General features: G+C 67.1%; 91 protein-coding genes, 2 other RNA genes and 7 pseudogenes (1 of these 100 only partly in view). 53 read left to right on the forward strand and 47 right to left on the reverse strand.

The window, feature by feature from the left end; translation table 11 throughout:
* Positions 1-94: 94 nt before the first annotated feature.
* Together XARJCFBP2528_RS14240 and XARJCFBP2528_RS14245 are read right to left on the reverse strand one after the other, a co-directional pair.
* Complete coding sequence (locus XARJCFBP2528_RS14240; RefSeq protein WP_016902308.1) at positions 95-637, reverse strand: GNAT family N-acetyltransferase; 543 nt, start codon at positions 635-637, stop codon at positions 95-97.
* A 191-nt stretch (positions 638-828) separates the two neighbouring features.
* Complete coding sequence (locus tag XARJCFBP2528_RS14245; RefSeq protein WP_016902309.1) at positions 829-1,737, reverse strand: 23S rRNA (adenine(2030)-N(6))-methyltransferase RlmJ; 909 nt, start codon at positions 1,735-1,737, stop codon at positions 829-831.
* A 34-nt stretch (positions 1,738-1,771) separates the two neighbouring features.
* Here XARJCFBP2528_RS14245 and creB point away from each other — a divergent pair, with 34 nt between their 5' ends.
* Both creB and creC read left to right on the forward strand, forming a co-directional pair.
* Positions 1,772-2,476 carry a two-component system response regulator CreB gene (creB, locus tag XARJCFBP2528_RS14250; protein ID WP_016902310.1) on the forward strand — a complete coding sequence of 235 codons (705 nt, stop codon included), beginning with the start codon at positions 1,772-1,774 and terminating at the stop codon, positions 2,474-2,476.
* 48 nt (positions 2,477-2,524) lie between these two features.
* A complete protein-coding gene (gene creC / locus XARJCFBP2528_RS14255) occupies positions 2,525-3,973 on the forward strand; it encodes a two-component system sensor histidine kinase CreC (protein WP_016902311.1) in 1,449 nt (482 codons plus the stop codon).
* Positions 3,974-3,977: 4 nt separating this feature from the next.
* Here the strand turns inward: creC and XARJCFBP2528_RS22650 are convergent.
* A non-coding RNA gene (locus XARJCFBP2528_RS22650) (sX9 sRNA) lies at positions 3,978-4,053 on the reverse strand.
* A 197-nt stretch (positions 4,054-4,250) separates the two neighbouring features.
* Positions 4,251-5,063 (reverse strand): C1 family peptidase, encoded by an 813-nt coding sequence (locus XARJCFBP2528_RS14260; RefSeq protein WP_016902312.1) that lies wholly within the window; start codon positions 5,061-5,063, stop codon positions 4,251-4,253.
* A 424-nt stretch (positions 5,064-5,487) separates the two neighbouring features.
* Between XARJCFBP2528_RS14260 and creD the strand changes: the two genes are divergently transcribed.
* The 7 genes and pseudogenes from creD (at position 5,488) to XARJCFBP2528_RS14295 (ending at position 12,083) form a co-directional block, all read left to right on the forward strand.
* The gene (creD, locus tag XARJCFBP2528_RS14265) at positions 5,488-6,807 is read left to right on the forward strand and encodes a cell envelope integrity protein CreD (RefSeq protein ID WP_016902313.1); all 1,320 of its coding nucleotides are present in this window, start codon (positions 5,488-5,490) and stop codon (positions 6,805-6,807) included.
* A gap of 7 nt (positions 6,808-6,814) precedes the next feature.
* Positions 6,815-7,237: pseudogene (locus tag XARJCFBP2528_RS14270) on the forward strand (hypothetical protein).
* Positions 7,234-7,884, forward strand: coding sequence for a GNAT family N-acetyltransferase (locus XARJCFBP2528_RS14275; RefSeq protein ID WP_026064277.1), 651 nt, complete (start codon positions 7,234-7,236; stop codon positions 7,882-7,884). Before XARJCFBP2528_RS14270 ends, XARJCFBP2528_RS14275 begins: the two are co-directional and overlap by 4 nt.
* Positions 7,885-7,930: 46 nt before the next feature.
* Complete coding sequence (locus tag XARJCFBP2528_RS14280; protein WP_016902317.1) at positions 7,931-8,815, forward strand: carbon-nitrogen hydrolase family protein; 885 nt, start codon at positions 7,931-7,933, stop codon at positions 8,813-8,815.
* Between the two features lie 172 nt (positions 8,816-8,987).
* A complete protein-coding gene (locus XARJCFBP2528_RS14285; RefSeq protein WP_016902318.1) occupies positions 8,988-10,079 on the forward strand; it encodes a DUF3616 domain-containing protein in 1,092 nt (363 codons plus the stop codon).
* A 67-nt stretch (positions 10,080-10,146) separates the two neighbouring features.
* A complete protein-coding gene (gene gltX, locus XARJCFBP2528_RS14290) occupies positions 10,147-11,550 on the forward strand; it encodes a glutamate--tRNA ligase (protein WP_026064278.1) in 1,404 nt (467 codons plus the stop codon).
* A gap of 14 nt (positions 11,551-11,564) precedes the next feature.
* Positions 11,565-12,083 (forward strand): transcriptional repressor, encoded by a 519-nt coding sequence (locus XARJCFBP2528_RS14295; protein WP_016902320.1) that lies wholly within the window; start codon positions 11,565-11,567, stop codon positions 12,081-12,083.
* A 134-nt stretch (positions 12,084-12,217) separates the two neighbouring features.
* Here XARJCFBP2528_RS14295 and XARJCFBP2528_RS14300 read toward each other — a convergent pair whose 3' ends face one another.
* Positions 12,218-12,838, reverse strand: a complete 621-nt coding sequence (locus XARJCFBP2528_RS14300; protein ID WP_016902321.1) for a TetR/AcrR family transcriptional regulator — start codon at positions 12,836-12,838, stop codon at positions 12,218-12,220.
* Positions 12,839-12,967: 129 nt separating this feature from the next.
* Here XARJCFBP2528_RS14300 and XARJCFBP2528_RS14305 point away from each other — a divergent pair, with 129 nt between their 5' ends.
* From XARJCFBP2528_RS14305 to XARJCFBP2528_RS14320, 4 genes are read left to right on the forward strand one after another with little or no spacing between them, the layout of a single operon-like run.
* Positions 12,968-14,191 carry an efflux RND transporter periplasmic adaptor subunit gene (locus XARJCFBP2528_RS14305; protein ID WP_026064279.1) on the forward strand — a complete coding sequence of 408 codons (1,224 nt, stop codon included), beginning with the start codon at positions 12,968-12,970 and terminating at the stop codon, positions 14,189-14,191.
* Between the two features lie 16 nt (positions 14,192-14,207).
* A complete protein-coding gene (locus XARJCFBP2528_RS14310; protein ID WP_016902323.1) occupies positions 14,208-17,351 on the forward strand; it encodes an efflux RND transporter permease subunit in 3,144 nt (1,047 codons plus the stop codon).
* 1 nt (position 17,352) lies between these two features.
* Positions 17,353-18,849: an efflux transporter outer membrane subunit gene (locus XARJCFBP2528_RS14315; protein WP_016902324.1), complete on the forward strand. Its 1,497-nt coding sequence runs from the start codon at positions 17,353-17,355 to the stop codon at positions 18,847-18,849.
* A complete protein-coding gene (locus XARJCFBP2528_RS14320) occupies positions 18,842-19,525 on the forward strand; it encodes a TetR/AcrR family transcriptional regulator (RefSeq protein ID WP_016902325.1) in 684 nt (227 codons plus the stop codon). The genes XARJCFBP2528_RS14315 and XARJCFBP2528_RS14320 overlap by 8 nt, the downstream gene beginning before the upstream one ends.
* Before the next feature lie 513 nt (positions 19,526-20,038).
* Here XARJCFBP2528_RS14320 and XARJCFBP2528_RS14325 read toward each other — a convergent pair.
* Positions 20,039-20,932, reverse strand: a complete 894-nt coding sequence (locus XARJCFBP2528_RS14325) for a LysR family transcriptional regulator (RefSeq protein ID WP_323216976.1) — start codon at positions 20,930-20,932, stop codon at positions 20,039-20,041.
* 192 nt (positions 20,933-21,124) lie between these two features.
* Between XARJCFBP2528_RS14325 and XARJCFBP2528_RS14330 the strand changes: the two genes are divergently transcribed.
* Complete coding sequence (locus tag XARJCFBP2528_RS14330) at positions 21,125-21,598, forward strand: (R)-mandelonitrile lyase (RefSeq protein WP_016902326.1); 474 nt, start codon at positions 21,125-21,127, stop codon at positions 21,596-21,598.
* 113 nt (positions 21,599-21,711) lie between these two features.
* Here the strand turns inward: XARJCFBP2528_RS14330 and XARJCFBP2528_RS14335 are convergent, their stop codons facing one another.
* Positions 21,712-22,620, reverse strand: coding sequence for an AraC family transcriptional regulator (locus XARJCFBP2528_RS14335; RefSeq protein WP_016902327.1), 909 nt, complete (start codon positions 22,618-22,620; stop codon positions 21,712-21,714).
* 243 nt (positions 22,621-22,863) lie between these two features.
* Between XARJCFBP2528_RS14335 and XARJCFBP2528_RS14340 the strand changes: the two genes are divergently transcribed.
* The gene (locus XARJCFBP2528_RS14340) at positions 22,864-23,067 is read left to right on the forward strand and encodes a hypothetical protein (RefSeq protein ID WP_016902328.1); all 204 of its coding nucleotides are present in this window, start codon (positions 22,864-22,866) and stop codon (positions 23,065-23,067) included.
* A gap of 806 nt (positions 23,068-23,873) precedes the next feature.
* On the opposite strand, the gene XARJCFBP2528_RS14345 is transcribed toward XARJCFBP2528_RS14340, so the two are convergent.
* Complete coding sequence (locus XARJCFBP2528_RS14345; protein ID WP_016902329.1) at positions 23,874-24,788, reverse strand: LysR family transcriptional regulator; 915 nt, start codon at positions 24,786-24,788, stop codon at positions 23,874-23,876.
* 100 nt (positions 24,789-24,888) lie between these two features.
* Between XARJCFBP2528_RS14345 and XARJCFBP2528_RS14350 the strand changes: the two genes are divergently transcribed.
* The gene (locus tag XARJCFBP2528_RS14350; RefSeq protein WP_016902330.1) at positions 24,889-26,100 is read left to right on the forward strand and encodes an MFS transporter; all 1,212 of its coding nucleotides are present in this window, start codon (positions 24,889-24,891) and stop codon (positions 26,098-26,100) included.
* 152 nt (positions 26,101-26,252) lie between these two features.
* Positions 26,253-27,284 carry an aldo/keto reductase gene (locus XARJCFBP2528_RS14355; protein WP_016902331.1) on the forward strand — a complete coding sequence of 344 codons (1,032 nt, stop codon included), beginning with the start codon at positions 26,253-26,255 and terminating at the stop codon, positions 27,282-27,284.
* Positions 27,285-27,353: 69 nt separating this feature from the next.
* Here XARJCFBP2528_RS14355 and XARJCFBP2528_RS14360 read toward each other — a convergent pair whose 3' ends face one another.
* From XARJCFBP2528_RS14360 to XARJCFBP2528_RS14405, 10 genes and pseudogenes are all read right to left on the reverse strand, one after another.
* Entirely contained in the window at positions 27,354-27,947 is a 594-nt protein-coding gene (locus XARJCFBP2528_RS14360) for a hypothetical protein (RefSeq protein ID WP_016902332.1), read from the reverse strand.
* Position 27,948: 1 nt separating this feature from the next.
* The gene (locus XARJCFBP2528_RS14365; protein ID WP_374057762.1) at positions 27,949-29,760 is read right to left on the reverse strand and encodes a S8 family serine peptidase; all 1,812 of its coding nucleotides are present in this window, start codon (positions 29,758-29,760) and stop codon (positions 27,949-27,951) included.
* 1 nt (position 29,761) lies between these two features.
* The gene (locus XARJCFBP2528_RS14370; RefSeq protein ID WP_026064281.1) at positions 29,762-31,510 is read right to left on the reverse strand and encodes a S8 family peptidase; all 1,749 of its coding nucleotides are present in this window, start codon (positions 31,508-31,510) and stop codon (positions 29,762-29,764) included.
* Between the two features lie 177 nt (positions 31,511-31,687).
* Complete coding sequence (locus XARJCFBP2528_RS14375; RefSeq protein ID WP_026064282.1) at positions 31,688-32,314, reverse strand: hypothetical protein; 627 nt, start codon at positions 32,312-32,314, stop codon at positions 31,688-31,690.
* Between the two features lies 1 nt (position 32,315).
* Positions 32,316-34,085, reverse strand: coding sequence for a S8 family peptidase (locus XARJCFBP2528_RS14380; RefSeq protein ID WP_026064283.1), 1,770 nt, complete (start codon positions 34,083-34,085; stop codon positions 32,316-32,318).
* 918 nt (positions 34,086-35,003) lie between these two features.
* Positions 35,004-37,379 (reverse strand): TonB-dependent receptor, encoded by a 2,376-nt coding sequence (locus XARJCFBP2528_RS14385; RefSeq protein WP_026064284.1) that lies wholly within the window; start codon positions 37,377-37,379, stop codon positions 35,004-35,006.
* A gap of 911 nt (positions 37,380-38,290) precedes the next feature.
* A pseudogene (locus tag XARJCFBP2528_RS22660) lies at positions 38,291-38,659 on the reverse strand (DNA-binding protein); the annotation flags it as partial.
* 336 nt (positions 38,660-38,995) lie between these two features.
* Positions 38,996-40,219: pseudogene (locus XARJCFBP2528_RS14395) on the reverse strand (MFS transporter).
* Positions 40,216-40,644 (reverse strand): MarR family winged helix-turn-helix transcriptional regulator, encoded by a 429-nt coding sequence (locus XARJCFBP2528_RS14400; RefSeq protein WP_016904809.1) that lies wholly within the window; start codon positions 40,642-40,644, stop codon positions 40,216-40,218. The pseudogene XARJCFBP2528_RS14395 and the gene XARJCFBP2528_RS14400 overlap by 4 nt, the downstream one beginning before the upstream one ends.
* A 406-nt stretch (positions 40,645-41,050) precedes the next feature.
* Positions 41,051-43,117 (reverse strand): TonB-dependent receptor, encoded by a 2,067-nt coding sequence (locus XARJCFBP2528_RS14405; RefSeq protein WP_016904808.1) that lies wholly within the window; start codon positions 43,115-43,117, stop codon positions 41,051-41,053.
* Between the two features lie 163 nt (positions 43,118-43,280).
* Here XARJCFBP2528_RS14405 and XARJCFBP2528_RS14410 point away from each other — a divergent pair, with 163 nt between their 5' ends.
* Together XARJCFBP2528_RS14410 and XARJCFBP2528_RS14415 are read left to right on the forward strand one after the other, a co-directional pair.
* On the forward strand, positions 43,281-43,697 hold the full coding sequence (locus tag XARJCFBP2528_RS14410) for a MerC domain-containing protein (protein ID WP_024939915.1): 417 nt from the start codon (positions 43,281-43,283) through the stop codon (positions 43,695-43,697).
* A gap of 135 nt (positions 43,698-43,832) precedes the next feature.
* Positions 43,833-44,015: a 30S ribosomal protein THX gene (locus XARJCFBP2528_RS14415; protein ID WP_016904806.1), complete on the forward strand. Its 183-nt coding sequence runs from the start codon at positions 43,833-43,835 to the stop codon at positions 44,013-44,015.
* A 256-nt stretch (positions 44,016-44,271) separates the two neighbouring features.
* Here the strand turns inward: XARJCFBP2528_RS14415 and XARJCFBP2528_RS14420 are convergent, their stop codons facing one another.
* The 4 genes from XARJCFBP2528_RS14420 to XARJCFBP2528_RS14435 are packed head-to-tail and all read right to left on the reverse strand — an operon-like array spanning position 44,272 to position 48,977.
* Positions 44,272-45,615: a chloride channel protein gene (locus XARJCFBP2528_RS14420; RefSeq protein ID WP_047124815.1), complete on the reverse strand. Its 1,344-nt coding sequence runs from the start codon at positions 45,613-45,615 to the stop codon at positions 44,272-44,274.
* 39 nt (positions 45,616-45,654) lie between these two features.
* Positions 45,655-46,938 carry an alkaline phosphatase family protein gene (locus XARJCFBP2528_RS14425; protein ID WP_016904576.1) on the reverse strand — a complete coding sequence of 428 codons (1,284 nt, stop codon included), beginning with the start codon at positions 46,936-46,938 and terminating at the stop codon, positions 45,655-45,657.
* A gap of 36 nt (positions 46,939-46,974) precedes the next feature.
* A complete protein-coding gene (locus XARJCFBP2528_RS14430) occupies positions 46,975-47,517 on the reverse strand; it encodes a methylated-DNA--[protein]-cysteine S-methyltransferase (protein ID WP_016904575.1) in 543 nt (180 codons plus the stop codon).
* Positions 47,514-48,977 carry an AlkA N-terminal domain-containing protein gene (locus tag XARJCFBP2528_RS14435; protein ID WP_016904574.1) on the reverse strand — a complete coding sequence of 488 codons (1,464 nt, stop codon included), beginning with the start codon at positions 48,975-48,977 and terminating at the stop codon, positions 47,514-47,516. Before XARJCFBP2528_RS14435 ends, XARJCFBP2528_RS14430 begins: the two co-directional genes overlap by 4 nt.
* Before the next feature lie 148 nt (positions 48,978-49,125).
* On the opposite strand from XARJCFBP2528_RS14435, the gene XARJCFBP2528_RS14440 reads away from it, so the two are divergent.
* From XARJCFBP2528_RS14440 to ubiM, 6 genes are all read left to right on the forward strand, one after another.
* Positions 49,126-50,298 carry a COG3904 family protein gene (locus XARJCFBP2528_RS14440; protein WP_026064833.1) on the forward strand — a complete coding sequence of 391 codons (1,173 nt, stop codon included), beginning with the start codon at positions 49,126-49,128 and terminating at the stop codon, positions 50,296-50,298.
* Between the two features lie 64 nt (positions 50,299-50,362).
* Positions 50,363-50,611: a hypothetical protein gene (locus tag XARJCFBP2528_RS14445; RefSeq protein WP_016904572.1), complete on the forward strand. Its 249-nt coding sequence runs from the start codon at positions 50,363-50,365 to the stop codon at positions 50,609-50,611.
* Between the two features lie 150 nt (positions 50,612-50,761).
* Positions 50,762-51,271 (forward strand): DUF4019 domain-containing protein, encoded by a 510-nt coding sequence (locus tag XARJCFBP2528_RS14450; protein WP_016904571.1) that lies wholly within the window; start codon positions 50,762-50,764, stop codon positions 51,269-51,271.
* 25 nt (positions 51,272-51,296) lie between these two features.
* Positions 51,297-51,698 carry an MAPEG family protein gene (locus tag XARJCFBP2528_RS14455; RefSeq protein WP_016904570.1) on the forward strand — a complete coding sequence of 134 codons (402 nt, stop codon included), beginning with the start codon at positions 51,297-51,299 and terminating at the stop codon, positions 51,696-51,698.
* 202 nt (positions 51,699-51,900) lie between these two features.
* Positions 51,901-51,976: non-coding RNA, sX9 sRNA (locus tag XARJCFBP2528_RS22665), on the forward strand.
* Between the two features lie 31 nt (positions 51,977-52,007).
* Positions 52,008-53,186: a 5-demethoxyubiquinol-8 5-hydroxylase UbiM gene (gene ubiM / locus XARJCFBP2528_RS14460; protein WP_039813058.1), complete on the forward strand. Its 1,179-nt coding sequence runs from the start codon at positions 52,008-52,010 to the stop codon at positions 53,184-53,186.
* A gap of 208 nt (positions 53,187-53,394) precedes the next feature.
* Here the strand turns inward: ubiM and XARJCFBP2528_RS14465 are convergent, their stop codons facing one another.
* From XARJCFBP2528_RS14465 to XARJCFBP2528_RS14480, 4 genes and pseudogenes are all read right to left on the reverse strand, one after another.
* Positions 53,395-53,715 carry a hypothetical protein gene (locus tag XARJCFBP2528_RS14465; protein ID WP_016904568.1) on the reverse strand — a complete coding sequence of 107 codons (321 nt, stop codon included), beginning with the start codon at positions 53,713-53,715 and terminating at the stop codon, positions 53,395-53,397.
* Positions 53,712-53,954 carry an RNA-binding S4 domain-containing protein gene (locus XARJCFBP2528_RS14470; RefSeq protein ID WP_016904567.1) on the reverse strand — a complete coding sequence of 81 codons (243 nt, stop codon included), beginning with the start codon at positions 53,952-53,954 and terminating at the stop codon, positions 53,712-53,714. Before XARJCFBP2528_RS14470 ends, XARJCFBP2528_RS14465 begins: the two co-directional genes overlap by 4 nt.
* 159 nt (positions 53,955-54,113) lie before the next feature.
* The gene (locus tag XARJCFBP2528_RS14475) at positions 54,114-54,761 is read right to left on the reverse strand and encodes a hypothetical protein (RefSeq protein WP_047124816.1); all 648 of its coding nucleotides are present in this window, start codon (positions 54,759-54,761) and stop codon (positions 54,114-54,116) included.
* Positions 54,762-54,788: 27 nt separating this feature from the next.
* A pseudogene (locus XARJCFBP2528_RS14480) lies at positions 54,789-55,289 on the reverse strand (RNA polymerase sigma factor).
* Between the two features lie 172 nt (positions 55,290-55,461).
* On the opposite strand from XARJCFBP2528_RS14480, the gene XARJCFBP2528_RS14485 reads away from it, so the two are divergent.
* From XARJCFBP2528_RS14485 to XARJCFBP2528_RS14500, 4 genes and pseudogenes are all read left to right on the forward strand, one after another.
* A complete protein-coding gene (locus XARJCFBP2528_RS14485; RefSeq protein WP_026064690.1) occupies positions 55,462-57,387 on the forward strand; it encodes a DEAD/DEAH box helicase in 1,926 nt (641 codons plus the stop codon).
* Between the two features lie 272 nt (positions 57,388-57,659).
* Entirely contained in the window at positions 57,660-60,065 is a 2,406-nt protein-coding gene (locus tag XARJCFBP2528_RS14490; protein ID WP_016903963.1) for a putative bifunctional diguanylate cyclase/phosphodiesterase, read from the forward strand.
* A gap of 48 nt (positions 60,066-60,113) precedes the next feature.
* The gene (locus XARJCFBP2528_RS14495; RefSeq protein ID WP_016903964.1) at positions 60,114-60,836 is read left to right on the forward strand and encodes a pseudouridine synthase; all 723 of its coding nucleotides are present in this window, start codon (positions 60,114-60,116) and stop codon (positions 60,834-60,836) included.
* Between the two features lie 127 nt (positions 60,837-60,963).
* Positions 60,964-62,034 (forward strand): annotated as a pseudogene (locus XARJCFBP2528_RS14500) (GGDEF domain-containing protein).
* Between the two features lie 88 nt (positions 62,035-62,122).
* Here XARJCFBP2528_RS14500 and XARJCFBP2528_RS14505 read toward each other — a convergent pair.
* Positions 62,123-63,070, reverse strand: coding sequence for a DMT family transporter (locus XARJCFBP2528_RS14505; protein ID WP_024939754.1), 948 nt, complete (start codon positions 63,068-63,070; stop codon positions 62,123-62,125).
* 37 nt (positions 63,071-63,107) lie between these two features.
* Complete coding sequence (locus tag XARJCFBP2528_RS14510; protein ID WP_016903968.1) at positions 63,108-63,941, reverse strand: DUF72 domain-containing protein; 834 nt, start codon at positions 63,939-63,941, stop codon at positions 63,108-63,110.
* Positions 63,942-64,219: 278 nt separating this feature from the next.
* On the opposite strand from XARJCFBP2528_RS14510, the gene rraA reads away from it, so the two are divergent.
* The 5 genes from rraA to XARJCFBP2528_RS14540 all read left to right on the forward strand — a co-directional run bounded on the left by rraA (position 64,220) and on the right by XARJCFBP2528_RS14540 (position 70,808).
* The gene (rraA, locus tag XARJCFBP2528_RS14515) at positions 64,220-64,720 is read left to right on the forward strand and encodes a ribonuclease E activity regulator RraA (protein ID WP_016903969.1); all 501 of its coding nucleotides are present in this window, start codon (positions 64,220-64,222) and stop codon (positions 64,718-64,720) included.
* Between the two features lie 22 nt (positions 64,721-64,742).
* The gene (locus XARJCFBP2528_RS14520; protein ID WP_026064691.1) at positions 64,743-66,338 is read left to right on the forward strand and encodes a serine hydrolase; all 1,596 of its coding nucleotides are present in this window, start codon (positions 64,743-64,745) and stop codon (positions 66,336-66,338) included.
* 326 nt (positions 66,339-66,664) lie between these two features.
* Positions 66,665-67,930, forward strand: a complete 1,266-nt coding sequence (locus XARJCFBP2528_RS14525; protein ID WP_016903971.1) for a cation:proton antiporter — start codon at positions 66,665-66,667, stop codon at positions 67,928-67,930.
* A 251-nt stretch (positions 67,931-68,181) separates the two neighbouring features.
* Positions 68,182-68,778, forward strand: a complete 597-nt coding sequence (locus XARJCFBP2528_RS14535) for a plasmid pRiA4b ORF-3 family protein (RefSeq protein WP_016903973.1) — start codon at positions 68,182-68,184, stop codon at positions 68,776-68,778.
* 197 nt (positions 68,779-68,975) lie between these two features.
* Entirely contained in the window at positions 68,976-70,808 is a 1,833-nt protein-coding gene (locus tag XARJCFBP2528_RS14540; RefSeq protein ID WP_039813007.1) for an ABC transporter ATP-binding protein, read from the forward strand.
* Positions 70,809-71,092: 284 nt separating this feature from the next.
* Here XARJCFBP2528_RS14540 and XARJCFBP2528_RS14545 read toward each other — a convergent pair whose 3' ends face one another.
* Positions 71,093-72,898 (reverse strand): DUF885 domain-containing protein, encoded by a 1,806-nt coding sequence (locus tag XARJCFBP2528_RS14545; protein WP_026064919.1) that lies wholly within the window; start codon positions 72,896-72,898, stop codon positions 71,093-71,095.
* 97 nt (positions 72,899-72,995) lie between these two features.
* On the opposite strand from XARJCFBP2528_RS14545, the gene XARJCFBP2528_RS14550 reads away from it, so the two are divergent.
* Together XARJCFBP2528_RS14550 and XARJCFBP2528_RS14555 are read left to right on the forward strand one after the other, a co-directional pair.
* Positions 72,996-73,352: a hypothetical protein gene (locus XARJCFBP2528_RS14550; RefSeq protein WP_016904940.1), complete on the forward strand. Its 357-nt coding sequence runs from the start codon at positions 72,996-72,998 to the stop codon at positions 73,350-73,352.
* Positions 73,349-74,158: a DUF4349 domain-containing protein gene (locus tag XARJCFBP2528_RS14555; protein WP_026064921.1), complete on the forward strand. Its 810-nt coding sequence runs from the start codon at positions 73,349-73,351 to the stop codon at positions 74,156-74,158. The genes XARJCFBP2528_RS14550 and XARJCFBP2528_RS14555 overlap by 4 nt, the downstream gene beginning before the upstream one ends.
* Before the next feature lie 205 nt (positions 74,159-74,363).
* Here XARJCFBP2528_RS14555 and XARJCFBP2528_RS14560 read toward each other — a convergent pair whose 3' ends face one another.
* On the reverse strand, positions 74,364-74,657 hold the full coding sequence (locus XARJCFBP2528_RS14560) for a hypothetical protein (RefSeq protein ID WP_005994696.1): 294 nt from the start codon (positions 74,655-74,657) through the stop codon (positions 74,364-74,366).
* 455 nt (positions 74,658-75,112) lie between these two features.
* Complete coding sequence (locus XARJCFBP2528_RS14565) at positions 75,113-76,105, reverse strand: LysR substrate-binding domain-containing protein (RefSeq protein ID WP_039512210.1); 993 nt, start codon at positions 76,103-76,105, stop codon at positions 75,113-75,115.
* 170 nt (positions 76,106-76,275) lie between these two features.
* Here XARJCFBP2528_RS14565 and XARJCFBP2528_RS14570 point away from each other — a divergent pair, with 170 nt between their 5' ends.
* The gene (locus tag XARJCFBP2528_RS14570) at positions 76,276-77,163 is read left to right on the forward strand and encodes a DMT family transporter (protein ID WP_016905078.1); all 888 of its coding nucleotides are present in this window, start codon (positions 76,276-76,278) and stop codon (positions 77,161-77,163) included.
* 44 nt (positions 77,164-77,207) lie between these two features.
* Here XARJCFBP2528_RS14570 and XARJCFBP2528_RS14575 read toward each other — a convergent pair whose 3' ends face one another.
* Both XARJCFBP2528_RS14575 and XARJCFBP2528_RS14580 read right to left on the reverse strand, forming a co-directional pair.
* On the reverse strand, positions 77,208-78,113 hold the full coding sequence (locus tag XARJCFBP2528_RS14575; protein ID WP_039512209.1) for a peptidylprolyl isomerase: 906 nt from the start codon (positions 78,111-78,113) through the stop codon (positions 77,208-77,210).
* Positions 78,114-78,264: 151 nt separating this feature from the next.
* The gene (locus XARJCFBP2528_RS14580) at positions 78,265-78,507 is read right to left on the reverse strand and encodes a DUF378 domain-containing protein (protein ID WP_016904981.1); all 243 of its coding nucleotides are present in this window, start codon (positions 78,505-78,507) and stop codon (positions 78,265-78,267) included.
* Between the two features lie 411 nt (positions 78,508-78,918).
* Between XARJCFBP2528_RS14580 and XARJCFBP2528_RS22670 the strand changes: the two genes are divergently transcribed.
* Entirely contained in the window at positions 78,919-79,191 is a 273-nt protein-coding gene (locus XARJCFBP2528_RS22670; RefSeq protein ID WP_080591437.1) for a DUF1328 domain-containing protein, read from the forward strand.
* A gap of 83 nt (positions 79,192-79,274) precedes the next feature.
* Here XARJCFBP2528_RS22670 and xopN read toward each other — a convergent pair whose 3' ends face one another.
* The 4 genes and pseudogenes from xopN to trxA all read right to left on the reverse strand — a co-directional run bounded on the left by xopN (position 79,275) and on the right by trxA (position 84,222).
* Positions 79,275-81,476 (reverse strand): type III secretion system effector XopN, encoded by a 2,202-nt coding sequence (gene xopN / locus XARJCFBP2528_RS14585; RefSeq protein ID WP_039512207.1) that lies wholly within the window; start codon positions 81,474-81,476, stop codon positions 79,275-79,277.
* A gap of 722 nt (positions 81,477-82,198) precedes the next feature.
* Positions 82,199-82,668, reverse strand: a pseudogene (locus tag XARJCFBP2528_RS22675) (hypothetical protein); the annotation flags it as partial.
* 22 nt (positions 82,669-82,690) lie between these two features.
* Positions 82,691-83,140: a DUF4442 domain-containing protein gene (locus tag XARJCFBP2528_RS14595; protein ID WP_016903767.1), complete on the reverse strand. Its 450-nt coding sequence runs from the start codon at positions 83,138-83,140 to the stop codon at positions 82,691-82,693.
* 224 nt (positions 83,141-83,364) lie between these two features.
* Positions 83,365-84,222, reverse strand: a complete 858-nt coding sequence (gene trxA, locus XARJCFBP2528_RS14600) for a thioredoxin (RefSeq protein WP_016903766.1) — start codon at positions 84,220-84,222, stop codon at positions 83,365-83,367.
* A gap of 208 nt (positions 84,223-84,430) precedes the next feature.
* On the opposite strand from trxA, the gene XARJCFBP2528_RS14605 reads away from it, so the two are divergent.
* The 7 genes from XARJCFBP2528_RS14605 (at position 84,431) to XARJCFBP2528_RS14635 (ending at position 92,275) form a co-directional block, all read left to right on the forward strand.
* Positions 84,431-85,048, forward strand: a complete 618-nt coding sequence (locus XARJCFBP2528_RS14605) for a DUF998 domain-containing protein (RefSeq protein ID WP_016903765.1) — start codon at positions 84,431-84,433, stop codon at positions 85,046-85,048.
* Positions 85,049-85,115: 67 nt separating this feature from the next.
* Positions 85,116-87,758, forward strand: a complete 2,643-nt coding sequence (leuS, locus tag XARJCFBP2528_RS14610; protein ID WP_016903764.1) for a leucine--tRNA ligase — start codon at positions 85,116-85,118, stop codon at positions 87,756-87,758.
* A 239-nt stretch (positions 87,759-87,997) separates the two neighbouring features.
* Positions 87,998-88,639, forward strand: coding sequence for an LPS-assembly lipoprotein LptE (locus tag XARJCFBP2528_RS14615; RefSeq protein ID WP_024939734.1), 642 nt, complete (start codon positions 87,998-88,000; stop codon positions 88,637-88,639).
* Between the two features lie 185 nt (positions 88,640-88,824).
* Positions 88,825-89,853 (forward strand): DNA polymerase III subunit delta, encoded by a 1,029-nt coding sequence (gene holA / locus XARJCFBP2528_RS14620; protein ID WP_016903761.1) that lies wholly within the window; start codon positions 88,825-88,827, stop codon positions 89,851-89,853.
* A complete protein-coding gene (gene nadD / locus XARJCFBP2528_RS14625; protein ID WP_016903760.1) occupies positions 89,850-90,680 on the forward strand; it encodes a nicotinate-nucleotide adenylyltransferase in 831 nt (276 codons plus the stop codon). The genes holA and nadD overlap by 4 nt, the downstream gene beginning before the upstream one ends.
* A gap of 57 nt (positions 90,681-90,737) precedes the next feature.
* Positions 90,738-91,148, forward strand: coding sequence for a ribosome silencing factor (rsfS, locus tag XARJCFBP2528_RS14630; RefSeq protein WP_016903759.1), 411 nt, complete (start codon positions 90,738-90,740; stop codon positions 91,146-91,148).
* Between the two features lie 11 nt (positions 91,149-91,159).
* A complete protein-coding gene (locus XARJCFBP2528_RS14635) occupies positions 91,160-92,275 on the forward strand; it encodes a J domain-containing protein (RefSeq protein WP_016903758.1) in 1,116 nt (371 codons plus the stop codon).
* Between the two features lie 215 nt (positions 92,276-92,490).
* Here the strand turns inward: XARJCFBP2528_RS14635 and XARJCFBP2528_RS14640 are convergent, their stop codons facing one another.
* The gene (locus XARJCFBP2528_RS14640; RefSeq protein ID WP_016903757.1) at positions 92,491-94,032 is read right to left on the reverse strand and encodes an alkaline phosphatase PhoX; all 1,542 of its coding nucleotides are present in this window, start codon (positions 94,030-94,032) and stop codon (positions 92,491-92,493) included.
* A 121-nt stretch (positions 94,033-94,153) separates the two neighbouring features.
* Here XARJCFBP2528_RS14640 and rlmH point away from each other — a divergent pair, with 121 nt between their 5' ends.
* Positions 94,154-94,624 carry a 23S rRNA (pseudouridine(1915)-N(3))-methyltransferase RlmH gene (rlmH, locus tag XARJCFBP2528_RS14645; protein ID WP_016903756.1) on the forward strand — a complete coding sequence of 157 codons (471 nt, stop codon included), beginning with the start codon at positions 94,154-94,156 and terminating at the stop codon, positions 94,622-94,624.
* 237 nt (positions 94,625-94,861) lie between these two features.
* Here the strand turns inward: rlmH and XARJCFBP2528_RS14650 are convergent, their stop codons facing one another.
* Complete coding sequence (locus XARJCFBP2528_RS14650) at positions 94,862-95,470, reverse strand: energy transducer TonB (protein ID WP_411758010.1); 609 nt, start codon at positions 95,468-95,470, stop codon at positions 94,862-94,864.
* Here XARJCFBP2528_RS14650 and XARJCFBP2528_RS24180 point away from each other — a divergent pair.
* The gene (locus XARJCFBP2528_RS24180; protein WP_230673942.1) at positions 95,358-95,597 is read left to right on the forward strand and encodes a hypothetical protein; all 240 of its coding nucleotides are present in this window, start codon (positions 95,358-95,360) and stop codon (positions 95,595-95,597) included. The two genes, XARJCFBP2528_RS14650 and XARJCFBP2528_RS24180, sit on opposite strands and share 113 nt — an antisense overlap.
* A 233-nt stretch (positions 95,598-95,830) precedes the next feature.
* On the opposite strand, the gene XARJCFBP2528_RS14655 is transcribed toward XARJCFBP2528_RS24180, so the two are convergent.
* On the reverse strand, positions 95,831-96,565 hold the full coding sequence (locus XARJCFBP2528_RS14655) for an SIMPL domain-containing protein (RefSeq protein ID WP_016903753.1): 735 nt from the start codon (positions 96,563-96,565) through the stop codon (positions 95,831-95,833).
* 122 nt (positions 96,566-96,687) lie between these two features.
* On the opposite strand from XARJCFBP2528_RS14655, the gene XARJCFBP2528_RS14660 reads away from it, so the two are divergent.
* The 3 genes from XARJCFBP2528_RS14660 (at position 96,688) to XARJCFBP2528_RS14670 (ending at position 102,855) form a co-directional block, all read left to right on the forward strand.
* On the forward strand, positions 96,688-97,260 hold the full coding sequence (locus tag XARJCFBP2528_RS14660) for a Maf-like protein (protein WP_016903752.1): 573 nt from the start codon (positions 96,688-96,690) through the stop codon (positions 97,258-97,260).
* A complete protein-coding gene (gene rng, locus XARJCFBP2528_RS14665) occupies positions 97,260-98,759 on the forward strand; it encodes a ribonuclease G (RefSeq protein ID WP_016903751.1) in 1,500 nt (499 codons plus the stop codon). The genes XARJCFBP2528_RS14660 and rng overlap by 1 nt, the downstream gene beginning before the upstream one ends.
* 169 nt (positions 98,760-98,928) lie before the next feature.
* Entirely contained in the window at positions 98,929-102,855 is a 3,927-nt protein-coding gene (locus XARJCFBP2528_RS14670) for a YhdP family protein (protein ID WP_047124819.1), read from the forward strand.
* A gap of 123 nt (positions 102,856-102,978) precedes the next feature.
* On the opposite strand, the gene XARJCFBP2528_RS14675 is transcribed toward XARJCFBP2528_RS14670, so the two are convergent.
* Positions 102,979-103,728, reverse strand: coding sequence for a DUF6065 family protein (locus XARJCFBP2528_RS14675; protein WP_016904886.1), 750 nt, complete (start codon positions 103,726-103,728; stop codon positions 102,979-102,981).
* 99 nt (positions 103,729-103,827) lie between these two features.
* Between XARJCFBP2528_RS14675 and tldD the strand changes: the two genes are divergently transcribed.
* Positions 103,828-105,273 carry a metalloprotease TldD gene (gene tldD / locus XARJCFBP2528_RS14680; protein ID WP_016904885.1) on the forward strand — a complete coding sequence of 482 codons (1,446 nt, stop codon included), beginning with the start codon at positions 103,828-103,830 and terminating at the stop codon, positions 105,271-105,273.
* Between the two features lie 151 nt (positions 105,274-105,424).
* Here the strand turns inward: tldD and yjgA are convergent, their stop codons facing one another.
* A complete protein-coding gene (gene yjgA, locus XARJCFBP2528_RS14685) occupies positions 105,425-106,006 on the reverse strand; it encodes a ribosome biogenesis factor YjgA (protein ID WP_016904884.1) in 582 nt (193 codons plus the stop codon).
* 52 nt (positions 106,007-106,058) lie between these two features.
* On the opposite strand from yjgA, the gene pmbA reads away from it, so the two are divergent.
* Both pmbA and XARJCFBP2528_RS14695 read left to right on the forward strand, forming a co-directional pair.
* On the forward strand, positions 106,059-107,426 hold the full coding sequence (gene pmbA / locus XARJCFBP2528_RS14690; protein ID WP_039812959.1) for a metalloprotease PmbA: 1,368 nt from the start codon (positions 106,059-106,061) through the stop codon (positions 107,424-107,426).
* A 105-nt stretch (positions 107,427-107,531) separates the two neighbouring features.
* Positions 107,532-107,990, forward strand: a complete 459-nt coding sequence (locus XARJCFBP2528_RS14695) for a DUF4870 domain-containing protein (protein WP_026064693.1) — start codon at positions 107,532-107,534, stop codon at positions 107,988-107,990.
* 70 nt (positions 107,991-108,060) lie between these two features.
* On the opposite strand, the pseudogene XARJCFBP2528_RS14700 reads toward XARJCFBP2528_RS14695, so the two are convergent.
* From XARJCFBP2528_RS14700 to XARJCFBP2528_RS14720, 5 genes and pseudogenes are all read right to left on the reverse strand, one after another.
* Positions 108,061-109,159 (reverse strand): annotated as a pseudogene (locus tag XARJCFBP2528_RS14700) (M35 family metalloendopeptidase).
* Positions 109,160-109,661: 502 nt separating this feature from the next.
* A complete protein-coding gene (locus tag XARJCFBP2528_RS14705) occupies positions 109,662-110,537 on the reverse strand; it encodes a polyprenyl synthetase family protein (protein WP_016903976.1) in 876 nt (291 codons plus the stop codon).
* Between the two features lies 1 nt (position 110,538).
* Entirely contained in the window at positions 110,539-110,802 is a 264-nt protein-coding gene (locus XARJCFBP2528_RS14710) for an exodeoxyribonuclease VII small subunit (RefSeq protein ID WP_016903977.1), read from the reverse strand.
* Positions 110,803-110,833: 31 nt separating this feature from the next.
* The gene (tilS, locus tag XARJCFBP2528_RS14715) at positions 110,834-112,129 is read right to left on the reverse strand and encodes a tRNA lysidine(34) synthetase TilS (RefSeq protein WP_016903978.1); all 1,296 of its coding nucleotides are present in this window, start codon (positions 112,127-112,129) and stop codon (positions 110,834-110,836) included.
* Positions 112,130-112,220: 91 nt separating this feature from the next.
* Positions 112,221-112,710, reverse strand: partial view of an alkaline phosphatase family protein gene (locus XARJCFBP2528_RS14720; protein ID WP_016903979.1) — the 3' portion only. It continues 1,217 nt past the right edge of the window; only the last 490 of its 1,707 coding nucleotides appear in the window; its start codon lies beyond the right edge, outside the window; its stop codon occupies positions 112,221-112,223.

Raw genomic sequence — 112,710 nt, forward strand, 5'->3', positions numbered from 1 at the left:
TGGTGGGCGGGCAAGGGCCCTGCAGCCAAGTCGCAAACCAACCGCTCAAAGCCGCTTCACGAATCCCCAATCCCGAATCCCCAATCCCAGCCCCTCAGGCATCCAGCTCCAGCACCATCCGCACCAACTCCGGCGAATCCGGATGCGGCTGCGGTTTGAAGCCCAGCGATTCGGCCAGCTGCAGCATCGGCACATTGCTTCGCAGCACGTCGCCGAACAGGCAGTCCAGGTACTTGCGCCGTGCCCACTTGACCAGCTTGCGCATCAGCTGCCGTCCCAGCCCCTGGCCGGCGACGAAGCTGCTGACCAGGATGGTGTACTCGGCCTGGCGGGTGCCCGGCACCAGTGCCGCGCGCGCCACCGCGCCCACCAGCGCCTCGCCCGGCGGCAGCTGTTCGGCGGCCACCAGCACGATTTCGCTCTTGGGGTTGGGATGGGTCAGGCGCTGCACCATCTCCTGGGTGATTTCGGCGGAGGAACGCACGAAGCGCGCGCGGATTTCCTCCGGTCCCAACAGGCTGAAAGCGCCCTGCAGCGGCGGACCGTCCTCGGGACGGATCGGGCGGAGCAGGAGCGTGCGGCCATTGGGCAGGCTGAAGTTTTCATGCCAGGGAGGCATGCGATTGCGAATGGCCATGACCGGTGTTCCTTAAAGATCGGAAGATTCTGGCACCAGCCCAGCGCACAACCGTGAATGAATCCGGTGCGCCGCTGGGGGCCGTCAGGGGGGGGCAGTGCTTCCCTCATCACTGTACCGAGCGATACCGTGATCCAGTCGTGAGTATGCAGCCGCGTTCGCCAGCGCGAGCAGGCGCTGGCATCGCCGACTCAGGCGTCTTGGCGCAGCCACTCCAGCCGGGTCGATGCACCTGCTTCGCCCAGGTGCTGCTTCAGCACCGGCAGCGCGGGTGCCAGCACCTGGTCGAACTGCCACGGCGCATTGACGATCAGCAACCCGCTGCCGGTCAGGCGCAGCGGCGAGTCGTCCGGGCGCACCTGCAGCTCGGCCACCAGCACCGACTTGGCCGGCAGCGTGGCCGCTTTACGCATGAACGGCTGCAGGCTGCGGCGCAGTTTGATCGGGTACCACACCATGCAGATCGCCTGCGGCCAGCGCGCCAGCGTCTCGCGCACGCTGTGGATGACCTGCGGGTACTCGGCTTCCTGCGCCTCGTACGGCGGGTCGATCAGCACCAGCCCGCGGCCGATCTTGGTCTCGCCCGCACGCGGCGGCACGAAGGCGCGAATTGCCTCATAGCCATCGCCGGCATGCACGCGCACGCGGCTGTCCCTGGCGAACAGGCGCTTGAGCGCCTCGGCCTCTTCCGGCTGCAACTCGCAGAACGCCATGCGGTCCTGTTCGCGCAGCGCCTGCGCCGCCAGCAACGGCGAGCCGGGGTAATGGTTGATCTGGATGCCGGCGGTGGGGCGCGCCGGCTTCTGGCCGGGCGTGGCCGGGCGGGCGACGGTGTGGTTGTCGGCCTGCACCGCGCGCAGATAGCGCTCGACCACCTCGGGCAGGGTCGACTCGGCCATCAGCCGCATCACCCCGGCATCGGCCTCGTTGGTCTTGCGGCTTTCCTCGCCGCCGAGCTGGTAGCGCCCGCGTCCGGCATGGGTGTCGAGCACGAAGAACGGCGTGTCCTTGCGCTTGAGGGTGTCGATCAGCGCCAGCAAGGCGATGTGCTTGAGCACGTCGGCATGGTTGCCGGCATGGAAGGCGTGGCGATAGTTCATCGCGGCAGTGTACGGGCCGCGCCAGCATGCGGCTATGCTGCGCGCCATGTCCGAGTCCCCCGCCCGCGTGCTCGTCGTCGAAGACGAAGCCGCCATTGCCGATACCGTGCTGTACGCGCTGCGCAGCGAAGGCTATGCGCCCGAACACTGCCTGCTGGGCCGTGACGCATTGGCGCGCCTGCGTGCCGACCCGGCCGATGTGGTGGTGCTGGACGTGGGCCTGCCGGATATCAACGGCTTCGAGGTGTGCCGCACGCTGCGCGGGTTCAGCGATGTGCCGGTGATCTTCCTGACCGCGCGCAACGACGAGATCGACCGCGTGCTCGGCTTCGAACTGGGCGCCGACGACTACATGGCCAAGCCGTTCTCCCCGCGCGAGCTGGTGGCGCGGGTGCGCGCGCGGCTGCGTCGTCGCCATGCGGCCGCCGTGGCGGAGCCGGGCTGGCAGCCGCACGGCGCGTTTGCGATCGATCGCGAGGGCAGCCGCATCCGCTACGGCGATGCGCTGCTGCCGCTGACCCGCTACGAGTACGCGCTGCTGTCGGCGCTGTTGCAGCGCCCCGGCGCGATCCTGAGCCGCGCGCAGCTGATGGACCGCGGCTGGGACGCCAGCGCCGATAGTGCCGACCGCACCGTGGACACCCATATCAAGACGCTGCGCGGCAAGCTGCGCCAGGCCGGCGTGCCGGCCGACCCGATCCGCACCCACCGTGGCCTCGGCTACGCGCTGGAGCTATAGCCATGGCCGCATGCAGGCATCGCGTTGTTATCGGGACTAGGGCCTGAGATGCGGCTCGGTCTCAAGCTGTTCCTGGGCTTCTTCCTGATCGTGGGGCTGGCCGCGTTCTTCGTGATGCGGGTGTTCGTCAACGAGGTCAAGCCGGGCGTGCGCCAGGCGATGGAATCCACGCTGGTGGACGCGGCCAATGTGCTGGCGGAAATGGCCAGCGGCGAGCTGGCTGCCGGCACCATCGCCAGCGGCAGCTTTGCGCGCAACGTGGCGCAGGCGCAGCGACGCGACCCCAAGGCCTGGGTATGGCGGTTCCGCAAGAACGATGTGGCCTACCGCGTCACCGTCACCGACGCGCGCGGCGTGGTGGTGTTCGACTCGCTGGGCCGCGATGTGGGCCGCGACAACTCGCGCTGGAACGATGTCTATCGCACCTTGCGCGGCGAATACGGCGCGCGTTCCAGCCCCGAGGTCGATGGCGACCCGACCGCCACGGTGATGCATGTGGCCGCACCGATCTACGCGCCGAATGATCCGGCCAAGTTGATCGGCGTGCTGACGCTGGCGCAGCCCAATCGCAGCATCGACCCGTTCATCGAGGCCAGCCAGCGCAACATCCTGCAGCGCGGTGCCTGGCTGATCGGCATCTCTGCGCTGATCGGCATCTGGATGACCTGGTGGTTGATGCGCGGCATCGGCCGGCTCAATCGCTACGCGCAGGCGGTGAGCGCGGGCGTGCCGGTGCCGCCGCCGGAACCGCGCGGCGATGAAATCGGCGACCTGGGCCAGGCGCTGGAAAGCATGCGGCGCAAGCTGGAAGGCAAGGCCTACGTGGAGCAGTACGTGCAGTCGCTGACGCACGAGATGAAGAGCCCGCTGGCGGCAATCAGGGGCGCGTCCGAACTGTTGAGCGAGCCACTGCCGGAGGCCGATCGCCAGCACTTTGTCGCCAGCATCCGCGCGCAGGAGCTGCGCCTGACCGAAACCATCGACAAGCTGCTGGCGCTGGCCGAGGTGGAACAGCACGGCTGGCTGCAGACGCGCGAGCGCATCGCGGTGGCTGGCCTGCTGCAGGCGGCCGTGGATGCCGTGCTGCCGCGCGCGGCAGCGGCAGGCGTGCTGCTGGAACGCGATGCCGCCTCCGACACGGCGCGCGGGCAGTATGTGCTGGGCGATGGATTCCTGCTGCGCCAGGCGCTGATCAACCTGCTGGAAAATGCCATCGCGTTTTCACCGCAGGGCAGCACCATCCAGCTGCGTGCGCAGGTGCTGAAGGGGCAGGTGCAGCTGGTGGTAGAAGACCGCGGCAGCGGGGTGCCGGACTACGCACTGGAACGGGTGTTCGAACGTTTCTATTCGCTGGCCCGCCCGCAGACCGGGCAACGCAGCTCCGGCCTCGGCCTGCCGTTCGTACGCGAAGTCGCGCGCCTGCATGGTGGCGAGGCGACGCTGGGCAACCGCGAGGGCGGCGGTGCGATCGCGACCCTGCGCCTGCCCATCGGCTAAGCGCGGCTAACAAACCGTAGCGCGCAGTCGTCAGGTGGGTGCGGATGGCGCGGAGCAACCAGAGTGTACGGGTGGTACCTGCCGATTCCGCGCGCCGGCCGCGCCCACCTGGCGGCTACGCAGCAGGTTTGTTGGCGGCTCTGAACCGCATTGCATGCCGTCTGTGCACAGGTCGGCGGCCAACGGTGGCGGTATCGCGGTGGCACGCAAGCGGCATGCGCCAGGGCACATGCCGCATCCGTGTCAGCCGCGCATCGCTTTGCGCAGCCGCTGTGTGTTAGTGCACCACGTCGGCCCCGATGACGTCCTTGGCGACCACCGACCAGGACAGCTTGCCAAAGCCCTTGTTGCCCCACTCGGTGCCCCAGCTGTTTTCGACGAGCAGCCCTTCACTGTCGTAGCCCAGCGCGATCACCGCGTGCCCGCCCAGGATCGGCGTCTTGGTGTCGTAGTCGACCTGGTTTTTCGGTGTGAGGTCTTCGAACCCCTGGCGGACATAGAAGCCGATCGCCACCGGCGTGGACGAAGCCAGCGCGAGTTTGATCTGTTCGATCAGGGCCCGCCCGCCATTGCCGTCGCCCGAATACAGCACGGTGTACTTGCGGTATGGCGTGGGGTTCCTGGCGGCGTTGGCGCGGTCGGCTGCGGTGGGTGGGTTCTTCCAGTTGTAGTTGCCCCACGCGTAATGCTGCTCGGTGTCGATGCCTTGGGCCAGCGCGACGTCCAGCGGCGCTTCCAGCGTGGAGCCCTCATCGACGCCGCCGTTGACCTGGCTGTAGAGATACATCGGGGCGAAGCGGGTTTGCGCCTGTTTGTTGGCGTTGGCATACCAACCGGTCAGGGTGTGGGCGGTTGCCCACGATGCACATGACCCCACCTGGCCCTGGTCGCCCGGGGTGATCGCCCAGGCAGTCAGGTCGACCGTGGCGGGCAGGGGTTTGTCGGCGCTGGCAATGCCGAACAACGGAGTGACCGGCTGCATCAATGACGAGGGTTTCAGGCCCATCCCGTGCGTTGCCGCCTGTGCGGTGGCGGAGGACAGGCTCAGGGCAGCGAGCAGGCAGAGCGTGAGCGAACGTTGCTTGTTCATGAAGGCAAACTCCAGGCGAGAGAGAGGCAGTCGTGCGCGTTCTGGAACCATGGCCGGCAGGCGGGCATGCGTGTGCGACACCGCCGCTGCGGCGCGTAACGTTGAATGCGGATGCCGCGGAACTGCAACGCCGTGATCAACGCAGACTCGAGAAAAGCAATGGCCCCGTGATGCGCAACTGCACTGGCATCGTTGCGCCTGGCGGCGAAGCGCGCGGCGGTGATGCGAAACCCTGGCGATGCAACGGAAGCGTGTCCTGGGCCTTTGTTGCATTTTTGATGAAAAAAACCTGCATTTCCTAACGGGATCACAGTGCCGGTCGCAGAGCCTGCCGATCGCCCACTTCACATTCGCTTCAAATTCGCCTCAAACCTGCGACACCGGCGCAACGCACCCTGGCGACCTCCCAGACTGAGGAAGGTCGATGAAATCCCTGAAACTGTTGTTGCGCTTCGCCACCATTGGCGGATTGATCCTGTTGCTGCTGATCCCATTGCTGTTGATCCGCGGCACGGTGCAGGACCGTGCGCGTTACCGCGACGAGGCGGTGGAGCGGGTGGCGCAGAGCAAGGCCGGCGAGCAGCAGTTCATCGCGCCGGTGCGGGTGCTGCCGTTTACCGAGGACGTGCAGGTCACCGAGCCGGACGAGCAGGGCAACCCGCGCAAGGTCTGGCGCAAGCGCGATGGCCAATTGCTGCAGACCCCGCGCACGCTCACGCTGAGCGGCGAGCTGACCCCGTCCGAGCGCAAGATCGGCCTGTTCCGCGTGCAGGTGTATTCGTGGAAGGCCAGGCTCAAGGCCGGGTTCGACCCGTTCGACTATCCGGCCGTGGCCGGTCGCCGCTATGGCCGGCCGCATCTGGCGGTGGGCATTTCCGATGTGCGCGGCCTGGTCGGCACGCCGAGCCTGCGGGTGGACGGCCGCAGCTTGCCGCTGGAGAGCGGGTCGGGCGGCCTGGTGGGGGGCTCGGCCGGTATCCATGCCGATCTGCAGCCGCTGGGCGATGCGCTGGCCGGCACGCTGGGTGACGGCAAGCTGGTGGAGATGTCGTTCGTGCTGGATGGCACCCGCAGCCTGGCGATCGCACCGATTGCCGACAACAACGACATCGCTTTGCGCTCGGCCTGGCCGCATCCGCTGTTCGGCGGGCGCTTCCTGCCGAATGCGCCGACGATCGGCGCGCGCGGTTTCGATGCGAGCTGGTCGTTGTCGTCGCTGGCCACCGGTGCACAGACCCAGCTGCAGTCCAGCCAGTCGTCGCTGGATACGCTGGAAGTGCGGCTGGTCGATCCGGTCGACGTGTATACCCAGGCCGACCGCGCCAGCAAGTACGGCATCCTGTTCGTGGTGCTGACCTTTGTGGCGTTCGTGTTGTTCGAGTTGATCAAGCGTCTGCCGATCCATCCCCTGCAATACCTGCTGGTGGGTCTGGCGCTGGCGATCTTCTTCCTGCTGCTGCTGAGCCTGTCCGAGCACATCGCGTTCTGGCAGGCGTATCTGGTCTCGGCCGCGGCGTGTATCGGCCTGCAGTTCTTCTATCTGTCCGGAGTGTTGCGCAGCTGGGCGCGTGCAGCCGGGTTCTCGGCGATGCTCACCGCGTTGTACGGGGTGCTCTACAGCCTGTTGATCTCCGAAGACAACTCGCTGCTGATGGGATCGCTGCTGCTGTTCGGCATCCTGGCCAGCATCATGTGGGTGACCCGCAAGCTCGACTGGTACGAGCTTGGCAACAGCCTGCGCTGAGGCCGACATGCGCGCGCACGCACAGTTGCACCGGCGGGCGCAGCGTTTGCTGCCCGCCGGGATCGACACGGTGGCGCTGCTTCCCGCAGCGCTGCCGCAGTAGTGGGACGCTTCGCCGTTGTCGGCCTTGCCCTTGCGCCGCGACGGACGCCGCGGGGTGATCGGCCTGCGCCTGCATGCGGGCACCGCGCAGGCGTTGCGCCTGGGCGGCAGCGGGTTCCTGCAGGCGGCGCAGCGGCAGGACGCGGCGGCAGACAACGCGCGTCCGCGCCGCTACGGGCCGTGGCAGCGGTTGAGCAACGGCAGCTACTGGGCGCGCAGCACCGATGCACTGCTCGGTGTGCTGCTGGCCAGCGAGGAGGAGGCGGTGTGGTTGCTGTGGCAGCAGCCGGCTGCGGCGGCTCCGGGCAATGGCGGCTGGCTGCGCTGATGTACGGCGGCGCAGCTGCGCCAGGCTGGCTTACCATGGCCGGCATGAGCGGCTCCTCCCTGATCGTTGAAACGGTGCGCGGCACGCAGGTGCTGCCGCATCTGGCTGCGGTGGCGCAACTGCGCATCGCGGTGTTCCGCGCCTGGCCATACCTGTACGACGGCGATGCCGATTACGAGCGCGGCTATCTGGCCGCCTACGCGGCCTCGCCGGACAGCGTGTTCGTGCTGGCACGCGATGGCGATACGGTGATCGGCGCCTCCACCGGGCTGCCGCTGCTCGACGACAGCGACGCCTTCCATGCGCCGTTCCGTGCAGCCGGCATCGACCCGGCCAGCGTGTTCTATTTCGGCGAATCGGTGCTGCTGCCGGACTATCGCGGGCAGGGAATCGGCCACGCATTTTTTGACCAGCGCGAGGCGCATGCGCGTGCACTGGGCCGCTTCGCGCTCACTGCGTTCTGCGCGGTGGAACGCGCAGAAGACGATCCGCGCAAGCCGGCCGACTATCGACCCAACGACGTGTTCTGGCGCAAACGTGGCTATGCACCGCAAGCGGACATGCGCGTGCAGTTGGCGTGGGCGGAGTTGCAACACGGTGAGATCGACCACAGTCTGCGGGTATGGACGCGGCCACTGCCGCCGTGACCGAGTCACTTCTTATGCCATCGATCACTCGCAACCAGGCCAGTAGATGAAAATTGCCGTCGCCAAATACCCGATCGGCAAACCTGCCGACTTTGCCGCGTTCGCCGCATGCCAGTCGGCGCTGGTGGGCGAGGCTGCCGCCGCCGGCGCACGCCTGCTGGTGCTGCCGGAGTATCTGTCGCTGGAGCTGGGCGCGACCTTCGGTACGCAGATTTCTGCCGGCTTGCCGGAGTCGCTGGCGGCGATCCAGGCGCTGCGTGCGCCATGGCTGGAGCTGTTTGCCGGCCTGGCGCGCCAGCATCAGCTGCATCTGGTGGCCGGCAGCTTTCTGCTGGACCTGGGCCAGGGCCGTTACCGCAACCGCAGCGACTGGTTCACGCCCGATGGCCGGCACGGCTGGCAGGACAAGCTGCAGCTGACCGGCTTCGAAAAGGCCGCCGGGCTGATCGAGCCGGGCGATGCGCTGAAGGTGTTCGACCTGGATGGCGTGCGTGCGGCGATCGCGATCTGCTACGACAGCGAGTTCCCGCTGCCGGTGCGTGCGCAGTACGAGGCCGGCGCGCGGCTGCTGATCGTGCCCAGTTGCACCGACACCGCCGCCGGGGCGATGCGGGTACGGGTCGGCTGCCTGGCGCGCGCGCTGGAAAACCGCGTGTTCGTCGCGCAATCGGTCACGGCCGGGCAAGCGCCGTGGAGCCCGGCGCTGGACGTCAATACCGGCGAAGCGGCGGTGTTCGCACCGATGGATGTCGGCTTCCCGGCCGATGGCGTGCTGGCGCAGACCCAGGGCACTGCCGTGTGGGCGTATGCGGAGCTGGATTTCGCCGCCTTCGAGGCCAGCCGCGCGCAGGCGCAGGTCGCCAACGATCGCGATTGGGTCGGTCAATTGGGCGCTCACGTTGCGCGTGCCAGGCTGGCCACCTTCGACTGATAGAGCGTGGTCCTCAAAGGACGATGTTCATCGTCGGGCGAGCGCAGCCGGTGTTCGCGACGGCACTGCCATACGTACGCTGCAACGTTCACGCTCCGTGCCTCAAGTGGTGACCGCGCGCTACGGTACCTCAGCCACTTTCATCCCTTGCAATACCTCCCACCAGGTTCCCATGGCCAAGAAAACCCTGATTCCGCACAGCGTCCGTCTCGAGTTCGCGCCTGGCGCGCTGGTGCACAGCAATCTGTCCGGTGCGGCCTTCACCGACGACTGGCTGTGGGTGGCCGGCGACGAGGCCTGCGCGGTGGATCGCCTGCGCAGGCTCGACCCCGTGCAGCGCGAGACGCTGCGCTTCGGCCAGGGGCAGAGCTTTGCGCTGGCCGAGTTGCTGGACCTGCCCGGCGAGGCGGCCGAGGAGGCGGATCTGGAAGGCATGGCGCTGTCGGAGGGATTGCTTTGGGTGATCGGCTCGCATGGGCTCAAGCGCAAGAACGCCAAGCGCAGTCGCGACGATGCCGAAAACGCCAAACGCCTGACCAAGCTCAAACTCGACGCCAACCGCCGCCTGCTGGCCTGCCTGCCGATCGAGCGCGATGCCGACGGCACCCCGCGCCTGGTGCGCGAAGCCGCCGACGGCCGTCGCGCGCTGCGGCTCAAGGGCGATGCGAAGCACAACCAGCTCACCGAGCTGCTGGCCGACGACCGGCACTTCGGCCCGTTCCTGAAGATCCCCGGCAAGGACAACGGCTTCGATATCGAAGGCATCGTGGTGGACGGCGAGCGCCTGCTGCTGGGCCTGCGTGGCCCGGTGCTGCGCGGCTGGTCGGCGCTGCTGGAGATCCGGGTGCAGGCGCATGGCGACCACCTGCGCCTGGCGCCGCTGGACGAGGACGGCACGCTGCTGCGCAAGCACTTCCTGCAATTGGGCGGGCTGGGCATCCGCGACCTGCATTATTCCGGCGACGACCTGTACCTGCTGGCCGGCCCGACCATGGTGTTGAATGGCGAAATCCGCCTGTTCAAATGGCCGGACGCACGTACCGTGCTGGCTGCCAACCAGGCACCGGTGCGCTTTCAGCACGAGTTGCTGGAATCGGCGGTGTTGCCGCACGGCACCGACAGCGACCGCGCCGAGGCGATCTGCAATCTTCCCGGGCACCTGGCCGGCGACACGCCCAGCTGGCTGGTGCTGTACGACGCGCCCGGCCCGGCGCGCAGCGGCGGCGATGACGTGGTCTACGGCGACCTGTTGCGCAACCGCTGAGCCGCGTGCGGGCAGGTCCGTGCTGGTCAAGGTAAAATCGGCCGATCCCCGTTTCGCCGAGCGCTCCATGACCTGCCGCACCCGCTTTGCTCCCAGCCCCACCGGTTACCTGCACATCGGCGGCGCCCGCACCGCGCTGTATTGCTGGCTGGAGGCGCGCCGTCGCGGCGGGCAGTTCGTGCTGCGCATCGAAGACACCGACCGTGAGCGCAGCACCCAGGCCGCGATCGACGCCATCCTGGAGGCGATGGACTGGCTGGGCCTGGACTATGACGAAGGCCCGATCTACCAGACCCAGCGCGTGGCCCGCTACCAGGAGGTGGCCGAGCAACTGCTGGCGCAGGGCAAGGCCTATTACGCCTACGAAACCCGCGAAGAACTCGACGCCATGCGCGAGGCCGCCATGGCCCGGCAGGAAAAGCCGCGCTACAACGGCGCCGCCCGCGAGCAGAACCTGCCGTATCGCGACGACCCCAACCGGGTCATCCGCTTCAAGAACCCGGTCGGCGGCACGGTGGTGTTCGACGACCTGATCAAGGGCGTCATCGAGATCGCCAACAGCGAGCTCGACGACATGGTGATCTTCCGCCCGGACGGCTTCCCCACCTACAACTTCGCGGTGGTGGTGGACGATTGGGACATGGGCATCACCGAGGTGATCCGCGGCGATGACCACATCAACAACACCCCGCGCCAGATCAACATCTATGAGGCGCTGGGGGCGCCTGTTCCCAAGTTCGCGCACATGCCGATGATCCTGGACGAGCAGGGCGCCAAGCTGTCCAAGCGCACCGGCGCGGCCGACGTGATGCAGTACAAGGACGCCGGCTACCTGCCGCATGCGCTGATCAACTACCTGGCACGTCTGGGTTGGTCGCACGGCGACCAGGAGCTGTTCAGTCGCCAGGAATTGCTCGACCTGTTCGACGTCAAGGACGTCAATTCCAAGGCCGCGCGCCTGGACATGGCCAAGTTGGGCTGGGTCAACCAGCATTACCTCAAGACCGACGACCCGGCCAGCATCGCCCCGCAGCTGGAATACCAGCTCGCCCGGCTCGGCATCGATGTGGCCGCCGGCCCGGCCGCCGCCGACGTGGTGGTGGCACTGCGCGAGCGCGTGCAGACCTTGAAGGACATGGCCGAAAAAGCCGTGGTCTGGTACCAGCCGCTGGAAACCTACGACGAGGCGGCGGTGATGAAGCACCTCAAGCTGGGCGCAGAAGTGCCGCTGGGCAAGGCGCGCGAACTGCTGGCGGCACAAAGCGAATGGAGCGTGGAGACCGTCTCGGCCGCGCTGCACGACGCGGCCGCCGCGCTGGAGCTGGGCATGGGCAAGGTGGCCCAGCCGCTGCGCGTGGCCATCACCGGCACCCAGGTCAGCCCGGACATTTCGCAGACCGTGTACCTGGCCGGACGCGAAGGCGCCTTGAAACGCATCGATGCCGCACTCATCAAGATAGGGGCGGGCTGACCGCCGGAGCCTGTATGACCAAGCATACGCACACCCAAACGCACGATCAGGAACATGCCTGCACAGCCCCGCATCACCATGTGGACGATGCCAATGGCTTCGTGCGCGCGGTGGAGCGTGCCTGCAGCGAGCGCGGCCTGCGGCTGACGCCGATCCGCGCCAATGTGCTGCGGCTGATTGCCGACGCCGGCAAGCCGGTCAAGGCCTACGAACTGTTGGACTGGGTGCGCGAAGGCAAGGGCGTCGGTGCCGATGCCCCGCCCACGGTGTACCGCGCGCTGGATTTTCTGATGGCCAACGGCTTCGTGCACAAGCTCGAATCGGTCAATGCCTTCGTCGCCTGCCACCACCCCAACAGCGCCCAGCACTCTGTGCCGTTCCTGATCTGCGACCGCTGCCACAGCGCGGTGGAGCTGGAAGACCGCGAGGTGGTGGCGCAACTGGAAGCGCGCGCCAAGGCGCTGGGTTTCCAGCCGCAGGCGCAGACCCTGGAAGTGCATGGCCTGTGCGCCAAGTGCGCGGTGGCCGAGTAAGGATCGCCAGCCAAAACGCAGGGCGGTTCACTTAGAGCGGCTGACAAAACCCAACGTGCGAGTGCCATGCACACGCATCAGTGAGGTCGCTAGCGACGCATCGCTTAACCCAAGGTATCAGACACCACCGCGCATCACGCCGCGGCGTCGGTCTTGCCGCCATAGCCCGCCAGAAACAGGGCGACCGCGCGCTGCGTCGCCTCGCGCAGATACGCGGGCGAGGGGTTCTTGAGTGCGCCGAACAGGCAGGGCATCAGGGTTTCCGCCTCCAGCAGCCCGCCGAACTGCCTGGCCGCGATCAGGACATCGGCGCAGCGGATCACGCCGCGATCCATCTGCGTCTGCAGATAGTCGGCCATGCGCTGCACACCTTCTTCCGGGCCGGAATTGAAGAACAACGCGCCCACGTCCGACCGCCCCGACACGCCGATGATGGTCTGCCAGATGGTGATCGAGCTGGGCGCGCACAGGAAGCTGAGGATGTCCTCGCCGAAGCGCTGCAGGGTCTCGGCGACCGGGCCGTTGCTCTGCGAAAGCGCGTCCAGCAGCGGGTCGATGTAGCGGTCGGACATGTCCTTGGCAAACGCCACAAACAGCTCATCCTTGGACGGGAAATAGCCGTAGAGCGTGCGCTTGGAGCCACCGACGCGGGCGGCGATCTGCGACATCGAGGCGCCTTCGAAGCCCATTTCGAGGAACACCTCGCTGGCCGCCTGCACGATGGCGTCGCGTTTTCCTTCGGTTCTGACCCGCATCAACTGACTCCCTTGGGCAGTTAAGTATACCGACTGGGCAGGAATGCTTGACGGCCACGGATGCGCTCATTAGGATACCGAACCGTACCGTTTAGATTTAATCATCCTGCGTTCCGTCGGAGACCTCCCGTGCGTCCTCATGCTGCGTTTCGCCTGCCCCTGCTTGCTGCTGCCGTTGCAGCCACCCTCCTGCTCAGTGCCTGCGGCAGCCCGCCGGGCGGACCGCCGCCGGCGGAGGGCATGCCCGAAATGGGCGTGCTGACCGTCAGGCCGCAGCCGGTGACCCTGACCACCGAGCTCCCCGGGCGCACGGTTCCCTACCTGATCGCCGAAGTTCGCCCACAGGTGGGCGGCATCGTGCAGTCGCGCCAGTTCACCGAGGGCGGCGACGTCAAGGCCGGGCAGACGCTGTACCAGATCGATCCGGCGACCTACCGCGCCAGCTATGCCAGCGCCCAGGCCACCCTGGCCAAGGCGCAGGCCAACCTGCGCACCGCCAGGCTCAAGGCCGAGCGCTACACCGAACTGGTGCAGATCAAGGCGATCAGCCAGCAGGACGGCGACGACACCGCCGCCGCGCTGGGCCAGGCCGAGGCCGACGTGGCGGCCGGCAAGGCCAGCGTGGAAACCGCGCGCATCAACCTGGCCTTCGCGCGCCTGGACGCGCCGATCTCCGGCCGCATCGGCCGCTCCAGCGTCACCCCGGGAGCCTTGGTGACCGCCAACCAGGCCACCGCGTTGACCACCATCCAGCAACTGGACCCGATCTACATCGACGTCACCCAGCCCAGCGCGGCCTTGCTACGCCTGAAGCAGGCGATGGCGCGCGGCGAGCTGGAGAAGGCCGGCGACGATGCGGCCAAGGTGTCGCTGTTGCTGGAAGACGGCAGCACCTATCCGCTGCAGGGCCACCTGGCGTTTTCCGATGTCACCGTCGACCAGAACACCGGCTCGATCACCCTGCGCGCGGTGTTCCCGAACCCGAATGCGGAGTTGTTGCCGGGCATGTATGTGCGCGCGGTGCTGCAGGAGGGCATCAAGGAGCAGGGCGTGCTGGTGCCGCAGCAGGCGGTCTCGCGCAATGGTGCCGGCAAGCCGACCGCGTTCGTGGTCGGTGCCGATCACAAGCTGCAACTGCGCGTACTGGACACCGACCGCGAAGTCGGCGACCAGTGGCTGGTGCGCAGCGGCCTGAAGGCCGGCGAGCAACTGGTGGTCGAAGGCGTCTCGCGCGCCCGCGACGGCATCGAGGTCAAGACCGTGCCGTGGCAGCCCAAGGGCAAGCCTGCCGCCGGTGCTGGCAATGCTGCCGGCACGCCTTCCGCCCCGACCGCACTGCGTGCGGCCAACTGAGGCGGGATCACACGTCATGGCACGCTTCTTCATCGATCGTCCGATCTTCGCCTGGGTGCTGGCCATCATCGTGATGCTGGCCGGCATCCTGTCCATCGCCACCTTGCCGATTGCGCAATACCCCAGCATCGCGCCGCCCGCCGTCGCCATCACCGCCAACTATCCGGGCGCCTCGGCGCAGACCCTGGAAGACACCGTCACCCAGGTCATCGAGCAGAAGATGAAGGGGCTGGATCACCTCAGCTACATGGCATCCACCAGCGAATCCAGCGGTGCGGTGACCATCACGCTGACCTTCGACAACGGCACCGATCCGGACACCGCGCAGGTGCAGGTGCAGAACAAGTTGTCGCTGGCCACGCCGTTGTTGCCGCAGGAAGTGCAGCAGCAGGGCGTGACGGTGACCAAGTCGGCCACCAACTTCCTCAACGTGCTGGCCTTCACTTCCGAAGACGGCAGCATGAGCGATTCGGAGCTGTCCGATTACGTGGCTGCCAACGTGCAGGAAACCATCAGCCGCGTCGAAGGCGTGGGCGACACCACCTTGTTCGGCTCGCAGTACGCGATGCGGGTATGGATGGACCCGAACAAGTTGAACAACTTCAGCCTGACCCCGGTGGATGTACGCACCGCGATCCAGGCGCAGAACGCGCAGGTGTCGGCCGGCCAGCTGGGCGCGTTGCCGGCGGTGCCCAACCAGCAGCTCAATGCCACCATCACCGCGCAGACCCGGCTGAAGACCGCCGAGGAGTTCGAGAACATCCTGCTGCGCACGCAGTCCGATGGCTCGCAGGTGCGCCTGCGCGATGTGGCGCGCATCGAACTGGGCAGCGAGAGCTACAACACGGTGGGCCGCTACAACGGCAAGCCGGCCGCCGGGCTGGCGATCAAGCTGGCCACCGGCGCCAATGCGCTGGATACGGTGCGCGCGATCGACAAGAGCCTGGAAGAGCAGGAGAAATTCTTCCCGCCCGGCATGAAGGTGCAAAAGCCGTACGACACCACGCCGTTCGTGCGCATCTCCATCGAGCAGGTGGTGCATACGCTGATCGAAGCGGTGGTGCTGGTGTTTCTGGTGATGTACCTGTTCCTGCAGAATTTTCGCGCGACCCTGATACCGACCATCGCGGTGCCGGTGGTGTTGCTCGGCACCTTCGGCGTGCTGGCGGCGTTCGGTTTCACCATCAACACGCTGACCATGTTCGCGATGGTGCTGGCGATCGGCCTGCTGGTGGACGATGCCATCGTGGTGGTGGAAAACGTCGAACGCGTGATGGGCGAGGAGCAGTTGTCGCCCAGTGACGCCACGCGCAAGTCGATGGACCAGATCTCCGGCGCGCTGGTCGGCGTGGCCCTGGTGCTGGCCGCGGTGTTCGTGCCGATGGCGTTCTTCGGCGGTTCCACCGGTGTGATCTACCGGCAGTTCTCGATCACGATTGTTTCTGCCATGACCTTGTCGGTGCTGGTGGCGATGATCCTGACCCCGGCCCTGTGCGCCACCTTGCTCAAGCCGGTGGAGAAGGGCCATGGTCTGGCGACCACCGGGTTCTTCGGCTGGTTCAACCGCCTGTTCGATCGCGGCAACACCGGCTACCAGGGCGTGGTGCGGCACATGCTGGGCAAGGGCTGGCGCTACATGCTGGCCTATGCGGTGTTGCTGGCGCTGGTGGTGTTCGGCTTCATGAAGCTGCCGGTGGGCTTCCTGCCGGACGAGGACCAGGGCACGCTGTTCGTGCTGGTGCAATTGCCGCCCGGTGCCACCGATGCGCGCACCGGCGAGGTGCTCAAGCAGGTGGAGCATCACTTCCTGGTCGATCAGAAAGACTCGGTCGCCGGCATCTTTGCGGTCTCCGGTTTCAGCTTTGCCGGTACCGGCCAGAACGTGGGCTTTGCCTTCGTCAAGTTGCGCCCGTGGGACGAGCGCACCGGCAAGGGCCAGAGCGTCACCGACGTGGCCGGCAAGGCCGGTGCGTTCTTCAGCACCATCCGCGATGCCAAGGTGCTCGCGTTCGCACCGCCGGCGGTGTCGGAGCTGGGCAATGCGACCGGCTTCGACCTGATGCTGCAGGACCGCGCCAACCTCGGCCACGCCGCCTTGATGCAGGCACGCGATCAACTGCTGGCCGAGCTGTCGCAGGACAAGCGGCTGGTGGCGGTGCGCCCGAACGGGCAGGAGGACACGCCCGAGTTCAAGCTGGAGATCGATTCGCACAAGGCGCAGGCCATGGGCGTGTCGATCGCCGATATCAACAACACCTTCTCCAGCGCCTGGGGCAGTACCTACGTCAACGACTTCATCGACAAGGGCCGCGTCAAGAAGGTGATGCTGCAGGCCGATGCGGCGTACCGCATGAATCCGCAGGACATCGACCGCTGGTTCGTGCGCAACAGCGCCGGCACGATGGTGCCGTTCAACGCCTTCGCCACTGCCAGCTGGCAATCGGGCTCGCCGCGGTTGGAGCGTTACAACAGCGTGCCGTCGGTGGAGATCCTGGGCATGGCGATGCCCGGTGCGGCCTCCAGCGGCGAGGCGATGCAGATCGTGGAAGCGGCGGCGGCCAAGTTGCCGCCGGGCATCGGCTACGAGTGGACCGGGTTGTCGCGGCAGGAAAAATCCTCGACCGGCCAGACCGGGCTGTTGTACGGGCTGTCGATCCTGATCGTGTTCCTGTGTCTGGCCGCGTTGTACGAAAGCTGGGCGATTCCGTTCTCGGTGATCCTGGTGGTGCCGCTGGGCGTATTCGGCACGCTGCTGGGCGCACTGCTGACCTGGAAAATGAACGATGTGTACTTCCAGGTAGGCCTGCTCACCACGATTGGCCTGGCATCGAAAAACGCGATCCTGATCGTGGAATTTGCCAAGGAACTGCACGAAAGCGGCAAGAGCCTGGTCGCAGCGGCACTGGAAGCGGCGCGCATGCGCCTGCGGCCGATCCTGATGACATCGCTGGCCTTCATCCTGGGCGTGGTGCCGCTGGTGCTCGGCAGTGGTGCCGGTGCCGGTGCGCAGCACGCCTTGGGCACCGCGGTGATCGGCGGCATGTTGTCCGGCACGATCCTGGCGATCTTCTTCGTGCCGTTGTTCTTCGTGCTGATCAGCGGCTTGTTCAAGCGCCGCGCACAGCCCACTTCGCCCGCACCGCAACCGGCAGGACACTGAGATGACACCGATCCGCATGACATTGACCGCGATGGCGGTGGCCGGCGTGCTGTCCGGATGCACCCTGATGCCGCGCTATGCACGGCCCGACGCACCGGTGCCCGAGCGTTTTGCCGGCACCGAGCTCGCGACGGCATCCAATACCACCGCTGCCGCCAGCCCCGAGCCGGCGGTCGATATCGCCAACATCGGCTGGCGGCAGGTGTTCACCGACCCGGCGCTACAGCAGGTGATCGCGCTGGCATTGGAGAACAATCGCGACCTGCGCGTGGCCGCACTCAACATCGAGGTGGCACGTGCGCAGTACCGGGTGGAGCGCGCTGCGCTGCTGCCCGCCGTGCAGGGCACCGGCACCGCTAATAACGCGCGCACGCCGGCGGAGCTGGCCATTCCCGGCCAGCCGCAGGTGTTCCGGACCTACAGCGCCAACATCGGCGTCAGTGCGTACGAGCTGGATCTGTTCGGGCGTGTGCGCAGCCTCAAGGAACAGGCGCTGCAACAGTTCCTGTCCACCGCCGAGGCACGCCGCAGCGCCCATATCAGCCTGGTGGCCGAAGTGGCCACCGCCTATCTGACGCTGGCGGCCGATCAGCAGTTGCTGCAGCTGGCGCAGTCCACCTTGAGCAGCCAGGGCGACAGTTATCGCCTGCAGCAACGCAGTTTCGAGCTGGGTGTGGCTTCGCAGCTCACCTTGCGCCAGGCGCAGACCACGGTGGAAACCGCGCGCGTGGACGTGGAGCGCTATACCGCGCAGGTGGCGCAGGACCGCAACGCCCTGGTGCTGCTGGTCGGCACGCAGCTGCCGGCGGAGCTGTTGCCGCGGGCCTTGCCCGACGGCGCCAGCGTGGACGGCAACGTGCTGGCCAGCGTGCCGGCCGGTTTGCCGTCGCAGTTGCTGCAGCGTCGCCCGGATATCCTCGAGGCCGAGCGCAACCTGCGTGCGGCCAATGCCAACATCGGAGCGGCGCGCGCGGCGTTCTTCCCCAGCATCAGCCTGACCGCATCGACCGGCTCGTCCAGCAGTAGCCTGTCCAACCTGTTCGATTCCGGCACCCGCGCCTGGAGCTTCGTGCCCACGCTGACGCTGCCGATCTTCAACGCCGGGCGTAACCGCGCCAACCTGGACATGGCCAAGGCCAACCGCGATATCGAGGTGGCGCAGTACGAAAAGGCGATCCAGAGCGCATTCCGCGAGGTTTCCGATGCGCTCGCGCAACGCGAGACCCTGGGCCGGCAATTGCAGGCGCAACAGGCCCTGGTCGACGCCACCGCCGACAGCTACCGGCTGTCGCAGGCGCGCTTCGAACGCGGCGTGGACAGCTACCTGCAGGCGCTGGATGCGCAGCGCTCGCTGTACAGCGCGCAGCAGACCTTGATCACCACGCAGCTGTCGCGCTTCACCAATCTGGCGACGTTCTACAGGGCGATGGGCGGTGGTTGGCTGCAATCGGCCGAGCCGGCGGTGGCAACGACTGCGACGGGGCAGCCACGTGGATGACGCCGCTGCCGAGGCCCCGGCGCCCAGGCGCGCACCGCACGACAAGCGTGGCGCGATCCTGCGCGCGGCAGCCGAGCTGTTTCCACGCCAGGGCTTCGACAAGACCAGCATGGACAGCATCGCCGAGTGCGCAATGGTGTCCAAGGCCACGGTGTATGCGCACTTCGCGTCCAAGGAGGTGCTGTTCCGCACCACCCTGGAGGCGCTGGCGCACCAATCGCCCAATCCCTGGGAGGCGCTGTTGAACATGCGCGGGCCGTTGCCCGTGCGTCTGCTCGCCATCGCCGATGCGGTCGTGCGCATGGCGGCCAGCAATGCACTGGGCGATGCCGCCTACGGTCTGGTGCGGCCGCCGGCACTGCCCAGCCAGATACGCGAAGAGATGTGGACGCTGGGCTTCGAACGCTACGACACCACGATGCGTGCGGTGTTGGCGCACGAAGTGGAGCAGGGCAGCCTGGTCATCGACAATCTGCCGGATGCCTCGGTGCATTTCTTCGGATTGATGACCGGGATGCCGGCCAATGCAGCGCTGCGTGGCGACACGTGGCAGGCACCGGCCGCCACGCAGCACGGGTATGTCGCCAGTGCGGTGGCGCTGTTCCTGCGCGCGTATCGGCCGCAACCGCTGGTGGTGACAGCGGAAGGCAAGCGCGAGGTGCCGAGCGGGTTCTAGCGGCGGCGGCAGGGCAGCGCAATGGGCGTTACCGAGAAGGCCTGGTCGCGCGCAGGCACGCTCCTACACGGGCGTGTCAGCGCGCCAGGTTGTGCCGCAAGGCATTGATCACCCCCTTCAACCCGGCCGCAAGCCGACGCTGTCGTAGGAGCGCGCCCGCGCGCGATGGGGCGTTACCGACAAAGGCCTCGTCGCGCGCAAGCGCGCTCCTACACAAGCGTGTCACTGCACCGGATCGTGTCGCAATGCGTCGATCACCCCCTTCAACCCGGCCGCAAGCCGACGCTGTCGTAGGAGCGCGCCCGCGCGCGAGGGGGCGTTACCGACAAAGGCCTCGTCGCGCGCAGGCACGCTCCTACACGAGCGTGTCACCGCACCAGGTCGTGCCGCAATGCGGCAATCACCCCTTCAAACCCGCCGCAAGCCGACGCTGTCGTAGGAGCGTGCCCGCGCGCGACGGGGCGTTACCGACAAAGGCCTGGTCGCGCGCAGACACGCTCCTACACGGGCGTGTCAGCGCGTCAGGTCGTGCCGCAATGCGTCGATCACTACCTTGAGTGCGCGCGAGGATTGGCGGCGGTTGGGGTAGTAGGCGTAAGCCATCGAACGGCTCGCACCAGTCCTCCAGCACGCGGCGTAGCCGGCCGGCGGCGATGTGCTCCAGCACCATGGTTTCCGGCAAGAACGCGAGTCCGCCGCCGGCCAACGCGGCACGCAGGCGCTGCTGCCGTTGAAGGTCCACTGCCCGCCCACGCGCACCTTGACCTTGCGGCCGTCCTTCTCGAAATCCCAGGGCAGCAGGCCGCCATGGGTGGGCAGGCGCAAGCCGATGCAGTTGTGCCGGGCCAGCTCGGCCGGAACGGCGGGGATGGTGTGGTGCACGAAGTAGTTCGGCACCGCCACCACTGCCATGCGCTGCATCGGGCTGATCGGCACCGCGATCATGTCCTTGGCGACCTGCTCGCCCAGCCGGATGCCGATGTCGTAGCGCTCGGCAACGATGTCGGCCAGCCCGTAATCGACGGTGACCTCGATCTTGAGGTCGGGATAGTCGGGCAGTACGTTCGACAACGCCGGCCAGATGTAGGCATCGGCGGCGTGACCGGCGGTGGTGATACGGATGGTGCCGGCCGGCTTGTCGCGGAAGTCGGTGAGCGCGGACAGCTCGTCGTCGATCTCTTCCAGGCGTGGTGCCACGGTGTCGAACAGGCGTGCGCCGGCTTCGGTCATCGACACGCTGCGCGTGGTGCGGGTCAACAGACGGATGCCCAGGCGTGTTTCCAGTGCGCGCACGGTATGGCTCAGTGCCGATTGCGAGACGCCCAGCTGCACGGCGGCACGGGTGAAGCTGCCCTCGCGCGCTACGGTGACGAAAACCTGCAGATCGTTGAGATTTTCCCGCGCCATTGCTTGCGACGGCCGACTCCAGCGCATGCCATTCATGCCGCTGCATCATGCGCGATGCTGCGTGACGGCTTCAAATCCGAGATGTCACTGCCGCATTGATGCGCCGTGTTTCTAGGTGCATGCGCGGTTGCCTGGGTAGTGCCGGCGGGCACGCGCGCTACAGTGCAGACACTTGAATCCAGGAGCACTGCCATGAATCTGTTCGCAACTGCGATGTCGCTGTCGATGATGGCCGCCGTCACGCCCGGCGGTGAAGAGCAACAGGCGATCAGGGTGAGCAAGGCCGGTGGCGCCGCATCTGCAGCCGGCCCGGCCGACTATTTCACCGGCAAGGTGCGCATCGATGCGTCTTTCCAGGCCGATGCGCCGGCGCGGGTGGGCGGCGCCACGGTGACCTTCGAGCCGGGCGCGCGCACCGCCTGGCACACCCACCCGTTGGGGCAGACGCTGATCGTCACCGCCGGTGCCGGGCGCGTGCAGGAATGGGGCAAGCCGGCGCAGCAGATCCGCCCGGGCGACATCGTGTGGATTCCGCCGGGCGTCAAGCACTGGCACGGCGCCAACGCCACGGTGGCGATGTCGCATATCGCCATCGCCGAAGCGCAGGACGGCTCGCCGGTGACCTGGCTGGAGCAGGTCAGCGAGGCGCAGTACGCGGCCGAGTGACACGGCGCTCAACGATGACGTGGTGCGGTCTGCCGCCTCATCGTTGGTGATGCATGCCGTTTAGTGCGAGTGCGCGTGACTGCGCTCCACTGCGTAACTGCGCACGAATTGGCTTATGCCGCTTGTGTCGCAGCCTGTGCCCCGGCACGCAGCCGTTGGGCGTCACGTGCGGGCGGCGCACCGAGAATGCGCGCGTAGTCGCGACTGAATTGCGAGGCGCTCTCGTAGCCGACGCGGAAGCCGGCATCGGCGGCATTCAGGGCTTCGGCCAGCATTAGTCGACGCGCTTCGTGCACGCGCAGATGCGAGCGATATTCCAGCGGCGTCATCGAGGTGACCGCCTTGAAATGCGCATGAAAGGTGGAGCGGCTCATCGCCGACAGATCGGCAATCTGCTCGATGCGGAAGCGCTGTGCGTAATGCTCGCGCAGCCAGACAATGGCTTTGGAAATCTGGTTGAGTCGGCTGTCGGCGATGGCCATCTGGCGCACCACCGCATTGGCCGGATCGGCCATCAGGCGATAGAGCACTTCGCGCAGCACCAGCGGTGCCAGCGCGGCAATCTCCTGGGGTTGATCGAGCAGACGCGCCAGCCGCACTGCAGCGTCCTGCAATGGCGGCGTGCTGTGGTTGAGCAACAAGCCGGCCTGCGCCGCATCGCGCTGCGGCTCGACCAGCTCCGGGTGGCTGACGGCCAGGTCGCTCAGCACGGCGGTGTCCAGATCCAGGCAGAAACACAGATACGGCTGCGCGGCGCTGGCCTCGATCACTGAACCGACGATCGGCAGATCCACCGAGGCCACCAGATACATCTGCGGGTGATAGAGATACGCCGCCGCGCCCAGCATCGCCTGCTTGCGGCCTTGCGCCACCAGGCACAGCATCGGCGTATAGACCGTGGGCACCGACACCGTTGGCGAGGCGCTGCGCATGATCTGCAGCCCGGCAATCCGGGTGGCGTGCATGCCATCGCCAGGGGCGTGGCGCAGCAGGATCTCGGTCATCTCGGTCAAGGCGGACATGCAGGACTCGGCAGTGGCACCAGGCGGCCTGGCCGCGATGCCGTCGATCGTACAAGACCGGATGTCATGGAGCCGGCAGTCCGCAGCAGCGGCAGGCCACGACAGCGCCGGTTGGCGCCGACACGCGCGTTCAGGCGCTTGCACGCCCAGCGCCTCAACACGACAGGCCCGCCATGATCTGATAGGGCGCTCACGCGCGCGCCGTATCATGGGTGGGCGTCTGTTTCCGTGATCGCCTCGCCCATGCCCGCAAAACGTTCGACCATCCCCACGCCGACGCGCCCCGCCGACTGGAAGGCGCTCGAGGCCGCCGCCACGGCCGAACTTGCGCGCCGTACGGCGCAAGCGCATCAGCAGATCCTGGGATTGTTGAACACGCATGGGCATCTGCTCAGCGAGTCGCAGCGGCGTGGATTGCACCGGCGCTTGCTGCGTGCAGGGCGCTAAACGAGGGCGCTAGGGCGCCAGCGACATCCTTGACGCTAGAGCGACGGTGCCAACGTGCCGGCCGCACGCATTTTATTGATTGGTGAGTCGAGTGCGCGGTGCCCTCACCACTTGCGGGACACGCCGTGAATCCGTCCATGGAGGCTCCTTGGCGGCATCCATGCCGCCAAGGGTCCCGCAAGCGGCGAGGACATCGCACCAGAAAGGTGGTCGGCGCTCGCATAAGAGCTGCTTATCGCGCGATGTGCATTGGTCGTTGACTGTTGGGCCGCGCAGGTACATCGCTATCCAAAAATGCACATTACGTACTGCGCTTGCCCTCGCGCACCGACCATCCCGACTGGTTGTCGCTCGAGATGCATCGGGCGTTGAGCTGGCACATCGGCATCCAACAACGCGCATCTGGCATTGCTCTTGATTGTGCACACCGACCATCCAGACAGGTCCTTGCCCGCCTACCGTCGTGGGACCTTACGCGGCATGGATGCCGCGTAAGAGCCTACAGGGACGTACTTGCGGCGTGTCCCGCGATGGTGGGCGGGCAAGGGGCCTGCAGCAAAGCGGCAGATCGCCTGCCTTACAGCCGATCGTCCGCAAAGCCGTAGATCGCCCGCTCTGCCTTGCGGCATGTACTGCGATGGTGGGCGTGCAAGGGCCCTGCAGCGAACTCGCAGATCGCCGCCCACCACTGATCCAACAGCGCGACTCGACCGAATCCAGCCACTAACCAACCAAGACGTCGCCTCGCAGCCACGCATCGATCCACGTCCAGCAAGGACCGGCCGACGCAAGCAACGCGCTCGCATTCAACCGCCAAGCTCCCACGGCGGCACTTCGCCCAGGCGTTCCTGCAGAAAATCCACGAATGCACGCACACGCGGTGGCTGCAGCTGGCGCGCCGGCATCACCGCGTTGATCTGCGAGGTTGGCGGCGGGTAATCGGGGAGTACCTCGACCAACCGGCCGTTGCGCAGTTCTTCTGCGATATGCCAGTACGAATGCAGCGCGATGCCTTGGCCGGCGACGGCCGCATCGCGGATCAACTCACCGAAATTGCTTTCGAAGCGGCTCTGCATGCGCACGCGCACCAGGCCGCCCTCCGGCGTTTGCAACTGCCAGACATCCTGGCGGCCGTCGCGGCCCATCAGCAGCACGCCGGCATGCCCGGCCAGGTCGTCCGGCGTGCGCGGGGTGCCATGGCGCTGCAGGTAATCGGGCGAGGCGGCGAGGGTGCGGCGGTTGTCGGCGATGCGCCGCGCTACCAGCCCGGAGTCATCGAGCGGGCCGATGCGGATCGCCAGGTCGAAGCCTTGCTTGACCAGGTCCACCAGGTCGTCGCTCAGGTGCGCACTGATGTGCACGCGCGGATGACGGGCTTGGAATTCCGGGAGCAGCGGCGAGACGTACTGCCGCCCGAACGAGGCCGACATGGTCATGCGCAGGATGCCGCCGACCGCGTGTGCGCTCTCGCGCAGATCGTCGGCCAGCGCGTCCAGATCCTGCACCAGCACGCGGCCACGCTCGGCCAGGCGCTGTCCTTCGGGGGTGGGGTGCAGCCGGCGTGTGGTCCGGTGCAGCAGGCGCACGCCCAGGTCGCGCTCCAGCCGCTTCAGGCGCTGGCTGGCGACCGCCACCGACAGGTCCAGGCTGCGCGCACCGGCAGTGATCGAGCCGGAATCGAGCACGCGCAGGAACAGCGCGATATCGCCGAGGCGGTCCATGCGATTCTCAATGATTGGTTGATAGTGAATCAGGATAACAGGGGTTTTTGCTTAGGACCCTGGAGCGCAGGCTGTGGGTTGTCTTCCCTGGTTCATGCCCATGTCTGCTTCCGCGCGTTCTTCCCGTTTTCCGCCAGCGCTGCTGGCGCTGACCATCGGTGCCTTCGGCATCGGTACCACCGAGTTCGTGATCATGGGCCTGCTGCAGCAGGTGGCCACCGACCTGGGCGTGTCGCTCAGCGCTGCCGGCCTGCTGATCAGCGGCTATGCGCTGGGCGTGTTCGTCGGGGCGCCGGTGCTGACCCTGGCCAGTGCGCGGCTGCCGCGCAAGGCGGTGCTGGTCGGCTTGATGGCGATCTTCACCCTGGGCAACGTGGCCTGCGCGCTGGCGCCGGACTACACCAGCCTGATGGTTGCGCGCGTGTTGACCTCGCTGGCGCACGGCACCTTCTTCGGCGTGGGCGCGGTGGTGGCGACCTCGCTGGTCCCGGCCGAGCGCCGTGCGTCGGCGATCTCGCTGATGTTTGCCGGGCTGACCGTGGCCACCCTGCTGGGCGTGCCGGCCGGCGCCTGGCTGGGTCTGCAGCTGGGCTGGCGGGCGACGTTCTGGGCGGTTGCGGTCGTCGGCGTGCTGGCCACGGCCGCGGTGGCGCTGTGGGTACCGGCGAACGCAGGCGCGGCCGCGCCGGTGTCGTGGCGCCAGGAAGTGGCGGTGCTGGGGCGCGGGCAGGTGCTGCTGGCCCTGGCGATCACGGTGGTGGGCTATGCCGGCGTGTTCGCGGTGTTCACCTATATCCAGCCGTTGCTGGTGGACGTGAGCGGTTTTGCGCAGACGGCGGTGTCGCCGGTGTTGCTGGTCTTCGGCGTCGGCATGATCGTGGGCAATCTGCTGGGCGGGCGTCTGGCCGACCGGCGCCCCACCGCCGCGTTGCTGGGCAGCCTGGCGGCATTGGTGGTGGTGCTCGCCGCGATGGGCCTGGTCCTGCACAACAAGACTGCGATGGTGGTGTTCGTCGGGCTGCTGGGCGTGGCCGCCTTCGCCACCGTGGCGCCGCTGCAGTTGCGCGTGCTCGAGCATGCACGCGGTGCCGGCCAGAACCTGGCCTCCAGTCTCAATATCGCCGCGTTCAATCTGGGCAATGCGCTGGGCGCCTGGCTGGGCGGTGTGGTGATCGCCACGCATGCCGGCCTGGTCGCCACGCCGTGGGTTGCCGCGCTGTTGAGCGCGCTCGGCCTGGGCATCGCGTTGTGGAGCGTGCAACTGCAACGCCGGCGCGCCGCCGCGCCGGGCGTGTGCGCGCAGGCGGGTTGATTCGTTTTTTTGCACGAGCGCAGTGACCGCGCAACCGGCAGCCCTGCGCTCTCGCGCGGGTGATCGGCAAGCGGAGCGTGGCGCCTGGCATCGCGCGTGGCCGGATCGACCGGCAGCGCGTGGATTTTCTTTCGGTTTCAAGGAGCATTGCGATGGAGACACGTTTTCTCGGCCGTTCCGGTTTCAAGGTGCCGGTGCTCGGTCTAGGGGCCGGTACCTTTGGCGGCAAGGGGCCGCTGTTTTCTGCATGGGGCGATACCGATGTCGCGCAGGCGCAGCGCATGATCGATCTGTGCCTGGAGGCGGGCCTGAACCTGTTCGACACCGCCGATGTGTATTCGGACGGCGCCTCTGAAGAGATTCTCGGCCAGGCGCTGCAGGGCCGCCGCGATCAGGTGATCCTCTCGACCAAGACCGGCCTGCGCCTGGGCGATGGGCCCAACGACGCCGGTGCCTCGCGCTTCCGTCTGTTGCGCGCGGTGGATGCCTCGTTGCGACGTCTGCGCACCGACTATATCGATCTGCTGCAGCTGCATGCCTTCGACGCGATGACGCCGATGGAAGAAACCCTGTCCACGCTCGATGCGCTGGTCCGCGCCGGCAAGGTGCGCTACCTGGGCGCGTCCAATTACGCCGGCTGGCAGCTGATGAAGTCGTTGGCGGTGGCCGATGCGCAGGGCTGGAGCCGCTTTGTCGCCAACCAGACCTATTACTCGCTGGCGGGGCGCGACTACGAATGGGAGCTGATGCCGTTGGGCATCGACCAGGGCGTGGGCGCGGTGGTGTGGAGTCCGCTGGGCTGGGGGCGTCTGACCGGCAAGCTGCGCCGCGGCCAGGCATTGCCCGAACACAGTCGCCTGCATGCCACCGCGGCCGCCGGGCCGGCGATCAGCGACGAGCGCCTGTTCGACATCGTCGATGTGCTAGACGCGATTGCCGAAGAGACCGGCCGCAGCGTGCCGCAGATCGCCATCAACTGGCTGCTGCAGCGGCCCACCGTGAGCACGGTGCTGATCGGCGCACGCGACGAAGCGCAGTTGCGCCAGAACCTGGGTGCGGTGGGCTGGTCGCTGACGGACGCGCAACGCGCGCGCCTGGATGCGGTGAGCGCGGTGGAGCCACCGTATCCTTACTACCCTTACTGGCGTGGGCACTTTGCCGAACGCAGCCCGCTGCCGGGGTGACGCGGGCTGCGCCATCGCGCCACGCTGCCTCCGGTTGGCAGCAGCGTGGCATCCCTCACTGTTGCCGCCTCACAACGGCCGTGCCGCGCGCGGAATCACCTCGGGCATGATCGCGCCCACGCCTTTGCTGCCTTGCAGCTGTTTGCAGTTATCCAGTGCGGTGGCCACCGAGTCGTAGCCGATCATCGCGCTGCCATCGATGGCCGAGGAATAGATCAGTGTGCCGCCGGTACGTGAGGCCAATCCAGCGGCGATGGCCGGCGTGGTATTGAACAGTTTGATCGAGGAGCCCAGCAGGATCAGTTGGCCGCTGCGCGTTTCGAGCGCTGCGGCCACGCGCGGGGCTTGCCCGGCCGGAACCACGGCGGCCGTGCGTGCGGCCGTGCCGGCATCGAGATAGATCGCGTAGCGGTCGAAGCGTGCAACCGGAGCGTCTGTGGTGGTTTGCGACGCCTGCGCCGCGCGTGCGGCGGTCGTTGCAGGCGCGCCGTCGGCCAGCCTGATCACTGCGCCGGGAATCAGCCGGAAGCTGCTGCGTCCCGCAGCGATGGTCGGCCCGGTCGCCGCAGCGTGCAGGCGTTTGCTGTCGACCAGCTGCGCCGACGCGGGAGCGCAGACGCCGGCTGCAACGACAACGAGCAGCGTCAGTAAGGATGTCTTCATGTCAGTGGCCCACCACGCGCATTTCGAATTCCTCCAGTTGCTCCTTGCCCTGGTCGGCGAGCATGTCGTCGACCTCCAGCGTCCAGCGCCCGGCCGAGGGTTCGTCCAGGAAGGCGTTGCTCGATGTCAGCCAGACCACGGTGCCGTCGGGGGCCTGATCGAGTGTGGAAAACGGCGTCATCACCGTGCTGCGCGTGCCGCTGGGCGACACCAGCACCACGCGCAGGTGACTTGGGTCCTTATGGGTGGCCGAGAAATACAGTTGCACGCCTTCCACCTTGAAGGATTGGGTGATGTTCAATGACAACCTGGCTGGTGCCGCGCCCCCCCCGATGGTGCTGCTGTTGCCTTCATACACTTTCCAGCTCGTGTCCTGCAGGGCAGGCAGCGAGGTGAAGTGCATTGCACGTTCCACAGCCGCGGCGGCGTCGACCAGCCCGAAGCCATACCAGTTGCTGAAAGGATGGCCCGCCGCATTGGTGACCCAACCCGGGTCGATCACGGTTCCGTTGTAGAGGGCCTTGGGTTGAGTTGGGTCGACCTGGGTCGCCGTGGTTGCCAGGATGTATTTGACATCTCGCAGGGTCAGCTGCGGATTGGCACCCAACATCAAGGCCGCCACGCCCGCCACGGTGGGCGATGCCGCCGAGGTGCCGTTCATGCGCGCGGTGTAGTTGCACGATGCGTCGATCTTGGAGCGGCTGCTGTCGAGCGCGTTCTGCATCTGGCGGGTGCGATCACGGTTGTTGCCCGCTGCACAGCCGCTGAGGTCGGTGGTGACGATTGCGGCTTTATAGAAGCGCCGCAGCGGCAGAAGGTTGGTGAGCCCATAAGAGGGCCGGGCCGTTTCCGGGTGCGGATCGAAGGCGCGCTGAAACCCATACTCGCCCCCCAGCCCGGAGACCCACAGTGCAGAGCCTGGAGATGAGTACGACGCCCGCACGCCATCGGCGTTGACGGCACCGGCCACGATCGTGGTGATCAGGTTGTTGAACTGGTCGGTGTTGGCCAGTGCGCAGCCGACACCGAGCTTGCGGGTCTGGTCTGCGCAGCGATCCACCGGATTGCCTTGTGCATCGTTCTCGATAAGGGCAAAGAAGTCATTGCCGGCAGCTTTGACATACACCCCGCCTTTCCCGCCGCGCTGCGCCTGCATCAGTCTTTCGAGCGACTGTTGTTCGTCGACTTCGGTGTAGGGATACACGCGCGACGAACCACCCCAACTGTTGTTGAACACCTCCATGGCGCGCCCTTCCGGCCCGTCGCCCCAGGCGTAGCGAATGTCGACGTACTGCTTGCTGCCATCCGGCTCTGCAATTGCATTGAAGCCTGCCAACCTGGCCTCCGGTGCAACGCCACGTCCGCCGATCCCGTTCCATCCGCGCTCGGCAATGATGCCCGCAACTGCGGTGCCGTGGTCGCTATCGATCTCGTTCGCCGGTGGTGTCGGGTCGTTGGAGCCGGTCAGGAAATTGCGCGAGCCGTTGGCGACGATATTGTCGACCAGGTCCGGGTGTGCGATCTCCAGGCCGTCATCGATCACCGCAACCTTGACGCCTGCGCCGCGGATGCCCAGCGCGTGCAGGATGTCCACGTCCAGGTCCACGCCGGGCAGCGGGCGTCCATCGCCGAACACTGGCTGGCCCTGATTGAGCAGATGCCATTGGTAGCGGAATAGCGGGTCGTCGCCTTGCCGTGTTGCGGCGTTGGCCGCTGCGCTGAACACATGGGCATCCCCGTGCTGGCTGGCATACGCCAGGCCGCATGCGGCAAAGCAGGCAAGTGACGTCGAAGTAAGCATCATGTATTTCATGTCAGTGCCCCAGGATGCGAAGCTTGAAGTCTTGCAGCGCCGCAGTAATCGTCGGCTCGGTCATGTCGGTCACTTCCAGCGTCCACACGCCTTGCGCCTTTTCGTCCAGGAAGGCATTGCTGGACGTCAGGTCGATATAGAAGCCGGTATTTGCGTACGCCGAAGCATCGAGCGCTGAAAAGGGCGTGAGCACATAGCTGCGTGTGCCGCTGGGAGATTCCAGGACCACGCGCAGATCGGTCGGGTTGCGATGCGATGTGGCAAGCGACAGTTGCACGCCTTCCACCTTCATTGCTTGCGTGATGCGGATGCGCCGCTTGGCCGGCCGCGCCGGTCCGCCAATCTGGCTTGGGGCGGCAGTGGACGCAATCCAGCGAGAGTCTCGCACTGGAGGAAGCGGCGTGAAGTCGCTAGCTTGGTAGACCGCCTCGGCACCATCGACCAGGCCGAATCCATACCAGTTGCTGAAGCGATGTCCGGCCGCATTGGTGATCCAGCCCGGATCGATCACGCTGCCCTGATATGTGGCGCGCGGTTGTTGTGGGTCGACCTGGCGCGCGGTGGTGGCCAGGATGTATTTCACGTCCCGGGCACTGAGGCCGGGATTGACGCCCAGCATGAGGGCGGCGACGCCGGACACGGTTGGCGCGGCGGCGGAGGTGCCGTTGAAGCGGGCCGTGTAGTTGCAGCGGGGGTCGATCTTCGAACTGCTGGTATCCAGCGCATTGGCCGGATCAAGACCGCGATCCTGGTTGTAGCCTGCCGAACAACTGCTCAGGTCGGTCGTCACCAGCGCGGGGCCATACGCAAAGGGCACTGCATCAGCGGGCAGGCGTTCGCCCGGGTCAGGGACGAAGGCGCGTTGCATTCCTATCAGCCCGCCAAGACCAGACACCCATAGCGCGGAACCGGGTGAAGAATACGCTGCGCGTTTGCCGCTGGCATCGACGCTTGCGACGGTGATGGTGTCAAACAGGTTGTTGAGTGGGTCCAGATTGGCCAGTCCGCAGCCGACCCCTGCCGCGCGGGCGCGCGGGCCACACAGATCGCGCATGTTCCCGTCCTGGTCCGGCATCTGCAGACTGAGGAAATCGTTACCCCCGATCTTGACGTAAACCGCTCCCAGTCCGCCGCGGGTCGAGCGCATCGATGCCGCCCATGACGCTTGCTCCTGTTGCGGAAAATCCAGGTAGAACGAGGCCGGCTGGCCCCAGCTGTTGTTGAAGATGTCGATGTTTCGACCTTCCGGCCCATCGCCCCAGGCATAGCGCACGCTGGCCAGGTTCCTGGACGAGTCGCGGGCGTCGAAATCGAACCCCGCAAGCCTGGCTTCGGGCGCCACGCCGCGGCCACCACGCCCGTTCCAGCCAACGGCCGCGACAATGCCCGCGACCGCAGTGCCATGAGACAGGAAAGGGTCGATGGGCGTCACGTCATGGGAGCCGGTCTCGAAGTTGTACGAGCCGTTCGGAATGATGTTGTCGGCCAGATCTTCATGACCCAGTTCCAATCCGTCATCCACCACGCCGACGCGGATGCCTTTGCCACGAATCCCGAGGGAATGCAGGACATCCACATCCATATCCACGCCCGCAACCGGGCGGATGTCGCCGATGACCTGCTGCCCCTGATTGGAGATGTGCCACTGATACCGCACCAGCGGATCGTCGGCGGCCGTACGCAAGGCGGTGGCCGGAGCGGCGGCCATCGCCGTGTACAGTGGGGCGCCGATCAGCAGCGCGCCAACCATGGCGTTGCGGTGATGCTTGCGAACACAGCTCATGCTGTTCTCCGATCTATGGTCGAATGCGTGGGAGCGAGCAAGGCAGCGATGGCAGGTACGCCTTCGCTCGATTGCCGCGCTGTCGATGGATGCGTCCGCGGAGCGGCCCGCCGCGCGCGCGCTCGACGGTCGCCCGGAGGTCTGCTACATCGGCTGTATGACCGACTGTTGCACCACCAGCGCCGCCTGCGTGCCGGGCGTGCTGGCGCGCAGACGGGTCAAGGCCTGCTGCGTCTGTTCGATCGACGGATAGGCGATCACTGCGCTGTTGTCGATCGTCGAGGCGTAGACGACGCGCCCGCCGGAGCTGCGTGCCAGTGCACTGACAGCGCTTGGCGTGGTGTCGGTCAGCTTCAGCTGCGGCTGGACCAGTACGACGCGTCCATTGCGTTCGTTCACCGCTGCGGCGATGGCGCGTTCTGCCGAGCCCGTGGATGTGGACGCAAGCCTGGACGCGCCACGTGCAGCGCTGGTTGACGGAAGTACGATGGCATAGGGGCCGATTCGTGCGGCAACCTTGCCATCGATTGCTGCTGCGCTGCTCGCGCGCACCTTGGCAGTAGATGCGGGAGCGGCGTTTGAGCGGTCGTTCGGCAGTGGGTCGGAGACCACGACGCCGGGCAGCATGCGATAGGTATCGTTTCCGGATTGGAATCGCTCGCCGGTGGCCGCTGCGCTGAGCGCCTGGGCGTCCAGGTACTGGCCGGCATGCGCCAACCCGCACGCGGTCAAGGAAGCAACAAGGACCGAAGTCAGGAGGATGCTTTTCATGTCAGTGCCCCAGGATGCGAAGTTTGAAATTCTGCAGCGCCGCGGTGGTTCGCGGCTCGGTCATGTCGGTGACTTCCAGCGTCCACACGCCTTGCGCCCGCTCGTCGAGAAAAGCGTTGGTGGAGGTGAGATCGATATAGAACCCGGTCTTCGCATACTCGGCCGGATCCAGCACCGAGAACGGGGTGACGACGTAGCTACGCGTTCCGCTGGGCGACTCCAGCACCACGCGCAGATTGGCCGGATTGCGGTGCGAGGTGGCCAATGACAGCTGCACGCCTTCCACCTTCATTGCCTGGGTGATGCGAATGCGTTGTTTGGCTGGTCGTGCAGGTCCACCGATCTGACTTGCAGCAGCGGTGGATGCAACCCATTGCGTGTCGCGGACCGTAGGCAGGGGCTTGAAATAGGTCGCCTCGTAGACGGCTGCGGCGCCGTCGGCCAGGCCGAAGCCATACCAGTTGCTGAAACGATGGCCGGCGGCATTGGTGATCCAGCCCGGGTCGAGCACGCTGCCCTGGTAGACCGCGCGCGGCTGCCAGGGATCGATCTGGCGCGCGGTCTTGGCCAGGATGTACTTGACATCGCGGGCGGTCAGGCCGGGGTTGGAGCTTAGAATCAGCGCTGCGACACCTGAGACGGTGGGCGCAGCGGCAGATGTGCCGTTCATCAACGCGCTGTAGTTGCAGGATGCGTCGATCCTGGAGGTGCTGCCGGCAAGCGCGTTTTCGACCGTCGCGCCATCCACATTGTCGCCAGCGCTGCAGCCGCTGAGATCGGTGGTGACGATGGCCGGATCGTAGACAAACGGTGCGGTCTCGGGGGAGGCGGTCTGTGCCGCGTTGGGAGAGAACCTGCGCTGGTATCCAAACTCTCCGCCCAGGCCGGAGATCCACAACGCCGAACCGGACGACGAGTAGGAGGCGCGCTTGCCGGTGGCGTCCACGCTGGCGACCACGATGGTGGCGGGAACATTGTTGAGTGGATCGACATTGGCGAGCACGCATCCGACATTCAAGGTGCGCGACAGTTCGCTGCAAGCATTGACGATGTTGCCCTCTGCATCGCGGATGCGAAAACGCCTGAAGCTGTTGCCGGCTGACTTGATGTAGATGCCACCCAGCCCGCCGCGTGTCGAACGCATCAACGCTTCCCAGGACTGACGCTCTTCCAACGGGAAGTCGGGGTAGCTGGCCTGGGTCGAACCCCAGCTGTTGTTGAAGATATCGATGGTGCGTGCTTCGGGACCATTGCCCCAGGAGTAACTGACTTCTGCGCCGCTGCCGGCCGAGTCGCTCCCCAGAAAATCGAAGCCGGCAAGCAAGGCTTCGGGCGCAACGCCGCGACCGCCACGGCCATTCCATCCAACCGCAGCGATGATGCCCGCGACCGAGGTGCCGTGACCGAAATCCGGGTCGGTCGGGGTGGGATCGTGCGACCCGTTGCCGAAATTGTGCGAGCCATTCGGGAGGATGTTGTCGCGCAGATCTTCGTGGCCGATCTCCAGGCCGTCGTCCACCACGCCGACGCGGACGCCACGGCCGCGAATGCCCAATGCATGCAGCAGATCCACATCCATATCGACCCCGGCCAGCGGACGGCTGTCGCCGATCACGGCCTGTCCCTGGTTGGAAAGGTGCCATTGGTAGCGCAGCAATGGATCGCTGCCCTGTGCGCTGGCCTTTGAGCCGGCGGTGGCGGTGGGAGCGGTCACTGGCGTGTCGGCCAGTGCCGAGAGTGGCACGCTTGTGATCAGTAGGGCAGCGATCAACAGCGCGAGAGGGCACCTGCGATAAGGGTTCATTCCGTTTGAGTCCAGTCAAGGGTAGGCACGATCGATACGACGCAGTTCCCCGTCCGGCCGATCAGGCGATCGGCCAGCGCAACTGCTTCAACAGAGTCAGGCCGTGCCTATCGAGCCCGAATCAGATGCGTCAGCAAGCGTAGAAAGTGAATCCATGCGGCTGCGGCCGCGGCGAGCAAAATCGATCAGGCAGCGCCGAACAGATGCGCTTGGCCGTGCCAGCACGCCGTCAACCTCAGGTGGAATTGAATCGTGCGTGCAGGAGAACCACGCGAAGAGGCAGCAACAGGGTGCATGTCCGTGTATCCCGAAAGAGCCAGTGATACGCATCGGTCCCACACGCGGGACGGATGCGGCCGGGTCATCAGTCGGCTCCCCCGTGCGCGTCCGCGCAGCCGACGCTGGCAATGCGAACGCACTGCCAGCGATCCGATTAGAGATGGCGCAATCCGCGCTCGCAACCCGAGCACCAGATCACCGGCGCGTGATCCGTTGCGCACTTCATGCAGGACATGCCGATTCACGCTCGCGATGCGACGTTTTTCGCACAGGATTGGCCGCGATCTATTGCGAGCTATCACTTTTTCATTGACAGAACGCATCGCGATGCGCGGATTTGCTTCGCATCCGGCGCGGAGCACCACGCGAATTGCGACGGTGCTGCGCCGGGGGCGCAGTCATGCGATGCCATACGATTCGGCACTGAGACGCTGTATGCGGGCGTGCGGGTGGCATCGCCTGTGCTGCACCAATAATCCGCATCGTTGAATGCACAGTGGCACAGCTGCTCCCGGTGAACACATGTGCTGTGGCAACAAAAAGGCGCCGATCCCACACGTGTCCAGGAATCGACGCCGTAATGCCTCGCTGTCTTGATCCTGCCACCTACCAGCGATACGCCACCGACATCTGGTACTGCCGTCCGGCGATCGGCCGGCCCATGAACACGCCGCCCGTCGCTGCCCCCGGTACACGCACATTGCCTTCGGTCAGGCCCAGCGTGTCGGTGACGTTGCTGCCGCTGGCGGTTACTTCCCAGTGCTCGCCCACATGCAGGTTGGCGCCGATGTCGAGCATGTCGTAGGACGGCAGCCGCTGGCTGTTGGCCAGGTCCGCAAAGCGATCGCCGATGTAGGAGTAGGTGGCAAACACCTTGAGGTCGCCGAACGGCAGCATCCAGTAATAGCTGGGCGTGACGCGGAACTGGCGCTTGGGCTGGCGCATCACCTGGTTGCCGGTGAACTCGCGGTAGTTGCGGTACTTCGCATCCAGCCACACCCCGGTGCCGGCCAGCTCGAAGCCGCCGAACGGGCGGATGGCGCCTTCCACTTCCAGCCCGCGCGCACGCGAGTCGCCAACGGTGGTGAAGTTGGCGCCATTGGCCAGAAACGCCTGGAACGGCGAGTTCTTGAAGGTGTTGTAGAACGCGGTCAGGTACAGGTCGTAGCTACTGGCACCGGACTTGAGCCCGAGTTCGTACTGATCCACTTCCTGCACGCGATTCTGGCCATCGCGCAGATTGTCGAAGCCTGGGAACTTCACCCCCGAGTTGACCCGCGCGAACAGGCTGTTGTGGGTGTCGAGCGTGAAGTTCAGCCCCGCCGTCCAGGAGAACGCCTCATCGTCCTGGTCGATGCGGCGCGTGCTGGCCAGCGCCAGCGAGGTGGCGTTGTCGTACAGCGTAGCCGGGTTGCCGTCCAGATCGACGGTGGCAGTGTTATGCACGTCGCCGGTGACGCTCTGGCGCTCGTAGCGGGCGCCCAGGTCCAGGCGCAGCCGCGCGTTGAGCTCCCATTCGTCGGCGACGAAGGCGGCGATGTTCTCGCCATCGTAGTTGGCGCGCAGATTGAAGAACGCGGTACTGGTGAAACCCTGGCGCGTGGCCTGCTGGCCGTTGTCCAGCGCCAGATCGATCCGGCGCGCGTTGTTCTGCGCGGTGAGCAGCATGGTGTTGCCCAGGTACCAGGTGTCGGCCGAGGAGTACTTGGCGTAGTACGCACCCACGGTGAGCGTGTTGCCAGTAAACAATTCGCGGCTCAGGCGCAGGTCGTTGGTGACCGAATTCAGTCGCTTGTCCACCGACCACCAGCCGGCTTCCAGCACTTGCTGATTCGGATCGACCACGCCGCCGCCATTGGTGAAGCTACCGCTGCCGGTAGTGCCGTAACTGGCGATGAAATCGCTCAATCGCACTGGCGCATCGCCGGTGAACAACGCATAGGTCGGCGCGCTGCCGCTCATCACGTTGAAGCGGTCGGCAATGGTCCAGTCGCCGGTCTCCCAGTTCAGTTCGCCGCCGAATACATCGATGTTGACGCCGCGGCCGTCGGCCAGATCGCGGCGGATGGTCTGTCCATCCGGCCCGACCAGCAGGTCGACATTGCGCAAGTCGCGGCCGAGCAGGGTGCCGGTCTGCGCATTCAAACCGGGGAAGCTGGACAGGTCGTTGCCGTTGTTGCGCGACAGCAGCGGAATGGCGGTATAGAAGGCATTGTTGTCGTCGGTATGCCGCGCGTAGAACGACAGCTCGCCACTGTCCCAGCGCTTGCTCAAGGTGGCGCTGAACTGGCCACCCTTGTCGGCGGAAAACTGCGGGTCGCGCACGCCGTCGGTTTCGCGAAAGAAACCGCCCACGCTGTAGTACCAGCCATTGCCCATCGGCCCGCTGTTGAAGACGTCGATGCGGCGCAGCGCGTTGTTGCCGCCGGTCAGGCGTACGCTGCCTTCGGGCTCGTCCTGGCCTTTTTTCTGGATGAAGTTGACCGTCAGACCCGGCTGGCCGTTGGAGAAGATCGGGCTGGAGCCGCCACGCAACACCTCCATGCGCTCGACCGTGTCGTCGACGCGGAACAGCGTGGAATTTTCCAGGAACGACAGGGTCGGCGGTGGAAACAGCGGCGAGCCATCCAGTTGCATGGTCACGAACGGCGCATCGCCTTCGGATGGCATGCCGCGCACGAAGATATTGGCGCCGGTGCCGCCGCCGCTGGGCTCGGCCCATACGCCGGGCACGATCTTCAGCAGATCCGCAGTGCTCTGCGGCACGGCCTGCTGGATCTGCTCCGGGCTGGCGGTGGTGATCGAGAAGCTGGCATCGCGCTTGGCCAGGCCCTTGAAGCGCGCGGTGCCGCTGACGATCACCGCATCCAGCGTGGTGGCCTCGCTGCGCGGCTCGGCGGTGGACGTCTGCGCATGCGCGGCAGGCGCAAGCAGGACGCCGATGGCAAGGGACAGGGCATAGCGGGGCATTGATGCGGTCATGAAAGCTCTCCTGGGATGACGTCGCAGCTGGCGGCAATGCGCGCACGCGTGCACGCATTGCCAAAGGGTGACCGGCAGCACGTCACAGTGGCCGGTCGCGCAACGCAGCGACACACGTCGCGCTGTTGTTCTAACGGAGTTGCCGGCAAAAGCTGTTGTGGGGTTCAGCCGACATACGTGTAAAAATGACTCGTAGAATCCGATTTCTTTTGTGAAAACATGAAGTTGCCAGATAAAACGGCGCTTACATCGGCTCATCCACCACCTCGTCCCTTTCGAGGTTCGGCACGCTGCAACTGTCTTGCGGCGAGCTGTTTGGCTTAAATCACGCCGCCCCCTGGCGGCGCGGCTTGTTACCAACACGAAGTGCGCCCAGTTACAGCGCCTGCGCTGCGCAGGACGAACTGTAACTGACAGGCCGCACACCCATGCCTGGCGCTCCAACGGGGCGGTATGCCGTGGACTCGCAAAGCCTGCCGTCAAAGTGTCGGCCCCCACGGTTGGCTCCTCAGGTTTGGTGTTGAGATATCGGTCTCCTTTAGATGAAACCGCTCCAGACGCTTTACGAACTGGCGGCTCTCGTCCTTCGAGGCCACCCGCAGAAAATCTATTGCGCGCTGTAGATAGACAAGCCGCTTCTGCTCCAGTGAGGTGCTTAATCGTCGAGGTTCAATATGCGATGACAGCGGTGATTCGGATGGCGCGGCCTGCTCTGTAGTGTGGGTTGCATAATGCTCAGGTGACCCTGCCACGCTCGGCTTTGAATTGCATAGACCCATGTCGATCTCCTGCAGTGACTGTAGAAGCAAGTTTGGCGGGAGAGCGCTTCGCTTCGCTTCGCCTCACCGAAGTCGTGGCTGGGACGACGAAAGGCATACGGGATGACCGGTGCCTTTCCCCAAAACGGCTGATCATCTGCCTGCTAGCGTTGCACCGGCTGCGATGGCGTTTTCGGGTTCGCCAACGGGGCGCGGTGGCCGCAGCTGCTCCAAGAGCTGTTCCAGCGTGCTCGGACGTACCGTGGCCCGCAAGGTGTCCGCCTCGGCGTGTTCCCGGCGCTGGCGCTCTTCGACCAGATCGGTCCGCGCCGCAGCGAGTTCGGCGCGCAAACCTTCCAGCGCTTGGACATCTATGGTCAATCGCGCCTGCAGGCCTTGGTGCTCGGCGGCTGTCAGGCGCAGCGCGTCACGCTCGCGCTGCTGGGCGTCGGCCCGCTGGCGTGTCTGCGTCAGTTCCAGTATGAGACTGAACTGGCTTAGTCGTGTAGTTTTGTTGCGCCAAAATATCAGCTAACTCACGGATGTAATGGATGAAATCCGATCTTGTGAGCTATTTTTACACGTATGTCGGCTGAACCCCTTGTGCGCTGCGGCACTCGGCGCAGGCGATATGCTCGCCATCGATCAATGCGGTAAGGCGCCAGACAGCGCGTGCGCAGTGCACGCGTGTCGCTATCGGACCGCGTGTGGGTCATTTCAACGCGCACCGCAGCGGCAGCCAATGCGATCCATCGCGGCGGCACGATAACCCTTGCGCATGCGCTGCCAGGCACCGTGCAATGGCGCAGCGATGTCGCTGCACGCAAGCCGATAGGCAGGCGCGCGCTTGCGCCTGCTTTACGCTGCTGCGCGTACCGGCGCGGCTTCGCGGATCGGCAGGTTGATCAGTGCGGCGATGACTGCCAGCAGCATGTCGGCGTACCACATCCAGCTGTAATCGCCGAAGCGCTCCAGCGCCAGCCCGCCCAGCCACGCCCCGAAGAAGCCGCCGATCTGGTGCGACAACAAGGTCAGGCCGAACAAGGTGCCCAGGTAGCGCGGACCGAACAGTTTGCCGATCAAGCCTGCCGTCGGCGGCACCGTGCCCAGCCGGGTAAAGCCCAGTGCCGCGGCGAACAGGTAGAAGGTCAGCGGCGTCGGCGGCGCGATCAGGTACAAGCCGATCAGCACCGCGCGGCTGGCATACAAGGCGCACAGCAGCCACTTCATGCGGATGCGTTCGCCGAGCTTGCCGGCGACCAGGCTGCCGGCCACGTTGAACAGGCCGATCAACGCGATCGACACCGCCGACACGCTGGCGGGCAGGCTGCAGAGCGCGATCTCGCCGGGCAGGTGCGTGACCAGAAACGCGATATGCACCCCGCAAGTGAAAAAGCCCAGATGCAGGCACCAGTAACTGCGATCGCGCATGGCAACCTGCAGTTGCGCACGCAGGCCGATGTCGTCGCCTGCGATCGAGCTCTGCGTGCCCGGCGGCGTCGATCTGCGTCGCAGCGGCCAGGCCAGCGGCAAGGTCAGCAGGGAGATCATCGCCAGCCCAGTCATCGCCCTGGCCCAGCCGGCGGCGCCGATCATCAGCTGCACCACTGGCGCAAACACGAACTGGCCGAGCGAGCCGCCGGCATTGATCAGCCCGGCCGCGAACGAACGCCGCTCCGGCGCCAGACGGCCGGCAGTGGCGCCGATCAGCGCCGAAAAACTGCCGGCGCCCGCACCGGCGGCAGCCAGGATGCCCAGCTAGACGATCAGGCCCCACTCGCTGGCCAGCCACGGGCTCAGACCCAGACCCAGCGACAACAGCACGCCGCCGAACAGCAGCACCGGCAATGGCCCGCGCGCATCGGCGATCGCGCCGAATACCGGCTGCACCGCGCCCCAGACCAGTTGCCCCACCGCCAGCGCGAAGCTGATCGACGCGATGCCGATCCCGGTCTGGCGATGGATCGGCTCCACGAACAGGCCGGTGGTCTGGCGTGCGCCCATCGTCAGCATCAGCATGGCCGAGGCGGTGAGCAGCAATCCCCACTGCGCGCCGGTGCGGGCGCTCGCAGAGGTGTTCATGCCGCTGCCTCCGCGTCCAGGGCCGCATCCAGTTGCATCAGGGTGACGTGCAACTGCGCGGTGGAGGCGCTGCCGAACAGCGTTTCCAGCTGCGTCTGTGCGCGTTGCCAATGCGGCAAGGCGCGCACCAGCAGCCCGCGCCCACTGCGGCTCAGTACCACCACTTTCTGGCGCGCATCCTCGCCGCGACGTGCCTGCACCCAGCCCGCCGCCAGCAGCGGCTTGAGATTGCGGGTCAGCGTGGTGCGATCCATGCCCAGCGAGTGCGCCAACGCGCCCAACGGCTGTGCGCTGACCAGCCGGCGCAGGATCGAGTACTCGTTGAGGCTCAGGCCCACCTGCGCCAGGGCATGGTCGTACAGCTGCGAGGTGCGCCGTGCGGCGCGGCGCAGCTGGAAGCAGGTGCAGGGGCTGGTCCCGGACATGGCGATGCTCCACGAGGATGCTCGCACTTTGCGTGCATATGCACCTATTGGCAAGCGCATGGCGAACGTGGGTCGCCTGTTCGTCGAAGCAGGATCGATTGAGTCTGCGCGGCAAGACCGCCCGACCCGCGCCGATGACGGCACGGGTACATGCGCTGGTGCGTACCGGCAGCCTTGCTATCGGCCGGCGTCGGCAAGCGGCCTCGGTGTGATCGGTCAGCGGGGCGTCGAGCCAGCCAGTGCAATGCATTGCATCGGCTCGTTACAGGGAGCGATGTGGAGCAGAACCACCATTTCCATGCGAATGCGCGCAGCAGTGCAGAACGCCGAGACCGGCAGCCCGCCGCCGGACATGACGAGGCCGCCCGGAGGCGGCCTCGCTTATGACGGCGGGAGAGAGGTACCGTCAGAAGAACAGGCGCACGCCGAACGAGGCGCTGCGGCCGGGAAGCATCACGTCGTCCTTGAGGAAGGAGGTGTGCACGCGTGCGTCCTGGTTGGTCAGGTTGTTGCCGTCCAGGAACACTTCCCACGCGTTGCTGCCACGGTCCACGTGGTAGGCCAGATGCGCATCGACGAAGGTATAGCCGTCGGTCGGGGTTTCGTTCACCGCCACCTTGTCCTGCTTCATGGTGCGGGTGGCGCCGAGCGAGGCGCGCCATGCATCGGCGTTCCAGCGCATCTGCGCGCCGACGCGGCCCGGGGCGATGCGCGGCAGGTTGCCGCCATCCTTCAGGCGCGCACGGACGGTGTCGCCGAACACGCGCAGATCCCACGCGCCGGTGTCGTTGTCGGCCAGATGGAAGGTGGCCTCGCCCTCGAAACCGTGGAAGACCGCATCGTTCTGCGTCCACTGGCGGATCGGCAGGAAGTCGTTGTCTTCTTCGTTGAACCATTGGCCGCCGGTATCGACGATGTAGACGAAGTCGTTGTAGCGGTTGTAGTACGCGGCGATCTTGGCATCCACCCATGTATTCTGGAAGTTCAGGCCCAGCTCGGCCTGGTTGGCCTTTTCGGTCTTCAGATCCGCATCGCCGATTTCGTAGGCGAGGGTGGCGATGTGCGGGCCGTTGGCGAACAGCTCTTCCTCGGCCGGTGCGCGTTCGGCGTGGTCGAGGTTGGCGGTCAGGCGCCACTGTTCGTTGAAACGGAAGCCGCCGCTGGCCGAGAAGCTGGTCGGGGTGAAGTCGCGGTCCACGCCGATGTCGGTGCGGTACTTGACCTTGTCCACGCGCGCGCCGACTTCGGCGGTGACGCGCTCCCAGCTGTTGCGCGCGACGCCGAACACGCCGAGCGAGCGGGTGTCGGTCTTGGGCACGAAGGATTCCTCGCCGATCGCCTGGAAGGTGGTGTCGCTGCCCTGCAGGCCGAACGCGGTCTGCCAGCCGCCGCCGAAGGTGAAGGAGGCTTCCACGCGGCCTTCGTTGGCGCGCTTGGTGAACACGGTGCCGACTTCGGCGCCTTCGAATTCGGTGTGCGCGTAATCGGTGTGGCCGAAGCTGTAGCGCAGCGCGCTGCCTTCGCCCCAGGGATCGGTCAGCCCGCCCTTGAGGTCGTAGCGGTCTTGCTGCAGCTTCAACGACACACCGCGCTCGCCGATCGTCGGGTCGCCCGGCTCGCCGGGGTTGCCGTAGTTGTCGCGGAAGCGCGAGGCCGACAGGCCGACGAAACCCCAGTCGCCGGACAGCGAGGCGCCGACCGAGCCGACCTTGGAGTCGATCCAGCTGTTGAGCTGGCGCCCCTGCGGGGTGTCGTAATCGTTCTGGTTGCGGTACACGCCGTCGGCATGGATCGACAGGCCGCTGCCATTGCCGGCATCGACGCGGAACATGTCGGTGTTGCCGTCCTTGTCGCCGCCGTCGAAGCGCACTTCGGCGCGGCCGCTGAAACCGTCCACCGGGGTTTCGGCAATGCGCCCGTCGACCACGTTGACCACGCCGCCGATCGCGCCGGAGCCGTACAGCAGCGTGGACGGGCCCTTGAGCACCTCGATCTGGTTGGCCAGGAACGGCTCGATCGCCGGCGAGTGGTCCTGGCTGACCGTGGACACGTCCTGGGTCGACAGGCCATCGCGCAGCACCGCCACGCGCGGGCCGTCCAGGCCACGGATGATCGGCCGGCCGACGCCGGGGCCGAAGTTGGAACTCTGCACGCCGGGCAGGCTGGCCACGGTCTCGCCCAGGCTGGAGCTGCGCACCTCGTCCAGACGCTCGCCGGCCAGCACCTCGACCGGGCGGCTCAACTCGCCGGCCGCATCGCGCAGCGGGCTGGCGGTGACCACGACCTTGTCCAGGTCCTTGATATGGCGACCACTGGAAGCGGTGGCGTCGTGGCGCGTGTCCGAGCTGGGCGGGGTCTGCGGGTCGGCAGCTGCCGGTGCGTCCTCGGCCAGGGCCAGGGCGGGCGTCAGCAGGCTGGTCAGCGCCAGCGAGAGCGTGGAGCGGCGGAACGAGGAAGCGAGGCGAGGGTGCATGGCGGGCCGGACTCTGTGATTGTTACTGTATATCAATGATAAGGCGCAGCTTGGCTGCTGTGCCGACGGCAGGACCCGCTCACCTGCGCGATGCAGCGGTGCGGGTCTGGAACAAGGAAGATGTTATATTATTCCACGTCGCCGCGAGCCCCTGCTGGAAGTCATGCCTCTACCGTCCCTTCGCCATGTGCTCGACCGCTTCGGTGCGACCGGTTCGCTGCTGTGTGCCGTGCATTGCGCGGTACTGCCGCTGGTACTGGCCCTGGCCCCGTCGTTGGGCCTGTCGTTCTGGCTGGGCGATGGGGTCGAACTGGCCATCGTGGTGTTCGTGACGCTGCTGGGGCTGTTCAGCCTGGTGCTGGGCTATCGCCGCCACAAGGCGCTGCACGCGCTGGCACTGTTGCTGCCGGGCTTGTTGCTGCTGTGGGCCGGCCTGCTCTACGACCCCTTGCACCACGCGGTGGTGCCGCATGCGGTGGTGATGACGCTCGGTGGCGCGCTGGTCGGCATCGCCCACCTGGTCAATCTGCGTCTGAACCACGGGCACGCCCACGTCCACGACGCCAGCTGCGCGCACTAGCCCGGGCTGCGCGGGCAGGGCCTACGTGGTAGGCTTGCCGGCCTTGCGCGAGGGCGCCGCCGGCGTAAACCTCGCCAGACCCGTGTTCAGCGCGGGGATTTTGTATTCAGTATTCACATTCAGGAGTCGACGAACATGGGTAAGGGTGACCGCAAGACCGCCAAGGGCAAGCGCTACAATTCCAGCTACGGCAATTCGCGTTCGCACGCGGTGAGCAAGGTTGTCGTGGGTGCAGCTGCCCCGGTTGCCAAGAAGGGCGTGGTCAAGGCTCCGGCCAAGAAGGCTGTGGCCAAGAAGACCGTTGCCAAGGCCGGCTGATCCTTAGCCCGCTTCGCGACACCAGAACGCGGCGCTTGCGCCGCGTTTTTTTATGTCCGGCATCGGCGCAGACGCGCGCTGCAGCGCTTGCCCGAGCGGTCATGCCGCTACCGGCTCGCGTCGAAGCGGCGACGCGCGCGCCGCTGGCGTCGGTTCGCGCATGGCACGGCAGCGCCGGCCGCAGTGCGCGGCGGTCACGGCCGGCAGCTGCACACTGCGGTCGGTCGGCCCTGCGCCGCTCTCCCGCCAGGGATGTTCAGTGCGTCGTCGCCGTAGCCGGCGAGGTGCGGGACGGCGTCGGCGCCAGCAACTGTTCGGCCAGGCCGCGATAGATCGGCGTCTTGCACACCAGCCCGGACATTGCGCGCGCGATCAGCACGGTGGCCAGGATCGGCAACAGCATCTGGCTGGTGTCGGTCAGTTCCAGCGAGATCACCGCCGAGGTCAACGGCGCCTGGGTCACGCCGGTCAGATACGCGCACATGCCCAGCAGCACAAAGGTGCGCGGGTCCACGCCCGGCATCAGCACCGACAGGTTGTGGCCGATGCCGGCGCCCACCGCCAGCGCCGGCGAGAACAGCCCGCCCGGAATGCCGGCCAGGTAGGAGACCAGATTGGCCAGCAGCTTCATCAGCCCGAATTCGTGGCCGACCACTGCATGGCCCTGCACCAGGCTGCGCGCCTGCTCGTAGCCGGTGCCGAACGCGCCTTGCCCGAACACCAGTGCCAGGCCGACCAAGGCCACCCCGCACAGCGCGGCCAGCAGCACCGGATGGCGCTGGCGCAACGTTGCCAGCCAGCGCGGTTTGCCGCTGACGCTGGCCAGCACCAGGCGCGCGAAGATGCCGCCGAGCAGGCCGGCCACGCTGCCGCATAGCGCGATCGCCAGCCAGGCCTGGCCCAGCGGCAGGGCCACCGCCACCTTGCCGAAGTAGGTGTAGTTGCCCAACAGGCCCAGCGACACCACGCCACCGACGATCACCGCGGTCAGCAAGGTGCCGGAGAAGCGGTGCTCGAAGCGCCCGCTCAATTCCTCGATCGCAAACACCACCCCGGCCAGCGGCGTGTTGAACGCCGCGGCGATACCGGCCGCGCCGCCGGCGAGCAGAAAATGCGAGAGCTCGCGCGGATCGTGAAACCCGAACCAGCGCCCGAACACATGCATCAGGCTGGCGCCGACATGCACGGTGGGGCCTTCGCGTCCGACCGAGGCGCCGCCGAGCAGCGACAGGGTGGTCAGGGCAAGCTTGCCGATCGACACGCGCAGCGACAGATTGGTCTGGCGAAATGCGGCGTCGTCATGTTCCAGCGCCGCGATGACCTGCGGGATGCCGCTGCCACGCGTGGGCCGCATCGCGCCGGAGGTGAGCCAGGCCAGCAGGGCGAAGATGCCCGGCGTCAGCAGCAGTGCCCACCAGATCGAATGCGCGGTGATGCGCTGGAACAACTGGAAGGCGGCGTCGCTGGCCTTGGCGAACACGATCGCCACCAGTGCTACTGCAATTGCGCCACCCCACAGTGCGGCGCGACGACGCCAGCCTTGGCTGGACAACAACGGCCGCAGCCGAAGCCGGCGCGGCGAGGGATCAGAAGCAGACATGGCGCCATTGTCGCATCCGCACAGCGCGGCCGCGACGCGTCACTCAGCGGCCGGCGGCACGCGCAGGGCCGGCAGCAGCGTGGCGGGATTTCCATCATTGGGCGCGGCAGGAATGCCCAGCAGCCGGGTCATCAGCGCATACACATCGACGTTGTCGAAACCCGGCAAGCGCTTGCCCTGCGCCAGATCCGGGCCCTGCGCCAGGAACACCGCACGCATAGACGGCAGCGCCGGATCGAAGCCGTGCGAGCCGCGCATCTGATCGCGCGGGCGCTTGGCCAGCTTGTCCGGTAACAGTGCATCCCAGCCTTCGTGCATCTGGCACACGATCGGCGGAATGCGCGGATGCGTGCCGTAGTGCCAGCGTGCCGGCAGCTCCGTCTTGCGCCAGCAGTCGTACTGCGCATGCGCACCGAGCAGGCCGGCTTCGGCGCGGGCCTGCTGTCCCGGCAATGGCGCAAAGCCGATCACCTGCCCGTCGGTCACGGCAGTGGCGATGTCCGGGCGTGCCATGTCTTCCACGCTGATCGCATGCCCGGGCGCCACCTCGGCCATGCCGTGGTCGGAGACCACGACGATATTGGTGCGCTCGCGCGTGCCGTCGCGCTGCATGCCGGCCAGCAGCCGGCCGATCGCGCCATCCACCGCACGCACGTTGTCGGCGTATTCGCGCGACTCCGGGCCGTGGTCGTGGCCGGCTTCGTCCACGTGTTCGAAATACAGCGTGACCAGGCGGTTGCGGTCGGCCCCGGAGGCGGCCAGCCAGCTCCGCACTTCGTCCACGCGCGTGTCCAGGCTGGTGCCTTCTTCGTAATGGCGCCAACGCGTGGGGCGCACGCCGCCGATCGCCGCCTCGCTGCCTGGCCACGACCAGGTTGCGGCATGCAGGCCGTGGGTTTCCGCACCCACCCACAGCGGCTCGCCACCCCACCAGCGCGCATCGCCGACCGCATCCTGCTTGCTCAGCCAGAAGCCGCCCAGCGTCGCATCGCGCATGCTGTTGTGCACGATGCCGTGGTGGTCCGGGCGCAGGCCGGTGACCAGCGTGTAGTGATTGGGAAAGGTCAGCGACGGGTACGACGGCGTCATCCAGCGCGCACGTACGCCGTCGTGTGCCAGTTGCGACAGATTCGGTGTGATGCCGCGATCGAGCATGTCCGCGCGCAGCCCGTCGATGGAGATCAGCAGCACGCTGTGCGGTAAATCGGTGTGCGGTGCGCCTGCCGGGGCGGGCGCTGGCGTACTGCGCAAAGGAGCGTGAGAACTGCAGGCCGCGAGCAGTGCGAGCGCGGTCGCGGTGAACACAAAACGTCGATCGATCATCGCGCCAGTTTACGGCCTGGCAATGACGTCGCGAAGTCAGCGCGTGCCGGCGGCGGATGCGGCGAACAGATCGTCGGCCGCTGCGCCCTGACGCGGCGACCAGCCTTCCAGCTGCAACAAGGCCTGCTTGGTCGGCAGGCCGCCGCCGAAGCCGGTCAGCGCACCGTTGGCGCCGATCACGCGGTGGCAGGGCAGCACGATCGGCAATGGATTGCGCCCATTGGCAGCGCCGACCGCACGGCTGGCGGCCGGGCGTCCCACCGCATGCGCGAGTTGCGCATAGCTCCAGGTCTGCCCGAACGGAATCTGCGCCAGCGTATGCCAGACCTGCAGCTGAAACGGCGTGCCGGTCGGGGCCAGTGGCAGGTCGAAGCTGCGCCGCCCGCCATACAGATAGTCGAGCAATTGCTCGCGCGCCTCGCGCACCAACGGCGCATCGGGGTCGTGCTGCCAACGCGCGCGGCCGACCGCGTCGTAGCGGTTCTGCGCGAACAGGATGTGGTGCACGCCGGCAGCATCGGCGGCCACGCTGAGCGCGCCGATCGGCGAGGGAAAGGTGTCGTAATACAACGTGCTCATGAGCGGGTGTCCTTGCGATCGACAGCGAGATGCCACAGGTGCAATACGGCGTAGGCGCGCCACGGCCGCCAGGCCTGCGAGCGCGCTTCGGTGGCGCGCTCGCTCAGGCGCTCGGGCGTGCCGAGCACCTGCTGCAGGATCAGGTCGCCGGCCGGAAACGCGTCCGGATGCGACAGCGCACGCATGGCGACGTAATGCGCGGTCCACGGCCCGATGCCGGGCAATGCAGTGCAGGCGGCGACGAACTCGGACAGGCGCTGGCCGGCGCCGAAATGCAGCCGCCCTTGCGCGCAGGCCGAGGCCAATGCACGCAGCGTGGCCGCGCGCGCGCGCGGCAGGCCGAGTTGTTCCAGCGGCGCCTCGGCCAGCTGTGCCGGAGTCGGAAAGATGCGGTCCAGGCCGGGCGGCATCTCCACATGATGGCCGCCATGTCGATCGACCAGCCGCGCCGCCAGCGTTGCCGCGCCGGCGACGCTGATCTGCTGGCCCAGCACGGCGCGCACGGCCACTTCAAAGCCGTCCCAGCCACCCGGCACGCGCAGCCCGGGGCGGCGCGCGATCGCCTCGGCCAGCAGCGGCTCGGCCGCCAGCGTGGCATGCACCGCCTGCAGGTCCGCATCCAGATCGAACAGGCGGCGCACCCGCCGCACGATCTGCGGAATCTGCCGCGGGTCGGTCGCGCCGATGCGCAGCAACAACTCCGCACGCTGCGGTGCCGCGCTGACCTCGATCAGCGTTGCGTTGCCCGGTGTGCCGATCACGCGCCGGTAGCCGCTGGCGTCGACCTGCTCGATGCCGGGAATCGCGCGCCGCTGTAGGAATGCCAGCATCGCCGGCAGATCCAGCGGCGGGCGATAGCCCAGGCGCAGGGTCAACTCGCCACCGGGCACCTCGGCACGCTGCTTGCGCAGCGCCGATGGCGGCATCCCGCAGCCTTCCAGGAATGCGGCATTGAAGCGACGCAGGCTGTTGAAGCCGGCCGCCAGCGCGACCTCGGTGACCGGCAATGCGGTCTCGGTCAGCAGTTGCTTGGCCAGCAGCAGCCGGCGCGTGCCGTGCACCTGGATCGGGGTGGCACCGAGCTGCTGCACGAACTGCCGCTGCAGCTGGCGTGCGCTCAGGCCCACTGCGTCGGCCAGGGTCTGCACCGGCTGCTCCTGCAGGGCACCGTCGGCAATCATCGCCAGTGCGCGTTGCACGCTCTCTTCGCCCAGATGCTGCTGCGCCTGCGGCGACAGCTCGGGGCGGCAGCGCAGGCAGGGCCGGTAGCCGGCGGCACTGGCTGCCGCCGCGCTGGGGTAATAGCTGATGTTGCCCGGCTTGGGCGGCGGCGCCGGACAGACCGGGCGGCAGTAGATGCCGGTGCTGCGCACCGCGGTGAAGAACAAGCCATCGAAGCGTGCATCGCGCGCCAGGCGGGCGCGGTCGCATTGGAGTCGGTCGGGCGTGGCGGTCTGCATGGCGCCAGTCTATGCGCTCGCCCCGGCCCCGGCTGGCCGTTTTCGGACAGGGTTGCACCGGGCCGCTGCGTTCATGGCAGGGTCAAACGCTTCGCCCATTCAGCCATAGACTGAGGGTGATCTCCGTCGCGGTCCGTTGCCTGACATCATGCTGAAACTGCTCTGCCTGTCCCTTTCATGCGTGCTGGCGCTGGCGGCCTGCGACCGCACCAGTACCTCGGCCGATGCCGCCGCGACGCAGCAGAGCGGCGCGGGCCAGGGCGATGGCGACCATATGGTGTCGGTGGATACGCCCGAGCCGGTGGCGCCGCCGCCGCGGCCGCGTGCACAGGCCGGCGAAGCCGGCTGGCCGCAGGCGGAGCTGGACGCGGGCAAGGCCTGGATCAGTTGCGCCACCGATTACAGCAGCGAAGCCGGCGATGGCACGCTGCTGCCGGCGCTGGACCGCGCCAGCGTGGAGGCGGCGCTGGCGCCGTGTCGCGACACCGGCCTATTGCGGGTGCGCTACGCCGGCAAGATCAACGCCGGCTTCGCTGCGTTGGTGTGGCGGCTGGCCGCGGTGGCCGAGCAACTGCGGCTGCCGCATCGCATCCTGGACCTGGATTCCAGCGGCGGGCAGGTGGAAGCGGCGATTCGCGCCGGCGATGTCATCGGCGAATCCAACTGGACCATCTGGGTGCGCGAAGGCTCGATCTGCCACAGCGCCTGTGTGTTCGTGCTGGCGGCGGGCGACAACCGGCTGGTGGCTGGCAAGGTCGGCATCCACCGCATGATGCGGATCAGTTCCAAGGCCACCTCGCGCGCGGAACTCAATCGCGAATTGCGCGAGGTCTACGGCAACGTCAAGGATTATCTGGAGCGCAACGGCGTGGCGGTGGCAGTGGCCGACCTGATGATGACCGTGCCCAACCGCAGCCTGCGCCTGCTGACGATGGACGAGCTGCGCGAGTACGGGCTGGATGGCACCAACGCGGTGCAGGACGACCTGGAGCGCATCCGTCAGATGCGCAAGTGCGGCGATGCCTTCGTGCGCCGCAAGGACGCGTTTCTGGTTGCCTTCGACCAGAAGTGCAAGGGCGAGGGCGCCGATCTGGAGGCGGTCAACGCCTGCGGCCTGGCCTTGAAGCAGCGCTTCGGCTTCCCGGATGCGGCCTGCCCGGAAGAAAGCCCGCTGGCCGAAACCGATGCCGCCGCGCTGCCGGCCACCGCCGCAGCGCAGGCCGCGCCGGCGGCCGACGCGGAGGCAGGAGCGCCAACCGCGACACCGGCCGCAGGGTCGGCTGCCGATCCCGCGCCGGACCCCGTCAAGGGCGAGGGCTGAGCTTCACACCCACCGCACTGCCGGCTGCCTATGGTCGCGGCATACCACGGAGCCGGGGGGCGACATGCTTGGAAAGACGAAAGGCGTTGCGCTGGCATATCTGCCATCGGCGCTGCTGGTGCTGGCCGGATTTGGCGTGGCCGAACTGCTGCAGGTGATCGCTGCGGCCAGCCAGGCGCAGTGGCCGGCGACGCTGGCGGTGTGGCTGAGCCTGGCGGCCCTGATCGCGGCCATCGCGCGCGCGCTGTGGGTCAGCTGGCGACTGTGGCGGCCGCGTGGTGTCGCGGCGGTTCCGCCCGGCGGCGACATCTGATTTTTGAGTCAAGGCGTGCGTTCCCGGCACCCGGCTCGCGCGTCGCTTGCACACTCACCTCACCATGCAGCGCAGGTCTTAAACTGTCGCACCCGCCGCAAACCCTGCGGTGGTTCCCATCCGTTTGCTACGCACAAGGTCATCTGCCCCATGTTCCGTCCTCGTCTGCTTGCCGCACTGCTGTTGGCTCCATCGCTGGTCCTGGCACAACAGCCGCAGACCGCTGCACGTCCGGCCGCCGCTCCCCAGGCGGCGCCCGCGGCCGGCCCGGCGCAGCAGGCGCAGCTGACCAAACAGAACACCGAGATGACCCAGGCGGCATTGCGGGTGGCGCAGATGGTCGACGCCAACCAGGTGGCCTCGCTGTGGGATGGCGCCTCCAGCGTCGCCAAGACCGCGGTCAAGCGCGATGTCTTCGTGAGCCAGATCGGCGCCGAACGTGCGCGCCTGGGGGCGGTGGTCGGACGCGGGCAGGGCTCGGTGACACGGGTCAAATACGCTGCCGGCGCGCAGGTGCCCGAAGGCCTGTACGTCAACGTCAGCTTCCCGACCCGGTTTGCCAAGGCGCAGCAGCCGGTGCGCGAGCTGGTGTCGTTCCGCCTGGACGAGGACAAGACCTGGCGTCTCGCCGGTTACAGCCTGCGCGCGTCGATCAAGTGATCTTGCAGCTCATCGGGAGACCCGCGTGGAACTGACCATCGAACTGCAGATGCTGGGCTGGGCCATGGTGCTCGGTCTGGTGCAACTGCTGGCCGCTTCGGCCAGCATGACCGCCCAGCGCGGGACCAAGTGGAATGCCAGCGCCCGCGATGGCGACCCCAAGCCCTTGACCGGCGTCGCGTCGCGGCTGGATCGCGCCTTCCGCAATTATCAGGAGACCTTCCCGATCTTCGCTGCTGCGGTACTGGCGGTGAGCGTTGCCGGCCGTACCAACGCGGACACTGCACTGGGTGTGCAGCTGTACTTGTGGGCGCGCGTGGCTTACGTGCCGGCGTATGCGGCAGGCATTCCCTATCTGCGCAGCGCAATCTGGGTGGTGTCGTTCTGGGGCATCGTCAAGCTGGTGCGGGCGTTGCTGGGCTGGTGACGCAGGCCGGGCTGCGTGCGCGCAGCCCGTGGTCAGTGGCCCAGAAAACGCAGCGATAAATCGTGCGCCTGCGACTGTGGTGGGCTGCCCGGTTCGGTTCCTGCTTGATCCTGATCAAGGCCGGCCAGCACCACTGCCGTTAAACTGAGAGCCGCTACCAAGACGGCTGCGCTTACCGCCATGCGTGCGTGCTCGATGCGGCAGGTGTCACGCGGACATGCCGGTTGCTTCGCGCCGACCGCATCCAGCTGACCATTGCATGCGAGGTCTTGTTAGCTCCTCTGGGGCTTGGTGGTGAAGGAGCGCGGCATGCAATCGGTGGATATCGCAGTCATTGGTGCCGGGCCGGTCGGCCTGAGTTTTGCGCGGTCGTTGGCCGGTAGTGGCCTGTCGGTGCTGGTGGTCGACCAGCAGCCACGCGCGCAGCTGGCCGAGCCGGCCTTCGATGGACGCGAAATCGCGCTGACCCATGCCTCGCGTGCACTGCTGGAGCAACTGGGCATCTGGCAGCAATTTCCTGCCGATGCGATCTCGCCGCTGCGCGATGCACGCGTCATGGACGGACATTCGCACTTCGCACTGACCTTCGCCGCCTCCGCGCATGGTGCCGGCGATCTGGGCTGGCTGGTGCCCAATCATCTGATCCGTCGCGCGGCCTGGCAGACGGTGCAGGCACAAGCTGCGTTGGAGATCCGCTGTGCCTGCACGCTGCAGGCCGTGCAGCAGCAGCGCGACCGCGTGGTGCTGCAGTTATCCGATGGGGAAACGGTGGCGGCGCGCCTGCTGGTGGCGGCCGACAGTCGCTTTTCGAGTACCCGGCGCCTGCTCGGCATCGGCGCGCACTTGCGTGATTTCGGCAAGACCATGCTGGTGTGCCGGATGCGGCATGCGCTGCCGCACCGGCATGCCGCGTGGGAGTGGTTTGGCTACGGCAAGACGCTGGCGTTGTTGCCGCTGCAGGGCAACCGCGCCGGCGCGGTGCTGACCCTGCCGCCGCGACAGGTGGAGGCCTTGCTGGCGATGGAGGCGGCCGAGTTCAGTGCGGCGGTGACCGAGGCGTTCGAGCATCGGCTCGGGCCGATGCAGCAGGACGGCAGCCGGCATGCCTATCCGCTGGTGGCGGCGTATGCGCAACGCCTGATCGCCGAGCGTGCCGCGCTGATCGGCGATGCGGCGGTGGGCATGCACCCGGTCACCGCGCATGGCTTCAATTTCGGATTGCAGAGCCAGGCGCGCCTGGCCGAGCGTGTGTGCGACGCTGCCGCAGCCGGGCGCGACATCGGGGCTGCGGCCTTGCTGCAGGGCTACGAGCGGGCGCACCGGCTGGCGACGCGGCCGCTGTATGAAGCGACCAATGCATTGGCCGCGTTGTATACCGACGATCGTGCGCCGGCTCGCCTGCTACGACGTGGTGCCTTGCGTGCGGCGCATGCGGTGGCGCCGTTCAAGCAGGCGATTGCGGCGCATCTGACCCAGCGCAGCGTTTGACGTATCGAAGTGGAAGCGGGGAGGCGCAGTGCGTGCAGCGCTGCGTTGTGCTCCTCATGCGCAGCGGCTTGCAACGGTGTTCGACGCGCGGGCGGGCAATGCGGTCATCCGCGCGCGCGCAGGTGCTCGTGCGGCAATCGGGCGGGCTCGGTCGGCTCGGCTGTCATCAGGGCTGTCATCAGGCGCGCCGCAGTCGGGCACGCAGCCATCAGGCCGGCGTGTTGACCCGTGCAAGAATCGCATCGATCGCGCTGCGCGCATCGCCGCTGCGCAAGGCCTGTTCCAGCAACGGAATCACCCAGGCGCAGCCGGCCTTGGTCACGTCTGCGCGCCAGCCGCCGGGCCAGGCTTCCAGCTCGTGCAAGGCCAGCATGCTGCAACCGCCGCGCTCGGCGTGACCGCCACGGATCGACTGCTCGAACCAGAACGGCGTGGGTGAATCGACGTCGATCGAGAAAATATAGACATCGTGGTCCGGGTCTTCAGCCGAGGGCGCGTTGTTGCGCCAGCTGACCTGCACCACGCTCATTCTGCCGGCTCCGCATCGGGGTCCAGCGCCAGCACGCGGATCTCCACATCGTCCAGTTGCACGCACTGGCCGGGGCGGATCTTGGCGGTCTTGCGCAGTTCCTGCACGCCATCGACGCTGACCGCGCCGCTGGCGATGATCGCCTTGCCCTGCCCACCGCTGTCGGCAATACCCGCCAGCTTGAGCAACTGGTTGAGTTCGATGTACTCGCCGTCCAGGTCGAATTCCAGAAATTGCATGGTGCGCTCGGTGACAGGAAGACGGCGATTATCCGCCTGTCGCAGCCGGCAACACCACTGTGCCGAACGCAGCGCCGGCAGGTGGAGTTGGGGCAGCACCGCAACGCAGACGCGCCAGCGGCGGACACGACGCCGGAGGCGCGGTGCGGGGCGGCACGCTTATTCGCGTCGAAAGCGTGCAATCTCGTCCAGCATGCTTTCGGCGCGCACGACGCCGGGCCCGGCATGCGCGTTGTCGATGCGCTCCAGCCACGGATGACGTTTGCGCTGCAGCCGTCGATAGCCGAACCAGGTGCCGATGCCGCCGAGCACACCCACCAGCAGATTGAGCAGCAGCCAGTCGTGCGGCAGGGTCAGGCCGGTCAGCCCGCGCCAGCCGGCGTCCGCCACGGCCACCCACAGCACCCAGAACGCCACGCCCAGCCACGGGGCCACCCGCGTGCGCCAGCGCCGCAGCTGCGCGAGCGCGCGCTGCGTCGGCAGCAGCGGTCCGGCAAAGTTCAGTTGCGCCAGCAGCTGCAGCTGCCGTAGTGCGGAGATCGCCAGTGCAATGCTCCACAGCTGCAGCAGCACGCCGCCGATGATGGCTGCAGCCTGATCGGTGTGGGCAAGCCAGCTGCGCGCGATCACGATGTGCAGCGTCACGGCGCACAGCAATTGCGCGGATTGGCTCAGCCACAGCGGGTGCAGGCTGGTGCGCGCCGCGTGGCCACGCACCTGGCTCACGATGTGGCCGATCTGCGTGCTGTGCTGATCCAGGCGGTGTTCCATCGCGTGCCAGGCGCGTTGCATGTCGTCGAGTTCCATCGAATGTTCCTTGGGCGAAGTGGGTGGTCAGAGTTCGGCGCGGATGCGCGCCTTGAGGCGGCTGAGTTTCGTGGCGACATTGGTCTCGCTGATGCCGAGCACCTCGCCGATCTCGCGGTAGCTGTGCGCGTCCAGGTACAGCAGCATCAAGGCGCGTTCCAGCGGCGGCAGCTGGGCGATGAAGCCGTGGAGTGCGGCGACCTGCTGCGCGTGTGCCGGGTCGCGCGCCAGCGGGTCGGCGATGCTGTCGGCCACCGCCTCCAGCGGGAGCGGGTCCTGCGGCGCGCGGTTGCGGCCGCGCAGATCGCTGATCGCCACGTTCAAGGCGATGCGGTACATCTAGGTGGAAAAACGCCGGTCCGTGTCATAGACGGGAAACGCGCGCCATAGCTGCACGGTGATGTCTTGCGCCAGCTCGGCGCGGTCGTCCGGGTTCCAGCGATAGCTGGCCGCGACCTTCAGGACGATGCCGCGGTGCTGCTGCAACAAGGCGTTGAAGCGGGTGTGCAGGTCTGTTTCCAGGGACATGGCTCCGGCCGGGTGGGTGGATGACAAGGGTCGAGGAGATGATTCGCCGCAGCGGGCAAATCCTCACAAGCTGAACGGACTGTCACGGAAATTTCGACAGCAGGGGGCCTGAGGGCGCACACTATGCGGCTTTGCGCCTGCCGGCTCCGTGCGGCGCCTCCGGAGTTACCCAATGACCCAAGAATCTCCCGCGCCGCTGCTGTTTGCAGACCTCGGCCTCTCAGACGCTGTGATGAAGGCGGTTGCTGCCGTCGGCTACGAGTCGCCGTCGCCGATCCAGGCCGCCACCATTCCCGCGCTGCTGGCCGGCCGCGACGTGCTCGGCCAGGCGCAGACCGGCACCGGCAAGACCGCCGCGTTCGCGCTGCCGGTGCTGTCCAATGCCGACCTCAACCAGCTCAAACCGCAGGCGCTGGTGCTGGCCCCGACCCGCGAGCTGGCCATCCAGGTCGCCGAGGCGTTCCAGAAATATGCCGAAGCCATTCCCGGCTTCCGCGTGCTGCCGGTCTACGGCGGCCAGCCCTACGCGCAGCAGCTGAGCGCGCTCAAGCGCGGCGTGCATGTGGTGGTCGGCACCCCCGGCCGCGTGATCGATCACCTGGACCGCGGCACGCTGGACCTGTCCCAGCTCAAGACGCTGGTGCTGGACGAAGCCGACGAAATGCTGCGCATGGGCTTCATCGACGACGTTGAAGCGGTGCTGAAGAAGTTGCCGGAGAAGCGCCAGGTGGCGCTGTTCTCGGCGACCATGCCGCCGGCGATCCGACGCATCGCGCAGACCTATCTGAAGGACCCGGCCGAAGTCACCATCGCGGCCAAGACCACCACCTCGGCCAATATCCGCCAGCGCTACTGGTGGGTGAGCGGCCTGCACAAGCTGGACGCGCTGACCCGCATCCTGGAGGTCGAGCCGTTCGACGGCATGATCATCTTCGCGCGCACCAAGGCCGCCACCGAAGAGCTGGCGCAGAAGCTGCAGGCACGCGGCATGGCCGCGGCGGCCATCAACGGCGACATGCAGCAGGCCGCCCGCGAGAAGACCATTGCCCAGCTCAAGGACGGCAAGCTCGACATCCTGGTCGCCACCGACGTGGCCGCGCGCGGCCTGGACGTGGAGCGCGTCAGCCATGTGCTGAACTACGACATCCCGTACGACACCGAAAGCTACGTGCACCGCATCGGCCGTACCGGCCGTGCCGGCCGCAACGGCGACGCGATCCTGTTCGTCACCCCCCGCGAGAAGGGCATGCTGCGTTCGATCGAGCGCGCCACCCGCCAGCCGATCGAAGAAATGCAGCTGCCGAGCGTGGATGCGGTCAACGACACCCGCGTGGCACGTTTCATGACCCGCATCACCGAGACCCTGGCCGGCGGCCAGATCGAGATGTATCGCGATCTGCTGCAGCGCTACGAGAGCGAGAACAACGTACCGGCGATCGATATCGCTGCAGCATTGGCCAAGTTGCTGCAGGGCGATGCACCGTTCCTGCTGACCCCGCCGGTGCGCGGTGCACGCGAGGAATTTGCACCGCGCGATCGCGGCGACCGCAACGATCGCGGCGAGCGTCCGCGCTTCGAGCCGAAGTTCGAGCGTGGCCCGCGTGCCGATGGCGAGCGCGCGGCACGCCCGCCGCGTGCGGAACGTCCGGCATTCGCCAGTGATGGCGCCGGTGCCGAGCGCCCGCGTCGCGACCCGGTTGCCCCGCGTGGCGAGCCGGAATTCGGCATGGAGAGCTACCGCATCGAAGTGGGCCACACCCACGGCGTGAAGCCGGCCAATATCGTCGGCGCGATCGCCAACGAAGCCGGCCTGGAAAGCCGTTACATCGGCCGTATCGACATCCAGGACGACTATTCGATCCTGGACCTGCCGGCCGACATGCCGCGCGAGCTGCTGACGCACCTGAAGAAAGTGTGGGTGTCCGGCCAGCAGCTCAACATGCGCAAGCTGGAAGACGGCGAGGCGGCTGCAGCGCCGTCCAGGCCGCGCTTCCCGCGCGGCGGCAAGCCGTCCGGCCGCCCGAATGGCCCGAACCGTCCGATGGACCGTGCCGGCGCGCCGCATCGCAAGGGCCCGCCCAAGCCCCGCGGCGAGTAAGCGCCGCTGAGGACCCGGCAGCGTTCGGCGGTCCTGCCGTCGCTGCGGGGCGCCGTGGTCGTTATGTTGGTTGATGCATATCGGACTGCAGGCGTCACGCGCTGACGTCTCGGGGATTGCCGGCAGCGTCCTGCCGGCCAGGCGAAGTGCCTGCGTCGACCGTGGTCAAGCAGGCGCTGCCATACAGACTGCGCCATTGCGGCCGCTACTGCCTTCAGGCGCCCACTGGGCGCCTGAATCGCATGGGGCGGCGGCAGGGTTCGAGGGTGACAATGGCGCAGATGGCGGGCGGTACCGGCGGTAGGCAGACCATGCATCTGATGCGCGGCTGGCTGACGCTTCCCTTGGCCTTGTTGATCGGCATGGCCATCAGCATGGCGGTGCTCTCTGCGCTGATGATCGAGATCCAGTCCGGAGCGACGGCCTGGATCGTCGGCCAGAGCCACTGGTCCAATGCCCAGCAGGAGTCGGTGTACTGGCTGGAGCGCTACCTGGGGAGCGGCGATCCGGCCGACCTGCAGGCCGCCTGCCGCGCGCTGGAAGTGCCGCTCGGCGACCGCGCGGCCCGCGAGGCGGTCGAGCAACCGGTGATCGACTGGAGCGCGGTCCATGCCGGGCTGGCGGCCGGCCGCAATGCCCCTGAGGACATGCCGCAAATGGTGCGGCTGTATCGCTACGGCCATGTCTTTCCGTATCTGGGCGACGCCATCGCGATGTGGAAACACACCGATGCCGACCTGTTGCAGCTGAGCGCGCTGGCCGACCGGGCCGCCTCGGTGCAGGCCGCCAGCCGCCCGGATCCGCGCGCGCTGCAGGCCCTGCGCGATGAGCTGCATCTGCTCGATGGCCGCATGCGCAGCGATACGGCGCAGTTCCAGGCGCTGCTGATCCGCTGCGCGCGGCTGCTGCACGACATGATGGTGATCTGCAGCCTGGCGACCTTGCTGCTGGTGCTGACCACCTGCGTGCTGGCGATGCGCCGCATCGGCGATTACCTGCTCTCGCACGAAGGCCGCTTTCGCACCGCGTTCCAACAGGCGGCGCTGGGCATGGTCAAGTTCGACCTGCGTGGCCGCGTGCTCGATGCCAATGCCTCGATGGCCAACATCCTGCGCTACCGGCCCGAAGAGCTGCAGGCCTGCACGCTGGCCGAGGTGATGCATCCGGACGACATCGCGCTGGACAGCCGCGGCATGGTCGACTGGCCGACCCTGCTGCAGTCCGGCGAGCGACGCTTCCTGCGCGCCGATGGCGGGGTGATGTGGGGGCGCTGGAGTGCCTCGCTGGTGGAACCCGGCCCGGAAGAGCCGACCCTGGTGCTGGCGGTGATCGAGGATGTCTCGCACGCGCACGAGCTGGCCGACGAAGTCGCCTTCCATGCGCGCCACGATGCCCTGACCGGCCTGATCAACCGCCGCGAGATCGAACGCCGGCTGCTGCGCCTGATCGAGCCGCCGCAATCGCCGCAGCTCCGCCATGCGCTGTGCTTCGTCGACCTGGATCACTTCAAGCTGGTCAACGACACCTTCGGGCATGCGGTGGGCGACAAGTTCCTGTGCCACTTCGCCGATGTGATCACCATGCAGCTGCGCCCCGGCGACTGGCTGGGGCGACTGGGTGGCGACGAGTTCGCGATCCTGCTGGCCAATACCGACCTGGCGCAGGCGCAAACCGTGCTCGAGCGCATGCACGCGGTGCTGGGTCAGCCATGGAGCCACCAGGGCGGGCGGCCGCTGACGCCCGGTTGCAGCTTCGGCGTGGTGGAAATCCGCCAGGGCGCCAGCGACGTCAATGCCTTGATGACCGCCGCCGACCTGGCCTGTTACGCAGCCAAGGAAGAGGGGCGCAACCGGATTCGCTGTTTCGGCGAAAACGATCTGGCGCTGGCGCGGCGCCGCCACGATGGCGGCTGGATCAGCGCGGTGCAGCAGGCCATCGCCGAGGACCGCCTGCTGCTGTATGCGCAGAAGATCCAGGTGTTGCGCGATCCGGGACGCCTGCAGTACGAAGTGCTGGTGCGCATGCGCGCGGGTGACGGGCGGGTGCTGAGTCCGGGCGAATTCCTGCCTGCGGTGGAACGCTACGGCCTGGGGCGCATGGTCGACGTGCATGTGCTGGAAACGCTGTGCGCGCAGCTGGCGGCCAATCCGCTGCACCTGGCTAATCTGGATCTGTGCCACGTCAACCTGTCTGCGCAGTCGATCGCGCAAGCGGATTTTCTCGATTTCGTGTGCGCCCTGTTCGAGCGCTATCCGAGCCTGGTGCCCAAGCTGTGCATGGAGATCACCGAGACCGCCGTCATTGGCGATCTGGAGCACGCGCGGCGCTTCGTGCAGAGCGTGCGCGCGCGCGGCTGCCATGTGGCGCTGGACGATTTCGGCAGCGGCCTGGCCTCGTTCGGCTATCTCAAGCAGTTCACCGTGGATGTCCTCAAGATCGATTGCGGCTTCGTACGCAACTACGCACACGACGCGGTGGACCGTGCGGCGGTGCATTCGATCGCGCAGGTGGGCCTGGCGCTGGGCATCGAAGTGGTGGCCGAGGGCGTGGAGTCGGAGGCGGACATTCCTGGCCTGCACGAGGCCGGAGTGGGCCAGGTGCAGGGTTTCAGTCTGCATCGTCCATGCCCGCTCGACGAGTTGCTGCACGCCGGGCAGCCGCTGCTGGCGCTGTCCTGATCGTAAGTGGGTGCACGCGGGGCGCTGCAAATCGCCGATAATCGGCCGATGACGACCCGACTCAACAAATACATCGCCGAAACCGGCTTCTGCTCCCGCCGCGAGGCCGATCGCCTGATCGGCGAACGCCGGGTCACCGTCAATGGCGTGGCCGCCGGCACCGGCGCGGTGGTGGGCGAGGACGACACCGTGCTGGTGGACGGCCAGCCACTGCGCACGCGCGCTGCCAGCAAGCCCGGTGGGCGCAAGCATGTCTACATCGCGCTCAACAAGCCGGTGGGCATCACCTGCACCACCGAAAGTTCGGTCAAGGGCAACATCGTCGAATTCGTCGGCCACGAGCAGCGCATCTTTCCGGTCGGCCGGCTCGACAAGGAGTCCGAGGGGCTGATCCTGATGACCAGCAACGGCAACATCGTCAACGAGATCCTGCGCGCGGAAAATCGCCACCAGAAGGAATATCTGGTGGCGGTCAACAAGCCGGTCACCGACGAATTCCTGCGTGGCATGGCGCGCGGCGTGCGCATCCACAACGAGACCACGTTGCCGTGCCGCACCGCGCGCATCGCCAAGTTCGGCTTCCGCATCGTGCTGGAGCAGGGCTTGAACCGGCAGATCCGCCTGATGTCTGCCGAATTTGGCTACCGCGTGACCCAGCTGCGCCGTGTGCGCATCGACAACATCAAGCTGGCCGCGCTCAAGCCCGGGCAGTGGCGCAACCTCAGTGATGCGGAATTGCGCGGATTGCTGCCGCAACGCACCGATTGGTGATGGGGCCCGGCGCGATGGGCCGCACATAGCGGCACGGTGCGCCGGCTGCGCATGTGCAGCCGATGGCCGCGCATGACCGGCTCGGTCATACTTGCGCCGCTGACAGCCAGCTGGGGGAGCAGGCAGCGTGATCAAACCGACATTGCCGGACAACGAAGCCGAACGACTGGCCGCGCTGCGTCAGTACGAGGTGCTGGATTCGCCGCCCGAGCGTGCCTTCGACGACCTCACCATGATCGCGTCCACGTTGTGCCAGACGCAGATGGCGGCGGTGGTGCTGGTGGACGAGCAGCGGCAATGGTTCAAGTCCGCGCATGGCGCGCCGCGCAGCGAAGCATCGCGCGACATCTCGTTCTGCGCGCATGCGATCCTGCGCCCGGACGAAGTGATGATGGTCGACGACACCTTGCTCGACCCGCGCTTCCACGACAATCCGGTGGTGACCGGCAGCTCTGCGGTGCGCTTCTACGCCGGCGCGCCGTTGGTGACCAGCGAGGGCATGGCGCTGGGCTCGCTCTGCGTCTTCGACCAGACCCCGGCGCATCTGCGCGAAGAGCAGCGTGCTGCCCTGCAGGCATTGTCGCGGCAGGCCGCGCATCTGCTGGAGCTGCGTCTGGCCGGCAAGCGCCTGCGCCAGCAACTGCACGAGCGCGAATGGTACGAGCAGCAACTGGCCGGCTATTACGCGCAGATGGACGCGCTGAATGCCGATCTGGTCGAGCAGACCCGCACCGATCCGCTGACCGGCTTGCCCAATCGACGCGCGTTTTCAGTGGCCTTGGCCGCAGCCATGGAACAGACGCGTGCGGCAGGCCAGCCGTTGTCGGTGGCGTTGCTGGACGTGGACCACTTCAAGACCGTCAACGACGTGCATGGGCACGACTAGGGCGATGTGGTGCTGCGCGAACTGTCGGCGTTGCTGCGCGCGCATGTGGCCGGTGCCGGCACCATTGCGCGTTATGGCGGCGAGGAGTTCGTGCTGCTGCTGCCCAACGTGGATCTGCTGCAGGCGCGCGTGCAGTGCGAATACCTGCGCCAGAGCGTGGCGGTGATGACGATCGCGCTGCCGGTGACGGTGAGTATCGGCGTGGCCACGCTGCATCCGCAGGAAAGCGTGGAAGCGGTGATCAAGCGCGCCGACCAGGCCCTGTATGCGGCCAAGCGTGGCGGGCGCGACCAGGTGGTGGCGTTGGGGTAGGGGGCGTGCGCACGCGGGTGCGTCATCGATAAGGCCGGTCGCGGCCTGGGCCGCTGCGACGGTGGCGTTTGTTGGTTGCGCCGTGCAGTCAGTCGACGATGTTCTTCGCCTCGGCAGTGCCGAGCAGCTCCGGGTGCACGATCTTGCGCCGGCGTTCCAGCACCGGATGCAGGAACACCGCGCCGAGAATGATCGCCACGCCGAGATAGAACTGCAGGGTCAGCTCGCGTTGCTCGCCGAGCAGTGCGATCGCCAGCACGATAGCGTAGACCGGTTCCAGGTTGGTCACCAACTGCACCGAGTAGGCGCTGAGATGGCGCAGCGCCACCAGTGCCAGCGCAAACGGCAGCAGCGTGCAGGCCAGCGACAGCACCAGCAGCAGGACGCCGTCGTGCAGGCTGGGGATGATCATCAGGTCGCCATGCAGCGATGGCAGCAACAACGGCATGGCCGGCGCCAGCACGGTCAGGGTCAGCGTGCCGGCGCCGAGCTCCAGTGCGGTGACGGTGAGCGGGTCGGCATGCGCCACCATGCGCTTGTTGAGCGAACCGAACAGGCCGACGAATACCGCCGAAATCGCGCCGACCACCACGCCGGCGCGCATGCCATCCGGTACCCCGCCGACCACCAGCGCCACGCCGGGCAACACCGCCAGGCCGAACAGCAATTCGCGCGGGCGGAAGGGGCGCTGCGTCACCCATGGCTCGATCACGGCGGTGAACACCGGCGCCAGCGCGATGCAGGTCGCCGCCACCGAGGCATTGGCCAGCTTGATCGCACCGTAGAAGGTCAGCCAGTGCAGGGCCACCAAGGCGCCGATGCCGCAATAGCCCAGCACCACGCGGCCGGACAGACCGCGCAGTCCGCGCCACACCCGCGGCAACAGCGCCAGCGCCACCACCACGATCAACATGCGCCACCACACCAACGGCAACGCGGGCAGCGTGATCAGCTTGCCCAGGATCGCGGTGATGCCCCAGAGCAGGACGCAGAAATGGATTTGCAGTTGCGCCTTGCGCAGGTCGGTCGTGGGCATGCGCCATTGTCGCCGAAGACGCGACGCAACGCCCCTGTCAGCGCGCCCCCAACGCCTGCAGCAACGCCATCGCCGCCGCCGGATTGCGCTCCTTGGCGGCACTGATGAAAAACACGAACACCTCGCGCGGCGTGGCTGCGGCGTGCGTCGATGCGTCGATATGCGGCAGGTCCGCCACATCGTCGCCGCGCCGCCAGGCCTGGATGCGCTCGGCCCAGCGCGCCAGTGCCGGCGCCGGGTAGCCGGCATGCAGGCGCGCCTGGCTGCGCATCAGCCGCGCATAGACAAAGTCGGTGGACAGATCGGCAAAGGACGGATGCTCGTCCGAATCGGTGAACACCGTGGCCACCCCATGCCGGCGCACCAATGCCAGCAGCGCGGCATCCACCGCGTCGTGGTCGCGGATTTCCAGCACATGGCGCAGCACGCGCTTGCCGGCACGTTTGGGCAGCAACGACAGGAAGGCGTCCAGGTCGTCGGCCTGCAGCCGATGCCCTTGTTCGAACTGCCACACCAGCGGCCCCAGCGTGTCGCCGAGCTCGACAATGCCGCCGATGAAGTCGTCCACCTGCGCCTGGGTGCCGGCCAGTCTGCGCGACTGGGTGATGCGGCGCGGTGCCTTGGCCGAGAAGACGAACCCGGGCGGCACCTGGTCGCGCCACTTCGCGTAGGTGGCCGGTTTCTGCGTTCCGTAATACGTGCCGTTGATCTCGATGGCGGTGACGTGGCGGCTTGCGTATTCCAGCTCGCGGCGCTGCACCAGCCCTTGCGGATAGAACATCCCCTCCCGCCATGGCGCATACACCCAGCCGCCGATACCGACGTGGATGCCATCGAGCGCGGGCGGGGTGGCGGCGAACAGATCGGTCATGACAGATTCCACGTTGGCGTGAGCGCGCGCCTGGCATGTTCGCAGACGCGCAGATGTGGCAAGCCGCACAGATGATAGCCCCGCCGGCTCCGCGGCGACGCCGCGGCTGCCAAAACGCTTGCGCACTGCCAGGCAGGCGCGGCCGTTGGCGCGCGGCGGCATGCAGACGTTGTGCACTCGATGCAGGCACCGCCCGGCCAGCCGGCGGGGCGATCGGCGGCTTACGCGGACGCGGCCATGCCGCTACCATCGCAGATCGCCACTTTCGGACCGCAGCGATGACCTGGACCACGCCCGATCTGTGTGACCGCTTTCCCGAGGTGAGCATCGCCGAACCGCTGTTCCGCTCCTATGGCGGACGTGCGGCATTCTCCGGGCCGATCGTCACCGTGCGCTGTTTCGAGGACAACTCGCGGGTGCGCGAGCTGGCCTCCACGCCTGGCGACGGCCGTGTGCTGGTGGTGGACGGGCAGGGCTCGTTGAAGCACGCGCTGCTGGGCGACCAGATCGCGATGCAGGCGGTCGCCAACGGCTGGGCCGGCGTGTTGATCCACGGCTGCGTGCGCGATGTGGAGATCCTGGCCACGCTGCCGCTGGGCGTGCTGGCGCTGGGCGCCTGCCCGCGCCGCACCGAGCGGCGCGATCTGGGTGATGTGGATGTGCCGGTGAATTTTGCCGGCGTGGTCTTCGTGCCCGGCCACTGGCTGTATGCCGATGGCAACGGCGTGTTGGTGGCACCGCTGCCGCTGTCGCTGGACAGTGCCGGCGGATCGACCTGAGCGAATGAGAGGACGTGGGACAGTGACCGTGAACCGATGGCTGAGTGGAGGCGTGCTGATGCTGGCAAGCTTGGTGACGACGACGCAGGCGGCCGAGCTTCCCGCCGGCATGCAGCAGTTCGACGCGCAGATGGAACGCGTGCGCAAGCAGTTCGATGTGCCCGGCATTGCGGTGGCCATCGTCAAGGATGGGCAGGTGGTGCTGGAGCGCGGCTACGGCGTGCGCGAGATCGGCAAGCCTGCGCCGGTGCAGGCCGACACGCTGTTTGCGATCGCCTCCAACACCAAGGCCTTCACTGCCGCATCGCTGTCGATCCTGGCTGACGAGGGCAAGCTCTCGCTCGACGACAAGGTCATCGACCACCTGCCGTGGTTCCGCATGTCCGACCCGTACGTCAGCGGCGAGATGCGTCTGCGCGATCTGCTCGCGCACCGCAGCGGCCTGAGCCTGGGCGCAGGCGATCTGTTGTTCTGGCCGACCACCAGCTACAGCACCGACGAAGTGGTGCAGCGCCTGTCCAAGGTGCCGCTGAAGGGCGGTTTCCGCGATCGCTACGCCTACGACAATATCCTGTACGCGGTGGCGCAGAAGGTGATCGAGCAGGTCTCCGGGCAGACCTATGCGGCGTTTCTGCAGCAACGCATCTTCGCCCCGGTGGGCATGCGCGGTACGCGCTTCAATGCCGACCATCTGCAGCCGGGCGACAACGCGGCCGTGGGCCATGCCAAGTACGACTTCACCGAGTTGCGCACGGTCGCGCCGCTGACCTGGTCCAACAACTCCGGTGCCGGCGGCATCTATTCCAGCGCGCACGACATGGCGTTGTGGATGAAGGTGCAATTGGCCGGCGGCATCCTGCCCGATGGCACGCCGCTGTTCAGTGCCAAACGGCAGCAGGAGATGTGGTCGATGATCACGCCGATCGCGATTGCCGACCCGGCCGTGCCGGAGCTGGCGGCGGCACGCCCCAATTTTGCCGGCTACGGTGAGGGCTGGAGCCTGAGCGACTACCGCGGCCATCGGCTGGTGTGGCACACCGGCGGCTGGCCGGGCATGGTGTCGCGGCTGACGCTGGTGCCCGAGCAACGGTTGGGCGTAGTGGTGCTGACCAATCAGGAGATCGGTGCGGCCTTCAATGCGGTGACCCTGCAGGTGCTGGATGCGTTCCTGCAGGTGCCGGCCACCGATTGGACCGCCGCCTATGCCAAGGCGGTGGCCAAGGCCGACGGCGATGCGGACACCAGCTGGAAGAAGCATCAGGACGCACGCGCAGCGCGCTCCACGCCGTCGTTGCCGTTGCGCAGCTATGCGGCGACCTATCGCGACCCGTGGTACGGCGACGTGGTGATCCGTCAGGACGGCAAGCGCCTTCGTCTGCAGTTTTCCAAGACCGCGCAGCTCGTTGGCACGCTGGAGCATTGGCAGCACGACAGCTTCATCGTGCGCTGGGACGATCGCAGCCTGAATGCCGATGCCTTCGTCAATTTCGCGCTGACCCCGGATGGTGCGGTGCGCGAGATGCGGATGGAGGCGATCTCGCCGCTGACCGATTTCAGCTTCGATTTCCAGGACCTGGTGTTGACGCCGGTGGCAGCGGAGCACGCGGGGCACAAGTGACACATCACTCGTCCTGCAAGCAGGTCACGGTCACTGCACGGAGCGTGTAGTGGCCGGCGGCCGGTGCAGTATCGGTGTGGCGTCCACGCTATCCCCAACCGGTTGCAGGGCTTTCGGGTGCCATCTGCGCCGCAATGCGCGCTGCAGGAGGCATCGATCACGGCGCGTGCCGGCAGCCGGGCTCGGTGCGCATGCGTCACGCGGTCGGGCCTGCCGGTGCAGGCGTGCCGACGCCCGCCGGCGCGTTGGCGCCAGTGCACGATGGCTATCGCCGGCCGGCATGGCTCGTTATGATCCGCGCACTTCTCAGGGATGTTGCCCAACGCATGACCACTCCGCAGATGTCGGTGTATTTCTTCTTGCAGGCTGCGGTGATCCTGCTGATCTGTCGTCTGGTGGGATTGCTGGCCAAGCGGGTGGGGCAGCCGCAGGTGGTGGGCGAGATGATTGCCGGCGTGGCGTTGGGTCCGTCGCTGTTCGGCATGGTGCTGCCGGATGTGCAGGCGGCGCTGTTTCCCAAGCAGACGCTGGACGTGCTGTATGTGCTGGCCCAGTTCGGCGTGGGCCTGTACATGTTCCTGGTCGGTACCGACTTCCGCAGCGATCATTTCCGCGCACGCTATCGCAGTGCGATGAGCGTGTCGCTGGCCGGGATCGCAGTGCCGTTCGCATTGGCCTTTGCGATGTGTCCGTGGCTGATCAACGTGGAGGGCTTGTTCTCGGAAAAAGCCAAGTTGATGGAGGCCTCGCTGTTCCTGGGCGCGGCCATCGCCATTACCGCCTTCCCGATGCTGGCGCGCATCATCCACGAGCGCGGGCTGACCAATAGCCCGTTGGGCACGCTGGCACTCACTGCAGGTGCGTTCGACGATGCGGCGGCGTGGTGCATTCTTGCCGTGGTGCTGGCCAGCTTCGGCGGCAGCTGGGGCAGCGCCTATCTGGCCATCGGCGGCGGCGTTGCGTATGCGGCGTTCATGATCTTTGTCGGCCGGCATCTGCTGCGTCGTCTCGAGCGTTACGTGGTGCAGGACCAACCGCTGGGCAATGGCGTGTTGGCGATCATCCTGATGCTGTTCTGCCTCAGCGCCTGGGCGATGGATGCGATCGGCATCCATGCAGTCTTCGGCGGCTTCCTGCTCGGCGTCTGCCTGCCCAGGGGCGCGTTGACCGAAAAATTGCGCGAGATGATGCAGCCGTTCGTGGTGGTGTTCCTGCTGCCGATGTTCTTCACCTATTCCGGCTTGAAGACGCAGCTGAGCGTATTGCTGCAGCCGCAGATCATGCTGGCCGGCGTGGCGATTCTGGCCGCATCGTTCATCGGCAAGGGACTGGCCTGCTGGGCCGCCGCACGCATCACCGGCGAGAACAACCGCGATGCGATGGCGATCGGCTCGCTGATGAATGCACGCGGTTTGATGGAACTGATCATCATCAACATCGGGTTGCAGGCCGGTGTGATCGAACAAGGTCTGTTCTCGGTGCTGGTGCTGATGGCGATCCTCTCCACGCTGATGGCCACGCCGCTGTTCAACTGGATCATGCGTCGCCATGCCGACGTGACCGCTGCGGTGCCGAGCCTGCAGCAGCGTTGAGGCCGCTGGCTCGTTTTGTCGCTGATATGCGGACTACCATCGCGTCACGATTAGGTAGCGATGGGGCTGCACGATTATTTTGATGCTCGCCACGCCACGCTGCGAGATGCCGAAGGCGCGTTTCCCACCCACGCGCGCTCGCATGCGTCATTGGCCTTGGCAACGCGCAACTCGGCGGCGTCGGGTGCGCAGCGATGCAGCCAGTGGCGCATCGCTGCATACTTGCAGCGCAAACAGGTAGCCAAGACCCGATGAGCAAAGCCAAGAAGAAAGTTGCACAACAGGTGGTGCCCGCGCCTGCGCCGGTGTATCAGCTGCATGTTTCGCTGGTGGATAGCGCGCCGTTGATCTGGCGCCGCGTGCTGGTGGCCGGAGCGCTGCGCCTGGCCACGCTGCATCGCGTGTTGCAACCGGTGATGGGCTGGAGCGGCGCGCATCCGTACGAATTCGACCTGGGCGGCGGCCGCTACGGCGAGTCCGGGCTGGATGTGCCGGAGCGGCCACGGCTCAAGCATGCTGCCCGGGTCAGCATCGAAAGCGCGGTGGGCGAGCTGGAGCGGTTCGACTATTTCTACGGTGCCGGCGCGGGTTGGCAGCACCGCGTCCAGGTCGAGGCGATCCTGCCGCCGGACGCGAGCCTGCGCGCGGCCCGTTGCGTGGACGGCGCCAATGCCTGCCCGCCGGAGAGCAGCGAAGGAATCGACAGCTACCAGGCCTTGCTGCGGATCATCGCCGACCCGGAGCATGCGCAACATGTGCAGGAGCTGGCCACCCTGGGCGGGCGCTTCGATCCGGGCTATTTCGATCTGGTCGAAGTCAACCGCCTGCTCGCACGTGTCCGCGAGTAAGCGCGACCGATGCCGCATGACCTGCAGTGACGCCCAGGCCATGCATGGCTTGGGTAAGCGAAATCGATCCGGTTGCCTGTCGCGCGCATCGCAGCCTGCCGTGCAGGTGATGCTGCAGCAGCCCGACGCCAGCGCCACTGCAGCTTGACGCGCGATCAGCTAGCCTGATCTCCCGGTTTTTCCCGAAAGTGTCTGCGATGTTCCGCTGGTTCGAATCCCTGATCGATGTCTTCCCGCCAATCGAGCGGGAAATGCCGCCGCGCAGCGTCTGGCGGTTCTATCTGCATTATCTGCGGCCGTTATGGCCGATCCTGCTGGCCACGCTGATCGCCGGGCTGCTGCTGGCCCTGGTGGAAGTGGCGATGTTCGACTTCCTCGGGCGCATCGTCGACATGCTGGCCGAGCGACCGGGAGCGGACTTCTTCCGCCGTCATGCCGGTGAATTGCTCTGGATGGCGGCGATCACGCTGGTGGCGCGCCCGCTGTTCACCGGGCTGCACAATCTGCTGGTCAACCAGGCGATCGTGCCGGGCCTGAGCAACCGCTCGCGCTGGCTGATGCACAACTACGTGGTACGACAGAGCCTGGGCTTCTTCAACAACGATTTCGCCGGCCGGATCGCCAACCGGGTGATGCAGACCGGGACCTCGCTGCGCGAATCGGCAGTGCAGATGGTCGATGCGCTCTGGTACATCGTGGTCTATACCGGCAGCGCGCTGTGGCTGTTTGCGCAGGCCGACCCCTGGCTGATGCTGCCGCTGCTGATCTGGCTGGTGGTGTATGTCGCGCTGATGGCGTTCTTCGTGCCGCGCATGAAGGCGCGCGCATGGATCGCATCGGATGCACGCTCCAAGGCCACCGGGCGCATCGTCGACGGCTACACCAATATCTCCACGCTCAAGCTGTTCGCCCATGCCGGCCGCGAACAGGCCTATGTGCGCGATGCGATCGACGAGCTGGCGGTGAAGCATCGTGGGCAGACGCGCGTGACCACCACAATGGATACCGCCATCGCAGTGGCCAATGGCTTCCTGATCGTGGGCACCTGCGGGCTGGCGTTGTGGCTGTGGAGCCGCGGGCAGATCAGCGTGGGCGCGATCACGCTGGCCACCGGCCTGGTGATCCGCATCCACAACATGTCCGGCTGGATCATGTGGACGGTCAACGGCATCTTCGAAGACATCGGCAGCGTGCAGGACGGCATGCAGACCATCTCGCAGCCGGTGCTGGTGCAGGACGCGCCCGACGCCGTGCCGCTGCAGGTGACACACGGCCAGGTGCAGTTCGAGCACATCCATTTCCATTACGGCAAGCGCGGCGGGGTGATCGCCGGGCTGGACCTGCAGGTGCGTGCCGGCGAGAAGATCGGCCTGGTCGGGCCGTCGGGCGCGGGCAAGTCGACCCTGGTCAACGTGCTGCTGCGGCTGTACGACCTGGAGCAGGGGCGCATCCTCATCGACGGGCAGGACATCGCCCAGGTTACCCAGGAAAGCCTGCGCGGGCAGATCGGCCTGGTCACCCAGGACACCTCGCTCCTGCATCGTTCGATCCGCGACAACCTGCTGTATGGCAAGCCGCAGGCCAGCGACGCGCAGATGCTGGAAGCGGTACGCAAGGCGCGCGCGGAAGGCTTCATCGACACGCTGGTCGATGGCGAAGGCCGGCGCGGATTCGATGCCTATGTGGGCGAACGCGGGGTCAAGCTGTCGGGCGGTCAACGGCAGCGCATCGCCATTGCGCGCGTGCTGCTGAAGGATGCGCCGATCCTGATCCTGGACGAGGCCACCTCGGCGCTGGACTCGGAAGTGGAAGCGGCGATCCAGGACAGCCTGGACGCGTTGATGGGCAACAAGACGGTGATTGCGATTGCGCACCGCCTTTCCACCATCGCGCGCATGGACCGGCTGGTGGTGATGGATGCCGGACGCATCGTCGAGACCGGCACGCATGCGCAACTGATCGCGCAGGGCGGGCTGTATGCACGCCTGTGGGCGCGGCAGACCGGCGGGTTTGTTGCGGCGGATGGGTGAGAGGCTTTCGCGGGTTGCGCACACGTGCAACCACCGCAGCAACACGCCCCTCTCCTGCCGGGGCGCCAAGGCACGGCTTGCGCGCCACTGGCGCGCGTGCCTTGGAGCGCCCGCGCCGCAAGCGCGGGCCGGGGCGCGGAGCGGGGGTTGGGGTGAGGGTCCGGGGCAAAGCCACTCGCTAGCTGGGCCACGCCAGGCTTCGCCCGCACCCTCATCCGCCCCTGCGGGGCACCTTCTCCCGAGGGGAGAAGGGTCACTTGTTCTCCCCTCGGGAGAAGGATCAATCACTCGATCGGCTGGTCCAGCATCAACTCGCGCGCAAAGCGCACCGGCGGGGCGCCGTAGGACAGCATCTGGTCGTGGTACGCCTTCAGGTTGAAGTCCTTGCCCAGCTTGTCCTGCGCCGCCTTGCGCGTGTCCAGATGTTCCTGCACGCCGACGAAGTAGGTCGGCAGCTGCGCGGACGACAGCTGCGCACGCACCCACTTGCCCGCCGCTTCGCTTTCCTGCTGGAAGGTGTCGTGGGTCATCAGGTGCATCGCCTTGTCGCGTTCCCAGCCATCCACATGCACGCCCTGATCGAGGATGGCGTTGGCGATGGTGCGCAGGTAGAACTTGAGCTGCACCAGGTGGAACAGCGGGTCGTTATCCAGATAGCCCTGTTCCTGCATCATGCGTTCGGTGTATACCGCCCAGCCTTCGGCGAACATGCCCGAGCGCAGCACCGCGCGCAGCGTGGAGGGGAACTTGGCCGAATGCCAGCCTTCCAGGTAATGGCCCGGGGTGCCTTCGTGGATGCTGAGCAGGTGGATCATGCGGCTGTTGTATTCGCGCAGGAACGAATCGACCTGTTTGTCGTTCCAGTCGTCGGGAATCGGCGAGACCGCATAGAAGGTCTTGAGATTCTTGTCGAGCGGGCCGGGCGAATCGCAGTACGCCACCGCCACGCCGCGCTGGAATTCCGGCATCAGGATGATGTCCACCGGCGAATCAGGCAGCGTCATCAGATCCTTCTGGCGCACGAACTCGGTGGACTGCGCCAGTGCGGCCTTGGCGTCGTCGACCACCTTGTCGCGTGCCGGCTTGTCGGCATAGGCCAGTTCCAGCGCCGCCTCGATCGCGGCCTGCTGCTGGTCGTCGTTGGGCGTCTCGGGCAGTCTGGGTGCGCCGGGCTTGTCCTTGAGCACCGTGCGGGCAATGCCGTACATCTCGCTGCGGACGCGCTTGAGCTCGGACTCGGCGCGCTGCTTGATCTCGGCGCGCGACAGCGAGGACAGCAGCGCGAATTTCAGCTTCTGGTCGTAGATCTGCGCACCGACGCGGAAATCGCCCTTGGCATTGGGCACCAGCACGGTATCCAGCCAGGTCTGCTGCTCGGCCACGGCCTTGCGCAGATCGTCGATGGCGGCCTGCGCGCGGGCCGCCTCGATCGGGCCGAGCTGGCCGATGTTGGGCGCGATGAAGGTATCGACGATGCTGAGGATGCCCTTGTTCTGCTTTGCCACCGTTTCGGCATGGATCTTCGGCACGCGGGCCGGGTCCAGGTTGGCGCGCGCCTGCGCAAAGATGCCGGGAATCTTCTCCATGCGCTGCGTGGCGGAGCTCAGGCGCTCGGACAGCGGCGCGAAGTCGCGCGCCATCAGGCCATACAGCGCGCTGCCGGCCAGGCCGTTGTAGACCTGCGGGTCCCAGGCCCAGCTCTGCAGCACCTCGGTGTTCCAGATTTCCGATTGCAGCTGGTTGCGCAAAATGGCCGCATCGACCTGGTTCTCGCGCGACAGCTTGGCCACCTCGATGGCATCCAGCTCACTCAATAGCTTCTTGCCGGCCTCCAGGCTGCGCTGGCGCCCGGCGCTGCTCAGATCGTCGATCTGCGTATCGAAACGGTGATCGCCGGTCTGAGTAGCGGTGACCGGCGACAGCTGCATCCAGGTGTCGAGCGCGCGCTTGGACAGCGCTGTAAAGCGCGCATCCGGCGTCTGCGCAGCCTGCGTCGCGGCATCGGGGCTGCCGGCGCGCGGCGATTCGGGCTGCTGCTGGCAGGCGCTCAGGCCGGCGAGCAGGGCGAGGACAAGCAGACGTTGACGCATGGTGGATTCCGATGGAAGCAATCCGCCAGCATAGGCATGTGCGCGCTTGTCCGCATCCGCCATTGGTTTAGAGTGGCCGCTTTCAAGGAGGATCACCATGCACGACGCCCACAGCTGTCATTGCGGACGCATCGCGTTCGACCCGGACACCGATGCACCGAACCCCGAGGCGTACGAGCGCACGTGTGCGTCATGCCGTCGCCGTGGCGGCCTGCTGCGGCCCGGCATGCGCGCGCCATTGCGCCTGCAGGTGGCGCCCGAGATGCCGGGAATCCATCGCTTCAACCGGCAGCATGCCAATCACCACCACTTCCCGCAGCGCGGCAGTGCGCGCTCCAGCACGGGCGCGCGGTGCAGGGCCGCCGAGGCCAGTGTGGCGGTCAAGCTGCGCGGTATATCCGCGCCGGGTCTGGCCGTGCAGAGCATGCACGCGGCCGATGGAGCCAGCCGATGAGGCGCCGGATGCAGTGGTACGCGGTCGGCTTGTTGCTGGGCTGGGCGCTGAGCGGATGTGCCAGGCCGCCGGGCGAGATGGCGGCAGACGGCGGCGCGCCGGCGCCGGCACCGGCACCGCCCGCCGCGCAAGGCAATGCGCTGGCGTATGAGCACGATGTACGCATCGAACTGCCGGCCGATCAGATCGATCAACGCATCGCCGCAGTACGCACCGCCTGCCAGTCGGCGCAGTTCGGCGACTGCGCGCTGCTGGCGGTGGAACAAACCGGTGGGCGCGACCCCAGCGGCAGCGTCAGCGTGCGGTTAGCTCCGGACGGCATCGAGCCGATGGTGCAACTGGCCGGCCAGCATGGCGATGTCGCCGCGCGCAGCACGCGTGCCGAGGATCTGGCGCAGCAGATCGCCGATACCGGGCTGGCGCAGGCGCGCCTGCAAAAGGAACATGCCCGCCTGCTCGAACTGCAGCAACGCCGCGACCTGGCCGTGACCGATCTGCTGGCCCTGTCCAAGCGGCTTGCCGAGATCGAGGCCGAAGCGCAGCAGACCCAGCAGGACGCCGCGCAGCAGCAACGGCGCGTGCGCACGCAGTTGCTGACGCTGAATTTCCGCGGCACCGGAGGCGAGCAGGGCAGGGGCGAGATTGCCGAGGCGGCAGCCGAATTCGGCCAGGTCTTCGCATCCAGCGTGGCCTTCGTGATCCGCGCAGTGGCGGCGCTGCTGCCGGTGCTGGTGCTGGGGTTGCTCGTCGGCTGGCTGCTGCTGCAGGCATGGCGCTGGCGTGCGCGGCGGCGCCGGATGTCGTGATCGACTGCATAGCTGGTCGGCGATGCCGTATTAGCTGCGCATGTTTTGGAAAGGGCGCTTACGTCAGGTAGTTACTCGACGCGTTGCGCGGTAGCGCGTCGATCCTGGTTGCGCTGCTTGCACGCGATCGCGGTATAGCGCGTGGTGTGCAACATCTCCAGACACCGACTGCGCGCAAGCGCAGCGCAGTCGGTACGGAGCCGGCTCAGCCTTCGTCGAATTCGTACTCGACAAACACGTCCAGCTGCAGGGCCAGTTCCTGCACGGCGTCGCGCACCTTTTGCGCAGTGGCATCGTTGCCGGCTTCCACTTCGAACTCGTGGCTGCCCGGACCTTCGTCGTCGGACAGGCCGGCCGAGCTGGAATCGTCGTCGTCCAGGTGCGGCATCAGGTCGTCGACTTCTTCCACGTGCTCGATGCCTTCGATGCTCTGCAGCAGGTTGGCGATGGCACGCGCGTCGTCGTCGGTGCCGGTGATACGCATGCGAAGGGTAGGCATGGGCGTGTCCTGGGGATTGGGGAGCTAAAGCCTAGGCACCGACAGGACAAAACGAGGTGATGGTGCGCGTTGGCTGCTCCATCGAGTAGGTAAGCCATCGAGCGCTTTTGCCGCTCGCGATAAGCCCCTTTCCTGTGGGGTGACTAAGGCAACGCTTGCGCGCCACTGACGCGCGCGTCTTCAAATCTCCCGGAGTAACCAAAAAGCCCCTCTCCCGCAGGAGAGGGCTGAGGGTACGAGGCGAAGCCACACTTGCACTCAAACTGCGCCAAGGCTTCGCTCATACCCTCATCCGCCGCATCGGGGGCACTTCTCCCGGAGGAAGAAGGAGCAGCCGCTCCAGGCTTCGCTGCTATCTCTTCGGCCACCTTCTCTCCGTGAAGGGGCGATGTCCCGGAGGCAGAAACGCAGAGGTAATGCTCGCGCAGGGGGGCAAGGACGATTGCTGCGCAACCTCATTCCGTTGCCGACGTTTTGCGCGATCGTCGATGCGTGCGCGGCGTACTCGACGTCTCGCTTGCCGGCAACGCCACCAGCTCCGCCGGCAGTGCCGGCATCGGGGTGCGCTCGTCCAGCGCCTCACGCTTGAGCCAATCGATAAACGCCATTGCCGCAGGGCCGGGGACGCGGTGGCTGGGGTGCACGATGTAGTAGGCGTAGCGTGCCTTGAGGGTGGGGCCGGGCAGGCGTACCAGCTCGTAACGCTGCAGGTACGGTTGAGCGATGTGCTTGCGCGCCAGGACCGCGCCCAGGCCATAGACGGCAGCGCGCATTGCGTCGGTGCTGTCGTTGAAGGTGTGCATCGGCGGCAGCGTGGTGCCGCGCACCTGGGCGGCACGGAACCAGTCGCGCCAGCCCTGCGGCGACATGTCGGTGAGCAGTGGCAACTGCGCGATCTGCGCCGGCGTGCGTAGCGCAGCGACCTCTGGCAGTGACGGCGAGGCCACCGGAAACAGCTCGTCGTCCATCAGATGATGCGAGGTCAACCCGGGCCAGGCGCCCTGGCCATAGCGGATGCCGAGATCCGGGCCGCCTTCTTCGAAGCGCGAAAACGCCGCGTCCGATTGCAGATCCATGCGGATATGCGGATGCGCGCGACAGAAGCGCGGCAGCCGCGGCAACAGCCAGCAGTACGACAGCGAGCGCAAGGTGGTCACGCGCAGCGGGATGGCATCTTCGCGCGGGTGCAGGTTGCCGGCCACAGAGGCGATCTCGGCCAATGCAGCGGTGGCGGCGTCGGCCAGCTGGCGGCCCTCGGCGGTGAGCTTGACCCCGCGCGGCAGGCGCTGGAACAGGGTCACGCCAAGCAGCGCTTCGAGCTTGCGCACATGGTGGCTGACCGCGCTGGCGGTCAGATGCAGTTCTTCGGCGGCATGCGCGAAGTTCTGGTGGCGCGCGGCGGCGGCGAACACGCCCAGCGCGGGCAGCAGGGTGGGGCGCAGGTTCATCGAGGCATGAGTGAGATTTGTGGCTCGCCTCGATACTACGCGCTTGTCGCGCCTGCGGTTGCAACCGATGCTGCAGTACCCCATCGCGATGATCGTGCCATGTCCGTCTGCCTGCCTGATGTTGTCTCTTGCGGTTTCAGCACATCACGGCAGCGTGCGCAGGTGCGGCCATGAGCGCGCAACCGGCGACGCAACCAGCGGTTGCGGCGCGCGAATGGCGCACCCCGCTGGAGTTGGGGTTTCTCGGCATCGTCTGGGGTTGCTCGTTCCTGTTCATGCGCGTGGCCGCACCCAGGTTCGGCACAGTGGCGCTGGTGGAAATCCGCCTGGCGCTCGGTGCATTGGTGCTGTTGCCGTTCCTGTGGCTGGCGCGCGAACGCTTCCCGCTGCGTCGCTGGCCGATGCTGGCGGCGATCGGCGTGCTCAACTCCGCGTTGCCGTTCCTGCTGTTCGCCTGGGGCGCGCAACATGCGCCGGCCGCGATCGGCGCGATCTGCAATGCGATGACGGTGCTGTTCACCGCATTGATCGCCTTCCTGTTCTTCGGCGAGAAGATCGGCACGCGTCGCGCGCTGGCCTTGCTGACCGGTTTCATCGGCGTGCTGGTGCTGGCCACCGGCAAGTCGGCCGGGTTGAGCGTGGGGCCGGCGGCACTGGCGGGCGCCACCGCGTCGCTGCTGTACGGCATCGGCTACAACCTGGTGAAGCGCCATATGGGCGATTTGCCGCCGGCCGCATCGGCAGCGTCCACGCTGGGTTGCAGCGCGCTGCTGCTGGCACCGCTGGCCTGGTTGCAGTGGCCGACCACGCCGGTGCCGGCAGTGGCCTGGGCCTGCGCCACCGCGCTGGGCGTGGTGTGCACCGGATTGGCGTTCCTGATGTATTACCGCCTGATCCAGCGCATCGGCCCCGCGCGCGCCTCCACGGTGACCTATCTGGTGCCGGTGTTCGGCGCACTGCTGGCATGGTCGCTGCTGGGCGAGCCGCTGACCTGGACCATGCTGGTGGCCGCGGTGCTGATCCTGGGCAGCGTCGCCTTCAGCCAGCGCGCCCGCTAAGCCAGCGCGCCCGCTTTTACGAATCCCCAATCCCCAATCCCGAACTAGCCAGCCGGCGGCGTCCGCACCGGCAACGGCACATTGCACAGATCGATATGCCCGGCCGGGCGCTTGTAGAAATCGTCCTTGCGATTGCGGCGCGCTTCGGCCACATCGCGGAAGGTCTGGCTGTCGGTGCGCAGCAACTGCAGTGGCGTGCGTTCGGGCATGGGCACCTCGCTGGCCAGGCGAATGGCGCGGATCGGCGAGCGCTGCGTGGGGTCTTCGTAGAAACCCATCGGGTCCGGGCCGCGCGGGATCACGCTGAGCAACTCCATGCCCTTGACCACGCGGCCGACCACGGTGATGTTGCGGTCCAGCTGGCGCGGCGATTGCCCGGTGACCACATACAGCTCGGCGCCGATGCTGCTGTCTTCGTCATTGTTGCGGCCGGCGCCCAGGGTGCCGTAGCAATGCGCCAGCCAGGTCTTGCCGCTGGCGCTGTCGCGCCCGACCGGGAAGCCGTCGACAAAGCCCACCTGCGCTGCCCAGCCATCGCTGTCGGGCAGGCGCTGGAAATCCAGGCCCTGCGACGGGCGTTCGAATTCCGCCGGCAGGTGCGTCTTCGCAGAGCCCAGCGACTTGGCCTTGGCCGGCGTCTCGCCATCCGGGTCGCCGAACTGCACCACAAAGTTGTCCTGCGAACGGTAGATGCTGAGCCCGTCCCAGAAGCGCTCGTGCGCCAGCGTGCGGATGTTGCCCACGTGCGCTGGCGCAAACTGCGGCGCCAGCTCGATGAGCACCCGTCCGCCATCCAGCTCCAGGTACAGCGTGCGCTCGGGGTCGAGCACGCGCCACGCGCTGGCCGGCGAGGCATCCAGAATCTGCTGCGGGCTGCGATAGGCGGCGTTGGCGGCAGCGGGTAACACCAGGGCAAGCAGGCAGGCGGAAGCAACAGTGCGCAGAAGCATGAAGGCAGCCAGCGGGAGGGGTCCCCGATTCTTGCCGACCACGCGCCTGGACGCAAAGCGCCTGGACACAACGTGCACGTACGCACAGCAGGACGCCGGCGCAATGCGCCGGCGTCGTGCTGTCACGCGCATGCCTGCTTCAGCTGTGCGCTTACGGGTTGTTGCGCACGTGCGGGCTGGTGTGGTGAACGTTGGCGCCATGGTCGTTGCGGAACAGCGGAACCAGCTGCCACAACGCAGAGATGCCGACCAGCGTGTAGACCACACGCGACAGCAGCGCGTCCGGTCCGCCGAACAGTGCGGCGACAAGATCGAACTGGAATAGGCCGACCAGCCCCCAGTTCAATCCGCCGACGATAAGAAGCACCAGAGTGATGACGTTGATCGTTTTCATGAACGCATTCCATGTGGGTTGGGAGGCCCCAGACTCCGCATGCCCCAGCGAGCAGGCCGTGAGCGTTGCCCACTGGCGGCCTGCGTTGCACACATGTCGCTCACATTCGTCGGCCACGCGTGCGGTGTCTGCGCGCTTGGGCAGCGGTCGCCAGCCGCACGATGGCCGAGGATCGATGCCTTTGGCAGAGCGGCGACGATCCGACGCTCATAGGGGCGATGTCGCATCGTTCACCGCCGAGGCGAACGATGCAGCGGCGTGCATCTTCGACCTGATGCTGCCCTGGTCCGGCATTGAGTCCGCTTCGGCATCCGCCCGCCAGCGCGGCCGCCGAGGACGCCGTACACCCATCGTCAATCGACATCGACAGCGGATAAGGTCGCGTCCGGCGCGGCGGCTGGCTTCGCATGCATGGCCGGCGCGGCGATGGGGATCGCCAAGTTCCTGTTCTGGGCGGGCATCATCATCGCCATCGTGCTGTTCGTGCTGGGCATGACATCGCGCCCATCGACTGCGTGGCTGGGTGAAGCCCATCGCCGAGCGGCCTTCGCACATAGCGGTGAAGTGTACCTGCGCTGCGATGAACAATCGGGCGACTCAAAACCCTCGGCATCTTTCGAACAAAGCCCGCATCGGGGTCACGCTGTCTGCATGCTGGCAGTGCGTGGGGTTCAGGCTTGCTGACCCATACCTTCGTCCCGCGCCCGGGGCACGTCATGCGGCATGTTGCAGGCAGGCACGGCCCTGCAACATGCCGGATGATCACCTCACACCAAGTCCTTGGAGTGTTTGCCGGCCATGCGCGCGAACTTGTGGAGTTCCACCCCCAAGTTCCGAGCACTCTTGGACCGCGTTATCTCGTCGTTCGTCTGCCCCAGCCTCGATCGGTTCGGGCTACTCGGGGCCGAAACATGTTCCCGGCTCGGTCCTGCCGCCTTGGATGTCGATGGCGAACCCTGTGGCTGGCTGGAAGAGGCGCTTGCCTCCTGCGCAGGCAACGCTCTTGCCGCTGCTAGCAGCGCTTCAACGTCATTGCCCTCCAACAAGGCGTTGACTGCCTTGCTGGCCTTGGTCGCACGGCGCTGGGAGAGCGTTTCATGCATCGCGCCCATGACGCCGCGGCTTACCTGCTTGCCCAGCCCGATGTCGGTGCTTCCCTCGCGACGGTTGTTCTTGATGGTGATGGCGGTGTGCTGGTTCAGGGCGCCAACGGTGGCCATGCCCCCGGATATCGCCGACACCGCCAGGCTTTGCGCGACCGGAACATTGCGGGTCCCGCCCTGGGGGGCCGAAACGAGTTTGCTGATCACCGAGGATGCGGCGCTGCCCAGGAAGACCAGATGGAACATCTGGCCGATGCGCTGTGCGGTTTGCGCGGTGAACTCGAGATAGTTGTATTTCTTGGCGATATCGTTGAACAGCTGCTGCGACAGCACGGATTTTTCGGCACCGATAAGCAGCTTGGATGCGGTGCCGTTCGGGTCGATTTCGTCGAGCCTGCCCTCACGCAAAGCCTCAAGGTCGTTGCGCAGCAAGCGCAGGTCCTGCATTGCCTTGCTGGCGTCGCCGGCTTCGATGTCGCGGTCGTCTGCCGTGATTGCGCCATGCTGCGTATCCTCTGCTGTCACCGCATCCGCCAGCAGCTTCTCCAGCTCGGCGACCCCGGCGGTGACGCGCTTGACCAGGGCTTGTGTGGGCGACTGGATCAGGCTGCGTAGTTTGTCGGCCTTGATGTCTTCTGCGCTGACCGCCGTGCCGCTGGCCAGCTTCTGCTTGCCTGCGGTGGTCAGTACGTCGGCGTACAACAGGTTGAGCTTGTTGTTGGCTTCCTGCTTGGCCTGCTCGTCGAAACCGGCGGCCACATGTTGCGCAGCCGTCATCAACATCGCGCCAACGGTCTGCGCCGTCGGCGACAGCGCACGCATCGCGCCTGTCTTGCTGAGCAGCCCCAGCGTGCTGCCGACCGGCGAACGCAAGATGCGTGGAATGGCCTGCCAGCGGTTGCCCTGCCACTGGCGATCGTGCGCGCCCTGGGTCATGACGAAATCATGCTGGGCCTGGTGCAGCTCCTTCTCTGCTGTTAGCAAGACCTCGGCTGCCGCCGCGCGTTCTGCGTGTGGGGAATTTGGGTCACGCTGAATCTCGCGAAACCTGTCGCAGGCGTTGGCGAACGTTTCGATCTTTTCCTCGAGGGCGCTTGCCAGTTCGGGGAGCCAGTGCTTGTCATTGATCTGCTTCTTGTCCGGCACGATGACGTGAGCGCCGCGTTCGCGAATCGACTCGCATAGGCTGACAACCGCCGATTGTTGGCCGGCATTCACAGGTGCGGCGACCAGCATGGTCGCCAGGCCGAACCCAGCGCCGGCCCAAGGTTGGCGTGTCGCATAGTTGATCCACGGCGAGACGATGTACTGCATGGTATTGGTGAGGAAGCTGCCGCTCGGGTTGGGCATGCCGGAGAGCAGCGCGGTGCGGCGCAGGGTGGCCACGTCGTTTTCGTTCAGCCCCTGCGCTTTGTACCAATCGCTTACATCTTGTTCGCTGATGCGGCTGACCAGGTCCGCATGCGTGGCCGCGCGTGCCTGCGCACCCGTGGTGCCGGGCGATTTCATCGGCCTGAGCCTGCTGATCAGATCGGCCGCCAAGTCCGGTGCGATTGCGCGTGCATTGTCCGAGGCCAACCGCTGACGAAGCCGTGCCAGCGTCGCCCTGGTTGCAGTCGATGAGGTGACCGGCTGCGGAGCGAGGGCCTGTGCGTCTTGCTCGGGCCTGGCTAGCAGCGCCCCTAACGTGGTTCCGCTACTGCGCCTGACGGGCGCGCGCCCAAGTGGGCTGAGTGCGGGATCAGGCGCGGAGTGCGGGGTGACCGTCGCAGAGGTGGAGGCAATGGCGAGCTCTGTTTCCTGAATCTCAGGCGAGTGCGTCCTCGCACTGCGGCTGGCAGGATCGACGGATGCGGATGACTTCATCGGGATATCTCCTGACCTGGATACGGCAGATAGATTGCTTGCGTACCAGACGATTGGTGCGCATCGCATGGGATTGCATCGCAGATGCCGTAGAACCTTCCACCCTTGGCGAGGTTCCTGGTGTAATCCTGAGCCTGCCGGTATTGATGGAGGCGAGGTGGTGAATGCACTGCGCGAGAATTGAACTACCAGAGCCCTATGCCGCCTGTCTGCACAGCAGATTTTATATCGCCGTACGCGAACCAAATGAGGTTCCGAAACGGCGCTTGGTCCGCATCAATGTGGCGTACGTGACAGAAAGCGGTCTTTTTGAAGGCGCTGGAGTTCGGCCGTTGGCCGGTCTCTGTCTCGTCAGCAGTCTCCCGGATGCGCGTCCATGGCGAGCAGGTCGACGTGGGTGCAGGCCAACACAGGTGCTGCGCTTCAGGACTTCCGCAACGGACCGCACCACGCGATGGTCATTCGAGACGGGTATGACCTGAGGTGCCGAAACCCGTGTGGCCACTACAGCCTTCATAGCTGACTTGAGTAAACAGGCAAGCGTGCGTATTTAGCGAGTTACGTCAGGCTTGCGCTTCGTGCGTTGCGCCGGCGATTCGCGCTTTTTTTGCGGTGATTGGGCGCTGACAGTGACACTGCTCGGGTCAGGCGAATGATTCGCCGCCAAGACCGGGCCGTGGCGTCCGGAAGCGGGCGAATCCTCCCGCGCTGCATCTGAGTGCGCGGAGCGCCAGCATCGCGTTGGACGGCATCCAGGCGACCAGCAGGTGGCTTCTTCTTTGGCGACGCAGCGGTCTTGCGCAGCGCGTTGTGGCGCCGCTTGCGAACCCCTGAAGGCGCAATTGCATGCAGGTCTGAAGGATTGCCCGTTTGCAGAGCCGTCGGACGAGCAGCTCGCGATGCAGGCGGAAGACGTGCAATGGGCGGATGGCCGTTTGCAGGAGCGTATTGAAGCGTTCGGTGCAAACGCCGCCTAGGAAGTTGCCGCCGATATGAAGGCGGTCGGCAGTAAGGCGTCGCTGCCCATTGCGTATGAAAGTTTCAGATCGTTTTTCGTTGGCGCGGTGCGGACGCCGCGGTTCCTGCTGCGGCAACTGCAGCTGGTCGTGAGGGCGTGCAGGTTTCGCTCCGGCATCATCCGTTGCGTGAGCGGCGAGGCGAGCGAAGCATGCATCGCCGCATCAGCTGGCATGGCAGCGTCACTGCCGTCATCCTCAGCGGGCCGGCTTGCGTTTGACGTAGAGCTGCTTGCGGACCTGTGCGACCACTTCGCCGTCGCGGTTGTAGACCGTGTTCTCGAACCAGCGCAGATGTTTCTCGCCGTTTGCGGTGGCCTCGCGCAAGTGCGCCAGCACGCTGTCGTCGATGACGAAATCCGCCGTTACCGTGCCGCGCCCGGGCTTGACGAATTCGATGCTGCCGGCCTTGTCCCACACGTAGTAGTCGCGGCCCAGGTTGTGCATGGTCAGCAGCATCCAGAACGGGTCGGTCATCGCAAACAGGCTGCCGCCAAAATGGGTGCCGACATAGTTGCGATTCCATGGGCGCTGGCGCAGCTCCACCCGCGCAAAACGGTAGTCGGCCGAGAGCACGGTGACACGGATGCCGGCGAACAAGAACGGCGGCCACAGATTGATGCCTAACTTGAACAGCGATGCGCGCATGCGGGCCTGTTTCCTTGGCAAGGGAAGTGCGCAGCATAACATTCGCATGCGTATGGAGAGGGGGCGTCAACCATGCGCCTCGGTCTGGCGGCCGCTGGTCGTAGCAGCGTACCTGGCCGCGACGCAGCCTTGCGAGGGAAGCTCGGTTGGCGACCGGCACTCGTGCCTGGTCGCAGCCAGGTCCGCTCCTACGTGTCCATCTGGCGCCGCAGTGCCATCGGCTATCAGAACACCAGCGCCGACATCTTGCGACGATAGCGGCCGACCAGGTCTTCGTCCTCGATCACGCGGAAGGCATCGATCAGGCTACGGCGCGGCAGGTTGTCGTCGAAGCTGCGGTCCTGGCGCAGCATTTCCAGGAACTGCTCCAACGCCGCTTCGTCGTTGCCGTCGAGCAGGTGGCGCACGCCGAGCAGGTGACGGGCGCGCAGGTCGGCGCCGTTGGCATCCACGGCGGCCTGCAAGGCGCCGGCGTCCGGGGCGTCCTTGAGGACGTTGGCAAAGCTCAGCCGCGCCTTGGCGCGCACCGCGCGGTCGTCAGTGGCCAGATTGGCGGGCAGGGCATCGATCAACTGCTCGGCTTCGGTGGTGTCGCCGGTCTTGAGCAACGCCAGCGCCAGGTCCAGCTTGAGTTCGTCCTTGTCCGGTTCGGCGGCGACCGCTTCACGCAGCGCCGCGGCCTGCGCCTGCGGGTCGAGCGGCGCCAGCGGCACCTCTTCGGCCACCTGCGGCTCGGCCTGCAGCACGCCGTGCTGGGTCAGGAATTCGCGCACCTGGGCTTCCGGCATCGCGCCGGGGAAGCCGTCGACGATCTCGCCGCCCTTGACCAGGAACACCGTCGGCACCGAGCGGATCTGGAACGCCGCGGCGATCTGCTGTTCCTTATCCACGTCGACCTTGCCCAGCTCGAACGCACCGTTGTAGTCGCCGGCCAGCTTTTCCAGGATGGGCGTCAGCGACTTGCAGGGGCCGCACCAGGTGGCCCAGAAGTCCACCAGGACCGGTGTCGTCAACGATTTCTGCAGGACTTCGGTCTCGAAGGTGTCGGTGGTGGCATCGAATACATGCGGCTTGTCGGACATGGGCTTCCAGAAGTTAAGTACGGCGACAGTGGGAGGTAATGGTGGCAAACCCGGCTGACACAAGCCTAGCGGCAATGACACGCGCGCACGTGCCCAGGTCAGGCGCCTTCCGCATGGCCATGTGAGCGTCGGGGGTTCACGCCGCGCCCGACCGGCACGACAATGCCGCGTCCTGGCGGCGCTTCGCGCCCCGTGTTGGAGTAAGCCAATGGCAACCACCGAGCGCGCACGGCGCTACATGGGCCTGATCGCCGCAACAGTTTTCGTATTGGCGCTGGCCGGTTTCGGCGTCACGCTGCCGGGCTATCTGCAGGCCAGCCATCCGGTGGCGCTGTTGGGCGCGCAGGGCGTGCCGCATGCGCTGGGCTTCAATCTGGTCGCGTTCGTGCTGGTGGGCGCGCTGGGCATGGCCACCGGGGTGAGTCTGCTGGCGCGCATGCCGGCCAAGGCCAGCTGGAGTCTGCGCGTGGGCGGGCAGTTGATCGTGCTGGCCGGCCTGGCCTTTCTGGGCATGGGCATGCTGCCGCTGGACCCCACCGATCTGGATGGCCGCGCCAGCCAGGCCCATGCCACCGCCTGGTTGTTGTGGGCCGTGGCGTTCGTGCCGGGCATGTTGTTGATTGCCGCCGCGCTGCTCAACGATGCCGCAACCCGCACCCTGGCCTGGTTGAGCCTGGCGGCAGGATTGCTGGTGGCGGTGCTGGCGTTCGGGCCGCCCGGCCTGGTGCGCCAGGCCATTGCGCAACGGCTGGCGTTCCTGGCCTGGGTCGGCTGGCTGGCGGTGGCGGGCTGGATCTGGCCGCCGAAGCCGTTGGCGCCGCAGTAACGGTTTGGTCCACCTGCTGCACTGCGGTACCCTGTACCGCTTTGCACCGCCCGAGCATCCGCTCCCAATGTCCACCGTCGAACCGAACGCCTACGACCCGCAGCAGGTCGAAACCTCCGCCCAGCAGTTCTGGGATGCCACCCGCGCCTTCCAGGTCGACGAAACTTCGGACAAGCCGAAGTTCTATTGCCTGTCGATGCTGCCGTACCCGTCCGGTGCGCTGCACATGGGCCATGTGCGCAACTACACCATCTCCGATGTGGTCAGCCGCTACAAGCGCATGACCGGCCACAACGTGATGCAGCCGATGGGCTGGGACGCGTTCGGATTGCCGGCGGAAAACGCGGCGATCAAGAACAAGACTGCGCCGGCCAAGTGGACCTACGCCAACATCGACCACATGCGCGGCCAGCTCAAATCGCTGGGCTATGCGATCGACTGGTCGCGCGAGTTCGCCACCTGCACGCCCGAGTACTACGTGCACGAGCAGCGCATGTTCACCCGGCTGATGCGCAAGGGCCTGGCCTATCGCCGCAACGCGGTGGTGAACTGGGACCCGATCGATCAGACCGTGCTGGCCAACGAACAAGTCATCGACGGCCGCGGCTGGCGCTCCGGCGCGCTGGTGGAAAAACGCGAGATCCCGCAGTGGTTCCTGCGCATCACCGACTACGCGCAGGAACTGCTCGACGGCCTGGACCAGCTGGACGGCTGGCCGGATTCGGTCAAGACCATGCAGCGCAACTGGATCGGTCGCTCGGAAGGGCTGGAGATCCAGTTCGACGTGCGCGATACCGACGGCGCACCGCTGGACCCGTTGCGCGTGTTCACCACCCGCCCGGACACGCTGATGGGCGTGACCTTCGTGTCGATCGCCGCCGAGCATCCGTTGGCGTTGCATGCGGCCAAATCCAATCCGGAGCTGGCCGCGCTGCTGGAAACGCTCAAGCACGGCGGCGTTTCCGAAGCCGAGCTGGAAACCCAGGAAAAACGCGGCATGGCCACCGGCCTGACCGCGGTGCATCCGATCAGCGGCGAGCAGGTGCCGGTGTGGGTGGCCAACTTCGTGCTGATGGGCTACGGCACCGGCGCGGTGATGGCGGTGCCCGGCCACGACCAGCGCGATTTCGAGTTCGCCAACAAGTACAAGCTGCCGATCGTGCAGGTGGTCAAGCTGCGCGAGCCGCGCAACGACGACGAGCAGAGCTGGGACGCCAGCCAGTGGCGCGACTGGTACACCGACAAGAGCCGCCCGCTGGAGCTGATCAATTCGGCCGAGTTCGACGGGCTGGATTTCGGCGGCGCCTTCGAGGCACTGGCCGAGCGTTTCGAGCGCAAGGGCCAGGGCCAGCGCCGGGTCAATTACCGCCTGCGCGACTGGGGCGTGAGCCGCCAGCGCTATTGGGGCTGCCCGATCCCGGTGATCTATTGCGCCAAGTGCGGCGCGGTGCCGGTGCCAGAAGACCAGTTGCCGGTGGTGCTGCCGGAGAACGTGGAATTTGCCGGCACCGGTTCGCCGATCAAGACCGACCCGACCTGGCGCCAGACCACCTGCCCGGACTGCGGCGGCCCGGCCGAGCGCGAGACCGACACCTTCGACACCTTCATGGAGTCGAGCTGGTACGTGGCGCGCTACACCAGCCCCAACGCACGCGACATGGTCGACCGCCGCGCCAACTACTGGATGCCGGCCGACCTGTACGTGGGCGGCATCGAGCACGCGATCCTGCACCTGATGTACTTCCGCTTCTATCACAAGCTCATGCGCGACGCGCGGCTGGTGGACAGCGACGAGCCGGTGACCAACCTGCTCACCCAGGGCATGGTCATCGCCGACACCTTCTATCGCGATGCCGATAACGGCGGCAAGGACTGGATCAATCCGGCCGACGTGGAGATCCAGCGCGACGAGCGCGGCCGCGTCACCGGCGCGGTGCTGATCGCCGACGGCCAGCCGGTGCACATCGGCGGCACCGAGAAGATGTCCAAGTCCAAGAACAACGGCGTGGACCCGCAGTCGATGGTGGCCAAGTACGGCGCCGACACGGTGCGGCTGTTCTCGATGTTCGCCGCCCCGCCGGAGCAGTCGCTGGAGTGGAACGAGGCCGGCGTCGATGGCATGGCGCGCTTCATGCGCCGGCTGTGGGTGCAGGTGCACAAGCATGTGGGCGAGGGCGCCGCCGCTGCACTGGATGCCGCCGCGCTGAGCGCCGAGCAGAAGGCGATCCGCCGCAAGACCCACGAAACCATCGGCAAGGTCAGCGACGACTATGGCCGCCGCCACAGCTTCAACACCGCGATCGCCGCAGTGATGGAACTGTCCAACGCACTGGCCAAGTTCGACGATGCCAGCGCGCAGGGCCGTGCGGTGCGCCAGGAAGCCCTGGAAGCGATGGTGCTGCTGCTCAACCCGATCACCCCGCACGCCAGCCACACCCTGTGGCAGGTGCTGGGCCACGGCGAGACGCTGCTGGAAGATGTCGCGTTTCCGCAGGTCGATGCCGCTGCGCTGGTGCGCGACGCGCTGACCCTGGCGGTGCAGGTCAACGGCAAGTTGCGCGGCACCATCGAGGTGGCCGCCGATGTCGGACGCGAGCAGATCGAAGCGCTGGCCCAGGCCGAGCCGAACGCAGCCAAGTTCCTGGAAGGGCTGAGCGTGCGCAAGATCATCATCGTGCCCGGCAAGATCGTGAATATCGTGGCGGGCTGATCGTTGCCGAGCGGTCGGGTCGCCATTGCCGAACCGGGTCGTTCGCCGGGTCGTCTTGGCGACGCGCAAGTGAGATTGCTGCAGTGGCGTGTGGTCATTCATTTCACCGGCGCGTGGCGACGCGTTTGTCATTCCCGGGCGCCGCGTTTTTCGCGGCGCCCTCTCAAGCCCCGTTCACGCGGTGTCGGGCAGGCTAGCCGCCTGTTGCCGCCGCCGGGGCGCTCATCCAGACTGTGCCCATGATTCGATTTCCTACTGCCTTCGCTGCGTCCCTCGTGCTGGTCTCGAGCCTCACCGCCTGCGGCTTCCATCTGCGCAACTCGCTGGCGCTGCCGCCGGACACGCCCGCGGTGAAGGTGCAGTCCGCGGTGCAGTACAGCGAGCTGGCCAAGTTGCTGCGGCGTGGTCTCAAGGCCGCCGGCGCCACCCTGGCCGACGAAGATGCCAAGACCGGCTTTGCGCAGGTGCAGGTGTTGTCCGAGCGTTGGGGCGATCTGCCGATCGCCATCGACAGCCAGGGCCGCGCGCAGGAATACAGCCTGCGCTATGCGGCCATCTTCACCGTCACCACCGCCAACGGCTCGGTGCTGGTGCCGCAGCAGGTGATCGAGCTGTCGCGCGACTACGTGTCGCCACCGGTGGATGCCACCGGCACCGCGACCGAGCGCGAGATCCTCGCCAACGAACTGCGTAAGGACATGTCGGCATCGATCCTGCGTCGCATCGACAGCGTCGTGCGGGCGCGTGTGGAGCGCGGCGAGACGCTGGAAAGCACGCCAAGCGCGCCGCTGCAGCCGGCCACCACACCGCCGGTGCAGCCGTCCACGCCGGAATCGAGCGTGCCGGCTTCGCTGCCGCCCGCGTCTTCGTCGAATAACTGAGCAGCTGGTGATCATCCCGTCCGCGCATCTGCCGGGCAACCGCGCACGGTGTGCGGAATTGGCGTGCGCCAGGCGCATGTCGCGCTTGCTGCGCGACGAGCATGCCCCGACGATCGCTGCCGACGCTGTCTTGTGCGTGACGGTGCAGTGGCGTGTGCCTTCGTAGTGATGGAACTTAGGTAGTCATGGAACTTCGCCCAGAACAGCTCGCCGGTCAGTCCAATCAGCCGCTGCAGCCGGTCTACCTGATCGCCGGTCCGGAGACCTTGCGCGTGCTGGAGGCGGCCGATGCGGTACGCGCACGCGCGCGCGCCGAAGGCATCAGCGAGCGCGAGGTCTTTGACGCCGATGGCCGGGAGTTCGACTGGAACCAGCTGGATGCGACCTTCAACGCGCCCAGCCTGTTCAGTCCGCGCCGGCTGGTGGAAGTGCGCCTGCCCAGCGGCAAGCCGGGCAAGGACGGCGCCGAGGTCATCACCCGCTTTTGCGCCAACCCGCCGCCGGACGTGGTGCTGTTGATCACCGCCAACGACTGGAGCAAGGCGCACCAGGGCAAATGGGCCGATGCGGTCGGCCGCATCGGCACCATTTCGGTGGCCTGGGCGATCAAGCCGCACGAGCTGTCGGACTGGATCGAGCGCCGCCTGCGCAGCCACGGCCTGCGTGCCGACGCCGCGGCGGTGCAGCGCCTGAGCGAGCGGGTGGAAGGCAACCTGCTGGCCGCCGCGCAGGAAATCGACAAGCTGGTGCTGCTGGCCGATGGCAAGGTGCTGGACCTGGAGGCGATGGAGTCGCTGGTCGCCGATGCTGCGCGCTACGACGTGTTCCGCCTGGCCGAAACCACGTTCTCCGGGCAGCCGGCCGCAGCGATTCGCATGCTTGCCGGCTTGCGCGCCGAAGGCGAAGCGGTGGCCGCGCTGATGCCGATCCTGATCAAGGAACTGCTGCGCACCGCGTCCTTGGCCAAGGTGCAGGCCAATGGCGGCAACCTCGCTGCCGAAATGAAGGCGCAGGGCCTGTGGGAATCACGCCAGGCGCCGTTCAAGCGCGCGCTGCAACGGCACCCCGAACCACGCCGCTGGGAGCGCTTCGTCGCCGAAGCCTCGCGGGTTGATCGCATGGCCAAGGGCCGCGCCGATGGCGACCCCTGGGTCGGCCTGGAACGCCTGCTGGTGGCCATGGCCGAATCCCGCGCGGTGAGATTGCTGGCGTGAAAGCCGGCGATGCCGCCAACGGCGACGCGCGACCCGCCTCCCCAAGCAGCGCAACCCCCGACCAGGCCGCAGCTGCGGCCCCCACCTCTCTGCCCACCGACTCCCGCCCGGCAGCACCGGCTCCGCGCTCTTCCGATTCCCCAATCCCGATTCCCGAATCCCCGCTCCACCTGTACTACGGCGGCACCTTCGATCCGGTCCACCTGGGCCACCTCGCCATCGCCTGCGCCGCGCGCGACGAACTGGGCGCGCTGGTGCACCTGGTACCGGCCGCCGATCCGCCGCACCGTCCCGCACCCGGCGCCACCGCAGCGCAGCGCGCCCGCATGCTGGAGCTGGCGCTGGCCGACACCGCCGGGCTGGCGCTGGACACCCGCGAGCTGCAGCGCGCCAGCCGCGACCGTGCGCCGTCCTACACCGTCGACACCTTGCGCGCGCTGCGCGCCGAACTCGGCCCCACGACACCGATCGCCTGGCTGCTCGGTGCCGATGCCTTCATGGGGCTGAGCAGCTGGCATCAGTGGGAAGACTTGTTCGAACTGGCGCATTTCGTCATTGCCGCGCGTCCGGGCACGCCGCTGGACCTTGCCGATGCGCCGCAGCTCGCCGCGGCAGTGCAGGGCCGCTGGGCGGCCAGGGCGGGCGAGCTGGGCATCTCGCCGGCCGGCCGCCTGTGGTCGCTGCAGCAGCCGTTGCGCGGCGAATCGGCCAGCGCGGTGCGCTCGGGCATCGCCGGCGGCGGTGACTGGCAGGCGCTGGTGCCGGCGTCGGTGGCGGCATTTATCGCGCACGAAGGCCTCTATGGCTGCGCCCCGCCGACTAGCTGAACACGCAGCCGGCCGGACCGGCCTATAATTCACGCCAATTCCATCGAGTTGCCCGCTTTGACCACCCAAGCCCAAGTCATCAAGACCTCCATCCCGAATCCGCCGCCGTCCGTGCCGGCCCTGCTGGCCACCGTGCGCGAGGCCGTGGAGGAGCTGAAAGCCAAGGACGTGGTCGAGATCGATGTGCGCGGCAAGTCCAGCGTCTGCGATTACATGGTGGTCGCTTCGGGTACCTCGACCCGCCATGTGAAGTCGATCGCCGAAGAAGTGGTCAAGTTCGCCAAGCGGCTGGACGTGATGCCGCTGGGCGTGGAAGGCGAGCGCGAGGCCGAGTGGGTGCTGGTGGACCTGGGCGACGTGGTGGTGCATGTGATGCTGCCGCGCGTGCGCGAGTTCTACGCTCTGGAGCGTCTGTGGACGGTGGGCGACCAGCGTCCGGACGACGCGGAAGCCGATCCCGAAGAGTGAGTGAGCCGGGCATGCCACGCAATGCCCGACCCCCGACCGACGCGCCTGCCTCGCAGGCGCTGCAACAGCTGCGCAGCCAGGGCGCGCACGCCTCCGGCGCGCCGCTGTCGCCGGCACGCAAGCGCTTCGACCGATTGCTGCGCGACCTGGAACGGCATCGTGCCGACCTGCAGGCCTGGCAGCTTGCACTGTCGCAGTGGCGCGAGCGTTACCACGCCGAATTGCAGCCCTTGCTCGACCACCGCCGCGCGGCCGACATCGCCCTGGTCGAAGAGCTCGACCATGCGTATGCCACGGTCAAGCTGGGTAAGGCCGACCGCGCCTTCCTGTCCGAATTGCTGTGCGATATCGCCGCCCCGCTGATCGAGGCCGGCCATGAGTCACTGCGCCCAATCTACGACCGCCACAGCGCAGCCGGTTACGATCAGGAAGTCGCCGAATCCGATGCGCTGATGAAGCAGATCCTCGGCCAGGCCTACGGGCTGGATGCCGACGAGCTTGATGGCATCGATTCGCCCGAGCAGCTCTACGAGCGCGTCAGCGAGCGCCTGCAGCAGGAGCGTGCGCAGCAACAGCAACGCCACACACAACGGCGCAAGCGTGCCGAGCACAAGGCAGTGGTGGAGAATGCCGAGCCGCCTCCGTTGCGCGAGCTCTATCGCAAGCTGGCCGGCAATCTGCATCCGGACCGCGCCAAGGGCGCCGACGACCACGCCGCGCGCACCATCCTGATGCAGCGGCTCAACGCGGCCTACAAGGCCGGTGATCTGCTGGGTCTGCTCGAACTACAGGCCGAGATCGGGCTGATGGACGCGCAAGGCGTGGATGCGATGAGCGCCGCGCGCTTGCAGGACTACAACCGCGAGCTGGATCGGCAGTGCAGGCAGCTGCAGCAGCAGGTGCAGCAGCAGTCGGACGACTTTTGCGCCGAATACGGACTGGAGTTGCCGTCGCGCCCCAAGCCGGAGCGACTGGGCCGTTTGATGGCCCAACTCAAGCGCGAAGTCGAAGACGACCTGCTGGACGCGCGCCGTGGCCTGCGCGAGCTGGAAGACCCGCAATCGTTCAAGCGCTGGTTGAAGCGGCAGCGCGCCATGGCGGGCGCGCCCGACGCGCCCTGGTTCTGATCCCGGTCTTTATGGTGGTTGTCGGCTTGCACACCCGCCATCGCGCGCGCGCGGCGCGCAGCCTTGGCTGGACACACTGCCAGCCCTGCAATCGGGGCGCGTGCATGCGTGGCGTTGTGCCGGCGGCCGGAGCGACGCTGCCGAACGGAGGCCGGTCCGTTCGGCAGCGCTGGCCGTTGCCCTATGCCTAAGACAGCCAGCTCAGGGCCACAGGTTCACAACGGCCCGCGCTCCCACGGCCCGGTGATCGCCAGGGTGATGCCCGGGGTCTGGATGTTGACGAACAGGGTGCGCGCCAGCGGATCCCAGCAGGCGCCGCAGAACTCGGTATCGCGGTAGTCGCCCTCGGCAATGGTCTTGCCGGCATCGGCGATCTGCTGCGAGGTGAGCTGCACATTGTTCTTGGCCAGATAGAACGATTCGCCGCCGCGGGTCAGCCCGAGCAGCCGCGCGCCGGGGCCGTATTCGTCCGGGCTTTCGCCGCCGTCTTCGCACAGCACCACGCCGCCGCGCGCGCTGACGGTGACGTTGTCCGGGTTGTGCGCGGCCAGCTGATTGCCGCTGACGAACAGAGCGCTCAGGCGCTGGGTGAACAGGTCCAGCACCCATACCGCGCCGTTGCCGTAACCGCGCCGGCCCTGCGCATCCACGCCGGTGCTGGTGTCGACGATGAAGAGCTTGCCGTAGCTGTACCAGATGCCTTCGCCACGGCTCATGCGCAGCGCGCCGTTTGCCCAGGCCTGCGCGAACGGCCCGCTCAGGGTGTCGTTGGCGCCGATGTCGGCAAAGCCGGTCGGCGCGGCGATGCTGTCCAGATCCGGCTCTTCGATGTCCACCCATTCCAGCTGGAACTGCTGGCCGATGCTGGCGACGGTGAGATCGGCATTGCGCCGCCCGCGCACGCGGGCGGCCTGCAGCCGGCCGCCGTTTTCCAGCGAGCCATTGCGCCCACGGCGGTCGTTGGGAATGAAGCGGTACAGACCGGCCTTGTTGCGATCGTCCTCGGTGAGATAGACGATGCCGGTACGCGGATCGATCGCCACTGCCTCGTGGCTGAAGCGGCCCAGCCCGACCAGCGGCCGGCCGGTGGTGCGCTTGCTGTCCGGGTCCACTTCGAACACGTAGCCATGCTTGCGGCCGGTGCTGGATACCGCATTGGTCTTGATCTCCTCGCAGCTCAGCCAGGTGCCCCACGGGGTCGGGCCGCCGGCGCAGTTGACCAGGGTGCCGCCCAGGCTGGGCTCCAGACTGCCCCAGCCGCGGCGGCCGTAACTCAGCGTGGTGGTGCCGCCGCCGGCCAGTTGGGTGCCGCTGACGATGCCGGTGTCGTACATCGCCGGTGCGCGGAACGGGGTGGTCGCACCGCGTTCGTGGTTGCGGATCAGCACATATTCCAGGCCGCGCAACGGGTCGCTGCCCGGACGCCAGTCGGGCCGACGCAGGCCGACCACGGCCATGCCGTCATGGCGGTCGGGGCAGGGCTGGCCATCGTCCATGCGGTCGCCGCTCCAGCCGAACGAGCGGTAGCTGAAACTGCGCGGCAGCTGTAGCAGTGGCAGTCCGGTGCTCTGGTCGGCGACCGGTGCGAGCGGGCCATACCGGCTGGGCACCGGGGTAAGTTGCAGCGGCGGCGAGGGACTGTTGGCGGCCTGGGCCTGGCGCGACTGCAGCGCACTCAAACTGCCAAGCGCACCGGCGGCCATCACGGCAGCGCTGCCCTTGAGCACCTGGCGGCGGGCGGGATCGAAAATCGGCATCGAACGACTCCTGCGGGCTGGGTAGTGCGCCGACCCTAGAAGCCCGCTGTAACCGCACCATGACACCGGTGTGATCGACCCGGTTCCGATGCCCAGGCTGTGACGCGGATATCATGTCGTCATGAAATGCCGACTTATCGCTACCGGCGAGCGCGCACCGGCCTGGGTGGCGCAGGGCTTTGCCGAATATCAGAAACGTCTTTCGCACTGGATGCCGCTGGAGCTGGTCGAGATCGAACCCGGCCTGCGTGGCAAGGGCCGCGATGCACAACGCGCCATCGACGATGAAGGCCGCCGCGTGCTCGCCGCACTGCCCAAGAACGCCTACGTGGTTGCGCTGGATATCCCGGGCCGCCCGCTCAGTTCGGAACAGCTGGCCCAGCGCATGGAGCACTGGCGCGGGCAGGGCCGCGATCTGGCGTTCCTGATCGGCGGCCCCGAAGGGCACGCCGCCGAGGTGCTGAAAACCGCCAGCGAAAGCTGGTCGATCGGCCCGCTGACCCTGCCGCACATGTTGGTGCGCCTGATCGTCGCCGAGCAGCTGTACCGCGCTGCGGCGATGCTGGCCAATCATCCGTACCACCGCGCCTAAGCGGCATGCGCGAGGGCAGTATGCCGCGTCTCGCCGCTGCGCTTTCGAGATGGGTGTGCGGGTAAGTAGCCGGGCGTACCCTCAACCCGATCCGCGAGACCGCACGTCGTCGCGTGCACGCAAGCGCACTGCAACGATGCGCATGCAACGGCTGAAACCGTGGCCTCGCAGCAGCCGGCTGCGCAACGCCAGACCATGCGGCGACCGGGTATCCGGGTCGCCGCAGGTGATGACGCATCAGTTCAACGAAAAACTCACCGGCACCAGGCCGTAGGCCTGCACGGCCTGGCCGTTCTGCATCGCCGGCTGGAAGCGCCAGTTGCGCAGCACCTGGCTACGTGCGGCCAGATCGAGTGCGCGATGACCGCTGCTGGTCTGCACGCTCACCTCGGCCGGGCGCCCATCGGTGCCGACCAACACGCGCAGCAGCACCGTGCCTTGCTGCCCGGCACGCAGCGCTGCCGCCGGGTAACTCGGCGCCGGTGAGCTCAGATACTGCAGCTGGCCTGCCTCGATCGGACCGCTGGGCGCGGCAATCGCCGGCGCGCTGTCAGACGCCGCCTCCGAGACCGCAGGTAAGGCGAACGTTGCGTTGTCGACCACCGCGGGCTCACTGATCACCTGGGTCTGCACCTGCACCGGCACCGTGGTCGGCGATGTATGCGTTGCCTTCGGCTTGAACTTCACCTCGATCGGAAACACCGGTGGCGGCGGCGTCTCGATGGTGATGGGCATGACCCAGCGTTCTTTCGGTGCGGGCTGCTGCGGAATTGCCCGGTACGAGAGCGGTATCAACAACAACCCGCCGGCGAGTAGATGCAAGGCCACCGCCGTGCTCATCGCCAGGACGCGCGACGTGTCGATGCCAGTGGATCGGGAAGAAACCTGCGATTGCGTGCGAACCATCATCCACCTCCTCAACGGAACTGCGGAAAGGACCAGCGCGAGCCGGACGCACTACACCATCCGGTAGCGTAGGTTTACCGCGACCTCTGCGCGGGCACAAGCGATTTCGACGCGCTGGAGGTCGGCTGGTCGATTCGCCCCGGTCGCATCGATCCGCACACATTTGGCACGCCTGACTCGTGCCGGAAGCGGGGTAGGTGCCATCGCAAGGCGAGGCAACACAACTTTTGGCTTGCCCAATAAAAAACTGCCCTCGAGGAGGGCAGTCTGGAAAGCAAACCGAATGCGGTTGCGGTCAGGTCAACGACCCAGCTCGAACGTCACATCCAGGTTGATCGACAAGGTGCTCTCGCCCGGGGCGACCTGGGTGTCCATCTCGGCCTTGGCCGAGCGCATCGAGGCGGCCATCATCATCGGGCGCACGCCGCCGCCGCTGCGGCCTTCGGAGATGCTGACGATGCGGCGCACCTTCAGGCCCAGCGACTTGGCATAGGTGTCGGCGCGGGCCTGGGCCTTCTTCAGCGCGGCCACGCGGGCCTCGTCGTAGGCCGGTTCGGGCTGGTCGACCGAGAAGCTGGGGCCGTTGATGTCGTTGGCGCCCTGGGCGACCAGCGCGTCCAGCACCTTGCCCAGGCGCGAGATGTCGCGGACCTTGAGGCTGACCGTGTTGCTGGCCTGGTAGCCGTTGATCTTGGGCGCCTCGTTTTCCTTGTAGGTGTACTGCGGGCTGAGGTTGATGCCGGTGGTCTGCACGTCCTTGTCGGCGATGCCGGCGGCCTTGATCGCGGCCATGACCTTGCTCATCTGGTCGGCGTTCTGGCGCATGGCGGCGTTGCCGTCGGCGGCCTGGGTGACCACGCCGGCCGACAGCGTGGCGATGTCCGGTATGCGCTTGGCGTCCGCTTCGGCCGACACGTTGAGCAGGGTGCCGTCGTTGGGAATGGTGTAGCTCGGAGCGGTCTGGGCGTGGGCGGTCATGGCGGTTCCGGCAGCGATGGACAGGGCCAGCAACAACGGTTTGAGGGTGGTACGCATGAGATCTCCTTGTCTGTGGGGGAAGCGTGTTGCCGGTTCGATGAACATGTTGTGAGTCGAACGCGACCACTGCCGCCCGGATCGGCAAGCGGGCGGGGAGGAGCAACAGGTATGCTGGACGGATGCTCTATCTCGCCTCCCGGTCGCCGCGCCGGCAAGAACTGCTGCAACGCTTGGATGTGCCTTTCCAGACCCTGCAACTGGACGTGCCCGAACTGCGCGCGCCCGACGAATCGCCTGCGCAATACGTGCAGCGCGTTGCGCTGGACAAGGCGCGTGCCGGCCTGGCGCAGGTGCAGGCCAGCGACCCCGAAGCGATCGTGCTCGGCTCCGATACCGAGGTGGTGCTGGGCGAGCGGGTATTCGGCAAGCCGGCCGATGCGGACGATGCGATCGCCATGCTGAGCCTGCTGTCCGGGCGTACCCACCAGGTACTCACGGCCGTGGTTCTAGTCTGCGCGCAACGCGCCCCGGTGCAGACGCTGGTGGTGTCGGAGGTGACCTTCGCGTCACTCGATGCTGCGCAGATCGCCGCGTACGTGGCGTCCGGCGAGCCGATGGGCAAGGCCGGCGCGTATGCAATCCAAGGCCGCGCCGAACGTTTTATCAGCCATCTGTCCGGCAGCTATTCCGGCGTGATGGGATTGCCGCTGTTTCACACCTCGCAGTTGCTCACAGCCCTCGGAGCGCATTGATGTCGGAAGAGATCTTGGTCAACGTCACCCCGCGCGAAACCCGCGTCGCGGTGATCGAGAACGGCATGCTGCAGGAGCTGCATATCGAGCGCGGCTGGCGCCGGGGCGTGGTCGGCAATATCTACAAGGGCAAGGTGCAACGGGTGATGCCGGGCATGCAGGCGGCATTTGTCGAGCTGGGCCTGGAGCGCGCCGCGTTCCTGCACGCCAACGACGTGGTGCGCCCGGCGCCGGCGCCGGCCAGCGTGGTCGATACCGAAGAGACCCCGATCCCGCCGCCGCCGGCGGCCGCGGTGCCGATCGTGGAACTGCTGCGCGACGGGCAGGAGATCGTGGTGCAGGTGGTCAAGGACCCGATCGGCACCAAGGGCGCGCGGCTGACCACGCAGATCAGCATTCCTTCGCGCTACCTGGTGCTGCTGCCGCAATCCAAGATCGTCGGGGTGTCGGCGCGGATCGAGGACGAGGCCGAGCGGCTGCGCCTGAAGACCATCGTCAGCGAGGTCTCGGCCCAGCACGGCGGCTTCGGCTACATCATCCGCACCAACGCCGAAGGCCAGCCGGCCGAGGCGCTGGCCGAGGACATCGCCTACCTGTCGCGGGTCTGGAACGTGGTCGAGCGGCGCGGCCGCGAGGCGCCGCCGTGCAGCATCATCTACGAAGACCTGAGCCTGCCGTTGCGTGCGGTGCGCGATCTGATCCGCCGTGACGTGGAGAAGGTCAAGGTCGATTCCAACGAGACCTTCGTGCAGTTGCAGGCCTTCGTGGCCAAGTACATGCCGGTGCTGGCCGAGCGGCTGGAGCTGTATACCGGCGACCGGCCGATCTTCGACCTGTACGGGGTCGAGGACGAGATCGGGCGCGCGTTGAACAAGCAGGTGCCGCTCAAGTCCGGCGGCTACCTGGTGATCGACCAGACCGAGGCGATGACCACCATCGACGTCAACACCGGTTCGTTCGTCGGCCAGCGCAATCTCGAGGAGACCGTGTTCCGCACCAACCTGGAGGCCGCGCAGGCAGTGGCGCGGCAGCTGCGGCTGCGCAATCTGGGCGGCATCATCATCATCGACTTCATCGACATGGACGATGCCGAGCACCGCCGCCAGGTGCTGCGCACGCTGGAGAAAGCGCTGGCGCGCGATCATGCCAAGACCACCGTGTACGAATTCTCGCCGCTGGGCCTGGTCGAGATGACCCGCAAGCGCACCGTCGAAAGCCTGGAGCGGCAGCTGTCGGAAACCTGCGGCCAGTGCAGCGGGCGCGGCACCATCAAGACCGCCGAGACGGTGACCTACGAGATCTTCCGCGAGATCACCCGCGCGGTGCGCCAGTTCGATGCGGCGCGGCTGCTGGTGATCGCCTCGTCGAAGGTGGTCGCCCGCATCACCGACGAAGAATCGGCCGCGGTGGCCGAGCTCGAGGAATTCCTCGGCAAGAGCATCCGCTTCCAGTCCGACGACCAGTATCTGCAGGAGCAGTTCGATGTGGTGCTGCTGTGAGTCCGGGATTGGAGAGTCGGGAATCGGGAATCGGGGTGGAGCGAAAGGCGCTCTGCGGGGTGCCGGTGACCTCTTTAGAATGGCGGCGCGCGCGGATGGATGATCGTGTGCGCGGCGCGGTTTGTGCTCCTGCGATTCCCTATTCCCTATTCACCATTCCCCGCCGTTAATGCCCACCCCGCTGCGCCGCCGTCTCCGTCTGTTTCGCCGCTATGCGATCACTGCCACTGCGCTTGCGCTGGTGGCGATCGCGTTGCTGGTGGGTGCGGCCAGCCAGGCGTTGCCGTTGGCCGAGCAGCGGCCGCAGCAGATCGCCGCATGGCTGAGCGAGCGCGCCGGCCAGCCGATCGCGTTCGATCGCCTGCAGACCGAATGGACCCGGCGCGGCCCGTTGCTGCGGCTGGATGGCTTGCGGATCGGCCCGCATGGCGAGGTGCGTGTGGGCCAGGCCGAAATCCTGCTGGCGATGTACGCCGGCCTGTTGCCCGGCCACTCGCTGACCGAGGTGCGTCTGCGTGGCCTGGCGCTGACGCTGCAACGTAGCGACGATGGCGTGTGGTCGGTGCAGGGCCTGCCGGCCGGGCGGCGTTCGGACCCGTTGGAAGCGTTGCGCCGGCTCGGCGAGATCAAGGTGGCCGAGGCGCGCCTGCGCGTGGCCGCGCCGTCGATCGGCGTGGATACCACGCTGCCGCGCATCGACCTGCGCCTGCGCGTCAACGGCTCGACCGTGAAGGTCGGCAGCCGCGCCTGGATCGACCTGCAGCGCGCACCGTTGACCACGGTGATCGCGTTCGATCGCGACAGCGGCGACGGCAGCGCCTATGCGCAAGCCGACCCGGCCGATCTGGCCGCCTGGGCGGCGTTGCTGCAGTTCGGCGGCATGCGCGTGGATGGCGGCACCGGACGCCTGCAGGCCTGGGCGCAGCTGCGCGCGCGCCGGATCACCGCGGTCACCGTGGATGCCGATCTGCGGCAGCTGCGATTGTCCGGCGCGGCATTGCCCGAGCAGACCGCACGCCGCACGCTGGCGTGGGAGCGGCTGCAGGCGCGCGCGCGCTGGCAGACCATCGACGGCGGCTGGCGCATGGATGCGCCGCTGCTGCGCTTGGGCCAGGCGGCCAGGCTGCAGCGGCTGGACGGGCTGAGCATTGCCGGCGGGCGCCGTTATGCGGTGGTGGGCAAACACCTCGATGTCTCGGGCCTGATCGCGGCGGCCGCCTTGAGCGAGCAGCTGTCGCCTGGCCTGCGGCGCTGGCTGAGCCTGTCCCGTCCGCAGTTGCGCCTGGCCGATCTGCAGATCGCCGGCGAGCAGGGCGGAGCGGTGCGCGCGCAGGGCCGGATCGAGGAACTGGGCTTTCTGCCGGTGGGCAATGCGCCGGGCATCAGCGGCCTGCGCGGCCGGATCGATGGCGATGCGCAGGCAATCCAGCTCGACCCCGCAGCGGATGCCACGCTGCGCTTCGACTGGCCAACCGGATTCGGAGTTATGCACGAGCTGCAGCTGGCCGGCAGCATCGTGGGCTGGCGCGACGGTGCCGGCTGGCAGGTCGCCACGCCGGCGTTGCGCGTGCAGGCCAGGGACTATGGTGCCAGCGTGCGCGGCGGGCTGTGGTTCCAGAACGATGGCAGCCGCCCGCGCATCCAGCTGGCCACGCAACTGGACGATGTCGCCTTGCCGGTGGCGCGCAAGTTCTGGATCCGCTCCAAGATGAGCAAGGCGGCCATCGACTGGCTAGACACGGCAGTTGCCGGTGGCGTGATCACCGGCGGCACCGGCCTGGTCAGCGGCGATCTGGACGACTGGCCGTTCGACAACAACGACGGCCGGTTCGAGGCCTTTGGCCAGATCCGCGACGGCGTGATCCCGTTCAATCCGGACTGGCCGGCGATGGAGCAGGTGCAGGCCGATCTGCGCTTCATCGGTAACGGATTTTTCCTGCAGGGCAAGGGCGAGCTGGCCGGTGCGCCGATCGCGTCGCTGGAGGCGGGCATTTCCAGCTTCGCCACCTCCGAGCTCTACGTGCGCGCCTCCACCCGGGCTGACGCCGCGCAGCTGCTGGGCATGCTGCGCAAGAGCCCGCTGGAGCAGCGCTACGGGGATACTTTGCGCAACCTTACGGTGTCCGGCCCGGCAGCGGTGAGCTTCGACCTGCTGCGGCCCCTGCGCACCGGCGGTGTGGGCGGTCATCTGCAGGGCACGGTCGCGCTGCAGGGCGCCAGGCTGGGCGATGCGCGCTGGAACCTGGCCTTCGACCAGGTCAGCGGGCAGGCCGAGTACCGCGACAGCGGCTTTGCCGCCGAGCGCCTGAGCGTGCAGCACCAGGGCCGCAGCGGCGAGTTGTCGTTGCGTGCCGGCGGCTTCGTGCAGGACCCCAAGCAGGCCTTCGAGGCGCGCTTTGGCGCCACCCTGGATGCGAAAGAGCTGTTCGACCGCGCGCCGCAGATGGAATGGTTGCGCCCCTACGTGCATGGCAGCGCACCATGGCAGGTGGGCGTGGACGTGCCGCTGACCTTGCCGGGGCAGGCCGACGCGCAGGCGTTGCTGACGCTGCGCTCGCAGCTGGTCGGCACCACCCTGGATTTGCCCGCACCCTTGGACAAGGCGGCCACGCAGCCTTTGGACACGCAGGTCAGGGTGGCCTTGCCGGTGGGCGATGGCGACATCGACGTGGCCTTCGGCAAGCTGGTTGCGCTCAAGGCCAGCAGCCAGGGCAACCAGACCGGCGTGCGCGTGGTCATGGGCACCGACACGGTCACCGAGCGGCCGCCCGCCAACGGCCTGGTGGTCACCGGCCGCACTGCCTCGCTGGATGCGATCGACTGGATCAGCCTGGCGCGCGGCAGCAGCGAGCCGGACATGCCGCCACTGCCGGGCCAGCCGGCAGCACCGAAACAGGACGCCGTGCCGCTGCAGCAGGTGGATGTGCAGGCCGACCGATTGCTGATGATCGGCGGCGTGTTCCCGCAGACGCGCCTGCGCCTGCGGCCGACCCGCGACGCGGTGGCGGTGACCCTGGACGGCCCATCGCTGGCCGGCCAGCTCAGCGTGCCCAATGCCGATGGCGCCGCCGTGCAGGGCAAGCTGAGCACGGTGCACTGGCAGCCGGTGGCCGCACCGGCCGAGCCGGCCGCGCCCGAGCCGGGCGATCCGCTGGCCGGTGCCTTGCCGGAACCGGCGCGCCGCGCGGTGGCCGAGTTCGACCCGGTCTCGATCCCGCCGCTGTCGCTGGACATCGACGACCTGCAGGTCGGCAAGATGACCCTGGGCGCGGCCACCCTGCGCAGCAGCCGGCTGACCGACGGCATGCAGGTGGACCAGCTGCAACTGCGCACCAACGACCAGAACATCGGCCTGACCGGCGCCTGGCGCGGCAAGGGCGACTCCGCCAGCACCCGGCTGTCGGCACGGGTGGACAGCCGCAATCTCGGCAACCTGCTGCAGAACCTCACCCTGGGCGGCCAGCTGCGCGGCGGCGAAGGCCAACTGGAACTCAATGCCGGCTGGCAGGGCTCGCCGACCGGGTTTGCGCTCGGTTCGCTGGATGGCGATCTCAAGATCGACGTGCGCAACGGCCAACTGCTGGAAGTGGATCCCGGTGCCGGTCGCGTGCTCGGCCTGCTCAGCGTGGCGCAGTTGCCGCGCCGGCTGATGTTCGACTTCCGCGATTTCTTCTCCAAGGGGCTGGCCTTCAATAAGCTGAACGGCCAGGTGCGCTTCGGCGAGGGCTTCGCACGCACCGATGCGATCCGCATCGAAGGCCCGGCCGCCGACATCGCCATCCGGGGGCAGACCGACCTGCGTGCGCAGACCTTCGACCAGACCGTGGACGTGAATCCCAAGGCCGGCAATCTGCTCACCGTGGTTGGCGCCGTGGCCGGCGGCCCGGTCGGGGCGGCGGTGGGCGCGGCCGCCAATGCGGTGCTCGGCAAACCGCTGGGGGCGATCGGCGCCAAGACCTATCACGTCACCGGGCCGTGGAAGGATCCGCAGGTGGACGTGGTGGAACGCGAAGTGCGCGAGCGGGCGCCCGGCAAGCCGCCTGCAGAAGGCGCGCCCACGGCAACGCCAGGCATGCCAGGTCGGTCGCCACGCTGACGCGCCCGGTTGCGGGCGCGCTGGGGTGTGCTGGTGCTGAGTCGTCTCGGGCGCTCAGGCCTTGCGGCAAGTCGACCGAACGCGGCAAGCGCGTCAGCGGGCACGTCCCGTGCACCGATGCACTCAGTCGAGCGGGCTGTCGCCCTCGCAATCGGCGCGCACGAACATCGGCAGACGCAGGCGCGAACGGTGGCCCTGCACCGGCGCCTGATCGGCACCGGCGACGCCACGGAAATAGCCGCGCTGCCATTTCTCGCGCGCGGCGGCCGACTGCGCATCCGGCAGTTCCTGCAGGAACTGCGTGCGGCTGCCGGTCCAGTCGGCATGCTGTTGCGCCAGTTGCGGCGCCTCGGACAAGGGCTTCCACTGCGGCTGCACCTGTTCGATCAGTTGGCGCGGCAGCGGGAACAGATGGCAGAACGGCTCGCCGGCCTCGAAGCGCACCTTCCCGGGCCGGGTGAACTTCCAGTTCATGGTGAAGGTGTACGGGCTCCAGTCGGTTTCGACCACGCCGCTCAGCGCGCCGATACCGTCCTTCGGCCGGTTCAATGGCCCGGTGACGAACAGATCCATGCCGGCATCGGTGCGAAACAGGCAGGGCACGTGGAAGGTCAGCACGCCGTAGCCGAAGTGGCTGATTGCCGGTGACGCGGCGCCGGCATCGATCCGGATCGCATCCAGGCTGTCGCGCCCGTCCCAGATGGCCTCGAAACCGGCCTGGCACAGCAGCTCCCAGCCATGCGCATTGGCGATCGCCAGCGGCAGGCAGCGGTAGGCATAGCGCTGGTCGGTGGCGTCCATCCAGTCGCGCTCGTGCGGGGCGGGGCGGATGTCCAGCGTATGGCCATCCAGGACGTGGGCGGTGAGCTTCATGCGCGGGCGTCGGCGTGGCGATGGGCCCGCGATGATAGCCGTGCCGCATGTTCAGCCGAACGACTTGTCTCCCCGGCGCGCGGGCCCCATCCTGACTGCATGACCGATAACGCTCTCACTCTGGCCGAAACCCGGCTGCTGCTTCCTTCCGGCCTGGACACCGGCCATCTCGACCGCACCTTCGGCGCCCTGCTGGGTCCGGGCATCGACTTCGGCGACCTGTATTTCCAGCATTCGCGGCGCGAGAGCTGGAGCGTGGAAGACGGCATCGTCAAGGACGGTGCGCATTCCATCGAACAAGGCGTGGGTGTGCGCGCGATTGCCGGCGAGAAGACCGGCTTCGCCTATTCCGATGACATCCAGCGCGACGCCTTGCTGGAGGCGGCGCAGTCCGCACGCGCAATCTCGCGCGAGGGCGGCGCGCAATCCACCCGCTCGCTGGTGCGCGGCAACGGCCGTGCGCTGTACCCGGCCACCGACCCGATCGACGACATGGACAGCGCGACCAAGGTCGATCTGCTGCGCCGTATCGACCAGTACGTGCGCGCCGCCGATCCGCGCGTCAAGCAGGTGATGGTGAGCCTGTCCGGCGGAGTGGACACGGTGCTGATCGCACGCAGCGACGGCGTGCTTGCCGCCGACGTACGCCCGCTGGTGCGGCTGAACGTGCAGGTGATCGTCGAGCAGGGCGGGCGGCGCGAGTCCGGTTACTCCGGCGGCGGCGGCCGTTACGGCTATGCCGAATTGTTCGCAGATGGCCGCCCGGAAGGCTTTGCCCGCGAAGCGCTGCGTCAGGCGCTGGTCAACCTGGATGCGATTCCGGCACCGGCCGGCGTGATGCCGGTGGTGCTCGGCCCGGGCTGGCCCGGCGTGCTGCTGCACGAGGCGGTGGGGCATGGCCTGGAAGGCGACTTCAACCGCAAGGGTACCAGCGTCTACGCCGGCCGCATCGGCGAGCGCGTGGCCTCGCCCGGCGTGACCATCGTCGATGACGGCACCCTGGATGGTCGCCGCGGCTCGCTCAATATCGACGACGAGGCCACATCCACCCAGTGCACCACGCTGATCGAAGACGGCGTGCTGGTCGGCTACATGCAGGACACCCACAACGCGCGCCTGATGGGCGTGGCGCCGACCGGCAACGGCCGGCGCGAATCGTTCGCGCACCTGACCATGCCGCGCATGACCAACACCTACATGCGCGCCGGCCAGCACGATCCGCAGGAAATGATCCGCTCGGTGAAAAAGGGCATCTACGCGGTCAACTTCGGTGGCGGGCAGGTCGACATCACCAGCGGCAAGTACGTGTTCTCGGCCACCGAGGCCTACCTGATCGAAGACGGCAAGGTCACCGCGCCGGTCAAGGGCGCCACGCTGATCGGCAACGGCCCGGAGACCATGCAGAAGGTGCGCATGATCGGCAACGACCTGGCGCTGGACGAAGGCGTGGGCGTGTGCGGCAAGGACGGGCAGAGCGTGCCGGTCGGCGTCGGCCAGCCGTCGCTGCTGATCGACGGCATCACCGTTGGTGGAACGCAGGCCTGAGATGCGGGGAATCGGGAATCGGGATTCGGGAATCGCAACAGCGGGATGCGCGGGGCGTGGTGGGTTTCGCTTGGGTGGATCCGGGAGCCCGGATTTGGGATTGGCAACAGCCGGGATGGCCGTTGCGAGTTTTGATGGATCGGGCGGAGCCTTATTCGTCGCCTTCCGACGCCGATTCGTCGTCTTCCAATCCCGAATCCCCACTCTCCAATCCCGGCTCCTGAGACAGCTCGCGCAGCACCTGGAACAGCTCGCGGTAGGCGCGCGGCGGTTTGTTCTTGGCCCGCTCGTGGATCGCATTGCGTACCAGCTGGCGCAGTTGTTGACGGTCGGCGGCCGGGTAGGTTTCCAGCAGTTCGGCCAGCGCCACGTCGCCTTCGGCGAGCAGGCGCTCGCGCCAGCGCTCGACGCGGTGGATCGCGGCCACTTCGCGGCGCGCGGTGTCGCTGTTGGCATCCAGCGCATCGCGGATTGCGGCCAGCGTTTCGTCGTCCTCGCGGCGCATGTGCTTGGCCAGAAACGCCAGCTGGCGCTTGTGCGCGATATGCGAGGTGATGCGCTTGCTCTCCTCGATATGCGGGATCAGCGATTCGGGCACCGGCAATTTGGCCAGCTGCGCCGGAGTGAGCGCCACCAGCTTTTCGCCCAGGTCGAAGATTTCCAGCGCCTCGCGCCGCTGCTGGCTGCGGCTGGCGCCGCGGAATTCACCGGTGTCTTCGTCGCGTCCGCGCATTGCCATCCATCCGAAACAAGAAGTTATTCATCATTGAGACTAGGATAAAGCATTGAACGCACTCTCCTCCGAAACACGTGTCCAGGACGACAGCCTGCAGCGCCTGGATGCGCTCACCGACATCGCGCAGCGCCTGCTCGAGCGCGCCCGTGCCGCCGGCGCCACCCAGGCCGAAGTGAGCTGCAGTGAAGAGCGCGGGCTGGACGTCAACGTGCGCCTGGGCGATGTGGAGACGGTGGAATCCACCCGCGACCGCGGCATTGCGGTCACCGTGTACTTCGGCAAGCGCAAGGGCAGCGCCAGCACCGCCGATCTGCAGGATTCCAGCCTGGAATCGACCGTTGCCCAGGCCTGCGCGATCGCCCGTTATACCGAGGACGATGTCGCTGCCGGCCTGGCCGATCCGGAACTGATGGCGCGCGACTTCCCCGAGCTGGACAGCTGGCACCCGTGGGCGCTGGACGCCGATACCGCGGTGGACCTGGCGCTGTCCTGCGAGAGCGCCGGGCGCGATGCCGATGCGCGGATCAGCAACTCCGACGGCGCCTCGGCCAGCACTGGGCTCAGCCTGTCGGTCTACGCCAACTCGCATGGCTTCATCGGCCGCGAGCGCGGCACCCATCATTCGATCAGCTGCGCGCTGATTGCCGGCCAGGGCGACGGCATGCAGCGCGATGGCTGGTACAGCAGCGCGCTGGCGCGCGAAGACCTGGAGGCGCCGGAAGCGATCGGCCGCCATGCCGCCGAACGCACCCTGGCGCGGCTGCAGCCACGCTCGCTGCCGACCGGCCAGTTGCCGGTGCTGTTCGCGCCGGAAGTGGCGCGCTCGCTGGTCGGGCATCTGCTCGGCGCGGTCTCCGGCGGCGCGCTGTATCGCCGCGCCAGTTTCCTGCTCGACAGTGTCGGCAGCAAATTGTTTCCGGACTGGTTCAACATCGAAGAACTGCCGCACCTGCGCCGCGGCCTGCGCTCGGCCGCCTTCGATGGCGAGGGTGTGGCGACGCGGCGTTCGGCATTGATCAGCGACGGCGTGCTGCAGCGCTATGTGCTGGGCAGCTACTCGGCACGCAAGCTGGGCCTGCAGACCACCGCCAACGCCGGCGGCGTGCACAACCTGCAGGTCGCCGCCAACGCCGGCGACCTGGCTTCGCTGGTTGCCGGCATGTCGCGCGGCCTGCTGGTCACCGAGCTGATGGGCAACGGCGTCAATCCGGTGACCGGCGATTATTCGCGCGGCGCCGGTGGCTTCTGGATCGAGAACGGCGTGATTGCCTATCCGGTCGACGGCCTGACCATCGCCGGCAATCTGCGCGAGATGTTCGCCGGCATCGAGGCGGTCGGCAACGACGTCGATCCGCGCTCACACGTCAAGATCGGCTCGGTGCTGCTCAACCGCATGACGGTGGCAGGCGATAGCTGAGCGCAGCCGACCAGGCTGCTGCGCCAACTGCCTGACTACACAGCGCCCGACGCGCGCGTGTCTTGCCGCTCTGCCTGGCGGCAGCCGCCGTGCAGCGCCGAGACCATGTCTTCCCGCACTGGTGGCTGGCTGAATCGTTGCTATAGTCCGCCGCACCACAACCATGCATGGGGAGACATGATGAGCGAATTCGAGTCGCACGCCGTACCGCCGCCGATCGGGACCAGCACACCGTCGGAGGAGCGCACGCTGGCGCTGGCCGCGCACTTGCTCGGCATCCTGACGTCCTTCATCGGCGCGCTGGTGATCTGGCTGATCAGCAAGGACGCCAGCCCGTCCAAGCCGTTCGCCACCGATCAGGCCAAGGAGGCGTTGAACTTCCAGATCACCGTAATCATTGCCTATGTGGCTGCGGTGATCCTGACCATCGTGTCGTTCGGCATCCTGTTCTTCGTGCCGACGCTGGTGTGGATCGCCAACCTGGTGCTGTGCATCCTGGCCGCGGTCAAGGCCAACAACGGCGAACACTACCGTTATCCGTTCACGCTGCGCCTGATCAAGTAATCCGGCGCGGTGCAAATGACGAAGGCCCGGCAGCGATGCCGGGCCTTTGTCGTTTCAGACGATGACGCGATCAGTTCTGCGCCGGGGTGTTCTCGGCGAAGTACTCGTGGCTGTCGGCATTGGTGATCGCCTGGGCCGGGTTGCTGATCGCCAGGCTGCGCGCGCCGGACTGGCCGTAGACACGGTCCTGGGTGCCGGCGACGACCGTGAAGTGGCTGGTCTCGTGCACCAGCGTGCCGGCCTTGGAGTCGGTGCCGGTTGTCGATGCACTCCAGAACGCATTGCAGACATGGATCTCGTACGGCTGGTTCGGATAGACGTAGGCGAAGGCGTCCGCCAGATCCGCTTCGCAGCTGCAGTTGATCGTCAGCTGGCCGTTGTTCTGGTCCAGCGCGTTGTCGATGTTGACGAAGTTCGAGCTGACCCGGCTGTAGCGCGAGGCGTTGTAGGCGCCGAACCAGGTGGTGTAGCGCGCACCGGTGCTGCCGGCATTGAGGTAGTTGCGCGCGTTCTGCGAGTAAGTACGCGCGGCAGTGACGGCACTGGCGGCCTGGTTGGTGCGGGTGGTGCTGCAGTTGAGGTAGTTGATGCCATTAACCACGGCGGTCGGACCGATTGCGAGCTGGCGTTGCACGCCGCGACGCGCGCCGTCCAGCCAGACGGTGAGCGGTGTGCTGGTGGCCACGGCCGGCTGGCCGTTGGCCGCCTTCATCAGACTGCCGTCGGACAGCGAGGCGTATTGCAGCGACGAACGGACCTGGATGGTGTAGTTGCCACTTGTCACAGATCGTAGGCGCCGGCCAGATCGACCTCGCCCTTGACGCTCTGGCCAGGCTTGAGGATGGTGAAGTCGGCTGCCTTGGCAGGCCGCGCTTGACCAGGCGTCCGGTGTAGGCCACCGGCGCGCCATCGCGGCTCACTTCCAGGATGCCGTTGTCCAGCGTTTGCAGCGGTAGTTGATAGGTGGGCACGCGGGCGATCTGGCTGCCGTTGTTGGTGACGGTCACCGCGATCTTGCCCTGATGTCGCCCGGCCTGATCGGCGACCGGCGCCAGTTCGATGGTCAACGGGACCGGGCCGCGCACGGACTGCGCCTGCGCCGAACCGAGCACGCCAACAACGGCCAACGTACCTGCTGCAAACGATGCGAGAAAAACGTTCTTCGCCAGTGACTCTCCATGTGGTCGGGGGATGTCCGCAAACGCGGGCAGGTCAACCTAGGCAGAGCGAGCAGACGCAACAAGAGAACCGATTGATGCGGTTTTTGGCCTGCTGGTGGCTACGCAATGACAAATACGGACATCGATGGCGACAATTCAGCAGAAAATTGCGGATCGGTTCACGCTTTTTTTGCCAGTTTACGGAAATTTACATGCGAAAAATGTACGTAAAGAGAATTTACGTTATGTGACACAGCGTAGCGCCTGCAGGGCGGTACGCTGCAACCGCACCGTGCGCTGGCGCACGGTGTGCGCAAAGGCCGGTGCGACCGCCTGAATACCGCGGACCGCTGGCATCAAACGCGCTGCTGTAGTCGCTTTCCGCGCTGGCGTTGCAGCCGCTGCAGTGGCCTCCTCACCCTGCGCATTGGCGGCGCAGGTGCCGGTGCTCTGTCGTCCGACATCAACACGCGCGGCGCGGCTGCACGGCCGCTCGAACGAACGCAGCGTGCTAGTGCGCGCGGTCCACCGCAAACCGGCCCAGCGTCGCCAGCGTGTCGCCGGGCGCACCGTAGGGCTGCAGGATGTCGTGCATGCGGGTGGCCAGTTCGGCCAGCTTGGCCTTGGCGCCGTCCATACCGAGCAGGGCCGGATAGGTGGACTTGGCTTGCGCGGCGTCCTTGCCCGCGGTCTTGCCCAGCTGCGCCGAGCTCGATTCCACATCCAGGATGTCGTCGCGGACCTGGAACGCCAGGCCCAGCGCATCGGCAAACGCATCCAGGCGTTGCTGGTGGTCGGCTGCGGCAGCGCCGGTCAGCGCGCCCATGCGCACCGCGGCGCGGATCAGCGCGCCGGTCTTGAGGGCATGCATGCGCTCGAGATCGCGCAGCGATTGCAACTGGCCGGTGGCATCGATATCCAGCGCCTGGCCGCCGCACATGCCGGCAGCGCCTGCGGCGGTGGCCAGACTCTGCAGCCAGCCGACCCGCAGCTCTGCGCTGACCGGGGCCGCAGCCAGCAACTCGAAGGCGCGTGTCTGCAGCGCGTCGCCGGCCAGGATCGCCGTGGCTTCGTCAAAGGCGATATGCACGGTGGGCTGGCCGCGGCGCAAGGCGTCGTCGTCCATTGCCGGCAAGTCGTCGTGCACCAGCGAATAGGCGTGGATCAGCTCCACCGCCACCGCGGGCGTGTCCAGGCTGTCCTCGTCGGCGCCGAACAGTGCGCCGGTCGCATACACCAGCAGCGGGCGCATGCGCTTGCCGCCGCCCAGCACCGCGTGTCGCATCGCGGCGTGCAGTCGCTGCGGTGCCAGGGTGGGGCCGGGCAGACTGGCCTCCAGGCTGCGTTCGGTGCGGCCGATCCAGTGCTCGAACAACGCCGAACTCACCTCAGCCGCCGTCCTGCGACGGCGCCTGGAAGTCTTCGGCCAGATCGGGGCGCGCGGGGTCGGTCAGCATGCGCACGCGCAGTTCGGCCTGTTCCAGTGCCTGCTGGCAGTCGCGGTACAGGCCGATGCCGCGCTCGTAGGCGGTGAGCGATTGCTCCAGGCTCTGGTCGCCGACTTCCATCTTCTGCACCAGCTGCTCGAGTTCTTCCAGCGACTGTTCGAAGCGGGCGACCGGGGATGTTTCGTTCAAGGATTTTTTGACCATCGTCAAAGTGTGCGGCGCGCAGGCAGGCGGGTCAATTCGCGTTGTCGTGGTCGCGCCATCGCAAGGATGCGCCATGCGCGCGCAGCCAGTCGTTCAATGCCGCCGAGACGATGCGGTCGCCGGCTGCCAGCACCTGGCCGTCCGCCCACAGGATCGGCAGGCGCGCGCGTTGCCAGGGCGGTAGATCCAGCGCCTGCAGCAGGTGCTTGAGCCGGTGCGAATGCGCGCGCTGCGGCAACACGATGCGTTCGCCCCCCTGGCGTGCGCGCACCAGCAGCGGTTGCGCGAAGCGCAAGCCGGGTGCGCCGTGCAACTGCAGTTGCGCGCCATCCGGCAGTGGCAGCGGGGTCGTGCCATCCCAGCAGGCCTGCCATGACACCGGCCACGCGCTGTGCGGACGCAGCAGATACAGGCACTGGCGCCAGCGCCGCACCTGCATCTGTTGCCAGGCAAAGCAGGCCTGCCGATCCAGCGCGGCGTCGTCGATTTCCTGCTCCAGGGCGGCAACGCCGTGCGCAGGCAGCGGTGGCGCTTGCGCTGCCGCCACCCAGGCGCGCAGCAGCCGCGGCCGACGTGTTGCCGGCTGCGCACGCAAGGCCGGCAGATCCAGTGCGCCGGCGGCGGTCAGCAGGCCGGGCAGCAGCGCGGTGTCCTCCTGCAGCAGCAGGTCGCTGGCATCGGCGCTCAGCTGCGCGCTGCGCGCCAGTGCCTCGGCGGCCTGCGGCCAACGCTGCTGCAGTACGGGCATCAGCTGGGTACGCAGGAAGTTGCGGTCGTGGCGGGCGTCGGCGTTGCTGGGATCTTCGATCCACTGCAGACGATGTGCCTGCGCATACGCCAGCACCTCGGCGCGCGCGTGCGCCAGCAGGGGGCGCCACAGCATGCCGGCGGCGAAGGGACGCTGCGCGCGCATCGCGGCCAAGCCGTCCGGGCCGGAAGCGCGCAGTGCGCGCAGCAGGAAGGTTTCGGCCTGATCGTCGCGATGGTGCGCAAGCGCCAGCCATTCGCCGGGCGCCAGTGCGGCGGCAAACGCGGCATGGCGTGCATGGCGTGCCGCCGCTTCCAGCCCCAGGCCACTGTCGCGCGCGACCTGTACCTGCGCGACCTGTAAGGGGACTTGCAAGGCATCGCACTGGCGCTGGCAATGCGCGGCCCAGGCATCGGCATCGGCATGCAGGCCATGATGCACATGCACTGCACGCAGCCCCGTGACGCGATAACGCGGCGTCGTTGCCAGCAGGTGCAGCAAGACGCTCGAATCCACGCCGCCGCTGTAGGCGACCAGCACCGGGCCGGGCGGCGCTGCGGGTGGCAGCAATCCGGTCATCGATGCAGATGGCGTGCTGCGACGCTGCATCCGCACGCGGGCGGCGGGGTATGCCGCGCCACCACCGTCCGCGCTGCGCGCAGCCTGCCCATCAGCGCTTGGCCGCAGTCTCGAACGTGGCCGACTGCGGCAGCTCCACCGGCACGCCGGCGCTGTCGCAGGTACCGGCCTTGCACAGGCGCTCGCGCAGGCGCGGGGTGGCCTGGACGATGACGTGGTAGATCACGTTCTCCTCCAGCGTGCCGCGGAAGGCGGCGCTGCCCGGGCCGGTGGCCCAGATGCCGACGTCTTCGCCGCCATGGCTTTCGGACTTGGTCGGCACCAGCGATTCCTGCATGTAGCTGGGCGCCTCGGTATCGACATGGGTCAGGTCCGGGCGGCCGGCGGCCGGCTCGCTGCTGCTGGGTTCGTGCGGGTACTTCTTGGGGCCGGCCGGCTGTGCGTTGCTGGCGCCGGTGTAGCCGGGGCCGTTGGCGTAGCTCAGCGTGGTGTAGGGCTGGCCGGCCAGGTCGGTAGCCAGTTGGCTGCGGTCGCCTTCTTCGCCGCCGGTGCCGCGTACCTTGCCCAGGATCGGGTTGCCG

The organism is Xanthomonas arboricola pv. juglandis (assembly GCF_001013475.1).
Classification (GTDB): domain Bacteria; phylum Pseudomonadota; class Gammaproteobacteria; order Xanthomonadales; family Xanthomonadaceae; genus Xanthomonas; species Xanthomonas arboricola.

Excerpts from the sequence above, each read along its gene's own strand:
- XARJCFBP2528_RS14240 (WP_016902308.1), bottom strand. The coding sequence starts at position 637 with ATGGCCATTCGCAATCGCATGCCTCCCTGGCATGAAAACTTCAGCCTG.
- XARJCFBP2528_RS14245 (WP_016902309.1), bottom strand. The coding sequence starts at position 1,737 with ATGAACTATCGCCACGCCTTCCATGCCGGCAACCATGCCGACGTGCTC.
- creB (WP_016902310.1), top strand. The coding sequence starts at position 1,772 with ATGCTGCGCGCCATGTCCGAGTCCCCCGCCCGCGTGCTCGTCGTCGAA.
- creC (WP_016902311.1), top strand. The coding sequence starts at position 2,525 with ATGCGGCTCGGTCTCAAGCTGTTCCTGGGCTTCTTCCTGATCGTGGGG.
- XARJCFBP2528_RS14260 (WP_016902312.1), bottom strand. The coding sequence starts at position 5,063 with ATGAACAAGCAACGTTCGCTCACGCTCTGCCTGCTCGCTGCCCTGAGC.
- creD (WP_016902313.1), top strand. The coding sequence starts at position 5,488 with ATGAAATCCCTGAAACTGTTGTTGCGCTTCGCCACCATTGGCGGATTG.
- XARJCFBP2528_RS14280 (WP_016902317.1), top strand. The coding sequence starts at position 7,931 with ATGAAAATTGCCGTCGCCAAATACCCGATCGGCAAACCTGCCGACTTT.
- XARJCFBP2528_RS14285 (WP_016902318.1), top strand. The coding sequence starts at position 8,988 with ATGGCCAAGAAAACCCTGATTCCGCACAGCGTCCGTCTCGAGTTCGCG.
- gltX (WP_026064278.1), top strand. The coding sequence starts at position 10,147 with ATGACCTGCCGCACCCGCTTTGCTCCCAGCCCCACCGGTTACCTGCAC.
- XARJCFBP2528_RS14295 (WP_016902320.1), top strand. The coding sequence starts at position 11,565 with ATGACCAAGCATACGCACACCCAAACGCACGATCAGGAACATGCCTGC.
- XARJCFBP2528_RS14300 (WP_016902321.1), bottom strand. The coding sequence starts at position 12,838 with ATGCGGGTCAGAACCGAAGGAAAACGCGACGCCATCGTGCAGGCGGCC.
- XARJCFBP2528_RS14310 (WP_016902323.1), top strand. The coding sequence starts at position 14,208 with ATGGCACGCTTCTTCATCGATCGTCCGATCTTCGCCTGGGTGCTGGCC.
- XARJCFBP2528_RS14315 (WP_016902324.1), top strand. The coding sequence starts at position 17,353 with ATGACACCGATCCGCATGACATTGACCGCGATGGCGGTGGCCGGCGTG.
- XARJCFBP2528_RS14325 (WP_323216976.1), bottom strand. The coding sequence starts at position 20,932 with ATGGCGCGGGAAAATCTCAACGATCTGCAGGTTTTCGTCACCGTAGCG.
- XARJCFBP2528_RS14330 (WP_016902326.1), top strand. The coding sequence starts at position 21,125 with ATGAATCTGTTCGCAACTGCGATGTCGCTGTCGATGATGGCCGCCGTC.
- XARJCFBP2528_RS14335 (WP_016902327.1), bottom strand. The coding sequence starts at position 22,620 with ATGTCCGCCTTGACCGAGATGACCGAGATCCTGCTGCGCCACGCCCCT.
- XARJCFBP2528_RS14340 (WP_016902328.1), top strand. The coding sequence starts at position 22,864 with ATGCCCGCAAAACGTTCGACCATCCCCACGCCGACGCGCCCCGCCGAC.
- XARJCFBP2528_RS14345 (WP_016902329.1), bottom strand. The coding sequence starts at position 24,788 with ATGGACCGCCTCGGCGATATCGCGCTGTTCCTGCGCGTGCTCGATTCC.
- XARJCFBP2528_RS14350 (WP_016902330.1), top strand. The coding sequence starts at position 24,889 with ATGTCTGCTTCCGCGCGTTCTTCCCGTTTTCCGCCAGCGCTGCTGGCG.
- XARJCFBP2528_RS14355 (WP_016902331.1), top strand. The coding sequence starts at position 26,253 with ATGGAGACACGTTTTCTCGGCCGTTCCGGTTTCAAGGTGCCGGTGCTC.
- XARJCFBP2528_RS14360 (WP_016902332.1), bottom strand. The coding sequence starts at position 27,947 with ATGAAGACATCCTTACTGACGCTGCTCGTTGTCGTTGCAGCCGGCGTC.
- XARJCFBP2528_RS14365 (WP_374057762.1), bottom strand. The coding sequence starts at position 29,760 with ATGAAATACATGATGCTTACTTCGACGTCACTTGCCTGCTTTGCCGCA.
- XARJCFBP2528_RS14370 (WP_026064281.1), bottom strand. The coding sequence starts at position 31,510 with ATGGTTGGCGCGCTGCTGATCGGCGCCCCACTGTACACGGCGATGGCC.
- XARJCFBP2528_RS14375 (WP_026064282.1), bottom strand. The coding sequence starts at position 32,314 with ATGAAAAGCATCCTCCTGACTTCGGTCCTTGTTGCTTCCTTGACCGCG.
- XARJCFBP2528_RS14385 (WP_026064284.1), bottom strand. The coding sequence starts at position 37,379 with ATGACCGCATCAATGCCCCGCTATGCCCTGTCCCTTGCCATCGGCGTC.
- XARJCFBP2528_RS14400 (WP_016904809.1), bottom strand. The coding sequence starts at position 40,644 with ATGTCCGGGACCAGCCCCTGCACCTGCTTCCAGCTGCGCCGCGCCGCA.
- XARJCFBP2528_RS14405 (WP_016904808.1), bottom strand. The coding sequence starts at position 43,117 with ATGCACCCTCGCCTCGCTTCCTCGTTCCGCCGCTCCACGCTCTCGCTG.
- XARJCFBP2528_RS14410 (WP_024939915.1), top strand. The coding sequence starts at position 43,281 with ATGCCTCTACCGTCCCTTCGCCATGTGCTCGACCGCTTCGGTGCGACC.
- XARJCFBP2528_RS14415 (WP_016904806.1), top strand. The coding sequence starts at position 43,833 with ATGGGTAAGGGTGACCGCAAGACCGCCAAGGGCAAGCGCTACAATTCC.
- XARJCFBP2528_RS14420 (WP_047124815.1), bottom strand. The coding sequence starts at position 45,615 with ATGTCTGCTTCTGATCCCTCGCCGCGCCGGCTTCGGCTGCGGCCGTTG.
- XARJCFBP2528_RS14425 (WP_016904576.1), bottom strand. The coding sequence starts at position 46,938 with ATGATCGATCGACGTTTTGTGTTCACCGCGACCGCGCTCGCACTGCTC.
- XARJCFBP2528_RS14430 (WP_016904575.1), bottom strand. The coding sequence starts at position 47,517 with ATGAGCACGTTGTATTACGACACCTTTCCCTCGCCGATCGGCGCGCTC.
- XARJCFBP2528_RS14435 (WP_016904574.1), bottom strand. The coding sequence starts at position 48,977 with ATGCAGACCGCCACGCCCGACCGACTCCAATGCGACCGCGCCCGCCTG.
- XARJCFBP2528_RS14440 (WP_026064833.1), top strand. The coding sequence starts at position 49,126 with ATGCTGAAACTGCTCTGCCTGTCCCTTTCATGCGTGCTGGCGCTGGCG.
- XARJCFBP2528_RS14445 (WP_016904572.1), top strand. The coding sequence starts at position 50,363 with ATGCTTGGAAAGACGAAAGGCGTTGCGCTGGCATATCTGCCATCGGCG.
- XARJCFBP2528_RS14450 (WP_016904571.1), top strand. The coding sequence starts at position 50,762 with ATGTTCCGTCCTCGTCTGCTTGCCGCACTGCTGTTGGCTCCATCGCTG.
- ubiM (WP_039813058.1), top strand. The coding sequence starts at position 52,008 with ATGCAATCGGTGGATATCGCAGTCATTGGTGCCGGGCCGGTCGGCCTG.
- XARJCFBP2528_RS14465 (WP_016904568.1), bottom strand. The coding sequence starts at position 53,715 with ATGAGCGTGGTGCAGGTCAGCTGGCGCAACAACGCGCCCTCGGCTGAA.
- XARJCFBP2528_RS14470 (WP_016904567.1), bottom strand. The coding sequence starts at position 53,954 with ATGCAATTTCTGGAATTCGACCTGGACGGCGAGTACATCGAACTCAAC.
- XARJCFBP2528_RS14475 (WP_047124816.1), bottom strand. The coding sequence starts at position 54,761 with ATGGAACTCGACGACATGCAACGCGCCTGGCACGCGATGGAACACCGC.
- XARJCFBP2528_RS14485 (WP_026064690.1), top strand. The coding sequence starts at position 55,462 with ATGACCCAAGAATCTCCCGCGCCGCTGCTGTTTGCAGACCTCGGCCTC.
- XARJCFBP2528_RS14490 (WP_016903963.1), top strand. The coding sequence starts at position 57,660 with ATGGCGCAGATGGCGGGCGGTACCGGCGGTAGGCAGACCATGCATCTG.
- XARJCFBP2528_RS14495 (WP_016903964.1), top strand. The coding sequence starts at position 60,114 with ATGACGACCCGACTCAACAAATACATCGCCGAAACCGGCTTCTGCTCC.
- XARJCFBP2528_RS14505 (WP_024939754.1), bottom strand. The coding sequence starts at position 63,070 with ATGCCCACGACCGACCTGCGCAAGGCGCAACTGCAAATCCATTTCTGC.
- XARJCFBP2528_RS14510 (WP_016903968.1), bottom strand. The coding sequence starts at position 63,941 with ATGACCGATCTGTTCGCCGCCACCCCGCCCGCGCTCGATGGCATCCAC.
- rraA (WP_016903969.1), top strand. The coding sequence starts at position 64,220 with ATGACCTGGACCACGCCCGATCTGTGTGACCGCTTTCCCGAGGTGAGC.
- XARJCFBP2528_RS14525 (WP_016903971.1), top strand. The coding sequence starts at position 66,665 with ATGACCACTCCGCAGATGTCGGTGTATTTCTTCTTGCAGGCTGCGGTG.
- XARJCFBP2528_RS14535 (WP_016903973.1), top strand. The coding sequence starts at position 68,182 with ATGAGCAAAGCCAAGAAGAAAGTTGCACAACAGGTGGTGCCCGCGCCT.
- XARJCFBP2528_RS14540 (WP_039813007.1), top strand. The coding sequence starts at position 68,976 with ATGTTCCGCTGGTTCGAATCCCTGATCGATGTCTTCCCGCCAATCGAG.
- XARJCFBP2528_RS14545 (WP_026064919.1), bottom strand. The coding sequence starts at position 72,898 with ATGCGTCAACGTCTGCTTGTCCTCGCCCTGCTCGCCGGCCTGAGCGCC.
- XARJCFBP2528_RS14550 (WP_016904940.1), top strand. The coding sequence starts at position 72,996 with ATGCACGACGCCCACAGCTGTCATTGCGGACGCATCGCGTTCGACCCG.
- XARJCFBP2528_RS14555 (WP_026064921.1), top strand. The coding sequence starts at position 73,349 with ATGAGGCGCCGGATGCAGTGGTACGCGGTCGGCTTGTTGCTGGGCTGG.
- XARJCFBP2528_RS14560 (WP_005994696.1), bottom strand. The coding sequence starts at position 74,657 with ATGCCTACCCTTCGCATGCGTATCACCGGCACCGACGACGACGCGCGT.
- XARJCFBP2528_RS14565 (WP_039512210.1), bottom strand. The coding sequence starts at position 76,105 with ATGAACCTGCGCCCCACCCTGCTGCCCGCGCTGGGCGTGTTCGCCGCC.
- XARJCFBP2528_RS14570 (WP_016905078.1), top strand. The coding sequence starts at position 76,276 with ATGAGCGCGCAACCGGCGACGCAACCAGCGGTTGCGGCGCGCGAATGG.
- XARJCFBP2528_RS14575 (WP_039512209.1), bottom strand. The coding sequence starts at position 78,113 with ATGCTTCTGCGCACTGTTGCTTCCGCCTGCCTGCTTGCCCTGGTGTTA.
- XARJCFBP2528_RS14580 (WP_016904981.1), bottom strand. The coding sequence starts at position 78,507 with ATGAAAACGATCAACGTCATCACTCTGGTGCTTCTTATCGTCGGCGGA.
- XARJCFBP2528_RS22670 (WP_080591437.1), top strand. The coding sequence starts at position 78,919 with ATGGCCGGCGCGGCGATGGGGATCGCCAAGTTCCTGTTCTGGGCGGGC.
- xopN (WP_039512207.1), bottom strand. The coding sequence starts at position 81,476 with ATGAAGTCATCCGCATCCGTCGATCCTGCCAGCCGCAGTGCGAGGACG.
- XARJCFBP2528_RS14595 (WP_016903767.1), bottom strand. The coding sequence starts at position 83,140 with ATGCGCGCATCGCTGTTCAAGTTAGGCATCAATCTGTGGCCGCCGTTC.
- trxA (WP_016903766.1), bottom strand. The coding sequence starts at position 84,222 with ATGTCCGACAAGCCGCATGTATTCGATGCCACCACCGACACCTTCGAG.
- XARJCFBP2528_RS14605 (WP_016903765.1), top strand. The coding sequence starts at position 84,431 with ATGGCAACCACCGAGCGCGCACGGCGCTACATGGGCCTGATCGCCGCA.
- leuS (WP_016903764.1), top strand. The coding sequence starts at position 85,116 with ATGTCCACCGTCGAACCGAACGCCTACGACCCGCAGCAGGTCGAAACC.
- XARJCFBP2528_RS14615 (WP_024939734.1), top strand. The coding sequence starts at position 87,998 with ATGATTCGATTTCCTACTGCCTTCGCTGCGTCCCTCGTGCTGGTCTCG.
- holA (WP_016903761.1), top strand. The coding sequence starts at position 88,825 with ATGGAACTTCGCCCAGAACAGCTCGCCGGTCAGTCCAATCAGCCGCTG.
- XARJCFBP2528_RS14635 (WP_016903758.1), top strand. The coding sequence starts at position 91,160 with ATGCCACGCAATGCCCGACCCCCGACCGACGCGCCTGCCTCGCAGGCG.
- XARJCFBP2528_RS14640 (WP_016903757.1), bottom strand. The coding sequence starts at position 94,032 with ATGCCGATTTTCGATCCCGCCCGCCGCCAGGTGCTCAAGGGCAGCGCT.
- rlmH (WP_016903756.1), top strand. The coding sequence starts at position 94,154 with ATGAAATGCCGACTTATCGCTACCGGCGAGCGCGCACCGGCCTGGGTG.
- XARJCFBP2528_RS24180 (WP_230673942.1), top strand. The coding sequence starts at position 95,358 with ATGACCCAGCGTTCTTTCGGTGCGGGCTGCTGCGGAATTGCCCGGTAC.
- XARJCFBP2528_RS14655 (WP_016903753.1), bottom strand. The coding sequence starts at position 96,565 with ATGCGTACCACCCTCAAACCGTTGTTGCTGGCCCTGTCCATCGCTGCC.
- XARJCFBP2528_RS14660 (WP_016903752.1), top strand. The coding sequence starts at position 96,688 with ATGCTCTATCTCGCCTCCCGGTCGCCGCGCCGGCAAGAACTGCTGCAA.
- rng (WP_016903751.1), top strand. The coding sequence starts at position 97,260 with ATGTCGGAAGAGATCTTGGTCAACGTCACCCCGCGCGAAACCCGCGTC.
- XARJCFBP2528_RS14670 (WP_047124819.1), top strand. The coding sequence starts at position 98,929 with ATGCCCACCCCGCTGCGCCGCCGTCTCCGTCTGTTTCGCCGCTATGCG.
- XARJCFBP2528_RS14675 (WP_016904886.1), bottom strand. The coding sequence starts at position 103,728 with ATGAAGCTCACCGCCCACGTCCTGGATGGCCATACGCTGGACATCCGC.
- tldD (WP_016904885.1), top strand. The coding sequence starts at position 103,828 with ATGACCGATAACGCTCTCACTCTGGCCGAAACCCGGCTGCTGCTTCCT.
- yjgA (WP_016904884.1), bottom strand. The coding sequence starts at position 106,006 with ATGCGCGGACGCGACGAAGACACCGGTGAATTCCGCGGCGCCAGCCGC.
- XARJCFBP2528_RS14695 (WP_026064693.1), top strand. The coding sequence starts at position 107,532 with ATGTCTTCCCGCACTGGTGGCTGGCTGAATCGTTGCTATAGTCCGCCG.
- XARJCFBP2528_RS14710 (WP_016903977.1), bottom strand. The coding sequence starts at position 110,802 with ATGGTCAAAAAATCCTTGAACGAAACATCCCCGGTCGCCCGCTTCGAA.
- tilS (WP_016903978.1), bottom strand. The coding sequence starts at position 112,129 with ATGACCGGATTGCTGCCACCCGCAGCGCCGCCCGGCCCGGTGCTGGTC.